We start from the raw sequence: 115,343 nt of genomic DNA on the forward strand, positions 1-115,343 counted from the left end.
CCAAGGACGGCATCAATCTGGCGGTGGTTCTGCCGGAAAGCCTGACCTCTCCCGCTCTGACTGCCGAATGGGAAAACCGCCTAACCGAGATTGCCAAGGGCAATGCAAACGCGGACGAGTTCATGGCCGAAATTGAAGCGCAGGTGCGCCAGCTGGTCAAGACCTATTCTTGTATCAGTGCAGATAAGCAAAACCTGTTCCAGTCGGAACGGGTTATTATCGGCAAGTGTCCCCGGTGCAGTGAAAACGTCTATGAGGGCAAGAAAAACTTCTACTGCGGGAATCGTAGCTGTCAGTTCGTGATGTGGAAGAATGACCGCTTCTTTGAGCAGCGCAAAAAGGCGTTCACCCCGATGATCGCCGCTGCTCTGCTCAAAAACGGTAAGGCAAAGGTTAAGGGTCTCTATTCCGAAAAGACAGGCAAAACCTATGATGCAACGGTGCTTCTGGCAGATACGGGAGGCAAGTACGTCAATTACCGGGTAGAGCGCAAAGAGTAAGGCAAAAATACGAGGGCCGGTTATGGTAAGGTGAAGCATTCATTTTGCCATAACCGGCTCTCTCTATCCGTAGGATAGCAAAAAAAGGAGTTTACATCATGGAGCAGAAAGTTATCCCCATTATCCTGAACGGCAAGGACAGCGCAGAGCGCATGAAAGAAATCACGGACCGGTTAGAAACGGGCATCCAACAGCTGTTCGACAGCGACCGCTACAAAGCCTACCTCACCACGATGGCGAAGTTCCACAATTACAGTTTCAACAACACCTTGCTGATCGCCATGCAGGGCGGGCAGCTGGTGGCGGGCTTCAACAAGTGGAAAGACACGTTCCACCGCACCGTAAAGAAAGGCGAAAAAGGCATCAAAATTCTGGCCCCTGCGCCGTACAAGGTCAAGCAGAAGATGGAAAAGCTGGACGAACAGGGCAAGCCGATTCTGGACAAGGACGGCAAGCCGCTGACGGAAGAAAAGACGGTGCAGATTCCGGCCTTCAAAGTGGTGTCTGTGTTCGATGTCAGCCAGACCGAGGGCGAACCGCTGCCCTCTATTGCAGTGAATGAACTGTCCGGCAGCGTGCAAGACTACCAAGATTTTTTCAAGGCATTGGAGCAGACTTCCCCGGTGCCCATCGGGTTTGAGGACATCGAGGGTGGCGCGCATGGGTACTTTCATCTGCTCGACAACCGCATTGCCATCCAAGAGGGCATGAGCCAGCTGCAAACCATCAAGACAGCCATCCATGAGATTGCCCATGCAAAGCTGCACGCCATCGACCCAGACGGCCCGGAACAGGCCAACCGCCCGGACAGCCGCACCCGCGAGGTGCAGGCCGAAAGTGTGGCCTATGCCGTCTGCCAGCACTACGGGCTGGACACGTCCGAGTATTCCTTTGGCTATGTGGCCGGGTGGAGTTCCGGCCGGGAACTGGCCGAACTGAAAGCCTCTCTGGAAATCATCCGCAGCGCGGCCCATGAGTTGATCTCTGCGCTGGACGAACATCTGGCAGAACTGCGCCAACAGCGGGAAGCAGAACTTTCCGCCGCACAGGAAGCCGCATTTGCGCTGGACAACGGCAATATTTTATTCATCCAGACCTGCGATTCCGGCTATGACTACACCCTGTACGGCCCGGATAACAAGACTTTGGACGGAGGCCAGCTGGACGCGCCCGGTCTGACCCTGCCGGATGCCGGGCAGGAAGCGCTTAATCTGTTGGGGCAGACAGCCGCAGTGTCGGAAGTCCTGTTGGACGATAAGCTGGCGGCGTTCCAAGAGGCGGCGGAAAAGGCCAACGAAATTCCCGCACCCGTTAAAATTCCAGACCCCGCCACAGAACCTACGGTTACGATTTTGTGGAGTGAAAGCGACAAGCTGCAGGACGGCGAAATCATGCCGCTGTCTGTGGCAAATCGTGTTTTTGAAGAACTGGACACCGCCCAGCACACGGAACGGGAAAAGGATGGTTACGAGGGCGGCTGGTACGACAAGACCGCGTTCCGCATTGACTTTACCCTGAACGGCCAGCCCGACAACTACGAGGGACGGCAGGATTTTGGTGACGGGGACGGCTCCCTGATTCAGCACATCCAGAGCTACCACGAATACTACGCCAAAGACGAGAACTGGAAAAATTTTGTTCTGCACAACAAGGGCCCGGAAGCATGGGTACAGGACAAGGCAGAGCGGGAAATGGTGCTGACCGAGTTTATCCCGTACCTCAAACAGCATTGCAATCTTTCCGCTATGGAGCAGACCGCCACCACTGCTTTGCGGGAGGAACAGAACATTTCGCCGGAACAGACCGTCTATTACAACGCGGTTGTGACCTATGTGCAGGACTGCCGCCCGCTGCTCAACCAAGGCCAATACAACTTGCCGGAACCGCCCAAGCTGGCTGACTTTGACCAGAGCTTGCAGGACTACAAGGCACAGGTGCAGGCCGAGATCGCGCAGGAAGCGGCCGCTGCCGGAATGACGGTAGAGGAATACGCAGCGGCAGGATTTGAAGCACCGCAGCAGGACAGTTTTTCCATCTACCAGCTGCGCAATGAAGATTCTACCCGCGATTACCGTTTTGAGCCCTACGACCGCCTGCAGGCTGTCGGTTTGACCGTGGACAAGGCCAACTATACAGAAGTTTACGCCGCGCCGCTGACTGCTGGTACCACCTTGGAGGACATCTACCGCACGTTCAATGTGGACCATCCGGCAGATTTCAAGGGACACTCGCTGTCTGTTTCGGATGTAGTGGTGCTGCACCAGAACGGGCAGGACACCGCCCACTACTGCGACAGCGTAGGCTTTCAGCAGGTGCCGGAGTTCTTGCGGGAAAATCCGCTGCGCACCGCAGAACTTTCCACCGAACAAAACGAAAACATGATTGACGGTGTGCTGAACAATGCGCCCTCTTTAGGTGAGCTGGAAGCCAAAGCAAAGGCCGGAGAACAAATTTCTCTGACGGACCTTGCCGCCGCAGTCAAGGCCGAGGAAAAGGCACCGAAAGCCAAGAAGTCCCGCGCCGCAAAACCGAAAAAGCCGTCCATCCGGGCACAGCTGGATGCCGCAAAAAAGGAGCAGAGCAAACAAACGCCGCCACGGGAAAAGACAAAAGAATTGGAGGTGTAAGCCGTGCAAAAGTTTGAAAATATGGATGTGATCGCTGCACTGGAAGCCATTATGCACCAGAACACTGCGTACTATCAGAGCGATTTTGCCTATGACATCAAGATGCTGCGGGAGGCCGCCCGCAGCGACCAGCCGGAAGATAAGCTGCTGTTGTGGCTGTCCCGGCCCTCTGGAACATTCTGCTTCCGGGAACGGGATGTGCTGCTCAAAGATACCCAAGCCTACAATACATGGAAATTTTGCGGTGAACAGACCCATGACAGGATTCTTGCCTATGCGGTGGAGTTGACCGGTGCGGCCAACGGAACCGTGCAAGGCAATCTGTATGAACTGGACTACCAGCAGCATTTCCAGCATATCCGGGATGCCGCTCTGCCCGTGGGCGCCAATCGCCTGATCTACGAAAGCGGGATGCGGGAGATTGGCCCGAAAGAGCATTTCGACAGCCGCCCGGATAAATATTTCGGGGAGTTCGTGCGGCATGAAATGCAGACCCGTGACCCGGAACTTCTGCAAACGGCCATCCGGCAGGAGCAGCGCAGTCGGGAATCTGCACAGCCCGGTGATTTCAAAGAACACCTTGCGGCATTGCACACCGGGCTAATCGAGGCCGAGGCACAGCGTATCGTAGCCGATATGAAGCGTCTGGCTGCTCCCAACAGCCCGGACAAGAATCATTTTATGGTGGAGGTATCGCCCTATTTCACCAAGCTGGCATCCAGCCGGGACACGGACCAGCTGCTTGCCATGCTGCCGTATAAATCCCTGCACCTGTCCAGCGTGAAAGACCGTTTCGGCATCTACGCGCTGGTTGGCAAAAACGAAAACCGGGACAAGGGCATCTGCAAGCCCCGCACTTCCGTCCGCAAGCAGCTTTCCGAAACAAAACAGGCCGCCAGCCCGAAAAAGGCAGCGGCTCGCAATAAGCAACGCGAAATGGAGGTCTGACACATGAATTTCAGCGTGGAAGAAGAAAATTTGATCTGTATGTACCATACTTCCGACCGCCGCCGCACGATGGCACGGATAATGGCCGCTCTGCCGGACATGGACACGGAAATGCGGCGGCTGGCGAATGGCACCATTGCAAAATTGGAGCACATGACTGATGCCGACTTTGACGGACAGAGGTTTGATTTTGTGGGTGAATAATACCGCCAGCTTGACAACCACACATTATTTTCAATCAAAGTAATGTGTCGTTGTCAACACAGAAATAGCCGGACACGGTGGCCTTGGGGTTGCTGTGTCCGGCTATTTTTCATGTATCAGTCTTTATCTTTTTTCTCGGTGGGATTTTCCGGCAGTTCGGCGGCATCTTCTACAATGTCGGTCACAAGCTGCTGGAAGTCAAACGCATTCTTTTCTGTGATAACAGGCTTGCCGGTTTCCGCTTCAAGAGCCTGCCGCGCAATGCCGGCCACTTTGCCGCCACGCTTGGCAACCTGCTTGTTTTCTTCAAAGGTCTGTGGCTTTGCAGTTTTGGAAATATCCGTGGTGGAGGCTTCCGCCAGCATGGTCAGCACAAGTTCCAAATCAGTCATATTGTCCCGGAGATTTTCTTTCGTCAGACCTTTCAGCCGCTTGTACTGCCCTGTGGTCATGCCAGACCATGCGCGGGAGATTTCATCGGTCAGGATAGCATACTCCTTGCCCTTTTGTACTCCGCGCTTCTTCCATTCATCCGTCAGTTCGTTGCGGATGCGGATTGCCAAAAGCCGCTGGTGAATCCATTCTTCGGAGTAGCCTTTCTTCAAATAGGTATCAAGCGCACGGTCAATGGCCTGCTCCGGGTCGATTGTTTCCTCGATGCGTTCTTTGCCTACCATTGCCAGCCATGCCTTGAACGGTTCAGCTTTCGGAGATGGGATTGATTGGATGATGCGCAGGAGCTGTTCAGTGTTAGCGACATCCGTTTTGCGCTTTTTGCCGTCAGGAGCGGTCATTTTCAAACCATTACAATTTGTAATGGTTTCATTTCCTTCGTCTTTAAGACGCTTTTTTAGAACGCGCCAATAGTTCTGTGGGTCTGCGCTGTCAGTCAGAACAGCAATCACATCAACGATGGCAAAATACCATTCTTCCTTTTCTGCATCCCATGCAGTACGGATTTTCTGATCTTCAAAAAGCTGGATGGAGCTGTTATCGTTCACTTCTGCCATAGAGGGTTCCTCGCTTTCGTTGTCTAAGTCTATTTTACATGATTTCGGGTGGAAACGCCACCCGGTCTAAGCGTTTGTAGTTCAAAAATCTGGCTAATCTTTTGTGCAAATTTACCGTTCCTGCATCTGCTCCTTTCCCGGTGTTGTCCGCAGGATGCTGTCCACGTTCTGCTTGATGATGCCATACTCCTGCGTCTGGCGTTTGGCATCATTGTACTGCCGCTGCAGCTGGTCTTTCTGCTCGGCCAGTTGCTTATACTCGGCTTTCAGGGTGTAGAGGTCGGGCAGCTTTTGAAAGCCCTGTTCTTTCAGGGCCTTAGCTGCGGCCTCATAGAGAATCAGGGTGCCTTCATGTTTGCGCCGGAACGGCTTTTTGTCAGCAGCCCGCTGATATTCCTGCACCAGTGGGCGCAGCTCCTTACAGGTAGTAACATCCTTTATCAGCATGGCCATTTCTGCAAGTCTGCATTCGGCCGCTTTCAGCGCGGCGGCAGCTTCGGTGCTGGCGGCGGTGATCTCGGCCACCCGGCTTTCCAAATCCGGGTAGCTTTCGATTTCATGCTCGGTCAGGAAGTTCAGCGTCCGGGCCGCCTGTTTCAGATTGTGGAGTTTTGCCCACTTCTCATACCCTGCGGACTGCTGGGCCTTGATGCTGTTCTCCAAATCAATCCGCAGCGAAATTCTACGGGTTTCTTTGGGCTTCCGCTCCACGAACCGCCCTTTGATGCGCTCGGTGATAGCTTCTTCGGTGTAGGCTTCGCCCAGCGTTTTGCAGCGAGTGAACCGCCCCTGTCCGGGCGCACGGAACGAAATATACTTGCCCCGCTTGACTTCATAGCCCTGCTCCTGCAGGAGCCACAGAAAATCGTCAAAATCCTTGGCATGCGGGATGGCTGCATCTATGGCGGTTTTCAGCTTCGCCTTCCAGCTCGTGCCCTTGCGGTGTGCATCCCACTCGGCATAGCTTTTGCCCCGGTCTTGACCGGGCATCACCACAGACAGACCATGTTCCTTGCACAGCCGGTCGCTGGTGCGCCGGATGTAGGCATAACTCTGTCGGTTGGAAACATACTTTCGTTGGTTCACCATGTCCACGGCACAAAAGATGACATGGTTATGGACGTGCCCCTTGTCAATGTGCGTGGTCAGCACATACGGGTATTTGCCTTGCAGGACTTCATCTGCAAGCTGCCGGCCAATCTCGTGGGCCTGCTCCGGCGTGGTTTCGTCCGGCGCAAAAGACTGTATCAGGTGGTGGGCCAGATTGTTGCCTTTCTGCATGGCTTGTGATAGCAGCAGTTCAAATTCGATGTCGGCGGTTTCATAGGAGCAGGCAAAGGAGGACACCAGCATTTTTTCATCCGTCTTGGCTGGATTCTCGATGTAGTCCAGTGCCTTTTTCAGCGTTGACTTGATAGGATGTATCTTTGTAACTGCCATATCTGTGCCAGCGCTCCTTTGATGTCCGCAACATCTTGTGTGTACAGCGGCCCCATGCTGTTCAGCCGCCGTGCGATCTGATTGACGTTGACGCCAATCTTCTGCAGTTCGGCGGTCTGCGCCCGGATGTCGGTGGTGTCGATGTGGACAACATATCCGTCTATCGCCATCTTACGCAGATAGGCGGCCATATTCCGGGTTGGTATCAATTTCATTTTTTCTCGAATCAACCTCCGTTCTTCTTCCGTCACATAAAATTTGACCTGCACGGTTCGCTTTCTGCCCTCCATACGTTTTTACTCTCCTTTCTGTTTTGAGGGTTTGGGACACTTCCCAACAAGCTGTTTTGCAGGGCAAAATACGGAAGTGGGTACACACTTCCTATGCTTGCTCTGTAAGTTCTCCCCTAAACCGTCCCCTCTACTAATACTACAATTCAAACCCTGTCTTTTGGCTACATCTTGACTGTGATGCAAAAATAAAGTATCATAATTAGCACAGACTAACCAAAATGGGAGGTGAACCTCATCCTATGACGCATGGAAGTCACTATCTTGGTAAGCTATACAACGACCTGATAGCCAATTCGCCCCAAACGATTTCAATGGATATTCCGTCTGATATGGGGAAAGGACGAATTGCTCAGACCCAAATCAAGCACGGTATCATCTTTTCGGATTGGCAAATGTGTTACCAGTCGGATATGAATGTACAAGGAACCGTCAGTAAAGATTATATGCAGATTATCTTCTGCCTGAATGATGGAATCTCTTGGGGCATCATGGATGAAAAGCGTTCCATTACGATTCAAAAAAATGAATCCTGCATCTATGCGGGACATGGTGGAACCGAATATGCCTGCTATAAAAAGGATAGCAATTTTTCATTTAAGAGTATAAAAATTCCGATTGCCTATTTCTCGCAGCTGCTCACAGATTATTTTGATGGGCAGGAAGCAACGGCTTACGAAAAGAAACTTCTTGATGGCATTTCAAAAGTTCCTGTGACCCCCATCATGGAACAAATTCTAGCGGAAACAAGTCAATTTACACAATACCGTGGAGGATTGGGTTACTTATATCTTGACGGAAAACTTCTGGAGCTATTGTCTATTTATTTAGGCGAAGTCCTTGAATTGGATATTCTAAGGGGGAAAAATGTTTCCATGTCCAGAACGGAACGGACTGCCATTATGGAAGCTAAACGGATTATAGACAGTCAGCTTGCGTTTGCCCCATCCTGTGAAGAACTTTCCCATCTGGTGCATTTAAGCACAACAAAATTGACACGCGGTTTTTCATCATTTTATGGTATGCCTATTCATCAATACATAATTGAACAGCGTTTGACACAGGCAGCACAGCTGCTATTGGAGGGGGACCGAAATGTAAGCGAGATTGCAGCAATCGTTGGCTACGGAAAGCCCAGCAATCTTGCCGCCGCTTTCAAAAAGCGATATGGTGTGGCACCAAAGAACTACCGTGAAAGCCGATTTGATATCCATAAAAAGTAGCTTCTGACTGTTTTTGGGTCAAAACGGGTAGATTTTGGGTTGGATTTGATAATCTAAATTGGTACAATTTGCGATGTGGTTAGCTTCAAATAACCACATCGCATTTTTTATTTTCCGATAAAAGCGAGGAGGCATAAAAATGAAACAAAAGTTGAATGCGAAAGACTTTATTCTCATTGGCATCCTGACAGCGCTCATGTGGATTATCTGTATGATTATCAGCACTATTATGAGCGTGGCTGGCCCAGTGACCAACGTGTTTTATCCGTCCGTTATGGCTATTCCGAATGGCATCGTTATGATGCTTCTGCTGGCCAAAGTTCCGAAGAAAGGCGTGTTTACCATTTGTGCCGCAATTCAGGCTATCCTGTTCCTGCTGGTAGGTGCTTTCTGGTTCCTTCCCATCGGCTTGGTAATTGGCGGTGTCATCTGCGATTTTCTGATCATGGGCCGAAATGAAATCACAATGAAGTCCATGATGGCGGCCTATGCGCTGTTCAGTGCTATTTTTGCTTTTAGTGCTATCTGCCCCATCAAACTTCTTCAAAGTGCGTTTGTTGGCGCAATGGAGAAAAACAATATTGCCCCGGAGTACATTCAGGGAATGCTCAATATCACTTCTGTTCCCATGCTGGTAGTCATTGTTGCTGCTGGACTGGTGGGCGGCCTGATTGGCGGATTTATCGGCCAGAAAGCATTGAAAAAGCATTTCATCAAGGCTGGACTCGTTTCTGTAAAATAACAAGAACAGCCCCCTGAAAATCCATCATACAAACGCAGGCAAACGGGCTGCCTGATTTCAGAGCGCGGGGCTGGAAGTAGTCCCGCGCTCTGCTGTTGATAAGGAGGCATCAGAATGGATGAAACACAAATCAAACAAATTATTGAGCGACAGCCCCTTCATGGAACTGCGCTTCTGGACCCGCGCTGCAAAATTCTTCTCTTAGTCTGTATCGGTTTTGTCAGTTATTTTCTGGCCGGAGAAGTGGTCAGCCTTGCGCTCATGCTGGTTTATGGGCTGTTCATTGCCTTAGGTAATGGCGGAAAATGGGCCGCAAAAATGATAATAACTTATATCGTTGTGGCTTATCTTAATGCCTTGCTCCGCTATGTGCAAATTCCAGTTTTGAGCGTGATTATGAGCGTATTTGGCGTGACCGTTCTGAAACTGATTCCCATTGTAATGATGGGGCTCTGGATATTGCGGACCACTTATATGGATGACTTGATGGTAGCCCTCCAAAGAATGCGGCTGCCGCAGGCAGTTACGATTCCGCTTGTGGTCATGTTCCGTTATATTCCTACCCTACGGATTGAATATCGGCAAATCCGAAGCACAATGGATATTCGCGGTATCAGCGATACAGTGTGGAAGCGGGTATGTCACCCATTAGCAACCATAGAGTACATTTTGATACCGTTGCTGATGCGCTGCTTGAAAGTTACCGATGAACTGGCGGCCTCCGGCACAACGCGTGGTCTGGAATTGGAATGTAAGCGGTATGCACTGCGCCCGATTCGTTTTGCATGGCCGGAAATTGTGGTATCACTGCTTGGTATCCTCTTTTTGGTCGGACTGCTTTTTATTGACCAGACCCAAATCGGCAAAATCATTTTATGGAGGGTATGACGATGATCTCATTCCAGAATTTCAGCTTTCGTTATGAAGAAAGCAAAGATTTTACCCTCCGCGGCATTGACATGACTGTACGGACCGGCGAGTTTATTCTTCTGACCGGGCGAAGTGGCTGCGGCAAGACAACGTTGATTCGTTCCCTCAATGGACTTATTCCACATTTTTACCCCGGTGAAATTAAAGGTGATCTGCTTATGGATGGACATTCGCTTTTGGAAATGAAGCCCTCCGAACTGGCCGGACAGGTAGGAACTGTCTTTCAAGACCCACGCTCACAGTTTTTTATGACCGATACCACACGAGAATTGGCGTTCGGCTGTGAAAATCTCGGACTGGCCCGTGAGGAAACCATTGACCGAATTGCACGAGCAGCCAAAGAATTTGAGTTGGTCGAATACCTGAATCGAAGTATTTTTGCGTTATCCAGCGGAGAAAAACAGCAGATTGCGATTGGCTCTGTTTATGCGCTTGCCCCAAAGGTCTACATCTTTGATGAACCATCGGCCAATCTGGACTATGCCGCCACCAAACGGCTTGCTGAAATCATGGAAAAGCTCAAGAGTGCCGGCTATACCATTTTTGTAGTAGAACACCGCTTTTACTATCTGCGAGATTTGATTGACAGAGCTTTTCTGATACAGAATGGAAAAATTGAGCATGAGTTTACAAGGGAACAGTTTTGCTCTTTGCCCGAAGAAACACGAATTTCTTATGGTCTGCGAACCGCATACCCGGAACGTGATGCAGAGCATTATCAGGAAAAGCCGCATTCTCAAAATACAACGCACTTACTAGAAGTCCACGATTTAGGCTTTGCCTACAAGAAAGGTCCAGAAGTATTCCAGAATGTCAGCTTTGAAGCTCATTCGGGGGACGTGATAGGCATTTTAGGCCATAATGGTGCCGGAAAAACAACGCTCCTGTCTATTCTGACTGGCCTGTTGAAACAGCGGCATGGAGAAGTTCGTCTTGATGGAAAAAAGCTCACACCCCGGCAGCGGCGGTCACTTTCCTATCTTGTTATGCAGGATACAGACTATCAACTCTTTGCCAGCAGCGTGGAAGAAGAACTTTCCCTTGGAATGCAGGAAGATTGCAAAGAAAAAATAGATGCAGTATTGAACGCATTGGAACTGTCGGACTATCGGGAAAGACACCCAGCGTCGCTTTCAGGCGGTCAAAAACAACGGGTTACCATTGGAGTGGCAATCGTAAAGGACAGCCCCGTAATCTACTTCGACGAGCCCACCAGCGGCTTGGATTATGATTCTATGGTGCGTGTCAGCAAGCTGATTGAACAACTTTCCGATTCCGGGGTAATCGTGTTCGTGGTTTCTCATGATTTTGAATTTATTGTCCGTACCTGCACAGAGGTTGTGCAGCTGGATGATGATGGAACAATTCAAAATCAGCAGTTATCGCCAACGGTTTTGAAATCTTTTTCTGAAAAATATTTCACATGATAGGAGGTTGGACTTATGTTCCAAAAAGTATTTGAATATGCCGGACCTCATAAAAAAGGCCTCTATGCTGCAACAGCCATCGTGCTGGTCAGTGTTCTGCTGGGTGTTTTTCCCTTTGTGCTGGCATATCAGGTAATTGCACCGCTGGTCGTGGGGGAGGCAATCACTGCTTCCTTTATCATCCAGCATGTCATACTGGTCTTGGTATGTCTGGTGCTGCAAGCTCTTTTCTATGGCTGGGGCCTGAATCTCTCTCATAAAGCAGCTTATGACACGCTGCTCCGCCTGCGGACGGCTCTGCAAAAACGGTTTGAAAAACTGCCGCTGGGTGTTATTCAGGACAAAGGCACTGGCACCGTGAAAAAGCTGTTCGTGGACGATGTAGACAGTCTGGAAGTTCTGCTGGCACACTCTATGCCGGAGGGCATCGCCAACCTGATGGTTCCCATTGCAGTTTATGTGGCAATGTTCTTTGTAGACTGGAAGCTGGCACTGTTATCTTTGGCATCCATTCCGCTTAGCTTAGTTGCCATGATGACGATGTATTCCGTTGGTATGAAGAAAATGGGACCTTACTATATGGCCGGGCAAAAGATGAACAATACCATTATTGAGTACATCAACGGTATGGAAGTCGTCAAGGTTTTCAATAAAGACGCAGATTCTTACGAACGGTTCCGCAAAGATATATCAGATTATCGGAACTATACACTGGCATGGTATAGGGCGGCATGGCCGTGGATGGCGATTTACAGCAGCCTGCTTCCTTGTACTATCATCCTAACCCTGCCTGTGGGTGCATGGTTTGTCCTCTGCGGCTGGTCGGCTCTGCCCAATTTGATTTTGGTGCTGTGTCTTTCTTTGAGTATCGGTATGCCGCTGCTGAAATCTCTTGGCTTTCTGCCAACCATGCCCCAGCTCAACTATAAAATCTCCGCATTGGAGCAGGTGTTGGATGCGCCGGAACTTCAGCAGACGAATGATAGATTCCATGGAATAGATGACACCATTACTTACGACCATGTTTCTTTCGCTTACCAGACAACACAGCCCGGCCCGGATGGAAAGCCCGCGGTGGTTGAGGATGAAGTTCTCCATGATATTTCCTTTACGGCAAAGGCTGGACAAAAAACTGCTCTTGTCGGTGAATCTGGCTCCGGCAAGAGTACCTTGGCAAAACTGCTGATTCACTATTATGACCCGCAAAAGGGCAGCATTTCCATCGGCGGACAGAAACTTTGCGATATGAGCCTTGAAGCATTGAACAGTCGTATCTCCTATGTGGCGCAGGATCAGTATTTGTTTAATACTTCTCTGCTGGAAAACATCCGGCTCGGTCGGTTGACTGCAACGGATGAAGAAGTAATAGAGGCCGCAAAGAAAGCTCAGTGCATGGAGTTCATTGAAAAACTTCCGCAGGGCATTCACTCCATGGCAGGCGATGCCGGAAAAATGCTCTCCGGCGGTCAGCGTCAACGTATTTCTCTGGCGCGAGCAATCTTAAAGGATGCCCCCATTGTAGTTCTTGATGAAGCAACAGCCTATGCTGACCCCGAAAATGAAGAAAAGATGGAAGCAGCCATTGCAGAACTTGTAAAAGGCAAGACCCTCGTGGTGATTGCTCACAAACTGCCCGCCATTATGAATGCCGATCAAATTTGTGTCATCGACCACGGAAAATTGGTAGCAGCGGGTAAGCATCAGGAGTTGATTCGCTCCTGCCCTGAATATCAGAAATTGTGGAAAGCCGCACAGGACAGTGCCGAATGGAAAGTACACACTGCAAAGGAGGGAGCCTAAATGTTTGCGATGTTTTCAAGAATTTTGAAACTCTCCGGCCGTTATAAAGGCCGTATTCAAGGTGCATTCGTTTGTGCGTTTTTGGAATCCATTTTGTCAAAAATGCCAATCGTTCTTGCCTTTGTAGTTTTAAGCCGCTTTGCAGCTGACACACTGACCAGCCAGACTTGCCTTTATATCGGCCTTGGACTTGCCGCAGCAGTGTTGGTGCAAATGCTTGTTCATTACCTCAGCGACAGCCTGCAAAGTGCCGCAGGATATTTGATGTTTGCGGATAAACGCATGGAACTGGGTAGCCATCTGCGGAAACTTCCGATGGGCTATTTTACTTCCGGCAACATTGGCAAAATCAGCTCTGTTCTTAGCACGGATATGGTATTCATTGAAGAAGTCGCTATGAGTACGCTGGGCAACATGATGGGCTATCTGCTGTCCTCCTTGATTCTGCTGGTATTCATGTTTTATTTGAACGTACAGCTTGGTTTGATTGCTGCCGCCGTCACGGTTCTGGCATGGCTGGTGTCAAAAGGAATGAACAAGGTTTCCCTGCGGGAAGCCGCAGAGCGGCAGGAGCAGAGCGAACGGCTGACCGATGCGGTGCTATCCTTTGTGGAGGGCATTGGCGTCATCAAGAGCTACAACCTGCTGGGCGAAAAATCAGAAGAATTGACTGACAATTTCCAGCGTTCCAGAAACACCTCCCTTGCTTTTGAGCAGAAAATGACACCATGGACAATGAGTCTGAATATCCTTTACGGCATTGGTATTGCGGCGATTTTCGGCTTGTCGATTGTATTGGAACAGCGCGGCGCACTTCCTCTGGCCTATGTGCTTGGTGTTCTGCTGTTTGTGTTTGACCTCTTTGGACCGCTGAAAGCTCTTTATGGGGAAGCATCTCGCCTTACCGTTATGAATGCAGCTCTTGACCGCATTGAAGCAGTCCTGAATGAGCCTGAACTTCCCGACACGGGCAAGCAGCATCTTCCTGCACAGGCACATCCGGGACAGCCAGAAGTTCAGTTTAACGATGTTGTATTTGCTTATCAGGACAAAGAAGTTCTGCATCATATCAGCTTTGCCATGAAGAAAGATTCTATGACTGCTTTAGTCGGACCTTCTGGCAGCGGAAAGTCTACTATTGCCAATTTGCTGGCTCGGCTTTGGGATGTAAAATCTGGCAGCATAATAATAAGAGGTATGGACATTCGGAACGTGCCTTTGGCAGAGCTGATGGAGCAGATCAGCATGGTATTCCAGCGAGTGTACTTATTCCAAGATACCATTTACAACAATATCAGCATAGGCAAACCGGACGCCACAGAGGAAGAAGTCTATGCAGCTGCTAAGAAGGCCCGCTGCTATGATTTCATCATGGCGTTACCTGATGGATTCCAGACCGTAGTTGGTGAAGGCGGTGCTACACTCTCCGGCGGTGAAAAGCAGCGCATCTCGATTGCACGCTGCATCTTGAAAGATGCCCCTATCATCATTTTGGATGAAGCTACCGCAAGCGTAGATACTGATAACGAAAGCTATATTCAGGAGGCCATCTCGGAACTGGTAAAGGGCAAGACACTTCTCGTAATCGCCCACCGTCTGAATACCATCCAGAATGCCGATCAGATTTTGGTCATTGACAACGGCCAGATTGCACAGCAGGGCACGCACGAAGAACTTTTGAAGCAGCCCGGCATTTATCAGGAGTTTGTCAACATCCGAAAGAATGCGGCTGGATGGAGCCTTGCTTAACAAAATTCAGCGTATGCGATGCGGAGGTTCCATTGTGCGTATATCATAATCCGTCCGCATAGAAACAAATAGGTAAAAAATAATGCGGCCGGGCACATCGAACCCGGCCGCGTTATTCGTCTTTTTGAAATGCTTCCGCCTGTTTGCAAAGCGCAATATATTTTTCAATTTCCGCCTCACTTTTCCCGGCAAAGAAGTCTACAACTGTTTTTGAAACCGTCTGATTTACCATGTCTGGAAAAATGGCAGCATCCACGCTGATATTTAACTCTTTGGCGACAAGAGCCACCGTTTCAAATTTGGGGTTACTCTGGCAGGTTTCCAAATCTATGATTGTACGGGCGTTCATATTGAGCCGTTCAGCCAATTTTCTCTGTGTCAAATGCTGCCGCTTGCGTTCTGACCGCACTTTCCATGCAAACAAGTCAAGAGGATTGTTCACTATACATCACCTCTACCTCATTGTAGGGTGTGCTATCGCTCATATAAATAACCATACAACTCACATTGTGTGAGTTATAGCTCATAATTTGAAGCAAAGAGCTATATGGATAAGAGTATCAAAATAAAGGAGTTCAAAATAAAATGGGGCTTATCGTCCACTCGAAAAGCCCTAACGCCAATTAAAAAAATATTCAAATAACGTAGGGGCGAGTCATACTCATAGAAGTGAGTTGTGGCTCGCTTTTTGTACACTTCAATTCACATCCGATAAAGCCCCGCATTTTGACAACCTACGATTGGGTATCGGATGCCGTTCTCCGCCTCGTTTTGCTCCGGCCTATAAACCCGAACAGAACGAAAGGAACAATTCTATGAACGGCAGGAAAAATTTTCATACCAATCTTAAAAATCAGCCAAATGAACCCGTTGGTGAACGAGTAGTGAGCGAAAGGGGAAGAAAAGAGCTGCCTCCCAGCACGAGGGGAGGTGAAAACTTGAAACCAAACCGCTACTACGAACACAAGCAGCACGCCTTTGACAGCTACTGCAAAAAGGTGTTGAAATGCGAGGCATGTAACGGCTATCGGCAGATCAGCCGTCATCAAAAACGTTTTGCATCTTTGGAAGAACTGTCCGGGACAGATGTGGCCCAGCTTGCAGTTTACGATCGTTACTCATGGGAGTATACGGCTTTTCCCGTGGGAAATGCTGTTGTGCTAATCGAGAACGACCGATTGGCCACGGCACTTCTACGGCTGTCACCAAAAGACCGGGAAATTTTTATGATGCACTGGTTTCTATGGATGACAGACGAACAGATAGCAAAGTGCATGGGCATGGCCAGAAGAACGGTCAATACTCGCAGGTATAAAGCCTATCGGCTGCTGAAAAAGCTGATGGGAGGTGAAGCGGATGACTAAATCTGCGCACACACGGGCATCGCTGCTTCCTTACCCGATAATCGCTGCCGCTGTTGCAGGAGACGCCGAAGCAGTGAGCCGGGTAGTCCGGCATTATTCTAGCTACATTGCTGCACTGTCAACTCGGACGAGCTATGGCTCTGACGGCTATCCTCGTCTGCAAGTTGATGAAGAACTGCGCAATCGTCTGGAAGCAAAACTGATAATTGCTATCCTTGATTTTGACTTGACCTGATTCAACGTAGGCATCGTGTGCTGTTCCCCTTTCCATACGATGCCTTTTCTAGTTCTTTGACAAAGAAAGCCCGCAGGATAATGGCGGTGCATCATAGGGCAAACGGATACGTTGCTGTCTGTATCGAGCCGGACGGCGGGTGCGCCACGATGCTTTTCTTTGAAAAGTGGAGCGATCACCACCACGCCGCAATGCAAGTACGGCTGCTTGCGGGCCATGACATACAGACAGGCTGATACTCCCTTACCGTCAAAGTCCGAGCGTTCAGAGCGTCGCAGGCAATGAGTAGGGCTGCATGAGGAATGCAGGGGTGAGATTCCCGTGGGCTGCTGCCAGCAGCCATCCGTTGGCTCATTTTTTGATTTTTAAGAAAGGGGATTTTTACGATGCAAGCGAAAAAGACAAACCCTGAAAAAACAAAAAATCCAGAGATGCTTACTCTGGATTCAACTTATCGTATTGGCAATCGCTCCTTTATCGTTGAGCCGGTGTTCAAAGAAGAAAGTTCCCAGACCTTAGGAGAAGTTCTTCTCCGGCTGATGAAATCCGAAAGCGAAAAATTATAATGACCTTTCGGGAGGCAGCGGACAGAGAAAGCGGATTGTGTTATAATATAGGTGTACAAGTGAATTTGCTATTCGACTGTCCCAAGAAAGGAGCGAGTATGAAACAGTCGAGTAACAAGAAATCCCGTGAAGCAACCGCTTTTCTCTATGAGCGTCTTTCCCGTGATGATAATTTGGAGGGCGAGAGTTACAGCATCGGCAACCAAAAGAAACTGCTCACCAAAGTTGCAAAGGAAAAAGGCTATACCAATCTGGTTCACTTTCTGGATGATGGCATTTCCGGCGTGACCATGAACCGTCCCGGTTTCGTTGAAATGATGCAGCAGCTCGAACAAGGGAAAGCCTCCGCTGTGTTCGTCAAAGACCTTTCCCGTTTGGGTCGAAACTATATTGAGGTCGGACGGCTGACAGAAGAATTTTTCCCAGACCATGACATCCGACTTGTTGCCGTTTCGGACAACATCGACACGGCCGAGGGAGAAAACGAACTGGCACCCATCCGAAACCTGTTCAATGAGTGGTATGCCCGCGACATCAGCAAGAAACGCCGTATCAGTAATAAAATCAAAGGCAACTCCGGCGAACCGATGGGACTTCCTCCCTATGGATATATCAAGGACCCGAACAATCCCAAGCATTGGGTCATTGATGAAGAAGCTGCACAAGTTGTCCGGCGCATTTTTGATATGACGTTGGAGGGCTTTGGCACGGAACAGATTGCCACCCAGTTTGAAAAGGAAGGCATCCTGACGCCGCAGGCCTACTGGATTCAGAAAGGCATCGGCCGTCCCGGAAAGACCAAGATGCGCCCCGCCACCAAGTGGAATGGTTCCACGATTACCCATCTTCTGTATCAGCAGGAGTATTGTGGTGATGTTCTGAACTTCAAAACCTACTCCAAGTCTTACAAGAACAAGAAGCGGATTCATAACGACCCGGAAAATTGGGTGGTGTTCCAAGATGTTCACGAACCCATTATTGAACGTGCCGTGTTTGAGCAGATACAGCAGAAACGCGGAAAAATGCGCAAACGCCGTACCAACAACGGAGAACACAATATGTTCTCCGGCCTACTTGTCTGCGCAGACTGCGGCTGCAATCTGCACTTCCACTTCAATCAGGGCAACCCGGAAATCAAGTATTTCAACTGCTCCAACTACAAGGGCAACCGTGGCACCTGCCAATCCACCCACTACATCAGGGTAGACTTTCTGGAAGAAGTGGTGCTGGGCGAGATTCGGCGGCTGACCAAGTTTGCCAGCCTCTATGAGGACGACTTTTTGAAGGCTGTTATCGGGCACTCCCAGCAGGCGGATGAAACCGACCGCAAGCTGAAAGAAAAAGAGTTGAAAGCACTCCTTGCCCGTGATGAAGAACTGGACGGCCTCTTTGAGCGCATCTATGAGGACAATGTTTCCGGCAGAATCTCTGACGAACGCTTTTCCAGAATGTCCCGGAGATATGAGGACGAGCAAAAGGAGCTGACCGAGAAAATCAAACAGCTCCGCTCCGAAATCGAAAAGCAGAGCAGCCGAACTATGACAACGGATATGTTTATCAGTCTAGTTCGCAAGTACACCAGAGCAAAAAAGCTGACACCCCGGATGCTGAATGAACTGGTGGAAAAAATCGAAGTGTTCAATGCAGAAAAGGTCAACGGTGTATGGGAGCAGCGGCTCCGCATTCACTACAACTGTGTGGGCACCATCGAGATTCCAAGCGCACTTCCTTTACCGACACCCGATGTGTCGGTAAATACAAGAAAAGGCGTAGTTGTGAACTACGCCCCCTGTGATGTCGCTATTTAGCAAATAAAAAAATGACGAATGTTCTTTGACAGCTAAATGCTGTAAGAACATTCGTCATGGTGCGGATAAGAGGACTTGAACCTCCACCGAGTTGCCCCGATTAGAACCTGAATCTAACGCGTCTGCCAATTCCGCCATATCCGCATATTCTGTTTTGTTCGCGAGCTGTGTTGCTCGGAACGATAGTTATTATACCAGATATGGCAGAATTGTCAAGCATTTTTCCAAAAAAACTTTTTCCCCACTACAAAACGTCATACTTTCGCGAAAAAAGCCCTCTGCAGGCCGATTTTCCGGCGGTGCAGAGGGTCGGAGTTTCTTTGTTTTTTTTTCTTCAGCAGGCAGCCGTTCCGGAGGCCAGAAGATCAGACTTTGCCCCACACCAGCCACAGGTACGCATAGCCTGCCAGCACGGCAGCCAGCGTAAAGGGCACGCCGATGCGCAGGAAGTCGCGGGTGGTGACGGTCTCGCCGTTTTTGCGCAGAATGCCAATGGCCGCGATATTGGCCGAAGCACCGATGGGGGTCAGGTTGCCGCCCAACGTTGCACCGGTGAGCAGGCCGAAGTAAAACACATAGGGTTCCACGCCCACGCCATCGTTCATCAGGGCGGCGATGCTTTGCACCACCGGCAGCATGGCGGCCACGTAAGGGATGTTATCGATGAAGGCCGAAAGCACCACCGACACCACCACCAGCATCGTAAACAGCCGGAAAGGGCTTTCCCCTGCCACGGCATGGAACAGCCGGGCTGCTGCGTCGATAACACCCGCCGCGTGGATGCCCGCGATCACGATGAACAAGCCAAACAACAGCAGCAGGGTGTCGCAGTCCAGCTCGCCCAGCACATGCGCCAGCGGCTTTGCTGACCCTGCCCGCAGGCAGGCGCGCGCCACGCCAAACAGGCACAGCCCCATGCACACAAGGCCGCTGCGCAGCTCGTACACCGTGTGCAGCGGCCCGGCTGCAGGCTCCGGCAGGAAGGATGCCGCAATGAGCAGCCCCACCGTGAGCAGCATCAGGGCAGTGGGCACATCGTCCTCCACCTCAGTCTCCACCTTTGCGGCGATAGGCTGGGTCTCGCGGCGGAACAGCCACAGCAGCACTGCCAGCGAAGCAAGTGCGCCCAGCTCTACGCCCCAGAAGATGCCCGGACGGCCCCGCATCCAGAAGAAATCGAAGAAATTCATGTCGGCAAAGCTGCCCAGCAGGATGCTGGTGGTGTCGCCCACCAGCGTGGCCGCGCCCTGCAGGTTGGAGGACACCGCAATGGCAATGAGCACCGGCACCGGCGAGATCTTCAGCTTGCGGGCAATGGCAAGGCCCACCGGTGCCACCATGAGCACCGTGGCCACATTGTCCACAAAAGCACTGATGACACCGGCGAACAGCGCCAGCATACACACCGCCCACTTGACATCCGGCACACGGACGATAAGCATTTCCGCCAGGCGGGCAGGCATTTTGCTCTCGATGAACAGTGCCACCGTACCCATGGTGCCCGCCATCATGAGCAGCACATTATAATCCACGGCCTGCAGCGCGGCGCGGAGTGAAAACTCGTAGACCCCTGCCTCGCCCAGCACAATAAAGAGCACCGCACTGCACAATGCCACCCACGGGCGGTACTGCTGCAGCCGCAGCATCAATACATAGGTAACAGCAAACAGGATCAGTGCAAGTATCATTCGTTGATCTCCCCGCTGCGGGCATCCTCGTCGATCATGCGGTAGCCCACGCCCAGCTCATTGAGGATATAGGCATTGCTGCCCGGACGGCTGCCCAGCTTTTTGCGGATATTGGCCATGTTCACCTGCAGCTTTTTGGTGCTGCCGATGTCGGTATCGCCCCAGATGGCCTTGACGATGGCCGCATAGGTCATCACGCGGCCCGCGTGCTGGGAAAGGAATGCCACGATGTTGTATTCGGTCTGGGTCAGCTTGATCTCCTGCTCGTCCACGAACACCTTACGGCGGTCATAATTGATGCGCATTCCCTGTGCGCGGAACTCACCCGCCGGGGCATTGCCGCCGTGCATGGCACTGTAGCGGTTCAGCCGCAGGGCAGCGCGCACGCGGGCCAGCAGTTCGCCGGTGCTGAAGGGCTTGGTGATGTAATCATTGGCACCCAGATCCAGCGCTTCGATCTTATCCATCTCGTCGGTGCGGGCCGAGAGCACCACGATGGGGGTCATATACTTCTGCCGCACGGTGCGGATGAATTCCAGCCCGTCCCGGTCCGGCAGGCCCAGATCCAGAATGACCAGATCCGGGTTGTGGGAGGCGAACAGGGTCAGGCCCATGGTACAGGTATGAGCCACCAGAGCCTGATAATCGTTGGTGGTGAGCAGCGTTTCGATAAAGCTGCAGATATTTGCCTCATCCTCTACGATCAGGACCTTGAATTTGTTATTGCTCATCTTCTGCATCCTCCATTTCAATTTCTTCGGTCTCCAGCCAGAAGCGGATGGTCGTTCCCTCACCCAGACGGCTCTCGGCCTTGATCTCGCCGCCGTGCGCCTTGATGATGGCCGCACACACCGAAAGGCCGATGCCCATGCCGTGCTTGCGGCTGTCTGCCGGTACATCCGGGTCGGTGCCGGAGAACAGCGTTTTCAGCCGTTCTCTGGGGATGCCGCAGCCATCGTCCGTCACCTCGAACACCGCACGATTGCCCACCGTGAACACCTTCAAGGTCAGTTTTGTCATGCCCTCGGCGTGCAGAGCGGCATTTTCCAGCAGGTTCATCAGCACCTGCTGGATGAGCATGGAATCCATGGGGATCACGATAAAGGCATCCGGCGTTTCCAGCTCCACCGGGATCTCCGGGTAGCGCTTGCGGAACTTGACCAGCACCGTATCCAGCAGTTCGTCCAGCACAGTGGGGGTCTTTTGCACCGTCACCTTCTCGCTGTCGATGCGGGTGACGGAAAGCAGATTCTCCACCATGCGGGTCAGCCACTGGGCATCACTGCAGGCTTCGCCAAGCAGTTTAATGGTCTTTTCCTTATCCAGCGAGTCATAATTTTCAATCACAGTGGAGCAGGCACCGTAGATGGAGGTGAGCGGGGTGCGCAGATCGTGAGAAACCGCGCGCAGAAGGTTTGCACGCATTTTTTCCTTTTCACTCTCCATACGCAGCTGTTCCTGCTTTTTGATGCGGGTGGTGAGGGTGCTGGTCATGATGGACACCACCAGCATCACAAGGCCGGAGAACAGGTTTTCCGACAGGGTAAAGTTGAAGGCGAAATACGGTGAGAGGAAGGCAAAGTTCACAGCCAGCACGCTGATGAGCGAAGCCGCCACACCCCACGCATAACCTTCTGTATACATAGAGGTGACGAATACCGCCAGCATAAAGATAAGCATTGCTACGCCCTCAATGCGGCCCATAACGGCCTGTGTAAGCATCACCATGGCATAGGCGGCGAACAGAGCCAGCAGCATTACGGTGGCATCCCGCACAAGCGTCTGTTTTTTCATGCACATTCCCCTTCCCAAATAATATATTCCGTTTCCCGCATTATACCATAGAAAAACTAAAGATACAGTAAAAATCCTTTGCCGTAAAGAGGGACGTGATTTGACACTCCCTCTCCCCCGTAGTAGAATAGCCCTATCAACACTTTATCTCACTGGATCAGGAGTAACGATATGCTGTATTTCGAGAACGACTACTGTGAGGGTGCACACCCTGCCATCCTGCAAAAGCTGGCCGAGACCAACTTTGAAAAGGTGCCCGGCTATGGCACCGACCCCTACTGCGCCAGCGCCAAAGCAAAGATCTGCGCTGCCTGCGGCTGTCCGGATGCAGACGTGACCTTCATCTCCGGCGGCACCCAGACCAACGCCATCGTCATTGCGTCCATGCTGCAGCGCTGGCAGGGCGTGATGGCTGCTGCCACCGGCCATGTGGCTGCACACGAAGCCGGGGCCATTGAGTATACCGGCCACAAGGTCATTGCCCTGCCCGCCCACGAGGGCAAGGTGAGCGCCGCGGATGTGCGCGACTGGTGCGCCACCTTCTATGCCGATGCCAACCACGACCACATGGTGTTTCCCGGCATGGTATATATCTCTCACCCGTCCGAGTACGGCACCCTGTACACCAAGGCTGAGCTGGAAGAGCTGCACGCTGTGTGTCAGGAGTACCACATGCCCCTGTTCATGGACGGCGCACGCCTGGGCTACGGTCTGATGGCCAAGGGTACCGATGTTACCCTGCAGGATATCGCCCGCCTGACCGATGTGTTCTACATCGGCGGCACCAAGGTGGGCGCGCTGTGCGGCGAGGCCGTGGTGTTCCCCCACGGCGCACCGGCCCACTTTATGACTATGGTCAAGCAACAGGGCGCGCTGCTTGCCAAGGGCCGTCTGATGGGCCTGCAGTTCGATGTGCTGTTCACCGATGATCTGTACACCCGCATCAGCCGGAACGCCATCGAGACCGCCGACCGTCTGAAGGAGGGCCTTGCTGCCAAGGGCTACCGCTTCTATATGGAGTCGCCCACCAATCAGGTGTTCCCCATTCTGGAAAACAGCCAGCTGGAAGCGCTGGAAGGCAAGGCGAAGTTCGGCTTCTGGGAGAAGTACGACGACACCCACACCGTGATGCGCATTGCCACCAGCTGGGCCACCCGCATGGAGGAGATCGAGCAGCTGATTGACCTGATGTGATGCCGCCAAAGATTTTTGGCTGTTTTATGCGGGATACCAATTGCAATTTCTTTCACAATGTGGTATCTTTTGGGTAGACCAATGGGTTGGAGCCGGTGGGCCTTGCAGGACAGCGTTTCGGCCGGCTGGCTCTATGAAATAATCGGAAAGAAGGTATTTTAACATGGGCTTTTTTGATAAGCTGTTCGGCGGCAAGACCGAGCAGGAAGAGACTGTCAAATTCTTCGGTCAGAGCAAGACCGTTCTGACCCCCATCCGCGGCAAGGTGCTGGCACAGGCCGACATCCCCGACGAGACCTTTGCACAGGGCATCCTTGGCCCCGGCTGCGGCATCGAGCCCACCGGCAAGACCGTGTATGCTCCGTTTGACGGCACCGTGGAACAGGTGGCTTCCACCCTGCACGCCGTGGGCCTGACCAGCGAGGACGGCATCGAGATCCTGATCCATGTTGGCATGGACACCGTGGAGATGCAGGGCAAGGGCTTCAAGGCACTGGTCAAGGTGGGCGATAAGGTCAAGGCCGGCACCCCGCTGCTGAAGGTGGATCTGGACGCCATCCGCGCCGCAGGCCATCCCACCGCTACCGCCATCATCGTGACCAACGGCGATGACATGGGCGAGCTGAAGATGCTGGCCGAGGGCGATGTGCTGGCCGGCACTCCGCTGTTCAAGTTCTGATCGTAATCGTAAAAGGCGTGAGCTTCCATTCGGAGGCCCACGCCTTTTTGTTATTCCTTTTCTTGTTTATATTTCAGCGCCTTCTGGGAGAAATGTCCATCGAAGAACTGGATGAAGGGGCCAAAGGCGATGATGATAACACCCACCACCATGCCGATGATGTGCCGTGCTGAGGGAGCCTGCCGGGTCTTGTTCATGGCCTTCTTCTCTTTCTCCTTCTGTTTTTCACCATTCTGTTGTTTTTGTGTTGAAAATTCAGGCCTTGAGCCGGGCTTCAATGGCCGCTTTGTCCAGTCCTTCGCCAATGACGATGAGCACATCCTGCCCCTGCGGGATGGGTTCCAGCGTTCTGCCGGCAGCGGTGGCGTTCAGCTCCAGCCAACCGGTGGTGCCCTGCGGGTCCGGTGCAAAGCCCTTCACCCGCAGCACATGGCCGCAGGCGGCATCCGCAAACAGATGGTCGGCAGCGGCCTTCAGCTGCTGCAGCGTCAGGTGCTGCTCCAGAAAGCACAGAGAGCTGAAGGCTTCGTGCTCATCAAAATGCAGCTTTTCGCAGCTGGCCTGCCTGCAGCCGCAGGCCGCAATGGCGGCAAGGTCGGCATCGGTAAGCCGTGCCCAGTCCTTGGTGATGATCTCTTCCGGCGCAAAGCGGCGGGAGCACTTGCAGCCCTCCAGCGCACGGGTCAGGTGGGCCACGGCGGCAGCGGTCTGCTGCTGCCCGGCCAGCTGGGTACGGCTGACCAGCACCCGGCCCGCGTTGGCTGTCTCGGATGCCAGCACGTACTCAGCCTGCGGCGAAAGCGTTTCCGGCAGCATGGCATCCACTATGGCGATCACATTGCCGATGTGATACCAGCGGTCCAGCGGGTCGTCCCGCAGCACATCAAAAAACTCGTCCACATCAAAGATGCCGCTGGGTTCCACCACCACCCGGTCAAACCCGCGCATGGCCATGGCAATGAGCTTGGTGCGCATCCGGCGCTGGTGGGTGTCGCAGTCGCATCCGCCGCTGATGGTCTCAAGGTCGCAGTTCGGGCCAAGAAGGTCCTGCACCAGCATGGCATCCACGTTCACTGCGCCGAAGTCGTTTTCCAGAATGCAGACATTGTGGCCCTGTGCCACCAGATACCGGACATACCGACGCAGAAAGGTGGTTTTGCCTGCGCCCAGAAAGCCGGTGATAAGGTCTACCTGTACCATAATAAAAAAGCACCTCCTGTGCTGTTGTTTGCCCGGTTCCAGTATACCGCAGCAAACTGTAATACGCCAGTGGCAGATGCAAAAAGCCCCGCATTTCTGCGGGACTTTTTATGTTCGTATTCAGCCGCTGTCGGATGCAGAGCTGTACTCGGCAATGACCTTGCGGGCGGCAGGTGCCATTTTGGCCGGTACGGCGGCAGGTTTTGCAAGGAAGTAGCCCTGCAGCGCATCCGCGCCCAGCTCGATGACCTTGCGCAGCTCGGCGGCGGTCTCCACGCCCTCGGCAATGATCTGCATGCTGCGCGGGTGGGCGAAGGTCTCCAGCGATTTGAAGAAGGTCAGCCGCTCGATTTCATACAGTGCGCCCTGCTCCTGCGCCAGCTTCATGATGGTAGCGGGTGAGCGCAGCGCTTCCATATCGGAGCGCATCAGGGCTTCGTAGGCCATCACCTTGCGGGCGCTGCTGCCGCAGCCCACGCAGCCAAGGGCCAGCGCCGCGGCGCACAGCCCGGACACGACCGCTTTGAGATATTTTTTCATCGATTTTCTCCCCTGAGGGCGCTCACGCAGCAGGACGTTCCGGCTACCATATCACCCGATTATACCTAGTTTATCATACCATCTTTTTCCGGGTGCGTAACCAAAATCCGGCAAAAACCTTCACGATCACAAGAAAGCGGAAGAACTTTCCACCCATCGGAATAAAAAGCACAGCCCTTCCCATTGACTGGGAAAAGCTGTGCTTTGCTGCTGTTATTCGTTTTTTTTGCCGGGACGGTGGACACAGTGATCTGCTCATAATCCGCACTGTGTGCAAGATAAACGCTCAGGTCACCGGTGTTGGTGGTCTCCATGCCGTCCAGCTTTGTGCAGGCGCAAAGGCCAAAGGCCAGCACATCCATGCCGGCAGCAGCGCCCTGCCAGAATTTATCCTCGCAGCCAGGCTTTGCCCAGCGCCGCGGCAGATACTGCACAAAGCCCACAGCCGTCAACAGTTCATCCGCCTCGGCCAGCTGGGCCTCGGCAGCGGCATCGTCCAGCATATCCCTGCCCGCGCAGCGCTGCAGGATGACATGGCACACCGGGCGGCGTGTGGCCTCCAGCACCGAGTGACGGAAGCCGTAGCGGGAGACGTTCTTTTTGCCGTACAGCAGGATAAAGCCCATGCTGTTGCGGCTGTCCGCCCGCAGGAAGCCATGGGTGATGTAGGGCATCTTCTGGCCTTCGGGCATCATGTCCAGATAGCCCACGGAGCCGTGGCGGGTGATGGTCTCATTGAAGAAGCGCTTGCCGTCGTTGCCAAAGATGGGCCAGATACCGCCGAAGGGGAAGGACGGACGGCTGTTGATGTCGGCTGCCTGACCTGCACGGGGGCCTGCCTCCATGGTAGCGCCTGCCCACATCATCATGCGGATGCCGGAGCCATCACGGCCCATGGAAGAAACGTTGTTCACATCGGTGCGGGCCTTGTGGGCAGCTACCATTTCAACGGCGAGTGGGTGTAAATTTTTGATACAGTAAGAGGGGCTGCTGCACTTTCGGCTAAAACGATGTGCAGCAGCCCCTTCTTCGTATCGGATCCAGACAACAAAAAAGCGTTCTGAGAGATCTCAGAACGCTTGGTGGTTGCGGGGGCCGGATTTGAACCAACGACCTTCGGGTTATGAGCCCGACGAGCTACCAGACTGCTCCACCCCGCGATATTTACTTTGTGCTCTCAGCGGTTCTCGCTGACTGCTCAAGTATAATACCACAAGGGCGGGCGGATGTCAAGTATTTTTTTGATTTATTTTTTCTTCTTTTTCCAAACCACGAACCCTGCGCAGGCGGCGGCTGCGATCACCACCACCGGCCATGCACCGGCAAGGGCAACGATGACCTGCTGCAGGCCACCCACAAAGTTCTGCCAGCCAGCGGAAAGGGCGCTGACAAAGCGGCTGCCGAAGCCCTCGCTGGGCGGCGAGTAGGTGCTCACCTCGCTCAGGCTCACGTACACGGTGCACTCTTCCACCTGATCGTTGTACCAGTCCATCTGGCTCTGCCAGCTCTCGATCTGGCTCTGCACATCCGTCAGGCTGGACTCGATCTCAAGCAGGTCGGAGAGGTTGTCGGCCTGCTGCTGCAGCTGCTGCAGGCGGGTTCGCTGGTTCTTGAGATTCTCAAGCCGGGTCTCCACGTCCATGTACTGGGCGGTCACGTCGTCGGCCTGCTGGTTTTTGTAGGTCACGTTGCCTGCTTCGGCCACGGCGGCAAGAAAGTTCTCGTAGTTCTGCTGCGGCACCCGGTAGGTCAGGCTGACACTGCGGCTGTCACCGGCATCCGAGTATTCACTGCTGGATTCCAGATAGCCGCCCGCTTCAGCAAGGGCAGCATCCAGCGCAGCGCGGGCTGCGTCGTAGTCCTTGCTTTCCAGGCTGAGGTTCGCGGTGTAGATGATCTTTGCGTGGTCGGTGCTGTGGGCCGCTGCTGCCGCATCGTCCTCCGAATAAACAGCGGTGCCGTTGTCTGCGCCGCTTTCCAGCGCCATGGTGTTCAGACTGTAATCGGCTGCCATGGGGCTGTCCACAGCGGCGCGGTCCGCGCCGCCTGCCGCCATCCCCGCCGCAGTACTGTCCGCAGAATAATAGACCGCCGGACTGCTGCTCTTTGCGCCAAGGCCGATTTGTCCGGTGGCAAAAGCACCATAGCCTACCACGCACACAGCAAGGCAGGCCGCCAGTGCGCCCACCCGCTTTGCGGGGAAGCGGATCAGTTTCTTCTTCGGCTGCACCGGGGCGGACTGGGCCGGTACCGGTGCGTCGGTTTTCATCATGGGCTGGGCCTTTTCTTCTTCGGTCAGCTGGTCGGTCATGGCCAGCAGCTTTGCCTTCAGATCGTCCGGGGCGTAGAGGTCGTCCGTCTCCATCTTGTACTCATACCACCTCATCTTCGATTTCCTCCTTCAGCATCGTATGTAACTGCGCCCGGGCACGCCGCAGCCAGCTCAGCACCGTGTTGGACGGTGCGCCCATCATCCGGCCGATTTCCGCCGCCGTGTACCCCTCGTAGTAATGCAGATAGATGGCATTGCGGTAGTTTTCCGGCAGGGCGCGCACTGCGTCCAGCACACTGCCGTCCTCAAACGCATCGGGCGCGGGCAGGTTCTCGTCCAGCTCGGTGTCCTTCTGATGGGCTGCGCGGGTCAGGTCCCGGCAGCGGTTGATGGCCACCCGCAGCAGCCACGCCTTGAGGTGCTCCTCACTCTCAAACGTACCATTATAATGCAGGAGCTTCTCGTAGACATCCTGCACCACGTCCTCGGCATCGGCTGTGCATCGGCTGTTGTGTATGGCAGCGCGGTAAACAGCATCGCTGTATTTCTGCACTGCCAGCGTAAATACTTCGTTTCTGGTCAGCTGTCCCATAGTTTCAAGCTCTCCTTTACCGCCTGTACAGGGCTGGTGGAATTCGTGTTCCACGGGGGACATTCACCCTATACACGGCTGAACGCCCCCGAAGATTGCATTGCTGGAAAAATTTATGAAAATCACCTTTTATATACTCTCTGCAGCAGGGCCACCCGTTCTGCAAGGAAGGTCTCGGCCTTCGGATGGTGCAGCCAGCGCTTGTTCGCCGCTGTGCCAGCCAGCTTTCTGCCCAGCGCTGCCGGGTCGGTATCGGCCTGCATCACATCCTGCATGGTCAGCTGCAGCGTCAGCGCCGCAGGGGTGTCCGGCAGCGGCGGCAGCGGGTCCTCCCACACAAAGGGCGGCAGCAGCTGCACCGCCACCGTGGCGCGGGTGCACTCCTCGGTGAGCAGCAGGGCTGCAGGCGTGCCGTCCGGCTGGACGTGCAGGGTGCTGTACAGCAGCTGCAGACTGCCCTCGGCCAGCAGGCGGATATCCCCCTCCCGCCCGGTAGGCGAAAGGCTCAAATATTCCCGCGCCTCGTCCAGATAGATGTGCCGGGCCGGTGCCTGCACGCGGGCATACAGCGCAGGCAGCGCAAAGCGGCCCGCTTTGTCCAGTGCGTGCTGCAAAAGCAGGTAGAACTCGGTCAGTGGGTAGGCCGGGTCCGGCTGCGGCATCCCGAAATCGGGGCGCGATACGTGTCCTCCACCCATAGGGAACCTCCTTGACAAATAACGCTGATGCGGTATAATAAATACAGAAGGGGCGCTGACTGCAAGGGTCAGCTTTCCATCCCGCTTGTCAAAAAGATTGACCGCACAGTTTGGAAGCAGGGCGGTCAATCTTTTTTGTTATCATCGTCTTTCTTCTGGGAAAACTTTGCCACGACCTCAATGGTCAGGCGGATCACATCCACGATCAGGCTCAACAGTGTGAGAATGAACGTGAGCAATGCGAGAGTCTCCAAAAGAGTCATCCGACATCCCTCCCTTCGCCTTCAAGGCTCCGGGCAGGGCACTTGCAAAAAAGTTTCCTCCCGGAACCTCTGCTTCATCCTAAGTAGAAAACTAGATAAGAAGAATCAGCGATAACGGGACAGAAAGCATGACCACCAACTTTGCAATCAGCGCCTTATTGACAGTATATCACATTTCCCGACTCGACACAATGTGTTTTGTCCCCCGGTCAGTGTGCCGGGAGTTTTTATTGTAAACCCCCTCGAAACTTTATTGTTGACCATCTGTCTCCCGCTGCGCTATACTCGAGCACAGATGCCTTGTAAATTTTTAACAGAGGGGAATTCTATTCTATGAAAAACAAAAAACTGACCACCTATCAGATGGCTGTCACTGCGCTGATGGCCGCCGCGCTGTGCGTGCTTGGCCCGCTGAGCGTGCCCATCGGGGCCATTCCCATTTCGCTGTCAAACTTTGTCATCTGCCTGACCGCATGGCTGCTGGGGCCCAAGTTCGGCACCCTGAGCGTGGCGGTGTACCTGCTCATCGGCCTTGTGGGCGTGCCGGTGTTCTCCGGCTACGGCGCGGGCATTGCCAAGCTGGCAGGCCCCACCGGCGGCTATCTGGTGGGCTACCTGCTGCTGGCCTTCATCGGCGGTCTGTTCATCGAAAAGAGCAAGGGCCAGCCGGTGATCTCCGGCATCGGCCTTGTGCTGGGCGATGCCGCCTGCTACGTACTGGGCACCGCATGGTTCGTGTTCCAGATGCAGTGCGAGCTGGGCTATGCGCTTTCGGTGTGCGTGTACCCGTTCATTGTGCTGGACCTCGCCAAGATCGTGGTGAGCTGCATCGTGGGTGCACTGCTGCGCAAGCGTCTGGTACAGGCTGGCGTGCTGAAGCTGAAGGAAGCCTAACAGGCAAAGCAAAAGGGAGACTGCAAACGCAGCCTCCCTTTTTTATTTGTGATCCGTTATTTTACATAGCCAAGGGTCGCAGCCATCACGGCCTTGATGGTGTGCATTCGGTTCTCGGCTTCGTCAAACACGATGCTCTGGGGGCCTTCAAACACTTCATCGGTCACTTCCATGGCATCGCGGCCAAAGCGCTCGCCCATCTCCTTGCCCACGGTGGTCTTGTGGTCGTGGAAGGCGGGCAGGCAGTGCATGAACACAGCGTGCGGGCCTGCAATTTCCATCAGCTGCTGGTTGATCTGGTAGGCGGCAAGGTCGTTGATGCGCTCAGCCCACACCTCCACCGGCTCACCCATGGACACCCACACATCGGTGTACAGCACGTCGGCACCCTTGGCGGCCTTGGCGGGGTCCTCCTCAAAGGTGAGGGTGGCACCGGTCTCGGCAGCGATCTTCTGGCACTCGGCCACGAGGGCAGCGTCCGGCTGGTACTTCTTGGGTGCACAGGCGGTGAAGTTCAGGCCCATCTTGGCGCAGCCCACCATCAGGCTGTTGCCCATGTTGTAGCGGGCATCGCCGAAGTAAACGAAGTTGATGCCCTTCAGGTGACCAAAGTGCTCCCGGATGGTGAGGAAGTCGGCCAGGATCTGGGTGGGATGGAACTCGTTGGTCAGGCCGTTCCACACCGGCACACCGGCGTAGTGGGCAAGGTCTTCCACGATCTGCTGGCCATAGCCGCGGTACTCGATGCCGTCGAACATGCGGCCCAGCACACGGGCAGTGTCGGCAATGGACTCCTTCTTGCCGATCTGGCTGCCGGACGGGTCAAGGTAGGTCACTTCCATGCCCAGATCGTGGGCAGCGACCTCGAAGCTGCAGCGGGTGCGGGTGGAGGTCTTTTCAAAGATCAGGGCGATGTTCTTGCCTGCCAGCTGGTCATTGTGGCGGATGCCGGCCTTCTTTTTTGCCTTCAGGTCTGCGGCAAGGTCCAGCAGTTCTTCGATCTCGGCAGGGGTGTAGTCCAATAGCTTCAAAAAGCTGCGGTTCTTCAGACTCATTGTATATTTCCCTCTCTATGCAAGCATTGTTGAATATTTATTCGAGATATAGCTCTATTATAATGATATCCTGTAAAAATTGCAATACCCTGTCGGATATGTTATACTAATCGTGCTGCCCTTCTCCATTTTGGCAACAGAAGGGAGGTGAGCCGGATGATCGACATTTTTACCAACTTTATCGTGGCTGTCGCAGCGCAGGTAGCTGCAACCTACCTGTGCAAGTGGCTTGAGAGTCACAGAAAGGGCAAGTAAGCACAAAGAACCCCCGCGGAGCTGCAACTCTGCGGGGGTTCGCTTTTTGTGAGCCGGTGATCTAACCTTACCAACTTTCTATCTTTAGTATATGCAATCCGGCGCAAAAGTCAAGATGCTATGAAAAAATTCACACTTTACAGCTCCAGCTCGGCCTTCCGTCCGGTGGACTGATAGGCAGTCAGCTTCACGCCGGCTTTTTTGAACATGAACCGCGCCGCCACGCTGGAATCGCTGTCGTGGTACTTGTCGCCGTAGTACACCACCTCGGCAATGCCCGACTGGATGATGGCCTTGGTGCACTCGTTGCAGGGGAACAGCGTCACGTACACCCGCGCACCTTTCAGGTTATTGTGGGCGCTGTTGAGGATGGCGTTCAGCTCGGCGTGGCACACGTACATATACTTGGTGTCCAGCGGTGCGCCCTCCCGCTCCCAGGGCATCTCGTCGTCGCTGCAGCCAATGGGCATACCGTTGTAGCCCAAGGACAGAATTTTGTTTTCCGAGCTGACGATGCACGCGCCCACCTGACTGTTGGGGTCCTTGGAGCGCATGGCCGTGAGCAGCGCAATGCCCATGAAATATTCATCCCAGTTGATGTAATCGGTACGTTTCATTTCGGTATGCTCCTTGTGCCTTTATTCTGCCTTTTATTATAGCGTATCGCTGTGGATTTTACAATAAACTTTGGCACTGCCGTGCAACTTGCACAAAACCTTGCCCCGAAGTTTGGCGCTTGATTCGTCAGAATTTTCAAACGAAATATTTAAAAATCATTTTGAGTGTGGTATTATCTTTGTAAAATATGCCACAAAAGCGGAGAGAATGCTCCGTGCGGCGGAAATGAGGGAAAAACCGATATGAAATACGCAAGCAACAACATCCGCAATATCCTGATTGCCGGTCATGCCGGCAGCGGCAAGACCACGCTCACCGAGGCGCTGGTCTATTTTTCGGGCGCTGCCGAGCGTATGGGCCGTGTTGAGGACGGCACTACTGTTTCGGACTTTGACCCCGAGGAAGCAAAGCGCAAGGCCAGCCTGTCTGCATCGGTCGTCCCCGTGGAGTACGAGGGCATCAAGTACAACCTGATCGATGCGCCGGGCCTGTTCGACTTCGAGGCCGGTGAGTACGAGGGCATCCGTGCCGCCGAGAGCGTGCTGGTGGTGGTGTCCGGCCGCAGCGGCGTGACTGTGGGTGCGGAAAAGGCGTTCCAGCTGGCCCGCAAGAATGGCAAGGCTACCATGGTGTTCGTCTCCAAGTGCGATCTGGAGAATGCCAACTACTTCAAGATCCTTGAGGATATGAAGATCAAGTTCGGCTCCACCGTCTGCCCCTGCGTGGTGCCCGCCAAGTTGGACGACGGCACCCCCGTGTACATCAACCTGTTCAGCCAGAAGGCCTTCAAGTACGAGGGCGGCAAGCAGATCCAGGTGGACCTGCCGGACATCGGCCACCGTTTTCAGGGCCTGATTGAGGCCATGAGCGAAGCCATTGCCGAGACCGACGATGAGCTGATGGAAAAGTTCTTCGGCGGCGAAGCCTTCACCACCGAAGAGATCGTGGAAGGCATGCGCAAGGGCGTCAAGGACGGCCTGATCACCCCCGTGTTCTGCGGCAGCGCCGTGAACCAGCAGGCGCTGGATATGCTGCTGTTCAACATGCACAAGCTGCTGCCCAGCCCGGAGCACGAAGCCAGCACGCTGGCCGAGGATGCCGCCGGCGAGCCGGTGGAACTGCACTGCACCGTTGACGAGCCTACCGCCGCCTACGTGTTCAAGACCGTGGCCGACCCGTTCGTGGGCAAGCTGAGCTACCTGCGCGTGGTCAGCGGCAAGGTGACTGCAGGCGAACCCCTCACCAACGCCCGCACCGGCGATGTGGAGAAGATCTCCAAGCCCCTCACCGTCATTGGCAAAAAGCAGGTGGACTCCGACGGCATCATTGCCGGTGACATCGGCGCAGTGGCAAAGCTGGTGAGCGCCAAGACCGGCGACACCCTGTGCGACGCTGAGCGCGTGGTCAAGCTGCCCGCCCCCGTGTTCCCCAAGCCCAGCCTGTTCATGGCCGTCACTGTGGCCAAGAAGGGCGACGAGGGCAAGATCAGCAGCGCGCTGGCCCGCCTGATGGAAGAAGACCCCACCCTGAGCTACGAGAACAACGCCGAGACCCATCAGCAGGTGATCGGCGGTCTGGGCGAGCAGCATCTGGACGTGGTGAAGGCCAAGCTCAAGAACAAGTTCGGCGTGGAGATCGGGCTGGAAGCACCCCGCATCGCCTACCGCGAGTCCATCCGCAAGGCCTGCCAGAAGCAGGGCCGTCATAAGAAGCAGACCGGCGGTCACGGCCAGTTCGGTGATGTTATCATCAACTTCGAGCCCTGCGACAGCGAGCAGGTCGTGTTTGAGGAGAAGGTGTTCGGCGGCAGCGTGCCCAAGAACTTCTTCCCGGCTGTTGAAAAGGGCGTGCGCCTTGCCGCCGAAAAGGGCGTGCTGGCAGGCTACCCCGTGGTGGGCCTGAAAGCCACCCTGCTGGACGGCAGCTACCACCCGGTGGACAGCTCCGAGATGGCCTTTATTATGGCCGCAAAGCTGGCTTACAAGGCCGCTATGCCGGAGGCCGGCCCGGTCATTCTGGAACCCATCCACACCCTGAAGGCTCATGTGCCAAACGACAACACCGGCGATATCATGGGCGATGTGACCAAGCGCCGCGGCCGCGTGCTGGGCATGGAGCCGGACGATGACGGCTTGCAGACCATCATCGCTGAAGTGCCGCTGGCAGAGCTTGCAAACTTTACCACCTTCATCCGGCAGACCACGCAGGGCCGCGGCTGGTTCACCACCGAGTTTGCCCGCTACGAGGTTCTGCCCGAGATGCTGGTGCCTGCCGTTGTGGAGCAGGCCAAGAAGCTGGGCAATCTGGACGAGAGCGCAGACGATTAAACGGCAACCGTCAACTTCCCCAGTCTGCTGCGCAGCCAGCCCCCTCACCGAGGGAGCTGGCAGGACCGTCAGGTTCTGGCTGAAGGAGTTCTCACCGAAATACGACATCACCCCGACCCCCGTTGACACTTTCCCTCTGTCAGCGGGGGTTTTTGCGGGCAAAAAGCCCCCTCGGAGTAGGAGCTCCGGGAGGGCTTTTTTGTTGTATTGTGCCAAAACCTGTGTTATACTGGTGGCGCTGCCCTTCTCCATTCTGGGAGCAGAAGGAGGTGAGCTGCATGGCCCCAATTTTAACCAACATTATCGTAGCTGTCGTAGCGCAGGTGATAGCCGACCGCCTGTGCAAGTGGCTTGACAGCTATCGCAAGGGCAAGTAAGCACAAACCCCCTCGGAGTAGCCGCTCCGAGGGGGTTGTTTTTTGTGAGCTGATGGCAATTATCTTAACCAACATTTTGCCTACTTCTAGTATATGCACCTTGGCGCAAAAGTCAAGGATATACGAGAAAATTTACAATTTACGCTGCCTTGGGGAATGCCTTATTCCAGGTTTCGATCACGTTGAACTTCGGTGTCCAGCCTTCGGGCTTGAAGGTGTCTGCGCTCTTGGCCTCCATGATGCCCTGCTCCGCTTTCCCTCTGTCGGCGGGGATTTTTGTTGTTATTTTTCTCAGATCCTCTAAAATCTCTGCCATTTTTAGGCATCCTTCCAATCTTGTCTAAAATCCTTGATTTCTGTTGGGGGGGGTAGAATAAAGATTGGTGAATCTTTTTTGTCCACGATCCGCGCAGACAAGATCCACCCGCAAAAGTCGTATCAAGGAGGAATTTATATGAAAAAGCGACTTATCAGCCTGCTGCTGGCATTCAGCATGGCACTGACATTTCTGCCTGTCGGGGCAGTCTCTGCATTTGCGGCGGAGACGGGCGATACATTTAACTTTAACGGTCTTACATACGAGATAACAAGTGACACAACCGCCAAAGTCAAAGGACCCGAAGCAACCACCTTATTGACCCAAGTAACTATTCCAGAAAAAGCAACAAATTCCTTGAATGGAGAATCCTACACTGTAACAGCCATTGCGGATAAAGCTTTTCGCAACACAAGATTTAACGGCGAAATCACATCCATCACACTTCCCGATAGTTTGAAGGAAATCGGTGATTTCGCTTTCTTTTCTTGCTTCAAACTCGAAGGCATCAATCTTCCCGATGGGCTTACTAAAATCGGGTATCAAGCTTTTCAGAACTGTTATAGTTTAACAGAAATCACCATTCCAAGCAGTGTAACTACTATGGGTTCACATGTGTTCAACCGCTGTACCGGACTAAAAGAAGTTACCTTTGAAAAGAATTCGCAGCTAAGCGCGCTTCCTGATGCAACCTTTGCCAACTGTATAAGTCTGGAGTCTTTTACCCTTCCCAATGGATTCGCTTCCATCGGCGAAAATGCTTTTTATAAATGCGGAAATCTCACCACATTAAACATCTCGGATGATGTTACTGAAATCAAAAAAGATGCTTTTATTGATTGCGCAAAGTTCAACACTATCAATTATGACGGTACCAAATACTCTTGGAACGCTCTACTAAAAAGCGGCAGCGTAGATAACACAGTTTTGGAAAAAATTCAAGCGGACGGCTTCACCGTGAATTACTGGGTACAGCCTTTGGTCGTCAGCGGCGGCATTTTCACAGTAGATGGCGATCCTGTAGTTGGCGATACAGCTATTGTGCCCGTCGGTGCTACAGTTGAAATCACTTTTGATCAGCAGTCTTTCGCTGACAGTGGTCTCTCTTTTGGTAGTTGGGAGATTGATGGTTTAAGCAATTCAGAATACTACAAAAATAAAGAAAGTTTCACCTTTACTATGCCTAAGAATCGCGTAGCAGTCACAGCTTCAACAATGGATATTCCCATCATCGATGACTCCCCTGTTGACCCTGGCATCAGCACTGCGGTAACGATCATTGGCGGTGCACTGCTGGTGGGAGGGCTGCATCAGCTGGGCACCGAGATGTGGCTGATCCATCATCTGCCCAAGGGTACCGCCATCCCGGAAACTCGCATCGAACTGGCCGAAGTGCTCTGGAAGGATGCCGGACAGCCTGCTCCTGCTGCCGAAGCCGCTTATACCGATATCGACACCGACGACACCGATGCGCAGCAGGCTGCACAGTGGGCAATTGAAAACGAACTGATGACGCTGCGCAGCAGTGAGCATCCGGACAAATTCGACCCCCATGTGCCGGTCTCCACCGTAAAAGCCATTCGCGCGTGGAAAAAGGCACAGCAGATGAAACCGTCTACCAAGTAACACCCAATAGAATCAAAACAGCCCGTTCTCCTTTTTTGAAGAGCGGGCTGTTCCGTTATTTGCTCCAGCCGACACATTTTTCTGCCCTACCGCCGCCTTTTTTGTTGACAAAGCAGCCGCCTGCTATTATAATAATGTAGTCAAAATGGCATTCTTGTGCGGCTTTGCGGCTGCACAGCACAAATAGAGACAAGGAGAGATTCTCAAATGGCACAAGAGATCAAGATGTCCGCTGCCGGTCTGAAGGCAATGCAGGAGGAACTGGAATACCTCAAAACGGTGCGCCGCAAGGAGCTGGCCGAAGAGATCAAGGAAGCACGCAGCCACGGCGACCTTTCCGAGAACAGCGAGTACGACGAGGCCAAGAATACGCAGGGTCTGGTGGAGAACCGCATCACCGAACTGGAGCAGATGATCAAGAACGCCGTCATCATTGATGAGAGCGAGCTGAGCGTGGACAATGTCTCTGTGGGCACCCACGTCACCATCCTCATGACCGGTGAGGACGAGAACGAGGAGTACGACATTGTGGGCCGCACCGAAGCCGACCCCCTGAACGGCAAGATCAGCGACGAAAGCCCCGTGGGCCACGCTCTGCTGGGCAAGGCTGTGGGCGACAAGGCCGAAGTGCTGCTGCCCACCGGCCACACCGTGGAGTACACCGTGCTGAACATTACCCACGCTGCAGGCTGAGCAGGCCAAACGAATAGGAGAAACCATGGAAGAACAAAAGAAGAACCCGGCGCAGGGCCTGTCCGAGAGCGAGCAGGTGCAGGTGCGCCGCCAGAAGCTGGCCGACCTGCAGGCTGCAGGCCACGACCCCTTCACCCTGACCAAGTACCCGCAGGATGCCTACTCTGCCGACCTGAAGGCCGAGTTTGCCGACCTGCCCAACGAGACCGACAGCGGCAAGACCGTGGCGCTGGCTGGCCGTATGATGTCCAAGCGCGTAATGGGCAAGGCAAGCTTTGCCCACCTGCGGGACGATAAGGGCGACATTCAGCTGTACGTCCGCCGCGATGAGCTGGGCGAAGAGCCTTACGCCGCCTTCAAGAAGCTGGACGTGGGCGATATCATCGGCGTGAAGGGCGAGGTGTTCCGCACCAAGACCGGCGAGCTGAGCGTGCGCGCCACCGAGCTGACCCTGCTGGCTAAGAGCCTGCGTCCCCTGCCCGAGAAGTTCCACGGCCTGACCGACACCGAGATGCGTTACCGTCAGCGCTACGTGGACCTGATTGCAAACCCCGAGGTGAAGGACACCTTCGTGAAGCGCAGCCAGATCCTGAAGGAGATCCGCTCCTATCTGGACGAGAAAGGCTTTCTGGAGGTAGACACCCCCATCCTGACCCCCTTCGAGATCGGTGCCTCTGCCCGCCCCTTCTACACCCATCACAACAGCCTGAACATGGACATGGTGCTGCGCATCGAGACCGAGCTGTACCTCAAGCGCCTGATCGTGGGCGGCATGGACCGCGTGTACGAGGTGGGCCGCATCTTCCGCAACGAGGGCATGGACCCCAAGCACAACCCGGAGTTCACCAGCATTGAGCTGTATCAGGCCTTCACCGACTTCCACGGCATGATGGATCTGGTGGAGGAGCTGTACAAGCGCCTTGCCCAGAAGATCTGCGGCAGCATGGTCATCCCCTATCAGGGCAAGCAGATCGACATGGGCCACTGGGAGCGCCTGACCATGGTGGAAGCCGTGAAGAAGTACTCCGGCGTGGACTTCAACGACTGGAAGTCCGACGAGGATGCCATCGCCGCCGCCAAGGAGCACCACGTGGAGCTGCCCGAGGTGCCCACCAAGGGTTCCATTCTGGCCGAGTTCTTTGATGCCTTCGTGGAGGACAAGCTCATCCAGCCCACCTTCATCTACGACTACCCCGTAGAGATCAGCCCGCTGGCAAAGCGCAAGCCGGACGACCCCGCCTTCACCGAGCGCTTTGAGTATTTCATCGACTGCACCGAGTACGGCAACGCCTTCAGCGAGCTGAACGACCCCATCGACCAGAAGGGCCGCTTCGAGCGTCAGGTGGCCGAGCGCAAGGCCATCGAGCCCGACTGCAAGGCACAGGTGGACTACGACTACGTGAACGCGCTGGAGTACGGCCTGCCCCCCACGGGCGGTCTGGGCTTCGGCGTGGACCGTCTGGTGATGCTGCTCACCGACAGCGCCTCCATCCGCGATGTGCTGCTGTTCCCCACGATGCGCCCGGAATCTAACTAAGCTACGTGGTAATCCTTGTGTCTCCGACAGTCCGCACGAACTGAAAATCCGACCCTGAATGTACCAAAAACCTGAATGTTCAGACGGATTTCTTAGGGGCTTGTCGGAGAAGGCAAAAATCCCAAACGGAGCGTGACGGATTTTCGCCAGTTCCACATCCAGCAGAAAACTGTAAACGAGAAAACAGTCAAGAGGACATTTCACCATCGGCAAAAGCCGAAAGTGGAGTGTCCTTTTTCTATATCCTGATAATGCAAGTATACCACATAACCTTGACAAAGGAGAAGAATACCATGGCACATAAGCGAAACTCGGTTGAAGTTCCTGAACTGGAAAAACTGCTGGCTGGAAAGAAAAAGAAATACGTTCGCTACGAGGAAGGGGCAGTCCTCTACTCGATGGGCAAAAACTCTTTCCGACAAGTCGCACAGGATGCTCACGCTGTCGTCCGGTTGAAACGCATTGCACTGGTGAACGTAGAAGTGCTGGACGAATATCTGGAATCCTTTCGTGAATAATTGAATTAGCTTTACATAGCGCACTTTCAGTTTCTATAAAATCGGAGGTGCGTTTTTCTCAAAATTTGATTGATTATTTTCAAAAAAGTGATTATTTCGATTGAATTTCTGCTAAAAATATGATACTCTAGCATTGGAGGGTTGCAATATGCTGATAGAATTTCGATTTAAAAATTATCGTTCCTTTCGTGACGAAGCCATATTGTCTATGGAGGCAATAGGCTTGGGTAGTAAAAAAGATTGCTTGATTCATTACAAAAGTCAAAAAATCCTACCGGTAGCGGCAATTTATGGAAAAAATGGCGGAGGCAAGAGTAATGTTATTCGTGCTTTTTGGCTAGCAGTTCAGTTTATAAAAAATGCCCAGCGGACACAGCATGAAAAATCTGAGATTCCAATTCATTCTTTTGCGTTGAATGATTACTCTGCAGAGCAACCGACAGAGTTTGAATTCATTTATACAAAAAGCAATGTAAAATACTGGTATGGATTTTCTGCGACACGGCAGAAGATTCTAAAAGAGTACCTATTCCACGCACCAAAAGGACAAAAGGCAACTGTTTTTACTAGAGCAGAGCAGAATTTCAGCTTTACAGAGGATAAAGCACTTCGAAAACTAATTGGTAAGATGGTATCAGAGAACCAACTGTTTTTTTCTGTCGCATGTACAATGAATGATTCTGCTTGCGTTAAGGCGATGCAATGGTTTAGAGAAGATGTGCGATTCTCAAGAGACTATACAGATATTCCTGATCAATTGATTACCTATTCGGAAGATCCTCTTATGTTAAAAGCAATTTCAAACTACGCAAAAGCTGCTGATCTTGGCATTGAGGATGTACAATTTGACGTTAATAATCGGGAAATTGACAATAATAATTCTGCCTTTCCTGAAAATATGCCAGATGAACTAAAAAATGCATTATCACAATTTGCACAAGCGTTGGCATCCAGTCCGAATATCCAAATGCAGCAAATGCGAGTAGGACAAGTTGACGCTAAAACAACTCACAAAGGAAAAAACAAGGACGGATCGAGTGGTCTTTACAAATTGGATTTGGATGACGAATCAGACGGAACGCGTAGATTGATGTCAATCGCTCCAGCAATTGAATCAACCTTGCGAACGGGTGGACTTCTACTAATTGATGAAATCAATCGTGAGTTACATCCTATTTTGGTAGCATATATCGTTGCAAAGTTCCAGAACAAGAATGCAAACCCACACGGTGCACAGCTTATTTTTACAACCCACAATACAGAACTTATGGGCATGGATTTGTTAAGAAAAGACCAATTCTATTTTGTGGATAAGCATAACGCAGATGGTGTTTCTGAACTTTACAGTGTGAGTGAACTCGGAACACGAACAGAAGAAAACATTCAAAAGAACTATATTCTTGGCAAGTATGGTGCAATACCAAACGTTGAAATTGAGGAGGTAGAATAATGCCTCGTCAGATAAAACGTGTCAAGCCCTTAATTTATGTATTTTATGAAGGTGAAAGTGAGCAACAGTATATTGATTATTTGAAGAATCAGTTCTCTGATGTGGCTGTAATTAAGCGATGTGCAAAGAGAGCTTCTACAAATTTGTTCGAGGACACGAAAAGTAGATTCGAAAAAGATAAAAAGTATAGAGATACTGCTGAAGCAACGGATGAAATCTGGTTCTTTTTTGATGCTGAATTAAAAGATAGTAGTGACGAAGTATGGGCTGACCGACTAAAAATTATTAACTATCTCCGAAGGCTTCGAAAAAAGCCCAATATTCGTGTTCGACTTCTAATGACCTCCGGCTGCATTGAATATTGGTTTATGCTACATTTCAAAGATTGCGCTCCTCCCACTCAAACTGAGGCTGACAAAAATAACCTTGTAAAAGATGTTAAAAAATTTATTTCAATTTACAAGAAAGGCGATAAAGATTCCATTTGGCAAATCGCTCCCAACTATCCAACAGCAGTAAAATATGCAAAAAAGCGGTTGCAAAACATTTCGGAGATTCCTTGTATTGAAGATACAGATGAACGAAATCAATGGCTTTGCAAATATTGCGTAACTTTTTCGACTGTGTTTGAAGCACTTGATTTTTTGGAAAGTCTTAGTTCTGTAGCATAAGAATCACTCATCATGGAGAGAAACTTGCTATAAAGTGGTAGCTTTTCCTTTGTTTCTTCTGCATCTATCAAGGATGTTAATGGAGCATAACGGATAAAGATGGAGTCGTTGTTTGCATTCTCCCCACGATGAAGCCGATTGACCAGTAAATTTCCATTTTTAAGATAACAAAGCCTGAAACTTCTTGATGTACCGAGAAGTTTCAGGCTTTTTCTTTTGATGGATTTCCAGCGAAAACTACGCCATACGCCAAACGTGGAGGACGAATACGGCAACACCCCGGCACAGCGGGCAGAACTGGACTGGCTGCTCTACAACAAGCCCTTGGAATATGCCCAGCTTGTGCTGGGTGGGGAGATTGGACATTATCTCTCGCTTGGTTGCGACCATGGCAGGCTGGAAGATCAATAATATAACAAACACAGCCCCGCTTTGGCGAAGGAGAAGCCAAAGCGGGGCTGTATTCAATGAAGGAGAAATGAAAGGAATATCAGGTTACAGATTCAGCTCAAACTGTTCCACCGTAACAGTTGCTTTGCCGTCTGCGGCAAAGGTGATGCCGTCGGCAGACTGGGGGGTGTAGATCCATGCGGTCATGGTCTGTTCACCGTCGTTGGCGAAAACTTCGATGCTGTTTTTGTCCAGCAGGATACGGAGTTTGAGTGCACCGTTCTGGCTGCGCACCTTGCAGCTGCGGCGGTGAACAATGTCGGCACGGGAACCGGCATAGCTGCGATCCAGCGTCAGCTCGGAGGTGTAGGGGTCGTAGGTCAGGCTGGTGTGATGGTCTGCATCAGCAGCCAGCTTCAGGGTAAAGGAGCGGTACTCGCCGGGCTGCACCGTAACGGTCAGATCCGCCACACGGCCCTTGATGCCTTCCAGAGAAGTTTCGCTTTGCACCGTTACATTTTCGTGGAAGGTGCGCTTGCCGTGGACGGCGTCCAGCTCCCGCACCGGGGCCTGAACAATGCGTCCATCCTTGATGTGCAGCTCGCGGGGGCAGATGGTCTGCCCGAACCACTTGCAGCCCTTGGGCTTATCCTCGGTGTCCGACCATGTCTGCAGCCATGCGGTCATGATGCGGCGGCCGTCCGGGGCAAGGGTGGTCTGGGTGGCGTAGAAGTCGATGCCGCCGTCCATCAGCTGCACGTTTTCCTTGGTGAAGGTGTGGGTGGCTTCGTCGTAGCTGCCGATGAAGGCGATCACGTTGTGACCGTTGTGGAACTCGCCCTTGGGCAGCATCTCCATGGGGCCGAGCATCAAGACCTGCTTGCCGTCCAGCGGGAAGAAGTCCGGGCACTCCCACATTTTGCCGTACTGATTGTTGCAGCGTTCCAGCACCGTGACAAAGTGCCAGTCGAAGCCGTCCTTGCTCTGGAACAGTGCTGCTGCGCCGCTGCCGTCCTCGGCCAGGCAGACGGTGACGGCGGAGTAGGTGCCGTCGGCCTCACGCCAGATCTTGGGGTCCCGGAAGTCGAACTTGCTGAAGCCTTCCGGCAGGTCTTTCTGGGTCAGCACCGGGTTGCAGGCAGGCTTTTCGTAGTTGAGACCGTCACCAATGGCGATGCTCTGGGTCTGGATGTCCCGCATCTCCCCATTGGGCTGCTTTTCTGCCACCACGCTGGTGTACATCAGCAGCTGCTTGCCGTCATCCATCTCGGTAGCAGAACCGGAGAAGCAGCCGGGGCCGTTGTCTGCCGGGGAATCCGGGGCAAGCGCACAGGGCAGATACTCCCAGTGCAGCAGGTCGGTGCTGACCGCGTGACCCCAGTGCATGGGCGCCCACCGCACATCGTAGGGGTTATACTGATAGAACTGGTGATACTTCCCTTTATAATAAGAGAAGCCGTTGGGGTCGTTGAGCCAGCCCACATAAGGAGTCATGTGGTAGGCAGGGCGTTCTTCCGGGGAGATCGCTGCGCCGTGCTCGGCCTCGTAGGCACGGGCTTTTTGTAAAGTCAAATCGTTCATGGAATCCTCCAAAGGAAAGAATTCTTATGCGTAGTAAGCATCCAGATATTTCTGCATAATGCCCAGATAGTCGGACAGGCCGTAGTCTTCCAGCTTGCTCAGATATTCGTTCCACTCTGCATCCTTCGTGCCGTTCATGATCCAGTTGGCCTTCTGCGTATTCATGTAGGTCTGCAGATCTGCCTGCAGGTTAGAGACCTGCTCGGTGTCCTCGCTGCTCATAAAGACATTGGGATAGACATAATCGTTGTTCATATCCGGGGTGTAGATCTCCTTGATCCAGTCCAGACGATACTGTGCATCGTCCGGGCAGGTAACGTATACACCATAGTAATCATCCAGAACTGCCAGAGGTCCACTGACACACTGCGCTTCACGGACTTCCACGGGAGAAGCATCGCCCAGAGGAGCGTGCTTCAGCATGGGCTCGCCCTTATCGTTGGTGGACAGTTCAAAGATGTTAAAGCCTTCCGCATCGCCGTAAGTACCCCAGTTGTTCTGCGGAGACTGGAGGGGTGCGTACATCTGATCCAGCCATGCGCAAACCAGTGCAGGATTAGTCGCCTTTGCGGTGACAACGCATCTGCCGCGGGCAAAGCCGCTGGTGAAAGAACCGTTCTGCGGAGTGATATTTCGGGTATCGGCGGTCAGAGCAGGCAGCGGCTCCCAGTCGGTCAGGTTGTCAATGTTGGCAACATCCCAGCTGAAGCAGACACCATAGCGGCCAGCCTTGCCCTTGGAAACATAGGTGGACCACTCCTGCGTGAAGCACTCCGGGTCGATGAGCTTCTCAGCATACAGCTTGTGCAGCCAGTCCAGACCATCACGGTAGCCCTGCTGGGTGGCGGCACAGATAACTTTCCGGTCGTTGGTAACGGCGATATGGCGGTCTTTGTCTGCATCGCCGTAGCCTTCGCCAAAGCCATTGATGAGGATGCTGGGGTCCTGATCGCCGTTGTTGACGATGCAGGACATGGGGATGATGTCGCCGTCAATGCCATACTCCGCCTTGATAGAAGCGGCGTTATCACGGAATGCAATCAGCACCTGCTCAAACTCGTCCACTGTGGTGGGCATCGACAGACCGAGGAAGTTCAGCCACTTGGTATTGATGAAGCTCATGTTGCCAATGGTCTGGATGGCGGTCTTTTCCGAGCCGAGCTGCTCGATCCAGGGCAGTGCCCAGATGTGGCCATCGCTGTCGGTGCACATGGTGCGGTACTCCGGGTACTGCTCAAAGACCTTCTGGAGATAAGGCATATTGTTGTCAATGTAGTCTTCCAGATTGAGGATGACACCCTGATCTGCGTAGCGCAGCAGATTGCTGTCGGTAAAATCAGCAGTAAAAACAAAATCCGTCAGGGTGTTGGGGTTGGACATATTCAGGGTGATCTTATCGCTCCACTGGTCGGACTGGATGGCGGTCCAGTCGATGTGCACATTGGTCTGCTCTTCCAGACGCTTGAAGATGGTGCGGTTGTTCGGTTCGGGTTCGCTGCCTACAGGGAAGCTGGTCATACCGGTAAAGGTGACCTTTTCGGGCAGCGGAAATGTAACGGCACCGGTCACGTCCACAGCTGCGGCAGCAGAATCACCGCTGCCGGTGGATTTGCCGCCACAGGCAGACAGAGCAGCGGCAGAGCCCGCCAGAGCGCAGACCTTGAGGAAGTTGCGGCGAGAGATCAGCTTTTTCATGGTATTTTCTCCTTTTTCATGTTTCTTTTTTCGTGTAACAGATGAGCGTACCGGCTTATAAAATTCTGGAATATCCTCAGCCTTTAATGGAACCAGCCATGATGCCGGCATCAAAATACTTCTGGAAGAAGGGATACATCACCAGCAGCGGCAGGCTGGAAATAATAATGGTTGCATATTTGAGCAGTTCTGCCATCTTCGCACGTTCGGCAGTACTCTGGATATCTGCGATCATGCCGGATTCCGGCTGGCTCTGGATCAGGATGGAACGCAGCACCAGCTGCAGCGGCTGCTTCGATGCGCTGTTCAGGTAGATCATGGCGTCAAAGTAGCTGTTCCACATTGCCACGAACTGCCACAGAGCCAGAACTGCCACCACCGGCATACAGACGGGCAGCAGGATCTTGAAGAAGTAAAGCATCTCGCTGGCTCCATCCACATCCGCAGCTTCGCGCAGCTCACGCGGGACGCCTTGATAATAGGTACGGGCAATGATCATGTTCCACACGCTGAATGCTCCCGGCAAAATGACCGCCCACATGGAATCCAGCAGACCCAGATTGTTGATGAGCAGGTAGGTGGGGATCAGACCGCCGCTGAAAAACATCGTGATCACAAACAAGGTGTTGAAGATCTTTTTGCCTTTGAAGTCCGGCAGCGACATGGGATAAGCGGCAAGCATCGTCACAGCTACCGAGATGATGGTGAAGATGATCGAGTAAAGTACTGCGTTCCTGAAGCCGACCCAGATCTGCTTGTCCGAAACGACACGCTGGTAAGCATCCAGACTCCACTTGCTGAAATCAAAGGAGATGCCCTTGTTTTGCAGCGTGACCGGGTCCATAAAGGACGCGATGACGATGTAGATCATCGGAACGATGATCGCCAGCAGGAACAAGCCCAGAAGTGCGTAGCCGCAGTACAGGATGATCTTATCTTGTCTGGTGTAGAGGGCCATTTTTGATTTTTTCTGTTTTGCCATGGTAAACCCCTCCTTACAAGCCCTTGCCATCGTTCATTTTGGCAACGATCTTGTTCACTGCGATCAGCAGGATGACGTTGACAATGGTGTTGAACAGACCGACTGCCGTGGAAAAGCTGTAATCGCCGTCCAACAGGCCCTTTTTATAAACGTACGTTGCAATGATCTCGGCAGTGTTCAGGTTCAGGTCCGTTTGCAGGGCATAGGCTTTTTCAAAACCGATGCTCATGATGTTGCCTGCCTGCAGGATAAACTGAATAACGACCATATCCTTAATGGCGGGCCACTCCACCGTCATAATCTGCTGGATCAGGTTTGCGCCGTCGATCATCGCAGCTTCCTTCAGATCTTTGCTGGCGTTAGAAAGGGATGCGGTGTACATGATGGATGCCCAGCCGGCACCCTGCCAGATGCCGCTGATGATGTAGATGGGGCGGAACGCTTCCGGCAGCGTCATGAAGTTGATGCTGGTGTGAAGCAGGCCGTTCACCGGACCGGTGACACTCAGCAGCACTCGGACGATGCCGCACAGCACGATGACCGAGATGAAGTTGGGCATATACAGCACCAGCTGCACCTTCTGCTTGATCTTCTTGCTCTCGATACGGTTGAGCAGGAATGCCAGCAGGATGGGGATCGGGAAGCCCCACAGCAGACCGTAGACGCTCAGCTTCAGGGTGTTGATCAGATAGCGCTGGAAGTCCGGCGAGGACATGAAGCGGGTAAAGTTTTTGAAGCCTACCCACTCGCTGCCCCAGATGCCCTTGAAGGGATTGTACTTCTGGAACGCGATCAGCACACCGCCCATGGGAGCGTACTTGAACACCAGCGTCAGCGCCACGGCAGGCAGCAGGAACAACAGGTAAAGCTGCCAATGCCGTTTGATGTAGACCCATGTGTTGTGCAGCTTGCGTTCTGCTGTCAGCACAGCCGTTTCCGGCGAGGCCGTCTTTGCTTTCATGAATCATTCTCCTCCTTTTTGATTTGCTTGCCGTTTGATTTGTGTTTTACATTTGCACCTTTGAATTTTACGTTTTTCACTTCGTTTGTGCAAATGTAAAACTCTGTAATTCATTTATACCACTCACGCAAGCGAATGTCAACGATAATTCATGGTATACATCAAAAATTATTGTGGATTTGTACAGATGCACAAATCCAAAAGTGCGCAAATATGCAAAATGATGATTTGCATTTTTGCATTTGACTAATTTGTGCATTTGCACTATACTGGAGTCGCAAAGAATAAGATCCGTCACCAGACTTTATTTATAAAAGGAAGAGGATGACTTATGGCAACCAAAGTCACCATTCAGGATATTGCAAACGAACTGCAGCTTTCCCGCAACACAGTTTCAAAGGCCATCAACAACACCGGTGTGCTGGCAGATGCCACACGGGAGAAGATCCTGCGCAAAGCCGCCGAAATGGGCTATAAGCAGTTTGCCTATCTGCCGCTGTTTCAGGAAGACACTGCAAAAGCAGCAGAGCATTCCATTCTGCCGAGTGACAAACGGGAGATCGCCATGCTGACGACCCAGTTTCTGAGCAGCTCTCACTTTTCCTCCATGATGCTGGATCGTTTCCAGTCGGAAATCGAGCATCTGCATAGCTGCACGACCATTCATCGCATTTCTCCCATAGAGCTGAAAGAGAAAAAGCTTCCATCTTCTCTCAATATCGAGCGCACAGCCGGCATCATCTGCATTGAAGTATTCGACTATGACTATGCACAGATGCTGTGCGATCTGGATGTTCCGCTGCTGTTTGTAGACACCCCTGTGATGGATATGCGTCCTCCCCTTAAAGCCGACCGCCTTTATATGGAAAACCGCATTGAGGTCCAGAATGCGGTGGCCCACATGGTCCAGCGCGGCAAAAAACGCATCAGCTTTGCGGGGGATAAAAACCACTGTCAGTCCTTCTTTGAGCGTTATATGGCTTATAAGGATGCAGTGGAGTACTTTGGTCTGACAGAAGGCCTGAGCACCTGTGCGATGCCATCTGGACAGCAGAACTATCCGGTATCCCTGTACGAAACCATACGTCGGTTCAAAACGATGCCGGATGCCTTTGTCTGCGCCAATGACTTTGTTGCCATGGATCTGGTCAAGGCATTGAATGAGCTGGGGTATTCGGTTCCCGATGATATCTGGGTCTGCGGCTTCGATGACAGTCAGGAGGCTTCCTACTTTGCCCCCCATCTGACTTCGATCCATATCCATGGACAGATCATGGGCTACACCGCTGCCAATCTGCTTATGACCCGCATCGAAGAGCCATCGCTGAACTATCGCACCGTCTATACGGAAACCAACCTGATCCTGCGCGAATCCACAGGAGATTGAGCGAAAGGAGAACCCCCATGCGTGACCTGTGCAATACGGACAAGCCGCTGTTTGCTGTGCTGACGAAATTGACTTACAGTGCTTACCTGAACATCTTATGGCTCGTGTGCAGCCTGCCCATCGTTACCATAGGAGCTTCTACGACCGCATTGTTCTACGTCACGCTCAAAATGGCGGAAGATCGGGACGATGGTCTGACCCGGATGTTTTTTAAGGCGTTCCGGGAAAATTTTAAGCCTGCCACAAAACTCTGGCTTATCCTGCTGACAGTCGGCAGTTTCCTGGCTGCGGATGGCTTTGTGCTGCGCCGAATGTGGAGCGAAAACATTTTCTGGACGCTGCTCACTGCAGTGCTTATTGGTGCGGCAGTTCTGTACGGCATCGTTCTGCTGTATGCCTTTCCTCTGCTGGCACGGTTTGAAAACACCACCTTCGGCATCCTGAAAACAGCGTTTCTCGTGGGTGTCCGGTATCTGTTTTGCACCCTGCTGATGGCGGCGATCTATGGCATCATGGGGTACGTCATTGTGTTTGTGTTCACGCCTGCATTCCTGCTGGGCATGGGCTTGTGCGCCATGCTCTGCTCCTTTCTGATGCTTCGGATCCTCTATCAGATCGGTGGAGACCCTGATGCAGTACATGAGGAATCCGACCATGACAAAAACTGACCGGGATACGCTCCGCTCCCTCCATGGGCGCAAAAAGTGGGAGCACATCTGGGCATATTACAAGCTGCCCATTGCGATCGTGCTCATCGTCGTCTATATCCTCGGGTATACAGCCTACCGTCATGTGACGAAAAAAGAGGATGTGCTTTACCTTGGTCTGGTAAATATCACTGCCGGGTCTGATCTGACGGAACAGCTTACCACCGGCTTTGCCGAGGCGCAGGGTCTGACCAAAAAGCAACAGGTCGATCTGCTGTCCGGCTTGCTGCTCAGCGAAAGCGAACGCGCAGAGGAGCAGTATGTATATGCTTCGGAGATAAAGCTGCTGGGTGCAGTCAGTGCCCAGCGGTTAGATGTTGTTCTGATGGACGAATATGCACGGGATCGACTGTTGGCAGAGGATTATTTTCTCGATCTGCGGACACTGGATGCGTCTTTCCATGCACTGTCGGGTCTGAACGCCGGTGGGACCGTGCTGGATATTTCGGACACGCCGTTTGTCAGGCAGGCAGGTTTTTCTGGCAGGGTCTATCTTGGGGTAGTGCAGAATGCACCGCACCTGGAGCGTGCAGCCGCTTACATTCATTATCTGTTCCAGCGGTGACCGTTGGGTTTTAGCTTATAGGATAAAAATAAGGAGAAAACGCATGGACATTTTAACGATTGGTGAAGTTTTGATCGACCTGACCCAGACCGGCAAGGATGCGCGCGGCATTCCTCAGTTTGCCGCAAACCCCGGCGGTGCACCGGCCAATCTGGCTGTGGCTGCTTCCAGACTGGGCGCACAGACCGCCTTTATCGGCAAGGTGGGTGCGGATGCTTTTGGCCGCTACCTGAAAGAGGTTCTGGCAGAAAACAAAGTGGACGTTTCCGGCATGGCGGTGGATGCAGACCACCCCACCACCATGGCGGTGGTCTCGGTGGATGCCACCGGCGAGCGGGATTTCAGCTTCTACCGCAGTGCCAACGCTGACGTGATGCTGTGCAAGGAGGACATTTCGGATGAGGCTCTGAAAGCTGCCAAAATCGTCCACTTCGGCTCTGTCAGCCTGACCGCTGACCCCTCCCGCACTGCCACGCTGGACGCTGCTGCCCGCGCCAAAAAGCTGGGTGCTGTCATTACTTATGACCCGAATTACCGTGCAAACCTCTGGAAAAACAAAGAGGATGCCATTGCCCAGATGAAAGCTCCCCTGCCACTGGTGGATATCCTGAAGGTGTCCGATGAAGAACTTCCCCTGCTCACCGGCACCACTGACTGCGAAAGCGGCACGGCACAACTGGCACAGAACGGCATCCGGCTGATTTTTGTCACCTTGGGTGCAAACGGCGTATTCTACCGCTTTGGGGAGAAGACCGGCCATGTGGCAGGCGTTCCCTGCAAGGTAGGCGACACCAACGGCGCAGGCGATACCTTCTTTGGGGCGGCTCTGTCCAAGCTCTGCAAGGAGGAGCTGAACACCCTGACGGTGGACAAGCTGGAAGGCATTCTGGCCTTTGCCAACAAAGCGGCCAGCATCACCACCAGCCGACATGGTGCTATCCCCGCCATGCCCACCCTTGCAGAAGTGGAGGGCTGAACCATGGCAGCAAAACAGGAATTTGCGTCCCGGTTTGCCAAGCACAAGGACGAGCTGGAATGGCTGTTCATGGAACTGTACCACAACCGGGAAGGGCTGGAAGTTCTGGAGCGGGAGATGGCAGAAGCCTACAACGCCCGCAGCGCCGAGCTGAAAGCACTGGACAAGGCACGCTCTGCCGACCCGGAGTGGTACAAGCGGGGCAATATGTTCGGCATGACCATGTACACCGACCTCTTTGCCGGAAACCTGAAAGAACTGGCAAAGAAGCTGCCCTACCTCAAGGAGCAGAAGCTGACCTATCTGCACCTGATGCCCCTGCTGCAGATGCCCCACCCTCACAACGACGGCGGCTATGCGGTGGAGGATTTCGACACCGTAGACCCGGCCCTTGGCACCAACAAAGATCTGGAAAACTTGACCCGTGAACTGCGCAAGGCCGGCATCAGCCTGTGTCTGGATTTTGTCATGAACCACACCGCCAGCACCCACCGCTGGGCGATGGCGGCAAAGGCAGGCGACCCGTGGTTTCAGGCCTATTACCACCTCTACGAGGACCGCACCATCCCCGACCAGTACGAGCAGACGGTGCCTCAGGTGTTCCCCAACACCGCGCCCGGCAACTTTACATGGTGTGAGGAAATGCACAAGTGGGTGCTGACCACCTTCCACGACTACCAGTGGGACCTGAACTACGCAAACCCGGCGGTGTTCGTGGACATGACCAAGAGCATTCTGCATCTGGCAAATCTCGGCGTAGAGGTGTTCCGCATTGATGCCGTACCCTATATCTGGAAGCAGCTGGGCACCACCTGCCGCAATCTGCCGCAGGTGCACACCATCGTGCGGATGCTGCGCATGGTATTGGAATGCGTCTGCCCGGCGGTCATCCTCAAGGGCGAGGTGGTCATGGCTCCCAAGGAGCTGGCCGCCTATTTCGGCACCCCGGAAAAGCCGGAATGCCACATGCTCTACAACGTGTCCACCATGGTCAACCTGTGGGGTGCCCTTGCCAGCCGGGATACCCGGCTGCTGAAGGCGCAGCTGGATGCCCTCCACGCCCTGCCGGACAACTGCTGGTTCGTGAACTATCTGCGCTGCCACGATGATATCGGCTGGGGTCTGGACGAGGCGGTGGAGAAACGGCTTGGCATTGACCCGCAGAAACATAAAGAATATCTGTACCATTTCTATGAGGGCAATTTCCCCGGCAGCTGGGCAAAGGGTGAGCTGTACAACTACGACCCCGCCACCGGCGATGCCCGAAGCTGCGGCACCACCGCCAGCCTGTGCGGTATCGAGCAGGCACTGGAAAAGGACGATAAAACCGCACTGGACTACGCCGTAAAGCGTGACCTGCTGCTGCACACTGCTATGGCGTTTTTGCAGGGCTTCCCCATGCTGAACTGCGGGGACGAGATCGCCCAGCGCAACGGCTGGGACTACAAAGACGATCCTGACCGTGTGGAGGACAGCCGCAATCTGCACCGCAGCAAATTCAACTGGGAGGACGCAAAGCAGCGCACCCGGAAGGGCACGCTGCAAAACCAGTTGTGGCAGGGCATGGAGCAGCTGCGCCAAATGCGTGCAGACCCCTGCTTTGCCCCGGATGCGTGGGTAACAACTTGGGACAGCCACAACCCCGGTGTGCTGGCGCTGGTACGCAAGCGCGGTGAGGAAACGCTGGTGGGGCTGTTCAACTTTACCGAGTACCCGGCAGGGGCCAGTCTGGACGCTCTGGGCGGCGAGTATCACACCCCGGAGGGCACTTCCGTCTGGCTGGCGGATGTGGAACTGGAGCCGTATCAGGCACTGCTGGTAAAAACAAATAAGTAAAGCGGAATACTCCGGTAACTTTCTCTTGGTCAGAAAGTTGCCGGAGTATTTTTGTTTCGCGCAAACTGCAAGGTCACTGGATCATTGAAATGTCGGAGATGATTGCCACCGCCAATGCCACGCGTGCCTGCGCAAAAAATCCCCCCGATACCGGGTATCCGGTATCGGGGAGATCTGTCATTCTGAGGCTTTACGGAGGAAGCGCTCAGAGGTTACTTTTTGGGGAACGCCTTGTTCCAGATCTCAATGGTCTTGAACTTGGGCATCCAGCCGTCCGATTCAAACTTGCCTTCCCGTGCATCCAGCAGACCCTGCTCCACGCACCACTGTGCGGCCTTTGCCATGTCAGCGTCGGCCACATCCGCAAACGCGGGCTGTGCGGCGGGTTCGGGCTTGCCCTTCTCAGTCCAGATGAGCAGTGCCAGCTGGCCGCGGTTTGCCGGGATGGCCGCGCCCGCAGGCAGCAGGTCGTTCAGGATCACGCGGGTGGCGATCTCGTAGCCGCCCCAGATGGCTGCACCGCCAACGGCCACGGCGGCAATTGCACCGCCCGTGGTATCCATGGGTGCAGGTTCTACGCCGAAGTCTTCATCAATAGGTTCGTCCGGGTCAGGCTTGGCCACCGGGCTGGCCGACCAGTGGGCGATCAGTTTGACCGGGTAAACGGGCATCTCAAACGTCGTGGTCGCGCTCTTGGCATTGTCCAGCTTGAGCTGCAGATTTTCCGGAATGCCATCGGGGAAGTTCTGGTAGAAGCTATCGGGGTACTTGATCTCCCATTCCACGAACTCCATGCCGGGGTATTTCTCGGCATCATACGGGGTAGCTGTGATCTCCACCGTGGTGCCGATCTCTGCGGGGATATCGCCGCCCTCGCCCAGAGTGGACTTTGCCGTGCCGCCCTCAACAGTAACGGTACTCCTCAGCACGGAAGCGGGGATGCTGTAAACGGCGGTCAGCTTCACGCCGTCCTGCGGCATGGTAAAGACGATCTTTTCCGTGCCCTTTTCCGTTTCGGAACCCAGACTGCCCTCAATTATGCCAATATTCTTGCTGGAATCTTTTTCCACCTTCCAGTGATGGAACGACTCATTCTCCTTGGCAGGCTCATCGGCTTCGATCGTGACGGTCTGGCCCGGCTGTACGAGCACCGTGCCCGTCTGTCTTTCGCCCCCTCCGACGCGGATCGTACCGCCCGTCACGATGACCGGCATATCTACTACAGGTGCCGGGAAGCTATAAGAAGCTTTCAGCTCCACCGGGCTGGCCGGCATGGTGAAGGTCATGTTTTTTTCGGTATTTTTCTGCGCTTCGGTCAGTTCAAAGCCTTCCGGGCTGATCACTTTCCAGCCGCCGAACTTTGTAACACTCGGGTTTTCGTTCTTACCGCTCACCGTGACCGTTTCACCCTCAAAGGCGCTGGTCAGGCCGGTGGTGTCGTCGCCCACCTGCGCGGTGCCGTTTTTCACGGTAATGCTGTAAGTCTCCCTCGGCTCAATGCGCAGGTAGCTGCTTCCTGCCGCTTCTGCAAGCGGATGAATGCGCGGGTCGATCAGCTTTGCATCCGGCTCTTCGCTGGTATAGTAGACGTAGTTTTTGCCGCCTGCCTGTGTAAAGGCAACAGTGCCCACACGGCCGCCCTGTGCGTTGTTTTTCAGGGTCACAGTACCGGAAGCGGTGATCTTGGTATCTCCGGAGACTGCTCCTGCGGCATCTCTGATGGAAATGGTGACATTCTCGGCGTTGTTGATGGTCAGTTTTTCCGCCGCTCTGCCAACGGTGCTGTAAATGGTGACATTCTCGGCGTTGTTGATGGTCAGTTTTTCCGCCGCTCTGCCAACGGTGCTGTAAATGGCCACGTTACCATTGCTGGTGATATTTGCGCTGCCATTCACAACGTTGCTGCCTGCAGAAAGCGTCACTTCGCTGGAATCATAAATGTTCAGGCTTCCGTTCACAGCCATACTTTTGTCGCTGCGGATATTCACCTTACCGGTGCAGTTGATGTCAGCCTCGCCCTGAATTGCATCATACCGGTCACTGGTAACGGTCACATCGTGTGCACCTACAGCACTCGAATCGCCTTGCTGTCCGATCGTCAAACTACTTCTTGCGCCGATGCCGCCGTTCAAAATGACATCCGTCTCCGGCGCTCTGACCTTCAGCACATAATTGATTCTCTCTTTTGCCGTCAGGGTCTTTTTCTCAATGTCATAGCAGAGGATGCCGTCTCCAAGGATGTCTTCATAGTTCTTTCTGGTAACAGGCTTATCATTGATTTTGATGTTGAAATCCTGTACAATTTCGGCAACCTTAACGTCGTTCTCGTCCAGTTTGATGATCGTGCCAAGCAGCTTGCTGGGGTCAATTTCAGCTTCCTGTTGACCATTGCCGATATAAATGTCATCGTCATCTACAGTTTTCAGCGTAACATTGCCGCCGGTGATCTGGATATTTTCGCCTTTGCCATCCACTCGTCCGCCGCCGATGGCCGCAACAGGGCCGCTTCCGCCGCCGGACTCTGCATGTACCGTGCCGCCCTCAATGGTAATGTTTTTGCCGTCACCTTGAAAGCCGCCGCCAATGCCTGCTGCTTCGCCACCGGGTATCGCCGTTACATTACCATCGCGAATCGTAATATTTTGACCCGCCGCGCTTTGACCTCCGCCAATGCCTGCACCCCAGTTACCGCCGTGGGCCTCGATCGTACCACCTTCAATAACAATATTGCTGGCATTTTTATGCCATGCGCCGCCAATGCCTGCGCCGCCCTGACCGCCGTAGGCATTCAGCTTACCGGGGCCGCTGATGGTCAGGGTTCCATTGTCGTCGGCCTTTTCCACACCGGCGTGGTCCGTGCCGCTGCGCAGGGTATTCGTGTTCGTGCCTGCAATGATCAACTCCACATTGCCGCTGACCGAGACTGCCGCATTGGAAGTAGTCTCGATATTGACATTAGACAGTGTGACTTTTGCACCCATGGTGCCGCCTTTGATGGTAATGGTATTGTGCGTCTGGCTGCCGTCCGTTGTGATAGACAGATTGCCCCTTTGCTGGGCTTCATTATTGCCCTGCTGGACATACTGTTTGTCATCAGCCCCAATATAGACTGTGATGCTGCCGTATTTGAGATTCATCTGATACTCAGTTTCTACCTCCGTACCGTTCTCTTCGTCCAGCACGCTCACCGCGCTTTTGGCGGCGGTGCTCTGCTGGAGCAGGGCATCGGTGCTTGCGGCCAGAGCTGGGGCGGAAAGGCTGAACATCATGCACGCTGCCAGCGCAGCGGAAGCTGCCCGCCGGGCCAAAATATTTCGTTTCATAGGGGTTCCTCCTTTGCGAAAATTATTACGGGGGGGGGGTATGCATTACGGTACTTTGATTATCTCACACTTTACCGGATTTTGGAAGCAAACCTGCGTGAATCGCCCTAAAAGCAGCGTGAAAAGCATGATTTGTGCCGGTTCTGTTGCAGTTGTCCGGCCCGCAGGCACAGCAAAGCCCCCGGCAGGTTTGCGCCTGCCGGGGGCTGTTTGCTGTTTTACTGCTTGGGGAACGCCTTATTCCACACTTCGATCACCTTGAACTTCGGGGTCCAGCCTTCGGGCTCAAAGCGGTCGCCCTTGGCATCCATGGTGCCCTGCTCGGTGCACCACTGTGCGGCCTTTGCCATATCGGGGTCGGTCACATCCGCAAAGGCGGGCTGTGCGGCGGGTTCGGGCTTGCCCTTCTCAGTCCAGATGAGCAGTGCCAGCTGGCCGCGGTTTGCGGGGATGGCCGCGCCCTCGGGCAGCAGGTCGTTCAGGATGACGCGGGTGGCGATCTCGTAGCCGCCCCAGACGGCTGCACCGCCCACGGCCACGGCGGCAATTGCACCGCCCGTGGTATCCATGGGTGCAGGTTCTACGCCGAAGTCTTCATCAATAGGTTCGTCCGGTCCGGCCACCGCGCTGGCCGACCAGTGGGCGATCAGTTTGACCGGGTAAACGGGCATCTTAAACGTCGTGGCCGCGCTCTTGGCATTGTCCAGCTTGAGCTGCAGATTTTCCGGAATGCCATCGGGGAATTTCTCGTAGAAGCTATCGGGGTACTTGATCTCCCATTCCACGAACTCCATGCCGGGGTATTTCTCGGCATCATACGGGGTAGCTGTGATCTCCACCGTGGTGCCGATCTCTGCGGGGATATCGCTGCCCTCGCCCAGAGTGGACTTTGCCGTGCCGCCCGTAACAGTAACGGTACTCCTCAGCACGGAAGCGGGGATGCTGTAAACGGCGGTCAGCTTCACATCGCCTTTGGGCATATCAAAGCTGATTTCCTCGGTGCCTGCTTCCTCCTTGGAGCCAAGCTTGCCATCGGTCAGGGTAAAGGCGGTGCTTCCCTCTTCCACCTTCCAGTGGTGGAACTTCACGCCCTTGGCGGCATCCTCATCGGTGGGTGCTTTGGCCTTGACGGTGACCGTTTCGCCCTCAAAGGCGGTAGTAATCCGGCCGGTGGTGTCGTCGCCCACCTGCGCGGTGCCGTTCGCAACGGTAATGCTGTAGTAAGTCTCCCTCGGCTCAATGCGCAGGTAGCTGCTTTCTACCGTATCAGGGAGCGGATGGATGCGCGGGTCGATCAGCTTTGCATCCTCGGCTTCGCTGGTATAGTAGACGTATTTTTTGCCGTCTGCCTGTGTAAAGTCAACAGTGCCCACATGGCCGCCCGGTGCATTGTTTTTCAGGATCACAGTACCGGAAGCGGTGATGTCGGTATTTTCGGAGACTGCTCTTTCGTCATCACTGATGGTAATGGTGACATTCTCGGCCTTGTTGATCGTCAGGTTTTTCGCTGCTCTACCGTCGGTACTCTCAATGGTCACGTTACCACCGCTGGTAATGGTAAGAGCCTTATTCGAAATACTATTGCCGTTTGCATAAAGATCAACATCACCGAGATTGTTAATACTCAGATTTCCATTCACAACCACGTCTCCGCCGCTGCGGATATCCACCTTACCGGTGCAGTCGATTGTGCTGGTATCATCTCTGGCGAAAATCGCAGCAAACTTATTGCTGCTGATCGTTACATTATGTGCATCCACTACAATCAACTTTGCAGCCACAGCAATCTGATCTTTACCATCCAGATTTATATCCTTTCCGGGTGCGTTGATTTTTTGAAGCGACCTTGGTAGTTTGCCATTCGACTTCAACGTTTGGGTGGTCGGGTCATAACTCAGCACACCCTTATTTAAAATGTCTTTACAGTTTTTGCTGGTAACGCGGGTTGGTGTAGTGTTCTCGCTGCCCACCTCAATGCCATAATCCTGTACAACATTGTAATTCGGGGTCAGAGTCACGTTATTGCCCGGCATGGTAAAGGTGACTGTGGGGTTCGCCTTCTGCTCCTTTGTAAGCGTGATGCCCTCAGCAGTCCAGCCGGTAAACTCAGCGTTTTCTCTGCCTGCTGCGGTCACGGTGACCTTTTCGCCCTCGTGGACCGAGGTCACTGCCTTACCATCCACGGTGATGGTGGCATCGTCTGCCGTGGTAATCGTATAGGAAACTTTCGGCACAATGTGCAGGTAATTTACCGTATTGGCCGGAATCGTCCCAGTGCCCGCATCCGTCGGCGTTGCATCAGGCGCATCGCTGGTATAGTAGACAAAATCGCTCGCACTTACCGGAGCGGCAAACTCAATTCCGCTAATTGCAACTCCATGATTTATGCCTGCTCCCGTGTGCTCAAGGGTAACAGGGCAAGCACAGTAGATGAACACTTTTCCATAAACCGGTGCCCAACTACCAGTGCTGGAAACTTTCACGGAACGAGCGTTTTCGATCAACAGATTAAAATTCACAATCATATTTGTGGATTCCAGCACCACGTCCGTGTTCGGTGCATCGATGGTCAGATAATTGACTGCGTCGGCACTCGGATCCAGCAAGGTCAGTTTTTTCTCATTAGGATCATACTTCAGGAAGCCAAGAATGTTGTTGCAATTATCGCTGTCAACTTCCACCTCACCTTTGCCATAGATTTCAATGGTAATGCCATACTTCGTAGCAACAGACGCATTAGCATCCGTTCCGCTGTTCTCCGCGTCCAGCACGCTCACGGCGCTGCGGCGAGTCATGCTCAGCTGCATCAGCGCATCGGTGCTTTCGGCCAGCGCCGGAGCGGAAAGGGTGAACATCATGCATCCGGCCAGCGCCGCCGATACTGCACGCCGGATAAGTTTGCCTTGTTTCATGGTACAACCTCCTTTTTCCCCTCGCATTTTTACGGGGGGGGGTATATATTACAGTATCTTGATTATCCCACACTTTACCGCATTTTGGAAGCAAACCTGCGTGAATCGCCCTAAAAGCAGCGTGAAAAGCACAATTTGTGCCGGTTTTGTTGCAGATGTCCGGCCCGCAGGCACAGCAAAGCCCCCGGCAGGTTTGCGCCTGCCGGGGGCTTTACTGTGTTATGAAAGATCAATCCTTCTTCTCTGCTGTGCGGGCAAAGAAGTTGGCGAGGATCGCACCGGAAATGTTATGCCACACGGAGAACACAGCGCCGGGAATGGTAGCCAGCGGATACTGTGCAAAGTGTGCGGCGGCCAGACTGGTTGCAAGGCCGGAGTTCTGCATACCCACCTCGATGGAGATCGCGCGGCACTTGGTGGAGTCCAGCTTGAGCAGCTTGCCCACGCCAAAGCCGGTGAGGTAGCCCAGCACATTGTGCAGGATGACCACCACAAGGATCAGCAGACCGCTGGTCATGATCTTGGCGCTGTTGGCGGAGACCACGGCGCAGATGATCAGCACGATGGCGGTAGTGGAGACCAGAGGCAGCACGCGGACGGCTTCCTCGGTGAACTTATGGAAGAAGTGATTGACCACAAAGCCCAGTGCGATGGGCACCAGCACCACCTTGACGATGGACATGAACATGCTCATGGGGTTCACGTCAACACGCTGGCCAGCGTACAGCAGGGTGAGCAGCGGGGTGAGGAGAGGAGCCAGCACGGTGGAAACAGCGGTCATGCCAACGGACAGTGCAACGTCGCCCTTGGAAAGGTAGGTCATCACGTTGGAAGAGGTGCCGCCGGGGCAGGTGCCAACCAGGATCACGCCAATGGCCAGCTCGGTGGGCAGGTGGAACACCTGCGTGAGCGCCCATGCCAGAAACGGCATGAGGGTGAACTGTGCAACGCAGCCCACGATCACATCCTTCGGGCGGCTGAACACCACCTTGAAGTCCTCCGGCTTCAGGGTAAGGCCCATGCCGAACATCACGATGCCCAGCAGGTTATTGACCCACGCCGTCTTTACCACGCTGAACGGGCCGGGGAAGAACAGGGCACCCGCGGCCACCACAATAACGATGGCGGCCATGTACTTGCCCACAAAGTCGCTTACTTTTTCCAGTGTTTTCATAATTGTTTCTCCTTTTCCTTCTGACATGCTTTGGGACAAAAGCATCCGCAAAATAAAACGCCCTTGTCCCCTACGGTCTGTAAGAGACAAAGGCGTGTAAAATCCTCTGCGGTACCACTCTTATTGCCAGCACAACGCTGACCACTCAGTGCACGTCCAACAACGCGCGGCCCGTGATAACGGGGGCCTGCCGTTCCTGCTTACTGGGGCGCACACTGCCCATTCAGCCGGAAAGCTCGGAGAGGATCTTCCCACGGATGCCCTGCACTGCCTTGCACCAACCGGCAGCTCTCTGCAGCATTCCTTCCGGGTACTTTTTCTCGTCATAGCCGTAATATTCTTGGTGACATGGAGTATACTCCCCTGCAAAGGCAAAGTCAATAGAATGGGGCCTTCTGATTTTTCATGCAGTTCATTTCAGGAGTGAAAGTGGTTCACGCAGCAGACAAAGCAGAACGGCATCGACACCGACTGCTCCGGCAGGATGACGCGAAGCCATGGTCTAAAGAGTAGGCCGCAATTAAAGCGGAAGCAGGACGGAGCAGGCGGCCATGGTCTCGCCAAGGGTAACAAGTTGTGCCATAAACAATGCTCCTTTCCGGGTCTTTGGCAAAAAAGAGGGTCAGGCCGCTTCCACCCGGGAGGGATGAAAGCAGCCTGACCTCTGCACGAATGGTTTCTGTTTTGGGAAATCGTTGGGAAGTAATGGAGAATGCAAAGCAAGGGATAGGAGATTTAGGAGAAAATTTAGAAAAAGCTTTTCATGAGCATCTGCTGTCCGGCTGCAGATCAGGCCAGCATGTTGGGGATGGTCAGGCAGATAGCCGGGCAGTAAGCAACTGCGAACATGACCGCGATGAACAGAAGGATGAACGGCCACATTTCCTTGAGCAGATTGGTGAACTTGATCTTTGCAACAGCGGTTGCGATGTACAGGGTAACGCCAACGGGAGGAGTGATGCCGCCCAGAATGAAGGTGAGCACCATGACCATGCCGAAGTGGATGCCGTCGATGCCGGCAGCTGCGGCGATGGGGTAGAAGATGGGCACCATGATGATGGCGGCAGAGGTGGTATCCATGAACATGCCGATGATGCACATGGCAATGATCATCAGGAGCATCAGGACGTTGGGGTTGGTGGAGATGCCGGTCAGCAGAGCGGACACCTGCTCGGGGAACTTCTCGATGGCCAGGCAGTAACCAAATGCGGTGGTGCTTGCCACGATGAGCATGGTCATGCCGGAGGTGCGGGCTGCGCTGAGGACCGTCTTGATGGCACCCTCAAAGGTGAACTCCTTGTAGACGAAGATGCCGATGATCAGACCGTAAGCACCGGCGATTGCACCGGCCTCGGTTGCAGTGAACACACCGGACAGGATGCCGCCAATGATGATCAGAGGCATGACCAGCGCAGGCAGAGCATTGATGAAGGACTTGACCATGCGCTTGAAGTCGAACTTGACCTTCACATCGCCGTCGTACTTGGCAGGGTTCTTCTTTGCCTTGATGAAAGCGTAGATCATCTGACTGACACCCACCAGAATGCCGGGGATCACGCCTGCCATGAACAGCTTACCAACGGAGATACCGGTGATGGAGCTGTACAGCACCATCAGGATGGAAGGCGGAATGATGGAACCGATGGTTGCGGATGCCGCGGTGACGGCAGTGGCGTAGTCGCGGTCGAAACCGGCTTCGTCCATGGAGCCGATCAGCATGCCGCCGATGGAAGCAACGTCGGCAGAGGTGGAACCGGAAACGCCTGCAAACAGCATGGATGCCAGAATGTTGACGTGTGCCAGACCGCCGGGGATAAAGCCGACCAGCTCGTTTGCAAAGCCGACGATGCGCTTGGTAACGCCGCAGGCATTCATGATCTCGCCTGCAAAGATGAACAGCGGAATTGCCATCAGGGTGAAGGAGTCACCACCAGCGAAGATGCGCTGGGTGAGGATGACGAGATCCTTACCATTCAGGGCCAGATACAGCATGGAGGAGATGCCAACACCGAACGCAACAGGCACGCCGATGAGCAGCATCAGAAAGAAGATACCAATGATCATCCACATATTACATGCCACCTCCCATGTCGCCTGCATCTAATTTTTCGCTGCCGCCCTTGCCCAGCAGGAGAAGCAGCTCTTCAATGAACATACCGGCACTGCCAATGACCATGGCCAGATACACAACAGACATGGGCAGATGCATGGTGCTGGAACGGTTGGTCCAGTTCTCAATAACCATGCGGGTGCTCATGCAGAAGAATACGGCCAGATAGGCAAGAACCAGCACGCGGGAGAACTTTTTCACGATGGTGTGCAGCGGCTCCGGAAGAGCATCCACCACGATGTCCAGACCGATGTGGCCGTCGTCGCGCATGACGTAGATGGAGCCGAGATAGACCATGCCTGCAAAGGTGTAGCGGCCAAACTCGACTGCAAAGCTCAGCGGCGAGTTAAAGATATAACGCATGATAACGTTCAGGGTGGTAACACCGAACATTGCGATGAAGAGAACCAGAATGCACACATTCAGGATCTTATCCACCGTTTTACGCACATTTTTCATGCGGGGTTCATCTCCTTTTATTCAATTAAGTGCGGGCAAGCCCTTTGCGGCCTGCCCGCACATTTTTTCAGGGAAAGACGGACGGTCTATCAGAGAGCAACACCCATGGAAGTCAGGATCTGCTTGCCGACGTCGGTCTTTGCGCAAGCATATGCGTTGTAGTTGATCTTTGCCTTCAGGCTGTCAACATCGGTGTCCACCACTTCCAGACCGGCACCTTCCAGAGCGTCGAAGTTTGCATCGCTGCCGTCCTTGGTAGCATTCAGGCCAAACTCGCAGGCTTCCTTAGCGGCCTCGGTCAGGATGTTCTGCTGCTCTTCGGTCAGCTTCTGGAACACCTGCTCGGAAACGGAGATGGTGGTGGGTCCAATGATGTGGTTGGAAACGTTGACGTACTTGCACACTTCCTGCATGGAGGCGGACATGATGGACTCGGGGATGTTCTCCACAGCGGACACCAGACCGGTATCCAGTGCGGTGTAGGTCTCGCCCCATGCCACAGGAGTGGGAGCAGCGCCCAGCTGGGTGAAGGTCTCTTTATAAGTAGAGGAGTCCGGGATGCGGATGATCAGGCCGGACATATCGTCCACGGTGTTCAGAGGCTTATCGGTGGTAAAGATCTGACGGAATGCCAGCACGTAGTAGTCCAGAATGCGGACATTGGTCTTGTCCAGGATCATCTGTGCAACGGTGGTGCCCGCCTCACCGGCCAGCTTCTCAGCGCAGTCGTCGTAGCTGCTGTATACGAAGGGCAGGCACAGGCAGCCGGCCTCGTCCACGTAGTTTGCATAGAACTCGGCAGCGATCACGGCCAGATCCAGAGTGCCGTTGGTCAGGGCCTGCAGGTTCTCGGTCTCGGTGCCCAGAGTTGCAGCGGAGTAAACGTCCACCTTCATCTTGCCCTCGGACTTCTCAGCGACCAGACGAGCGAACTCCTCAGCAGTCTTGTTGATAGAGTGGCTTGCAGCCATCTGGTGGCTCATGGTCAGGGTGACATCGGCCTTGACATCATCGTACTTGCCGGCAGCGGCGGTGCTGGATGCAGTGGCGGTGGAGCCGGAAGTGACACCGCAGCCAGCCAGAGCAGCGGCAGCTGCGGTCACGCCAGCAGCCTTCAGGAAATCACGGCGGTTGATGTACTGTTTCATCTTGTTGTCCTCCAATTTTCTTAAACATCATGACCGGGCTTGTGTCAGCCGGTCTGCACGTACTTTTCTGGCGCCCACCTGCGTGGGACTTTCTGTTGCCAACATAATAGCATGTAATACAAGCCTTGTCAACATTCTTTTTACAAGTTACATGTTTTTTGTGCAGAGTGCACTTGTTTCAAAATGCAAATCTGTACAATTCAAAGATAAAACTTAAGATTTTTAGCCGCTTTTGTTATACTTTTGACTTTTTTGACGTTTCATCGTTGTCACATCTCTTCATATTCCTGTGCTTTTTGTCCGTTCAAGTTGACGTTTTTCACTTTTTTAGCTCCATTTTCTTCTGCCGGCTTCCACCGTCCACCGCCTCTTTCTCCCCTCTTCCGACCCGATCCGGCACCGCTGGCACACCCCAACTTGTTTTTTGGCCGAAACAAGTTCATCTTCCGCAAGAGGCATTTATAATAGGAAATATCCATAAAACGATCCGTCCTGCCATTTTTTCTGTGATACATGTCCAGTTTCGTCAGAATTCCTGCCCGCAGCTGCTATTCTTTTCCGTATCTTTATTTTTAATGCTCCTTCTATTCCGCTCTTATGCTCTGCCGGGCACTTGTCTTGACATTGGTTTCCGTCTTGTATCACAAAACGGCAGGCTCGGAATTGTGCAGTTAGTCGAAAATCATCCTTAAAACCCTGTTTTTTCAAATTTCCTCTTGCTTTTCTTGTATTGTCGTGTATACTAAAGCCAATGAATCTTGTATTACAACAAGATACGACGACGGAACATTTACAAGAAGATCACTGATCACCAACAAGGAGGTCTACTGTTATGAAAGAGTGTTGGGTCACCGAGCCGCTCCACTTTGAGATGCGCGAGACTGAGATCCCTGAACCGAAGGACAACGAAGTCCAGATCAAGATGATGGCTGCTGGTGTCTGCGGCAGCGACATCCATATTTATAAGGGCGAGAACCCCAACTCCCGCTACCCGCTGATCCCCGGCCACGAGAATGTTGGTCTGGTCACCAAAGTTGGCGCAGACTGCAAAAACATCAAGGTGGGCGACCACGTCGTGATTGACTACGTGATCCGCTGCGGCGAGTGCTACCAGTGCAAGCATGGCCGCGGCAATGTCTGCGAGCACGTTCTGGTGCGCGGCAGCGGCACCAACGGCGGCTGGCGTGAATACTGGTGCGTCGAAGAGCCTTACGTCTACAAGATCGACGACAGCATCCCCTGGAAGGATGCCGCTCTGATCGAGCCGCTGACCATCGGCGAGCACAGCACCAGCCGTGCAGGCGTGTGCGAGGACGATGTGGTGTTCATTCTGGGCACCGGCACCATCGGCACCATCATTGCACAGGCCTGCAAGCTCAAGGGTGCTAAAACCGTCATCTGCTGCGACATCAGCGACAGCAGTCTGGAGCGCAGCAAGCAGTTCGGTGCCGATTACACCGTGAACAGCAAAACGCAGGACATCGTTGCCGAAGTGCAGAAGATCACCAACGGCCACGGCTGCACCGTCGCATTCGACTCCGCCTGCTTCCCCGGCAGCCTGACCATGATCATGCAGCCCGGCATCGTGTGCAACGCAGGCCGCGTGGTCCCCATGGGCTTCTGCACCGTGCCCGAAAAGATCACCCAGCAGATGATCAATGGCCGCGAGCTGACCATCTGCGGCACCCGCATGAGCCTGAACCAGTGGGTCCCCACTGCACAGAAGATGGCCGAGGGCAAGTATCACATGGAAGGTCTTGCAACCACCTTCGTCAAGTTCAGCGAGATCGAAAAGGTCTTCAACAACATCGTTCATCCCGATCCGGCTGTCAAGAAGACCGTTATCCTGTTCGACGGCGCAGAGGACTGACCCTCTGGCCCTGATATAAACACGTACATTATAAAATAGAAGGAGATCATTATTATGGCTGCTCTTACTAAGTTTGATATTGCCGGCAAGCATGCGATCGTTACTGGCGGCGCACAGGGTCTGTCCCGCGGCATGGCCGAAGGTCTGCTGGAGGCAGGCTGCAAGGTCGTCATCATCGATGTCCAGAAGGAAAAGGTGGAAAAGGTCTGCGAGGAGTACCGCGCCAAGGGTCTGGAAGCCTACTCTGTCATCGGCAATCTGGCTGACCGTGAGGACCTGAACCGCGCCTTCGACGAAGCACTGCAGATTTTGGACGGCCGTCTGGACGTTCTGGTCCCCGCTGCAGGCATTCAGCGCCGCTATCTGCCCGAGGAGTTCCCCGCAGAGCAGTGGGATCTGGTCATGAAGATCAATCTGGACCACGTCTGGTTCATGATCCAGCGTTCTCTGCAGGTCATGCTCAAGCAGCCCACCGGCGGCAAGATCATCACCATCGGCTCCATGGCTTCCTACTTCGGCTGCACCACTGTGCCTGCCTACACCGCAACCAAGGGCGCTGTTGCTCAGCTGACCAAGAGCGTTGCTGTTGACTGCGCCGGCCGCGGCATCAACATCAACTGCATCTGCCCGGGCTACATGGACACCGAGATGTGCGCCAACATGACGCAGGAGCGCAAGGACGAGTGCACCAAGCGCATCCCCGCTGGCCGCTGGGGCCTGCCCGAGGATATGAAGGGTCCCGTCGTCTTCCTGGCTTCCGCTGCATCCGACTACCTGAACGGTGCCCTGATCCCCGTTGACGGTGGCTATCTGGTCAAGTAATCAACACATAAAAAGGGAGGAACCCTGTCATGGCCCCTACCATACGCGATATTAAAGTGATCTGCACCGCCCCCGAGGGCATCAATCTGGTGGTGGTGAAGGTGGAGACCAGCGAGCCGGGCCTGTACGGTCTGGGCTGCGCCACCTTCGCTTACCGCCACCTGACCGTGCAGCATCTCATTGAGACCTATCTGCGTCCGCTGCTGATCGGCAAGGATGTGCGCAACATCTCCGACCTGTGGCAGCTGATGCACCAGAACGCCTACTGGCGCTGCGGCCCCATCGTCAACAATGCCATCTCCGGTGTGGATATGGCCCTGTGGGACATCAAGGGCAAAATGGCCAACATGCCTGTGTACGACCTGTTCGGCGGCAAAATGCGCGCCGGTGTTCCGGTGTACCGCCATGTGGACGGTGCCAATGTGGACGAGATCTGCGAGAACATCGAGAAGTATCGTTCCATCGGTGTCAAGCACATCCGCTGCCAGTGCGGCGGCTACGGCGGCGGCGGCTTTGGCCCTGCTCCGGGGTGGGCAGCCAAAGGCGCAGAGCCGGGCGTGTATCTGGACAGCAAGAAGTATATGCGCGACACCCTAAAGCTGTTCGACGGCATCCGTGCCAAGGAAGGCTTCGACATTGATCTGGTGCACGATGTGCACGAGCGCATCCACCCCACCGAGGCCGTCACCTTTGTCAAGGAGATGGAGCCTTACAAGCTGTTCTTCATGGAGGACGTTGTGCCTCTGGAGCAGGTGGAATGGCTGGATAAGATCAAGCAGACCAGCGTGACCCCGCTGAGCCAGGGCGAGCTGTTCAACAACCCTGCCGAGTACAAGAAGCTGGTGCAGAACCGCAGCATCGACTACATGCGCGTGCATCTGAGCCAGGTGGGCGGCATCACCCCGGCCCGCAAGCTGCAGATGTTCTGCGAGCAGTATGGTGTGCGCATCTGCTGGCACGGCCCCGGCGACATGAGCCCGCTGGCTCATGCAGCCAACATCCACATCGATCTGGCCGCTCAGAATCTGGGCCTGCAGGAGTGGAGCGGCATCGAACCGCCCAACTTCGTTATCCAGAAGCTGAAGGATAACCACGGCGCTCTGCTGGAAGTGTTCCCCGGTATGCCCGAGTACGGCAACGACGGCTTTGTTTACGCCAACGACAAGCCCGGTCTCGGCGTAGACCTGAATGAGAAGGAGGCCGCAAAGTATCCCTGTGAGAACACGGTGACCACCTGGACCCAGACCCGCAACCGCGACGGTAGCCTGCAGACTCCGTAATTTGCAATAACCTTTGACACTGTACGATCCCTGACGGAGAAACACGGCTGGAATCGTACAGTGTTTTTTGTTCTCAAAGGAGCATTGCTATGAAGATCACAAAACTTCAGACATGGCTGGTGCGTCCCCGCTGGGCTTTTATTGAGATCAGCACCGATGCAGGCATTTCCGGCTGGGGCGAGCCGGTGCTGGAAGGCCGCGCCGCCACCGTATGCGAGTGCATCCATGAGATGGAGCCGTACCTCATTGGTGCCGACCCCATGAAGATTGAAGACCTGTGGACTGTGCTGTTCCGCGGCGGATTCTACCGTGGCGGCGGCATCCTGATGAGCGCCATCTCCGGCATCGATCAGGCCCTGTGGGATATCAAGGGCAAATACTTCAATGTGCCGGTCTGGCAGCTGATGGGCGGCAGTTGCCGCGATAAGATGCGGGTGTACAGCTGGGTGGGCGGCGACCGCCCCGCCGATGTGGGCCGCGCTGCACTGGAAAAGAAAAAGCAAGGCTTCACCGCCATCAAAATGAACGGCACCGACGAGCTGCAGTTTCTGGACAGCTACGCCAAGATCGATGCCCTGCTGGAGCGCGTAGCCAGCGTGCGTGAGAGCTGCGGCAAGGATTTTGGCATTGCCATTGATTTTCACGGCCGGGTGCACAAGCCCATGGCAAAGATCGTGGCCAAAAAGCTGGAAGAGTTCGACCCCATGTTCATTGAGGAACCCGTTCTCTGCGATAACATGGAGTATTTCCCCGAGATTGCGGCGGCCTGCAACATTCCCATTGCTACCGGTGAACGCCTGTTCACCAAGTACGATTTCAAGCGTCTGCTGGCCATTGGCGGCGTGGACATCGTGCAGCCGGACCTTTCCCATGCCGGCGGCCTGACCGAGTGCAAGAAGATCGCCGCCATGGCCGAAGCCCACGATGTGGCCCTTGCTCCCCACTGCCCGCTTGGCCCGGTGGCCCTTGCCAGCTGCCTAAATCTGGATGCCACCTGCTACAACGCGGCCATTCAGGAGCAAAGCATCGGCATCCACTACAACGAGGGCCGCAGCGTGCTGGACTATGCGCTGAACCCCGAGGATTTCAAGTTCGTGAACGGCTTTGTCAGCCTGCCCCAGAAGCCCGGCCTTGGCGTAGAGGTGAACAAGGCTCTGGTGGAGGAAGAGGGCCAAACCCCGCATAGCTGGAAGAACCCGGTTTGGAGGCATGAGGACGGGAGCGTGGCAGAATGGTAAACATGATGAAAGCACTGGTGTTCACCGCACCGCATACCTTTGAATACCGGGATGTTCCCCGCCCTGAACCGGCACCGGACGAGGTGCTGGTGGAGGTAAAGGCCTGCGCCATCTGCGGCAGCGATGTGCACGGCAGCAGCGGTGAGAACGGGCGGCGCATCCCGCCGCTGGTCATGGGCCACGAAGCCAGCGGCACCATTGCGCAGCTGGGCGAAGCCGTGCAGAGCTGGGCCGTGGGCGACCGCGTCACCTTTGATTCCACCGAATACTGCGGCCACTGCTGGTTCTGCACCCACGGGATGCACAACCTCTGCGCACAGCGCCGCATCGTAGGCGTTGCCTGCACCGAGTACCGCAAAAATGGTGCCATGGCCCAGTACATCGCCGTAAAGGCCCGCACTTTGTATGCCCTGCCGCCCACCGTCAGCTTTGAACAGGGCTGCCTTGTGGAACCGTTTGCCGTGGGAATGCACGCAGTGCTGCGCAGCGGCCTTGCCACCGGGCAGACCGCTGCCGTGATCGGTGACGGCACCATTGGCCTGATGACCCTGATCGCCGCAAAAAGTCAGGGCGCACAGGTCTGCATAAGCGGCCACCACGCCCGGACCATGCAGCTGGCCGCACAGCTGGGTGCACTGGACTGCGCTCAGCTGCCGCAACTCACCGCAGAGCGCGGTGCCGATGTGGTGTACGATGCCGTCGGTTCCCAAAACTCCTTTACACAGGCCATGGAGCTGGTGCGCAAGGGCGGACGCATCATGGTCATCGGCAACCACGCCCGGACCATCGACTTCCCGCTGCAGCGCTGCATCACCGAGCAGATCGATGTGCAGTTCAGCTATTCCTCCGCCGGGGAGTATCCGGTCTGCCTGCAGGCCATTGCCGAGGGCCGCGCCGGCCTGACCGGCCTGTGGCAGAGCTTTCCGCTGGCCGAGGGTGCGCAGGTGTTCGACCGCCTTGTGCACCGGGACGAAAGCCTGACCAAAGCCGTCCTGATCCCGTGAGCAGTTGTCTGCATACAAGTTTTTTCTGCCAGTTTTCGCTGATTTTGATTTACTTTTGCAACATCCTATGATATAGTTAGAAAAAGTTGTAATACAAAGAGGTGTTCCACTATGGCCGATAAGGGCAGCGTTACCGGAAAGATTGCCCACTATATCCGCAAAAATATCCGCAACGGCAACTGGACCGTGGGCGAAAAGATCCCCAGTGAAAACCAGCTGTGCGAAGAGCTGGGGGTCAGCCGTGTGTCCGTGCGCAGCGCCCTGCAGCAGTTCATTGCGCTGGGCATTCTGGAAAGCGTGCACGGCAAGGGCACCTTCCTGATCTCGGACGATCTTTCGGCCTTCTATTCCAATGTGGAGGAACCGGCTCCCACCATCGATGCTACCGAGACCATGAAGCAGATCCTGGAGTTCCGCAGCATCGTAGAACCTGCGATCTGTGCACAGGTGGCCCAGACCGCCTCGCCGGAGCTGATTGCCAAACTGGAGGGCTACCTCAAAACCATGAAGGCCTCCGTGGGCAGGTGTGAAGAGTTCATCAACGCGGATGTTGCGTTCCACATGGAGATCATCAACGCCTGCGGCAATGCCTACACCATTGCCATTATGAACGAGACCTTCCAGCGCCGGGCCAATCTGGGCAAGATGCTGATTCTTTCCACGGGCTATTATGGCGGCATCTACTACCACGGCATTCTGCTGGATGCTTTCCGCAAGCACGATGTCAAGCGCGCCCGGGTCATGATGGAAGAGCACCTGCAGCACGGCCTGTACGATCTGGAATCCGATAATCTGGGGCAGGAGAAAAACGACCTCTGAGCCGCTTTTTCCTGTCTGATACGCAAAAAAGATCCCGTTCACCCAGAAGTGGACGGGATCTTTTATTGCTTATGGGGCTTTACTGCAGCTGATCAGGCCTTGACGAAGGCAGCTGCTTACTTTGCAGCCAGGTATTTGCCCAGTTCGCGGCCCAGCGTCAGGCACATACCAATGCTCACACCGGGGATCGGGGTGATATACTCGGGACCAAAGCGCATACCGCAGGTGTTGCCGGAGGCGTACAAGCCCTCGATGGGCTGATAATCCTCGTTCATCACCTGCTGGTCATTGGTGGTCACAAAGCCGCCGGTGGTCACCAGTGCAAAGCCCAGACTCGGGGTGGTGACATGGGCGTAGAAGGGAGCCTTTGCAACTGCATTCAGGAAGTGCGGGTCCTTGGCAAAGTCGCTGTCGTAGCCCTCGGCGCAAACCTTATTGTACTGCTCCACAGTAGCGGAAAGGTCTGCAGGCTCCACACCGATGTACTCAGCCAGCTGTTCGATGGTGTCGGCGCCGGCAACAGCCGTGACATAGCGGAGTTGTTGAAGGGTCACGGCAGTTTCCTTTCGGCGTGTTTTTTCTATCCTACCGCAGAGCCGCCAAAAACGCAACGTATTTTCTTCTTTGAAATACCAAACGAACATTGCCGGCATATCCAAGATACGTTTTACCCACCCTGCAATTTCCCTTATAATAGCACCGCAGTCTTGAAACAGCTGCAACATTCCCATATCACAAAGGAGGCTTTCCGGTATGGGACAACGGCAAAGTGAGATCATCAAAAATCACATGGAAGTGTACTGGCACGACTATGCGTCGGCCAGCAAGGGCGTTCCCATTACTGAGGCGGGGCTTGTGGAAAAAGCCTCCGTCATTGGACGCACCGGGCTGATGCTGCTGGAATGCGGCACCGGCGCATGGCGTGTCCGAAGCTCCATGAACACCCTTTCGCGGGAGCTGGGAGTCACAACAACAGCGGATATCGGCCTGTTGTCCATTGAGTTTACCTGCTTTGACGGTGACCAGTGTTATACCCAGTCACTCTGTCTGACAAATACGGGCGTGAATACCTCCCGGCTGAACCGACTGGAGCATTTCGTCAACGACTTCGACCGGGAAGGAAAATTTATGACCGGCGAAGAACTGCACAGCCACCTCGATGAGATCGAGCGTATCCACGGCTTGTATTCGCCCATCGCACTGGGCTTTGCAGCTGCACTGGCCTGCAGCTGCTTCACCTTTCTGCTGGGCGGCGGCATTGTGGAAATGCTGTGTGCCTTCTGCGGTGCAGGCATCGGCAACTTTGTACGGTGCAAGCTGACAAAGCACCATTTCACCCTGTTTCTGGGCATTACGGCGTCGGTCTGTTCAGCAAGCCTCGTGTATGCCATCCTGCTGAAGCTGGCCGAGGTGCTGTTTGCCGTATCGGCGCAGCACGAGGCGGGGTATATCTGCTCCATGCTCTTCATCATTCCGGGCTTTCCGTTCATTACCAGCGGCATCGACCTTGCCAAGCTGGATATGCGCTCCGGGCTGGAACGTCTGGCCTACGCCGTCCTCATCATTCTGGTGGCAACCATGACGGCTTGGATCATGGCACTGCTGCTGCATTTGCAGCCGGTGCAGTTCCCTGCCCTGAGCCTGACACTCCCGGAAGAGATCATGTTCCGGCTGCTGGCAAGTTTTGGCGGTGTGTTCGGCTTTTCGCTCATGTTCAACAGTCCCCGGAACCTGGCAGTCTGCGCCGCCCTTATCGGTGCGGTAACGAACACGTTCCGGCTGGAGCTGGTGAGCCTTGCGGGCTTTCCGCCCGCTGTTGCAGCGTTTCTGGGCGCACTGCTGTCCGGACTGCTGGCCTCCTGCCTGAAGAGCGCCGCCGGTTATCCCCGCATCTCCGTCACCGTGCCGTCCATCGTTATCATGGTACCGGGACTGTATTTCTACCGTGCCATCTATAATCTGGGCATCCTGTCTCTGATGGATTCCGCCACATGGTTTGCAGATGCCATTCTCATCATCGTAGCACTGCCGTTAGGGCTGATCTTCGCCCGTGTTATCACTGACAAGACTTTCCGTTATTGCACCTGATGTGCAGCATTTCCATTCTCCCATATAAGGCAAAACGCAGCGAATCTTTTAACGGTTCGCTGCGTTTTGTTTTGCTGTGATGCACTTATAAAGGGAGTTCGTTTACAGGGCGTTTACTCGCCGTAAACGATCTTGGTAGCAGTTTCCACATGGCGTTCCAGCCGGTCGGCAAAGTGTTCCAGCGGCAGAAAAACGCCAAGTTCATCGTAGCGGGTTCCGCCGTCCTTGAGCGTATCCTGTCCATAGTAGACCACGGAACGGGGCAGTGCGTGCTGCAGCTTCATCTGGATATCCCAGACGGTGGAGTAGGCCTCCGCTTCCGTTACCTTCTGCTTCACGGTGTCCGGCAGTTCGTAGATCAGCAGCAGCCCCAAATGCTGGTTGTAGTGGTACTCCACCACATCCATCGATCCTTCGTCGTAGCCGTGATACTTGCAGTAGCCGCTGGCAAGGTACATTTTTACCTTTTCCTGCTTCTGGAACACCCGGATGAACCGGTCGTATACTTTGCTGCTCACGGCAAATTCGTTGTTCGGCAAAAGAACGCCGGCATCATCCGTCAGAATCACCGGGTTCGGCTGACCATCGGCGTTGAATTTGAACGGGATCAGGGCAGCGTTCCGTAGCAGGTCAAACATACTGTGCTGGCAGATCGCCATCAGAAAGGCAGACAGATCCTTGTTCTCGTAGGCATTGAACAGTGCTGCGGCAAACTGCTGTGCACTCACGGCCGGCGCATCCAGTACGTCTGCCATGTCCAGCGAGTCGTTGAAGGTATCCATCAGGCGGTGGCAGGCTTCTGGATTTTTCAGGATCTCCCCGAACAGTGCCTCTGCCTTTTCTTCTCTTGGAAATATCGTTGCCATCAAAAAGACCCTCTTTCTGTTTATTTCCAACTGCTATTATAGGTTCATAATGCCCTGCTGTGAAATACTGCTTTCATATTGCTGCTATATACAGAACACTTTTTACACATTTTCCAAGTGCCCGTATAATGGACACTGCAATCATGAAATTGCACGAGGAAAATCGAAAAATATATAAGTTGGTTTGAACGAAGGCAGTTCCTATGTCTGAAGTCAAAAAGGTCGTGCTGGCATATTCCGGCGGTCTGGACACATCGGCTAAATAACTCTGGTCTTTTTTGTTGGGGCGTGTGCAACAGCCCCGTGTTATCATTTTGAATAATAGGTTTTAGATCCAAAAGCCAACCAGATGATCGAAGCCTTTGACTCGGCCAATCAACTGGTCAAAGATGAAGTTTTGGCTCTGCCAGAAGAATAATCCCCACAAACCAGAAAAAACGTCAACGCATGAGAGAGCAATCTCTCGCGTTTGACGTTTTTCTTTTTTGTTTTGCCACCGTCATTCTGCACAAAATTTAAGGATAAAATTTTATACCAAAAATCTGCAAAAATCGGGTTTCTGAGGCCATTTTGCCGTTCCTCTCCGAATTTTGCTACAGATCTGCTACAAACTTGCTACAAACGACTGAAAAGGGGGCCTAAAGATTTCAAACCATTCTCTGACCAGCTGGACTTTTGAACATCATCCCCGGTAGACATTCCTGACCGTTGGAACCCGCGCACTAGCAAACACCCCACTGGGGTGTTTGCTGCCCCGCCTGCGGCGTGGCCGTGCTGTTCGAGTCCCTAATTCTCCATACACCAACATAAGTCCGCGTATAGCGCAAAAAAGCCACTAACTTCTGTTAGTGGCTTATGCATGGTGGAGCATTGTCCACAGCACTCGAACCCAACACTTCCTCACGGGTGACCGTTTTGGCATCATCCGTGAAGTTGAAATTGAGTACGACCCGGTCATCAAAGACGTAGACCGAGTTGACAAAGGTATCAATGATCTGCCGCTGGTGTTCCGTGCTGCCCACGTCACCCTTGCGGAATTTTTCAAGCCAGAACCGAATCCACTCACGGGTCAGGACGGGCTTTTTCAGCTCTTCTTCCAGAATGCTGGTGTTCAGGGATTCTTTCCGGGCTTCCAGCTCGTCCAGCCGCTGCTTGGTGGTCGGGGTCAGGATGCCCTGTTCAATGGCTTCCAGAAGGTTTGCCAGCCGCTTCTCCGTGTCCCGGAGCTGCTCTTTCAGGACAGGCAGCCGGGTGTTCTCCTTCTGCTGGGCATCCATGACCAAATCTATCAGCCGTTCGATGATTTCATCGCTGAAAATCACCTTAATGGCGGTATCCACCACGAACCGTTCCAGCGGCTCCTTGCGGATGGCTTTCAGGTCGCAGTGCGCCTTGCCGTGGCGTTTGGCGTTGCCGCACTTATAATAATAGTAGGTGTTCCCCATGTGGCTGGTGCCGCTTTCGCCACCCATCAGGGTACCGCACTTGCCACAGAACAGCTTGGTGGTCAACAAATAGCTCACATCCTCTTTTGCAGGCCGACCATGGGCGATCCTGTTCTGCTCAAAACGCTGCTGCACCCGGTCAAACAGATCCTGGTCAACAATGGCCGGAATGCCGCCCGGCGTCACAATGTCCTTGTAGCGGTATTCGCCGATGTAGCGGCGGTTGCGGAAGATCTGGAAGAAGCTGTTCTTCACGAACGGCTTCCCGGTGCGGGTACGCAGGCCGCGCTCGTTCAGGGAGGCGGCAATCTTCTCAGCCGGTTCGCCGTCGGCATACCGGGTGAAGATCTCTTGCACGATGGGAGCCGTTTCCGGGTCGATATGGTACAGCCTGTCCTCCTTGCCGATGGTGAAGCCCAGCGGCACCACACCGCCGTTGTACTTGCACTGGAGGGCGTTTTCGCGCTCACCGCGCGCCACTTTCAGGGCGAGTTCGGCGGAATAGTATTCCGCCATGCCAATCAGCATACTCTCCACCATAATGCCTTCAGGCCCCTGCGAGATGGGTTCCATGGCAGACACCAGATGGACACCGTTCTTTTCCAGCTGGTACTTGTAGTTCACGGCATCGAACCGATTCCGGGCAAAGCGGTCGAGTTTCCAGACCAGAACCACATCGAAGATTTTCTTTGCGCTGTCCTTAATCATCCGCTGGAAGTCCGGGCGGTCATCCGTCTTGGCAGAGTAGGCACGGTCGATGTAGGTGCCGACCACGGTGATACCGTTCTTCTCGGCGTAGTCCTTGCAGTCGTGCAGCTGTCCTTCAATGGACGCTTCTCTCTGGCTGTCGGATGAATAGCGGGCATAAATCACGGCGGTCATAGTTGCACCTCCTTGGCAGCGTGTTCGGGTTGTCTTTATAGTATCGGGGCAAGCGCAGCTTGTCAACAATCTGCGAACAGATTGAAATGTGAAAATTGCGAAACGCAGCGAAAAAGGTGAGAGCAAGAATCGTCCCGTGGCCACAAATTTTCAATTCTTGAAAATTTTCTGCCCCTTGGGACAGCTTCTTGTTGGGGCGTGCCTGCCCCAAACCCTGCTGGAACGAGTACGGCAAACTGGAATTTATATCCGGTACTTGTCTCGATTTATAGTCATATCAACCAAATGAAATACAAGTAAGATAATAAAAAAAACGGAAACTATTATTATTCCTGCGCCCGGCTTGATAAAATCAATTATACCGCCAAGACAAAAGAGCATTGCCCATGTCTTAATCCGTTTTCCAGTAACTCTGCATATTTTCTCTGTGTTTAATCCAGTATAATCTCCTGATAAAAACAGCACACTTCTTTCTGTATTCCTTGATTTGATAAAAAATCTTCCAACAAAAAAGAGAACAGTTGCCATCAGTAAATCAATAAATATAATTATTATTTTCATTTTCAACACCTCTAATTCTAAGTTCACAACTTCCAATTTACTGGGCTAAGCCGAGTATACCACACTCCTCCATGAAAGAACACCCCGATATAGTGAAATTTTTCCATTTTTCTGCGTACGTGCGTACACGCTCCGCAGGGATTCTAAGGGGGCTGCCCCCTTAGCACACGGACTTTGGAACAAAGTCTAGTGTGTTACACCTTGTCAGAGGTGTACAGGCTCCCGGTATGCACGTATGCAGCGACTACCCCCAAACGCGCCATATAGGGGGACGACCAAGTTCGCACAAAGCGAACTTGATTCCGCAAAGCAAAAGGCAGGATACCACCGTTATAGTGATACCCTGCCTTTGCTCGTTTAACGCTCTGTGTAGTCCTTCCGCAGAATCTCCGATAAACAAAAAACGTACCCGAACCCTTTTTCATAAAGAATCGGGTTCGAGTACGAACTGTATGGTGGAGAATTAGGGACTCGAACCCCAGACCCCCTGCGTGTGATACATGATGACTTTTCGTTTTTTAGAACGATGATTCGTTAAATATACTCGATTTGCTACAGATTTGCTACAAACGGCAAATTGAACACGTACATTTTTCTATAGCCTACCGCCCTTCTTTCATAACTAGATAGCATACAGAAAAGTCATGCTGACTAAACGTCACAAAAAGTTTTTCGCCCATCATTCTGTTTAACGGCACTCTCGAAAACACTTTAATTTCAAACTCCTCAATTTCTTTTTCATCATCTTCTTCTAATTTTAAGTTTTTATGATAGACAATAGAAAAAGATTTGTAACGTAGTATATTCAAGACGGGATTCACGAAATACATTTCATTTACAATATAAACCCATATAATCAGCACCATCAGAAAAGAAAAAATCAAGACATCTTTAGGAACTGTCGGATCAACACTAAAAAAAGAAATCACGAACAAAGAAAAATACGTAAAGTAATAGTCCGCCGTGATATTTTCAGCCTTTACTAAAACGACCACTTCTTTTGATAGCTTTTTAGCTTTCAGAAATTTTCTATGGAATCGGACAATTCCAACAATCCCAACCATAAGAAGAATTAGCCAAATTGAAAATTGACTGACATTAAAGTAAAACCCTTTTGATTGATTCAGCAATGAGAGTCTCCAAGTTATGTTTTCAATTGGTGAAAACATACTTTTTGCTTCACATAAATTTTCCAAACCAAAAATAATGAATAGTGGCAAAAAGCAACTTATTGCTAACGCCAGTCTGTCAAATTTACTCACTTTCCATCATTCCATTCAGCTCCTTTGTTATCAGGTCCAAATTAATCCGACCACACAAAATTCCCATAACCGCTTCAAATGACTTTTTGTCTATAACAATCTTATCATTTTCTGTGTACGATATAAAGGACAACCTTGGCTGATGCTCAATTTGTTCTCTGATATACTGTGGAGAAAATGTCCTAATTTTTTCAAGACGTTTTTGCATAATAATTTTTGCCATAGAATTTTTGTGACGCTTCGATTTTACCAAAAAATCCATGAATATGTCGCTGTCATCAATAAATCCCATGCTGCGAATTTCCCGTTCATTTGCGGCCACTTGATTTTTAATAACCTCATCAAACTTAAATATTCTATTAAAGTTCACTTCGTTAATAATATAGCATTTTTTGTCAAAGATAACCGCATCTACCCATGGTGTCAATGCTAGCACATTTCCAGATTGCTGATGAAATTTTCCTGTTTCTTTTTTTGTAAAGCAAATATTGTTTCTATACCATGCTGCGACATTACGATAGACTGTCAGAAAGTACACATGTTCACCATTATCAAATTCGATGTCCATCATTATAGTGTTTCCACTACAATTGTAGTCTTCAACTGTAATTTCAGCCCTATTCACATTCTGCAACCTATCCTTTGCGGTCACCATTGCCGGCCAAAGATCTAGGACTTCCGTATTAATAACTTGCAAAGTATTTTTTTCGACTGTATCTGGAATAAAGTCCACAAACTCGCTTTCATCTGTTGTAACTGATAGTGTTTCAAAGTATTTTTCCAGCAACACACTGCTCACTTCTTCAGGAAAAACTTTTATCTTCTTGGGGTTGCTATTTCTCAAAATGAACAGATTTGCATTTACCACATTGTCCTGTTTAGCAAGAATACACTTAAAGTCTTCTGTATATGTCATAATTTTTTCTCCTCATGTACTCAAATTGATATAAGTTATCTGAAGCTTTCGTTTGCTTTTAGAGCATGTAGCCGCACTTGAAACTTTATCAGCCAGTTTTTATATTTAGGAAAAATGTCAACTGCCACATCAACAAATTGATTTAATCCAATTTTCCTCAAAGCCTCCATCGCTGCTTCTCTCTGGCTCAAGTGCCGCTTTCCAACGGTCAAACAGCTTGCACCATCCAATATGTCATACTGCTGGAACGCTCGATTAAAGTCCATCAGATCATGCAGCCGGACAGTTTTATTCGTCTCATTGTCCACCAACAGGCCCCAGTTTTCCCAATGGCGGTCGGTGTTGCCCACCAGATAATCCAGAATGTTCATCATATAGTATCCGTAGGCATCCAGTTCCAGAATTTTATCCAGCGTGTTCCAATCATGGTTTGTGCAGTAGACATCATAAGCTGCATACGTCACAAGGCTATATCGCTGCGAGGTCATGATTTTACTGATAGAAACTGGCTCATTCTCAAACATCCCCTGCTCATACAAAACCTGATGACAGTCAAAGCATCGGCAGATCTTACTTGCCAGCACTTCGCGCTCGACTGCATCTTGTCCGCCAGCTTTATAAAGATAGAAGCCTTCCTCTTTGCGCACCCACGCTTTAGGATAGCATCCGCCAGTGGACAAATCATTTGCCAAAAGATGGGCATTTGTCACAGCCATCTGATGCCCACGCAGTGCAATGTCCACAAGAGCATTGCTTAAAGAGTGTGTGTAGAGTTTGATATCCTCAAATCGGACAGTCTCATTTTCTTCTTTTACCCAGAACACATCCAGCAGAGACAGTCAATGGTACGAAAGCGCAATCTGTGCACGCTCCCGATCCGTAACACTCTGGGATGCGCCAATGCTGTTGAGGATTTCCTTTGCATAAAGTACGGTCGCGTAGTATCAGCCGCGATGCACACCATGAATGGAAGCTAATCACATTATTGATTCGAGTATCAAAGTCATTCGATTCTTTCAGCACCAGACCATAGGGCATGAAATCTTCAAAATAAATTTTACACTCACCAGCCGTACTCACCTGTGCCACACATCTTTCCGTGTGAATAATGCAGTAGACTGTTGCCTTGCCCATCGCCTCCACCACCTTATTTGACTGATGCACGTTTTCTTTTCTACCATTGTACCTTCTTTTATGTTCCAAAACAAGATGTAAAAAGCTCTTGGCCTCTTTATTAAAGGCCAAGAGCTTTTTGCTTGCCGCTGAACTTCGACTTTGAAAATCGTGTTCAGCTTAATTTTCAATCATCTACGCTTTGCGCTTCAGATAATTCTTCCCAGTCTTCTGGATTTCCGCATCTACGGAGATATTCATGCCCGCCATCGACTGCACACAATCCGCAAGAACAGAATTTGAAATCATGCACAGAGTATGCAAAGTCATGAAACATATAAAATAGGAAAAGCGTCAAAAATCATCTTGGCCAGCGCTCTTTTCTGGACATGAGTGGCGCGAATGGTACATGAGGATGCGTCTGGTACCAGTAAGCTGTGGTAGCGACATCATCCTGACGTTCAAAAAGACCTCCGTGGCTGGCACCAATCTGCTGCAGAGTTACCTTAAGGTCCTTCTCAAAAAGGATAGGATCAAGAAGGTGCCAGCGGTAGAAGCTGCGTTGTGGCATCTGATCATCATTGTGGTAATCATTATGAAGGAAGGTATCGTGGCTAGAGTAGTAAGGATAGCCAAGATACGGAGTACAGTACTGATTTTCAACGGTTTGGCCATTTTGCTGTGTTGCAAAGCTCCAGGCACCGCCGAAGTAATCTTCTGTTCCGGTTCCGCAAATGGTTGGATAATCCTTGTCTCCATCAATGTAGAATTTCATCTCACCCTCTCCGTACCAGTAGCGTTCGAGGCTGGTAAGCGCAAGATAAGTTCCAACGTACTGGCCTTTTCCTTTGATGTTGTCGAGGACAACGTAGTCTTTTGCCTTTTCCGTTATGCGCTGACGACGCCACTGGGCATGGAAATAGGCAGCATCCTCCGGAACCGTTGTCAGGCAATAGTCGATCTGATAAAAGAAGGCCGGAATCGGCTCATCACACTGATTTTCAATGGTAATACGGGCGTTTTTACGGAACGGCATCGGGAAATAGCTGTTGAAACCACGGGTCGGATTGACAGCAATCGGGACTGAGTTTACCTGGTAGGAAACACCGAAGCCGCAGCAGAAGAAATCGCCAAGCGGGCATTCAACGGATGGGAATTCTTCATCGTCCCAGTACATGCGCAGAACAAGATCCCGCAGAACATAACGGCTACGTTCACTGGTACGGTCTGTAACGGTGATCCAGATGTGCTGAATCATGCCTTCTCCCTGGATCTCACCAAGTGTCACGGTCTCTCCTGCTTCTATTTTCGGGATACACGGGGAACCTTTTCTGGACGGACCAAGATTGCTGGATGCCATGCCGCCTTTTCCTTTTTCTCCGTTCCGGTTTTCCCAGTTGATGGAACGGGACTGTCCGTTTTTCAGCCGGAAAATATTCTGTAAACCACAATCAAACATCATATATTCCTCCTACTCACAAATGAGCAACTGTCTTTTATGTTGAATTGAATTCATTCAAACCATTCCGCTTAACAGGTACAGTCTCCACCCATGTTCCAGTTGATTCCTTGAAGGGGATTGCTTGCAAAGTTGTTATTATTGTACACTTTTATTTGTATAAAAGCAATGTGCTACTGCCATAAATCTTTAGCACCACACTCATGAATGCATAACCACAACATGAATTTTAACAAACAGACAGATAAGCCGACTCAAAAAGAAACATCATTGTAGACCAATTAAGCAAAGTCAATAGCACAGGTAGCCAATAAGAACGAAATCGAACGGTTTGAGTTCGGTATTCATCGCTTATAGCCCTGCCATCGCTTACACCAAGTAAAGAACAAGGGCAGTGAAAGATGCCAAATTCAAATTTTTCGTATACCAAATAAGGCCCTGTGTTTGTTTCAGGGCTTGAATCTCTCAAAAACTTCAGGCTGCTTTTACAAATCCCTGTTCAACAGCATGCTGCTCTGGCGTTTTCAGTTCGAAGGGCATCTGGTCACGCAAGACTGCAAAGACTATAAAGACCAGTTTGTGCATTGACGCTGCTTGAGCAACCTTTGCCGGTTTGTTTTTACATTTCTTTTCATAATAACTGAGCAGTACGGGGTTCGCTGCAGAGTCCTTTCCACGCTTACAAATCGAATTAACCACTCCCATGTGAAGTGCAGCTCTTGCATAGGGAAAGCCACGTTTTGAGAGCTTGTTCTTTGTTCCTCTGAATGATCCGGATTGCCGCTCTGTTGGGTCTAAAACCCAATATGCTGCAAGCTGTTTCGGCTTCTTGAACAACGAGATATCTCCGATTTCTCCTAGTAAAAAGGCTGCCGAATGACTACCAACACCAGGGATGCTTTGCAGCAAAGAAACGTTGTTTCGCATTTCTTTTCTCTGAGCCAGCAAATTATCTATTGCGGTTTCTATTTGAAGCACACTTTCGGACAATGTACGAAGCATTTGAATGGTACACACAATGAGTGTTTCATCGGCACATGAATGAATCCCCAATGTCTGCGCTTTTTGCGCTGCGGAGATTAGCAATCCAGCTTTCTTTTTAGCAAAACTATAACCAGACTTGCTTGCAGCAGCAATCACTTCAACCAGTTCTGATTCTTCCTCTACAAGCAAAATGGTCAGCGTTGGAAAACGTACAAGCACAGCGCAAGAAGTGACGCCTCCCACATCGGAAAAGACCTTACCGGCAAAGGGACGGTTCTTTAACTGAATCATATTCATTCTCCAAATCGCATGATGTCCAATGGATGGCAGTGGATGGGTTTGCCTTTTATAACCTGCATCTGCTGCAGTCTGATCCTGATCGCAGACCAAGAAACCCCAATCCGTTGAGCCATCTCCAGAATTTTTTCATAGTTAGGGTCAGACACTGATTTGTACAGAATCCCATTTGGCAGAGTCAACGCTACACGTTCTATTTCGGCATTGATCAGAAATGTTGGCATCAGCAGCTCTGCTGCAAGGGTATCCGCCTGCCATTCTTCCCACGAGGGCTTTCCGTTTCTCTCCCGATAGGCAATGTGCCCACGGCACTTGACTGCTTTTCCGTAGTCGTTCGGAAACAGATCAGCCAAAATCTGATGTGCTGCTTCATGCGCTATTGTGAAATTCCGGCATGCACATTTTCAGTTTCAGGGCTGTCCGGGCCTGTATTTTGTGGGCGAAACACTGGACTGCGCCGGCAGCTGCGGCGGCTTCAAACTGCACTGGGCCTTCGGCAGCGGGATCGCGGCAGGGCGGGACGCCGCCCGCCGTGTTCAGCGGCAGCGGAAAAAATAGCTGTGCAGAAATGCGGAACACCCGGAGTTTGCCCGCATCGTGTTCCACGGCCTGCGGCATTCCAGCGCCACTTGCCAGTCGATTGAAGGGCACAAAAGGATCCTTGCACATCATAGAAAACGGCCGCCTGCTGCATCCATCGGTGCAGCAGGCGGCCGTTCTTTCATTTACAGTTCTTCGCTGAAGAACTTCTTCATTTCCTTCTTATCTTCTTTGGGAAAAATCAGTTTTTTTCCTCAAAGCCCAGCACATAAGTAACCACCGCTGCAACAACGATCGCTGTCACGATCGCAATGCTCATGGCAACGATCGTGTTCTGGAAGATCGGCAGCGCCAAAACGGTGGAGTAGCCCATCACATAGGCTTTTGCGCCCAGCAGACCAGCAGCCACACCGCCGACAGCACCACCGGCCATCACGCCGTACATGGGCTTCTTACGGGGCAGGTTGATGCCGTAGATTGCGGGTTCCGTAACACCGGCCACGATGCAGCCAAACGCGATAGACAGTGCTTCGGCGCGCTTTTCAGCGTCCTTGGTGCGCAGTGCCACACCGATGCAGGCGCCGCCCTCTGCCATGTTGTGCAGGATGAATGCAGGGCGGAACACGGCATCATAACCGGGGTTCGTCAGCGCCTGCGTCATGAACGGCACCAGGCCAAGGTGCATACCGCACATGACCAGCCAAGGCAAGCAAGCAGCCAGCAGACCCACAGTGATAAAGCCGATCTTATCGCCAAGGAAGCCAAAGACAACGGCCAGATAGTTGCCCAGATAACCGCCCAGAGGTGCCAGGACCGTAAAGCCCAGAACCACCGTCACCGTGACGGTGCACAGACCGACCAGCAGGGACTTGAAAATTCCCGGAATAATTTTATTAAAGAATTTTTCCAGATAGTAGGCACACAGCGCGATCAGCAGGGCAGGCAGCAGAGAACTGGAATAACTCATCAGACGCACCGGAAGTCCCAGCAGGGTGATCGGCTCACCTGCGGCCACCAGCGCTGTATACTTGCCATGCAGCAGAGCAGCGGCACACATCATGGAGTAGATCGGCGTTCCGCCCAGCTTCTTCGCAGCGCCATAGGCCGCAAAGATGGGCATAAAGAAGAACGGCGCATCGGCAAGACCGCTCAGAAGAGCGTAGGTCGCAGTATCTGCAAAGCCCGCATTGACCAGCGTGATCAGCAGCAGAACCACCTTCAGCATACCGCCTGCCACCAGACCCGTGATCATCGGGGCGACCGCTGCCGAAACATACTCCAGCACAGCCACGCCTGCGCTCTTCAGCGTCAGCGGCTTTTTTTCTGCCGGAGCGTCCAGATTTTCGTTGACTGCTGCGCCTTCCAAAAGGTCAAAGTCTTTGACCACCGTTTCATACACGGGCAGCAGGTTTTTCCCTAGGACGACCATGAGCTGCCCGCCAGCATAGATCACGCCCAGAACGCCGGGAACTTTTTTCAGTGCTTCCTGATCTGCTTTTTTCAGATCCTTGACCACAAAGCGCAGACGGGTCATGCAATGCGCAACGCTGTTGATGTTTTCTTTTCCGCCAACCAGCCGAACGATCTCCGCTGCGGCGCTTTTTGCATCGAATGCCATTTGATTTCTCCTTTTCTGTCCAATTCCTGTTACTCGGCCCAGAGCTTTTCGCCATTGCTCGCAATGACATCCTTCATCCAGTAATAGCTCTTTTTGGGCTTGCGTTCCAATGTGCCATTGCCCTTATCATCCATATCCACATAGATGAAGCCATACCGCTTTTTCATTTCGCCCGTGGAAAGGCTGACAAGATCGATCGGAGCCCACATGGTGTAACCAAGGCATTGTACACCGTCCGTCGCGATCGCTTCCATCATTGCCCGCAGATGGTCTTTCAGGAAAGCAATGCGGTAGTCATCCTGAATGGAACCATCTTCTTCCACCTTGTCCACTGCGCCCAGACCGTTTTCTACAATAAACAGCGGCTTCTGGTAGCGATCCCACAGTTCGTTCATCAGGAAGCGCAGCCCCAGCGGGTCAATGGGCCAGCCCCACGGGGTCAGTTCCAGATACGGGTTCGGATCGCCGCCGATCACGTTCATTCTGGTTTCTGTACTGCACACATTGGAACGGTAGTAGCTGAAGGAAACATAGTCCAGCGCGCCAGCTGCCAGAATCGCATCATCTCCCGGTTCGGTGTGCAGGGTCACGCCCCGGCGTGCCAGAAGGTCTGCCGCATAGCTGGGATAATAACCACGTGCCATGGTATCAATGAAGTAATAGCTTTCCCGCCGCTTCTGCAAACGGGTAAACACATCCTCCGGCTTGCAGGTTGCCGGGTAAAGCTCACTCATGGCATACATGGCACCAAACATACTGCCCGGCATCATTTCATGGCCCAGTTTCACGGCGCGTGCGCTGGCAAGGAACATATTGTGCACCGCGTTGTAGTGGGTCTGGTTGTCGCACTTGTGGGTACCGCAAGCCGCAAAGCCGCGGACCGCGTTGATCTCATTAAAGGTAAGCCAGTATTTGCAGCGCTTGCCGTACCGCTCAAACAGTGCTTTGCAGTACCGCACGTAGCAGTCGATGGTGTGGCGGCTGGACCATCCATCGTATTTCAAGGCCAGTGCAACCGGCAGCTCATCGTGATGGATCGTGACCAGCGGCTGCATTCCATGCTTTTCCAGTTCGGCAAAAATGCCATCGTAGAAGCGGAATCCTGCTTCATTGGGTTCCAGTTCATCGCCAGTCGGGAAGATCCGGCTCCAGCAGATGGAGAACCGATAAACATTCATGCCCATGCCTGCCAGCAGTGCAATATCTTCTTTGTAGCGGTGGTAATGGTCAACCGCTTTGTGGCTGGGATAGTAACGATCTTCGTACAGACAGGGTTCTGCGCCGTCCGGGAGGGAATCCGGTGCAAAAAAGCTGCTGGGGAGTTCGCCAAACTGACCATCTGCCGTTTTGAACGTGTTGCAGCGGGGATGTTGTACCGAACCGTCGGTTTCAAAGTCATGAGTGGACAGACCGCGTCCGTCCTCCTGATAGGCACCATCAAACTGAAAATCCGCAGTTGCACCGCCCCACAAAAAGTTGTTGGATAGCTGCATTCTGAGAAACCTCCTTGTATTGTGAAACATCCGGGGATGCTGCCCCGTATTCTGATCGACCGGTCTGGATCTGGCATGAGTGTAGCAAAAAAAGAACGTTCTGTCAGCAGTTTTCGCAATTCGGAAAAAACGAGTCTAAAACCATCCATTCTGCACAAATCATTTCTCTGATTTTTGTGCAGAAATAATCGCTGTATAGCAAAAAAGCCGCTCTGTTTCTGGAAACTTCCAGCACAGAGCGGCAAATTTTTAAATTCTGTTTTCTTTAAGCAGCTTTCTGCTGCGCAGATATTCATGGTAGCGATAAGCCAGCAGATCCGTCAGAACTGCATATAAAATACGGTGGGTATGTACTTCACGGCAGTGACGATATAATAAGCAATAGTCGACCAGCGGATTTTTTTCTGCGTCCGGGTTGGAGGTGATCATCACGATCTTCCCTCGGAAGTTCTCAAATGCCCAGTGCGCGCGTACCGAATCCGTATTCTGCGGACGCTGCACATATTCACCGCTGTCACTGAACACGATGACCAGTGTTTTATCGTCCGCATTCCGGATATAATCCGCCTGTTTCTGGTCATCAATGTTCGTCACGATAAATTTGCGTTGGTCGCGCAGCTTTGTCTGCAGATCCAATGCAGCCGTTTCAGAAAAGTCACAACCAAATGCTGCAACCTTTTCATAATGGTAAATTTCTGCTGCAAGCCGATCCAACTTTTCCCAGTCCAGCAATTCATAGGTCATACGGATATCCCGGAGCACCGCATCCACATAGGCATCCGTCGAATGTTCATCAATATAGCGCATAACATCCGTTACGAAATAGTTTTCGCGCTGTTTTCGATTCAAATTGATCGCAGCCTGTTTTTGGAATGTCCGATAGTCCTCATAGCCAAGAATTCTGATAAATTTGGAGATCGTGGATTTTGACACTGCACACAGCGATGCCATTTCCTCAATAGAAATCATGTCCAAGTCGCCATAATATTGCAGCATCTTCATTGCGATGCAGTACCATGTAGAACCGGGAAGGTTTTCATTCAGGATGTAGAGCAACCGTCTGTGCAGCGTTGTGGCAAAGTCGCCGCTTTCCTCATAGCGCATCATGGCAAGGCATCCTCCCTTTTCAACAGCAGTTTTTGATTTTATTATAGCATTGAAGTTGTCGTTATGCAAAGCCCGTCTAAGTTCGGCTCACGATGCGCAGAATCTTCACCGTTTCCGGTTTTGACGGCTCTTTCAGCACGATGCTTTTGAAATAATTGCGGTTCGGGATCTCTGCCCGGTGCACCAGAACATCGTTCCAGTCCTTCATGCAGGGCTGGATGCGGGTCACGCTCCCGGTTCCGGCAATCCCTGCATTACCTGATACGGCATCTGTATCTACCAATGGTGTTGCAACGGCTGCAACTGTCGATGATAATCTTACCCAAATCTAATTATTCGACTAACACATTATTTTCTACTGTATGTAGTAAAATTTCAATCTATAACTTTCTCAAATTTCAAATTTTCACCCAGATATAATAATCATGATCCAAAGCCTCTGAGTCGAAAGACTCAGGGGCTTTTTTATGTCTGGAGGTGAGCATTTTGTTATTCCGCACCATCACTATCATTATTACCATCGTATTTTAAAGCGCAGCTGCGCAGAAAGGAGAAAGCCTTATGAACTTTTGGTCCGAAATCGTCAAAGAAGTTGGCACCGTCTTGGTGGAAGTCCTCGTCCGCATCGCTGAAGAAATGGAAAACAACAATTGATCACAGTACACTGAAAAGGAGATTTTACTATGCCCGCAAATGTTGAAACGATGTTCTCTGTCCGTGAGACCCCTTGGCACGGCCTTGGCCGTATCGTGATGGATGCCCCTGCAAGCCGTGAAGCCTTGGAACTGGCCGGTCTGGATTGGCAGGTGGAAAGCCGCAATATCTACTCTGGCACGGGTTCTATGATCCCCGGCTATCGGGCTAACGTCCGCAGCACAGATGATTCCGTACTCGGTGTCGTATCTGACCGCTACCGCATTGTGCAGAACGAAGAAGCGTTCCAGTTCACCGATGACCTGCTGGGTGAGGGTGTCACCTATGAAACCGCAGGCTCTTTACAGGGCGGCAAGAAGGTATGGATGCTGGCAAGGCTTCCGAGGAAATATCTTATCGCTGGAGATCAAGTAGCACCATATCTTGTGATCTTCAACAGTCATGACGGAAGTTCTGGTGTGAAAGTGGCCATGACTCCGATCCGTGTGGTCTGCCAGAACACGCTGAACCTTGCGCTGAATACCGCAAAGCGCAGCTGGACTGCACGCCACACCGAAAATGTTCTGCTGCGGGTGCAGGATGCCCGTGAGACCCTGCAGCTGGCCAGCAACTATATGGTTGAACTCGGCAACCGTGGCGAAGAGCTGGCTCGTATCGATTTATCCGATCACAAGGTGCAGGAGTTCATCAATGAGTTTTTCCCGATTTCTGAGGACCTGTCCGATTGCCAGCGGAAGAATAACCTGCGCTTGCAGGAAGATCTGAAGACTCGCTACTATAACGCACCGGATTTGGAATGGGTCGGCAAAAACGGTTGGCGTTTTATCAACGCCGTCTCCGATTTTGCCACCCACGCAGACCCTCTCCGCAAGACCAAAAACTACAACGAGAACCTGTTCCTGCGCACCGCAGAGGGCAATCCCATGATCGACAAGGCTTACAAGATGGTGCTGGCAGCAGCATAAAGGAGGACGTATGAACGATGTGAGCAACCGGGCTGTCCGGGAATTTTCTGAGTTCCTGAACAGCATCGAAGCCGATTTTTTTTTTTTCAAGCCAAAGACGGCATACGAGATCACGATGAAAAGCACCATCGTCAGTGCCTTGATTACGTTGGACACCGAAAAGCAGATGGACGAGCGTTTCTGGAACCATCTTCGGGTGCAGCGGAATATTCTGGATTTCCTGTATACCCTGTGGCTGGATGATGACCGCACTTTGGTGGATGAGTTTTCCACCATTATCAAAGACTTGGTGGAATATGACTTCATTCTTGCCGAATCTATTATGAAAGAAAGGATGCAAAGCGCATGAAAAGATTGATTTCAACTTTGAACCTGTCCAAAGAAGATTGGCTCCGTTACCGTAAGTGCGGCATTACCGGCACGGATGCCGGTGCCATCCTTGGACTGAATCCCTATCGCTCTGCATTTCAGGTGTACCACGATAAAATCAGCGAAACTATTGAGAACATCGATAATGAGGCTATGCGCCAGGGACGCGATCTGGAAGATTATGTCGCACAACGCTTCACCGAAGCAACCGGTCTGAAGGTACGCCGTGCAAATGCCATCTACCAAAGTGAGGAACATCCACTGCTTCTAGCGGACTTTGACCGTTTGATTGTCGGGCAGAAAGCAGGACTGGAATGCAAAACGGTTTCACCGTTCTCTGCGGATAAGTGGGCAGATGGCAAAATCCCTGCACATTACATGGCTCAGGTCAATCACTATCTGGCTGTCAGCGGTTTTGACTGCTGGTACATTGCTGCTCTGATTTTCGGGAAGGAGCTGGTGATTCACAAGATCACAACCGACAAAGAAGTTCTGAACAACCTCATTGCCAAGGAAGAGCACTTCTGGAAATACAACGTGATGCCCGAAATTCCGCCTGTACCTACCGGAAGCGAGGGGGATACACAGCAGATCAATCAGCTGTACTCTGCAGATGATAGAAACAAAACTGCCGATCTGAATCCCATCCGCGACCTGTTGGATAAGCGGCAGGAGCTTTCTGATCAGATCGAACAGCTGGAGCAGGAAAAGGCTGCCATCGAGCAACAGGTCAAGCTGCAAATGCAGGATGCCGCCTATGGCACAGCATCGGGCTATAAGGTGTCGTGGGTGTCCTCCGAAAGTAAACGTGTGGATTCCCAGCGGTTGAAGAAGGAACAGCCTGACATTTTTAATCAGTACAGTAAAAATGTGAGCAGTCGCAGGTTTACCATTATCCATGCAGCATAATTTTTGTGCGCCTATAGACACACAAAATTTGCGCTTCAGCTATTTTTGTTTAATAGAAAAGCACAATACTGTTTACACAACAATAATTGTATGCTAAGATAAGAATATGAGGTGATGCACGATGGTTCTGCGCAAAAGTTATTTGGATAAGATCATTCCTTTTATCGATCAGGATCTGATCAAAGTTTTGGTTGGAATCCGGCGCTGTGGAAAAACAGTCCTTCTCGGTCAGATCAAGGACGTGCTCCTCCGGCGCAACATTCCCGCACAGAACATTATTCAGGCCAATTTTGAGTCCATGCGCTTCCGCAACACCCGTACTGCAGAAACGCTTTACGACTACATCGCAAAAAAAGCGGAAGGCTGCACCGGCAAAATTTATATTCTTCTGGATGAGATTCAGGAGGTGGAGCGCTGGCAGATTGCAATCAATTCTCTTCGTGTCGATTTCGATTGTGATATTTACCTGACCGGCTCCAATTCCAAGCTGCTTTCCGGCGAACTGGCAACCTATCTTTCCGGACGATATATCCAGATTCAGGTTTTCCCCTTTTCGCTGGCCGAAGCAAAACAGCAATGCATTGAAAACGGAACCTACACTTCGGATGAAAAGCTCTTCGCAGACTATTTGAAGTACGGCGGTTTTCCGCAGCGTTTCTTCCTCCCTGACGATCATTCAATCACCACCTATCTGGACGATCTTTACGAGGCTATCATTGTCCGTGACATCATGCTGCGCCACAATATTCGCGAACAGACCGCATTACGTAATGTCCTTGCATTCCTGCTGGACAATATCGGCAATCCGTTTTCTGCCCGTAATATCAGTGGACGCATGGTTTCGGAAGGAATCAAGACAACCACTGCTACCGTACTGAACTACGTTGATTATTTCAAGGAAGCCTTTATCCTTCTAAATGCACGCCGCTATGATATCAAAGGAAAAGCGCTCCTGTCCAGCACAGAAAAGTACTATGCAGTCGATCTTGGCCTGCGGAACGTTATCAAGAAAAGCGAAAAACTTGACAGCAACAAGCTGTATGAGAACATCGTATATCTGGAAATGCGGAGCCGTGGCTATGAAGTTCAGGTCGGCAAGCTGGACGACACCGAAATTGATTTTATCTGCTACCGTGGAGATGAAAAGTTCTATATTCAGGTTGCTTACCTGATCACTCCCGCCGATGAAGAACGGGAGTTCGGTAATCTTGAGCGGCTGCACGACAACTATCCTAAGTATGTTATCAGTGGTGATTTGGCGAATTTAAGCCGAAACGGAATCATTCATCGAAACATCATTGATTTTCTGCTCAATCCGTAATTTTCACATCATGGGGCACAACAGTTGACGCTGTTGTGCCCTTTTTTCTTTATCAAAATTGGAGGCATTCTTATGGAAAATCCATTCGTAAAATTATTTGCTATCGACTTCAAAGATCATCTGGAAGTCAAAAAGTCCGGCAATACGGAACTGAAATATGTAAGTTGGGCGTACGCTTGGGCAGAGGTGAAAAAGCTGTATCCTTCTGCCAGCTACGAAGTCAAGAAATTTAACGGCCTGCCCTATGTTTATGACCCCATAACAGGCTTCATGGTGTACACCTCGGTCACGATTGAGGGCGTTTCGCACGAAATGTGGCTTCCGGTTTTGGACAGTTCCAACAAAGCCATGAAAGCTGTGCCTTACACCTATACCACCCCGAAATGGGACTACAATCCGCAGACCCGCCGCCGTGAAAAGATCGGCATGGAAGAACGTACCGTAGAAGCAGCCTCTATGTTCGATGTGAATAAAGCTATCATGCGGTGCTTAGTGAAGAACCTTGCTATGTTTGGCCTTGGCCTGTATGTTTATGCCGGAGAGGATTTGCCGGAAGATGCTGCACCGCAGCCGGAGGCAGAACCGCAAAAGCAGCCGAAACCGAAATCCACCAGCCAGAAGCAGGAACAGCCGCCTGTGCCCTGCATCTGTGTCCGGTGCAACCAGCCTATCAAGAGGGTCAAGCTGAAGGATGGCTCCATCATGCAGGCGGCAGAGTTTGCAGCCACCCATGAGGGAATGTGCGCTGACTGCTATAAGGCAACCAGATTGAACGTAGCATAATAAAACTGCTCTATTTCGATGTCACTTGATTCTTGTATGATTCTATATTTCATGGTACACTTACAGTAGTGAGTTCTGAAAGCTCTCCTCTGTGAGCGGAAAGGAGCATTGCATGAAAGATTTGCAGTTTCCTGTTGGAATCTCGAATTTTGAAAAGATTCGAGAAGGCGGGTATTATTATATCGACAAGACCAATCTGATTTCTGAACTTCTTAGCGGTGGTATCGCTGAAGTAACATTGATTACTCGTCCTCGCCGTTTCGGAAAATCCCTTGGTATGAGCACTCTCGCAAATTTTCTGGACATCCGCAAAGACAGCAAGCAGATGTTTGAGGGATTGGCGATTTCCAAAAATACAGAACTTTGCAAAAAATGGATGAACCAGTGTCCTGTGGTATTTTTCTCTTTCAAGGATACGGACGGTCTGACCTTTGAAAGCGCCTATGGAATGCTGTGCATGAAGCTGGCATTTGCATTTCAGGATTATCAGTTTCTTTTGGATGACGCTGCTATTTCTGACGATGACAAAGGCATCTTTAAGCGAATTCTGGGACGCACTGCATCCATAGATGAAACCAAAAGCTGCTTTTTGCTATTGACCCGGATGCTGGAAATCCACTTCAAAAAATCGGCGGTCGTCATTCTGGATGAGTATGATGTTCCCATTGCAAAAGCCAGCAGCAACGGATATTATTCGCAGATGCTGGACGTGATGCGGGCTATGATGAGCACCACGCTCAAAGACAATACTTCGCTTGACTTTGCTGTTATTACCGGCTGCCTGAAAATTGCAAAAGAAAGCATCTTTACCGGGACGAACAATTTTGTTTCGGACACGATTCTTTCTCCCCGGTTGAGCGAATCCTTTGGTTTTACACAGGCAGATGTAGATCAAATGTTGAAAGATGCTGGTCTTGAATCACAGTCTGCTGAAATCAAGGCATGGTACGACGGTTATCATTTTGGCGATGCAGACATTTATTGTCCGTGGGACGTAATCAGTTATCTGCGGGATTTCCAGTATAGTGTAGCACAGAAGCCGAAAAGCTATTGGAAAAACACCAGCGATAATGCTATTATCCGTTCTTTCATCGACTATGCAGGTGACAATATCACCACGAAGCTCGAAACGCTGATGGCTGGCGGTTCCATTGTTCAGCATATTGAAGAAAACCTGACCTACGATTATCTGCACTCCTCTGAGGAAAATCTTTGGAGTGTGCTGTATCTGACAGGCTATCTGACCAAGGTGCGGGATAAGGATCTTACAGATTCGCTGCCGGATGGCTGCTCTGCGCTGATGATTCCCAATGCAGAGATTCGGGAAATTTTTGAAACCACTGTAAGCAAATGGTTTGACGACAGTGCAAAGGCATGGAACCGCAGCCCGTTGTTTGATGCAGTCTGGAGCGGAAACAACGAAGCTCTGACAAAAGAGATGACCAAGCTGCTGCGTATGACCATCAGCTACCACGACTACCGGGAGGATTTTTACCACGCTTTCCTTGCAGGCATCTTTACTGGTGCTGGCTATGTGGTGGAATCCAACAAAGAGCATGGCGAAGGACGCAGCGATGTTATTGTAAAGGACATCCGCAATGGTCGTGTGGCAATTTTTGAAGCCAAGTATGCAAAAACTCTGGATGCTCTGCCGGATGCCTGTGATGCTGCCATTCAGCAGATCAATGACCGGATGTATGCGGCAGATTTCCGGGACGACTATGATGACATCCTCTGCTATGGCATCGCATTCTTCAAAAAGCGTTGCATGGTAAGGAAAAAATAATTATCTACTGGGGAGTATCTTCGGATACTCCCCTTCACTTTTTACAGGACAATCCATTTGGATTGTCCTGTTTTTATTTGGAGGCACACAATGGAAGAACAAAAAATCAAAGTCCTTGCGCTCCTGCCAATGGAGCTGCCAAAGGAAATCGAGCTGGACAACACGCTTGAAGCCATGCAGAAATTTGTAGGCGGGCTGATCGAATGCATCACATTGAGTGACACCGGTTCAGCGGTCACACTGGTCTGCAATGATGAAGGCAAGCTGCTTGGCCTGCCGCTCAATCGTCCGCTGTGGGATGGAGCCGATGTTCTTGCCGGGCCGGGATTTCTGGCCGGATGTGACAACGAAGGGAATCTGACTTCCCTGCCGCAGAGTACAATGGATTTCTACAAAGAGAAATTCAGAGCTTTTATCATTGAAATCTAAGGAGGACAGATTATGACCTTTAATGCAATGACCGAACACTACGAAGAGATCACGGTTTGCGGAAAGCCTGCGCTGTTCACCAGCATCCGCATCAAGAGAGATACCATTCCGGATGGTCTGTACGCCTACGATGTTCGGCATGATGACGAGTGCCGGGGCATCCCTTGTGAGATCGCGCCCTTTGTGATGGTCAACCACTGGGGCACCATTATTCTTGCGGAACCGCTGGAACTGCCGGATGATGGGCGGCGATATATTGACGAGGACACCGACTGGAACTACGCTCCTTTGGATGGCGAGGACACCGCCAATCACAAACCGTGCACTTCCATTTCTGATTTTATGACTGCCTATGCCCACTAAAACTGTATTAAAAATACCGTATATTCTGTTTTGTATTAAAATCGGCCGTTTTCAGGCCATTTTAAGGTGCAAAACACAGTCTTAAAAATGTCGCTCGTTATCTTTGAGCCAGAAAGGAGACGCATGAACATCTATGGCTATTGCCGAATCTCTACGGCAAAGCAGAGCATTGACCGTCAGATCCGCAACATCAAGGCAGAATACCCGACTGCCCATATCGTGCAGGAAGCTTACACCGGTACATCCATTTTTCGCCCGGAATGGCTGAAGCTCTACCGGATTCTGAGAGCCGGAGATGTGGTGGTGTTCGATTCGGTGTCACGGATGTCCAGAAATGCAGAAGAGGGGTTTGCTCTGTACGATGACCTCTACCATAAGGGCATCCGGCTGGTGTTCTTGAAAGAGCACCACATCGACACCGAGACCTACAAAAAAGCCCTGTCCGGCAGCATTGCCATGACAGGGACAAATGTGGACTTCATCTTGAAGGGCATCAACGAATATCTGATGGCGTTGGCCAAGGAGCAGATCAAACTGGCCTTTGAGCAGTCCGAAAAAGAAGTTGCCGATCTGCACCAGCGCACCCGTGAGGGCCTTTTGACCGCCCGGCTGAACGGCAAGCAGGTTGGTCGCAAAAAGGGTGTCGGCTTTGAAACAAAGAAAGCCAGAGAAGCCAAACAGATCATAGACATAAACCAAACAATGTCTCCCGAACACATTTGCAAGGCTCTGTCGCCAGAATTTGAATCGCTCGTGATACGACATAATCTGTATAGAAAAGCAGTGGCAAGCGACTTAATAACCCCTAAAATTTACGATGGCTGTATAGAGGATTCATATGACACTGCTTATGGATTATCTGAGATCATCAGTAAAGGTTATCGGTTGGGGCCTACGCAGGCCGCAATTCTTACCGATGCTATAAAATCCCGTGTAGATTGCAGAGAGACATCTCTACGAATTTTTCCCAGTATTCTTGAGGAACTTGAGAACTCCAGTTTGGCAAGTGCCCGCACACTGGCCAATCGTCTAAGACCTCTTTTGCGGAACAACGTATTCGAGTGCCAAAAAACAGGCAGCACTTCTCTCCCGCTTTCTCCGAATATTCACGTCTTCGATCTAAGCGGGTATCCTGCTGGCATACGAATTATCCTAGCAGAACTTCTGCTATATGATTGGTTCCGTTCTGCCCGTGCGCTGCAAACTCCAATCATCATTATGGTCGATGAAGTGCAGAATCTAAAGCTTGGTCGAGGCACAGTTTTGAATCAAATCATCACAGAAGGTCGTCGGTTTTCTATCGGTTCCACCCTTATTTCGCAATCTCTGAAAGCCTTCAGCCCAGATGAGCAGTTGGCGTTGAGCCAAACTGGAACCAAGCTGTTTTTTAAGCCACCACTCACAGAACTTCGGGCGTGTTCCGAGATGTTGGCGCCCCCACAGCACCGTGCCGAAACAGCTGAACTGCTCAAAACATTAAAAGCCGGCCAGTGTCTTCTGCTGTCCGAATACGTTTACATAGGAGACGAGACTCACCCGTGCACTGATTGCATTCAGGTGAATGTTGACCTACCACAGTCCGTTAAATAATAGGAGGATTTTACCATGAACTATCATTATGGATTTTTTGATGCCCCTGCGGTTCCCGCATACCCTAATTCAACGCCAGCCATGAAACCCGCTATTTATTTTATCAAGCCACCCTGTCTTGCCGATGCCAATTATGAATGCCTTGGTTGCGACATTGCAACCTTGCGTAACAACGGTCTCCACCTAAACTGTGGCTATCTAATTCCCTCCAATTTTCCCCTGTGTGATGAAGCGGTATTGGAACCCGATCTTCCTTGGTATCCTTAAAGTTGCTCTAAACAAACAGTTATTCTTATACTGACTAGGAAGCCGGAAAGGCTTCAATATTTAATCTTCATGGAGGAAAAAGCCTATGAAAAACAACAGTGATTTTATCAGTCTGACCGCAGCCGTCCGCCGTGCCAAAAGTGAAGGGCTGAATCTGAGCTATGCCAGCCTGCGGAGGTTTGTCGCTGAAGGATTCATTCCACACGTGCCCAATGGTAGCCATATTTTAGTATACTATCCAAACGTAGCCAATCTGATAAAGAACGGTGTGACTGCCGAACAAAGTCGAGCATATCAGCTTTCCCGTAGTCGAAGCTAATCCAACAGTCCGCCCTCGGTATCCTAGATGCCGAGGGCATTTTTTGAAGCAAATTTAGATCAATTGGAGGTTCAAATCTATGTTCTGTGAAAATTGCGGTCATCAAATCTCCGATACCGCCAAATTCTGCTCTGCCTGCGGTCATCCCGTTGGCACAGCACCATCCCCCGGTGTAGGAGCACCGCCTACTGTTCCAGCCAAGCGAGAATCGCCCCGGCTGAAAGCATCGTCTGGTAATGGAAGCATCTCTAGAATGTCCGGGATACGCCGTAAGCCGTGGCTGCTCCGTATGCCAATCCCTGACCCTCACACAGGTATTACAGTTGTAAAAACTGTCGGCACTTATGTCACCCGTGAAGAAGCCGAAGCGGTTCGTGCTGAAATGATGAAACGCCCTGCTACACCATATCAAGATTCCACCTTAGCAAAAATTCACGAGGTTTTTCTGGAATCTCGCGAGTACAAAGGACGTTCTGATAAGGCTCGTGAGTTGTATGATCTGGCATGGAAGTATCTAAAACCGCTCTGGTATTATAAAATCGCCGCCCTTTATGCACAGGACTTCCAGAACATTCTTGATAAGATGGCCGACGATGGCCTGTCTCAAAGCATGTTGGAAAAAGAGCGCACTCTTATCAGTAAGCTGTATCGCACTGCCATTGGCTGGCGTGTCGTGGATGCTAACCTCGCATCTGTTCTGAAAATCGAGGGGCGCAAATCCCCGGAACGTGAAATCTTCACGGATGAACAGGTAACGCTGATTCTGAGCCAGAAGAACACTCCCACGGGGCAGATGGTAATTGCTCTTCTGGCCTGTGGAGTTCGTATCTATGAGCTGCTGCACTTCAAACACGAAGATTTTCACCGCACGGAATCCGGCGCTTATCTGATTGGCGGCTGCAAGACCGAAGCTGGACGCAACCGCATCATTCCCATTCTTGACTTCGGCATCCCGATTTTTGAACATGCGTATGCCACCTCTGTGGAAAACAGCCCGCTTTTTCCAAATGGCAAAGGAGGTTTTTGGAACGAAAAGAACTGGCGCAACCGCAAGTTCTATCCGTTCTTGGAGGAAATTGGCATTCAGCCGAATCCTTATGACGAGAACGGCAAGCGTAAACCGGAGTTTTCCGGGAAGCTCGCCACTTATACGCCCTACACCACCCGGCATACATACGCCAGCCTCTGTGATCGCGCAGGTGTCAACAAGGATATCCTGAAACGTGCTGTCGGGCACACGCCCAAATCCAAAACGCTGGATGAAGTCTATCTGCATCCGAAAGCCAACCAGATGATTGAAGCTTTTGACTCGGCCAATCAACTGGTCAAAGATGAAGTTTTGGCTCTGCCAGAAGAATAACCCCTACATACCAGAAAAACCGTCAACGCATGAGAGAGCAATCTCTCGCGTTTGACGGTTTTCTTTTTTACCCTAAAAGCACTCTTGCTCTGCGTTGTATCTCTTTTTCGATCATCTTCAAGCGATTTGGCGGCAGATTATAACGTGTCGCTCTGCGGTCAAAATGGAAATCCAGCAGCTTATGGAGCATTACACGGTGACGAGGTTTCATTGCACTCTTTGCAGCTGCAAAGAAATCATCGTATGCAAGCGGAAGCAGTGTGCGGGCATATTCATCAAACGCTTTCTGGTTGTCCCAAAGATCCGTCCCGCCCAGACTGAACAGCGAGTTTCCGTGGTCAAACAGCGGTGCGGGTGCCGCAATCGCATTGGTCTTATTATCTACCAGCACGCCAAAGTTTCCATAGTGGCGGTCTGTATTGCAGATGATTGCATCAAAGACCAGCATATCTTCCAGTGCATCCACAAAGTTCTGACCTAACGTCTGATAATACGCAAAAATTGCTTTTATTCCACCTTTGGACACAAGCTGTCCGATGGGAATATAAGAATACTCTTTGCTGGTGAACAGCTCACACTTGGAACAAAGCGTCTTTTTCAGATCTTTTGTCAGGGTGTAGCGAATCGCATTCACGCCCATCACCTGTGCAACTTGATAAGCATACATTTCCGAGTACGGTTCAAATCCCAGATTACTGAACCCTGACGTGCCACCTTTATAAAGATAGATTTTTCCGTTTTGTCTGCGCCAGCATTTTGGCAGCATCCCGTTGGTCGAGAACTCCGGGCAGGACGCAAGCGAAGTTCGTATGCTGCTGCCATATCCTGTAAAGGCGATTGCTGCCAGCACCTGACTGAATCGGTTATCGTAAAGATTTACTTTTTCAAAGGTGTCACCGGAGCCCTCTGCATCTACCCAAAAGCAATCATTGAGTGAAAGTCCTTTGCAGACGGTGATAATTCCCAGCGGACGATTCAAAGAAAGCCCCACCTTGGAGAGCAGAGCATCTACATACGCTCGGTTCTTCGGAATTGTGCGATGCCGCAGCCAGCGTTCTACGCCATCTTCTGATACAGTCAGGTTCAAAGGTAGAAAGGAACTGTTTTCTTCGTAAACCTTTATAATATGGAGGTCAGTATCTGCACTGTCCATGTTTGCTTCAAAGGTAAGCAGTGGCAAATCAAAATGCCGGATGGTGTAGCGCACAGCGATTTCTCCTTTCATCCATGATCTTTTTCTTTATTATACGGCATCAGAATCCGAATGAAAAGCACCGTCGTCATTCTGTACAAAATTTGAGGATAAAATTTTATACCCAAAAATCTGCAAAAATCGGGTTTCCGGAGCCATTTTGCCGTTCCTCTCCGAATTTTGCTACAGATCTGCTACAAACTTGCTACAAACGACTGAAAAGGGGGCCTCCTACACGTTTCATTATCAATATGCAAAAGTGAATTCGTTTCACTTTTTCGTATCAAAAAGCACGTAGATACAAGAAAAAGCCGCTTACCTTTTTTCAGGTAAACGGCCTTACGTTTGGTGGAGAATTAGGGACTCGAACCCCAGACCCCCTGCGTGTGATGCAGGTGCTCTAACCAGCTGAGCTAATCCTCCATATTTTGTTTTGTGCGTTCCGAACTGGAACGTGACTATTATAGCACGGCCTTTGCCAAAATGCAAGCCCTAATTTTAAAAAAATCACACTTTTTGTATCCGCTTTCCGGTTGCCCTTTGATGCCAAATCGTGTATACTGAACACAGAAACTTTCCCACCGGGAAAAGAGGTACAAAAAATGCTGACACTTCGTGGAATCATTACGCTGATCGTTCTGATCGTTCTGTTTGCACTGGCCGTTGTGTGGATCTCCAAGCAGGGCGGCTGGAAGGGCGAGGGCTGCGGCGGCAACTGTGCATCCTGCCACAGCCACTGCGAAAAACAGGACCCGAACAAAAAAGCCTGAGTTCAAAAATGCCCCCGGACATTGCCTGCTGGCAGCGTCCGGGGGCATTCTGCTTTCAGCTTTCCGTCTCGCGGTAAAACACCCCGCGCTCTGCCGCGTACACGGCAATGGTGCTCAGCAGGTCCTGATGGGCTTTCTGGTAAGTAGTACGGCCGATGTGCAGCTGATCGATCACATCGTCCTCCGTGCGGTGCTGTACATAGCGCAGCTCGAACAGATCCGCACGCAGCGGGTCGTTTTTCCGGTAATAGGCAAGGCCCTCCTCAATGGCGGCGCACCAGCTGCGCTCCACCGGGCTTCGTGCACGCTGCCGCATCCCATACCGGTACAGTGCCAGCCGCGTCTGATTTCTCTGCTCGCTTGTCATGTTCTGCCCTCCTCTTTTCATCCGCGCGGCGTGCCAGCACTTCGCGGCGGTTCTGCTCTTCAAAAAAGCAGAGATCCCGCTCGTACATGCTCAGACCAAGCACCGCGCTCAGCCGTTCTGCTTCGCTCAGCTTGAACTGTGTGCGCCCCTGCAGTTTCAGGTTCAGTGCATTGGGGCTGATCTTCAAGGCTCGTGCCACATACTGCATCTTGTACCCACTGGCGCGAATATAATCCCGAATCATTTCAGTATTTGCCATATTCCGCTCTCCTTTTTTCGTATCGGCAATGCCGTTCCACAATCTTTAGTTGTAGTATATTCCTGCATTGATTCAGTGTCAACCCATTTTTGCAAATTCGCAGAAAAAAGTTGATTTTAATGCAATTTTTTGGTATACTTCTGGTAACAGCATTCTTTTTACGGAACAACCATACGTTTTTTTAGAGAGGTTTCGCATGTCTGAGTTTTCTACCCGTCTGCATCTGCGCCGCAAAGAACTGGGCCTTTCGCAGGAAGAGCTTGCCCAGCGCATGGGCTATCGGTCCAAATCCTCCATTACCAAGCTGGAAAAAGGCATCAACGACCTGCCGCAGTCCAAGGTGGAAGAGCTGGCAGCCGCGTTGGAGACCACCCCTGCCTATCTGCTTGGGCTGGACACACCCTGTCCGCCGCCGGGCTTTGAGCCGCTGCCTGCCATGACGCAGGTCCCGCTGATCGGTTCCATTGCCTGCGGCACTCCTATCACGGCAGAGCAGAACATTGAACGCTATATCGGCGTTCCCGCCGCGTGGCGCGCCGACTTTGCCCTGACCTGCCACGGTGACAGCATGTCTCCCACCATCTGCGACGGCGACATCGTATGCATTCGCTGCCAGCCGGAGGTGGAGCAGGGCGAGATCGCCGCAGTGCGCATTGGCGGCGAGGCCACCCTCAAGCACTTCCACCGGCAGGGTGATGCTGTGATGCTGCTTGCGGACAATGCCGCCGTCTGCCCACCCATGATCTTTACCGGCCTGCAGTTGGAAGAGCTGCACATTGAGGGCCGCGCTGTCGGCCTGTGCCGGGGGCTGTGAGCCGCCTGCAGTCTTTCAGGCACGTTTCATAAAAGAAGGAGGCTTCTCATGTTTTTCTCCCGCAAAAAGCCTGCCCGTTCTTACGACCCCGCCACCCAGCAGCCTGCACTGCGGTGCAGCATCTGCACCGGGGAGCAGGTGGCCGGTTTCATCTCCCCGGATGGCCATTTTGAGGACGTTCAGCTCATTCGCACGCCTCAGGAACTGGACGCATTCCGGGCACGGTACAGCATCCCGCCGGAATGCCCCCTGAAAAAGATCTATTAAAAGGAGTTCGCCATGCCCACTGCACCTGAAGAGATGACCCTGAAGGTCATTGCCCATATCCATACTGCCTTTCCCACCAAGTTCGGCATCCCGCGCCAGAGCGGCCTTGTGGACGAGCTGCGCGGCGAGGTGATCTTTACGCCCGAATACCGCAATGCCGATGCCGTGCGCGGTCTGGAAGATTTCAGTCACATCTGGCTGGTGTGGCAGTTCTCCGGCGCGGTGCGGGACAGCTGGTCCCCCACTGTACGCCCGCCGCGTCTGGGCGGCAACACCCGCATGGGCGTGTTCGCCACCCGGTCGCCGTTCCGCCCCAATCCTTTGGGCCTTTCCAGCGTGCGTCTGGAAGGCATCGAGCACCGGCCGGACGTTGGCCCGGTGCTCATCGTGCGTGGTGCCGACCTGATGGATGGCACCCCCATCTACGACATCAAGCCTTACATCCCCTATGCCGACTGCCACCCGGATGCCGCCGAGGGCTTTACCGGCCAGACCCAGTTCCACCGTCTGCAGGTACAGTTCCCGCCCGAACTGCTGGCACAGGTGCCGCAGGCCGACCGCGCCGCCCTGACCGGCGTACTGGCAGGTGACCCGCGCCCCTCCTACCAGCACGACCCGCAGCGGGTGTACGGCATGGAGTTCGGCCCGGTAGAGGTGCATTTTACCGTGGATGGCGAGATGCTCACCGTGACCGGCATCGCCCGCCGCTGAGAGGAAGCGTTTATGGAACTGCGGAACATCAATACCTTTTTGCACATCGCCGAGCTGCACAGCTTTTCCCGCACTGCGCGGCAGCTGGGCTATTCCCAGTCGGCGGTGTCCTCCCAGATTGCACAGCTGGAAGCAGAGCTGGGCGCACCGCTGTTCGACCGCGTGGGCAAGACCGTGCGGCTCACCGATGCGGGCCAGACCTTTTTGGGCTATGCACGCACCCTGCTGGCCACGGCCCAGCAGGCGCAGGCTGCCCTGCAGCCCGCCCGGCAGATCAGCGGCAGTCTGCGCATCGCTCTGGCGGATTCGGTGTGCTCCACCTTCCTGCCCGGTCTGCTCAAACGCTACCACGCCCTGTGCCCGCAGGTGGAGCTGGTGCTGTGCACCGCCACTGCCGACGGAATGCTGCAGATGCTGGGCACAAATCAGATCGATCTAGCCTATACGCTGGACCAGCCCCTGCTGCAGCCCAATCTGGTGCTTGCGGCGGATGTGCCGGAGCCGGTGTGTTTTATTGCACCGTCCGCTCACCCGCTTGCCGGGCAGGAAACCGTTACGCTGGAAGAGCTGCCCCGGCAGGAATTTCTGCTCACTGAGCGCGGCATGAGCTACCGCGACGCTTTGGATCAGTGCCTTGCCGCCCGCGGCCTTGCCATCCACCCTTATCTGGAGCTGGGCAGCGCTGCGCTGCTGTGCCAGATGGTGGAGCAGGGCATGGGTCTTTCCTTCCTGCCGGAGTACATCGTGCGTCCGGCGCTGGCCGCAGGTCGTCTTGCCCGGCTGAATGTGCCGGACTGCACCGTGGAGATGCATCGTCAGCTGTTTTATCACCGTGACAAATGGCTGACCCCTCAGATGAAAGCCTTTATCGAGCTGGTGCGCCAGCCCGCGCCCAGCACTGCCAGCAAATGAAAAGAGCACGGGTCCATTGAAGCGCAAAGCTGAACACACAAACGAAAAACCGCCGAAGGCTTTCCTTCGGCGGTTTTTCTTATGATAGGAGGATCAAAAATGATCGTCGCTAAATATTAGTTCAGGATGGTCAGCTCGGTCTCGATGTCGAACAGGTGGACCTTGTGGGGATCGAATGCAACGCGGACGGTGTCTCCGTTGCGTGCCTTGGAGGTGGGAGCCACACGAGCGGTCATCTTGTTGCCCTTGTACTCCAGATACAGGTAGATCTCAGCGCCCATCATTTCGGAGACGTCCACCTGAGTATCCAGCTGGCAGTCAGCGTGCTTTGCCATAAACTCGGGCTCGTCGTCGATGTCCTCGGGACGGACGCCCATCTTGATCTTCTTGCCGACGTAAGCATCCAGCTTGCCGTCTGCGGTCTTCTCCTTGGGCAGGGGGATCACGTCGCCGCCCAGATCAACACCGTACAGCTCCCCCTTCTTGATCAGGGTGCCGTCCAGGAAGTTCATCTGGGGGCTGCCGATGAAGCCAGCAACGAACATGTTGCAAGGCATATCGTACAGGTTCTGCGGGGTATCGACCTGCTGGATGATGCCGTCCTTCATAACCACGATACGGTCGCCCATGGTCATAGCCTCGGTCTGGTCGTGGGTAACGTAGATGAAGGTGGTAGCCAGCTTCTTGTGCAGCTTGATGATCTCGGTGCGCATGCTGGTACGCAGCTTAGCATCCAGGTTGGACAGAGGCTCGTCCAGCAGGAAGACTGCCGGGTTACGAACCATTGCACGGCCCAGAGCAACACGCTGACGCTGACCACCGGACAGAGCCTTGGGCTTGCGGTCCAGCAGGTGCTCGATCTCCAGGATCTTAGCAGCCTCGTGCACGCGCTTGTCGATCTCGTCCTTCGGGGTCTTGCGCAGTTCCAGACCGAAAGCGATGTTCTTGTAAACGGTCATGTGGGGGTACAGAGCGTAGCTCTGGAACACCATTGCGATATCACGATCCTTCGGGGGAACGTCGTTGATCAGACGGCCACCGATGTACATTTCGCCCTTGGAGATCTCCTCCAGACCGGCGATCATGCGCAGGGTGGTGGACTTGCCGCAGCCAGAGGGGCCGACGAAGATGATGAATTCCTTATCCTGGATCTCCAGGTTAAAGTCGGTAACAGCGGGAGCGGTAGCACCCGGATAGATCTTATAGATGTGCTGGCAGCTGATCGAAGCCATAGTCGTTTGCCTCCATAATTTTTAAGGTTCTCACGCTCTTGACGGCGTGTTCATTCGTTGGTACTATAATAACAGATAATTTTGTGATATAAAATAGCATTTTATTGATTAGAGGTGTCAGATATTGCTTTTTGACTGGAACACCATCGCTTTTCCCGCTTCCGTGCAGGATCTGCAGCTGTCTGCCCCCCTCACCCTCTCCGGCGAAGGACTGTGGGTGTGCCTTGTGTCCAGCGGCCAGTGCTCTGCATCCGTACCTGCTGCCGGGCCGCTGCCGCTGGGTGCAGCGCTCATTTTGCCGCCGCAGTCCGTGCCTGCCGGGCACCTGATCCTGAGCCGTGCCCCGCTGGCCCTTGTGCCGGAAAGCATCTGCCATCTGCTCTGCGTCCAGCTTACCGGGCAGGCGGCTTCCCAGTTTCTGGCCGGGCTGCACGAACTGCCCTTCCTTGCCAAGGGCGGTTCCTGCCCGGCCGCTGCCGAACTGATGGACCGCCTTGCTGAGGAAAAGACCGCCCACAGCCGTGCCCGCAGCCAGTTGGCCTACGCACTGCTGTGTGAGCTTTCTGACGCCGACAGTGCCGCGTCCGCCCTGCCGCCGCTGGTGCAGGCCGCCATTGAGGACATCCGCGCAAACTACGCGGGCCTTTACGGCGTGGAGGAGCTGAGCGAACGGCTGGGCGTGTCCAAGAGCCATCTGGTGCGCACCTTTACCGCAGCCATTGGCGTGCCGCCGGGCAAATACCTCACCACGGTGCGCGTTGAAGCAGCCCAGCGGCTGCTGCTCCACCGGGAGTACACACTGGACGTGGTAGCCAGCCTGTGCGGCTTTTCCGGTGCCAACTACCTGTGCCGGGTGTTCAAAAAAGAAACCGGCCAATCCCCCGCACAGTGGCGGGCAATGGCCGGTCACGCCGCGCAGAGTGGGCTTTCGCCCGAGGAATCTCTGCGCGAACAGGAGCTTTATATTTAAAGGCTATGCGGTCTGCTTTTTACCGCGCAGCAGCAAAAACAGGGTCAGCACTGCGGTGAGCAGTTCCGATGCCGGGAACGCTGCCCACACACCATTCATGCCAAACAGGCGGCTCAGCACCAGCGAGCAGACCACGATGGCCACCATGCCGCGGCAGATGGAGGTGACGGAGGCTTCCACCGGGCGGTTGGTCGCGCTCAGGTAGCCCGCCGCCACGATGTTGAACCCGGCAAAGAAGTAGCCCACAAAGTACAGCCGCATGCCCATGTGGGCAAACTGCGCCATCTGGGTGGAGTTCTCGCTGTTGAACACGCCCACCAGCGCATCGGTAGCACCAAAGATGATGCCGTACAGCACCGCTGCCAGCACCAGTGCGGTGCAGCTGCCCAGGATGAGCAGCTTTCTGGCACCGGCCTTGTCGCTTTTTCCGTAGCACTCGCTCACCAGCGGCTGTGCACCCTGTGCTACGCCGTTGAAGATGGCCGTTGCCACCAGCGCAAAGTTCGCCACCACGCCATAGGCCGCCACCGCCACATTGCCCGCCAGACCCAGCAGCAGGAAGTTGAATACGGTGGTGGTAACGCCGGAGGACATCTCACCCACAAAGCCGGAAATGCCAAGCTGGCAGCTCTGGCCCAGCAGCCTTGCCGAGGGGCGCTGGCGCACGAACTGCACGCCGTTCTTCTTTTTAAAGAAGTGGCGGCTGCAGATGGAAATGCTGATGATGGGAGACACGGCGGTGGCCAGCGCCGCACCGGCCAGCCCCAGACCCATGGGAAACATGAAAATATAGTCGAACACCACATTGAACAGGCTGCTGCTCAGGGTAGCCACCATGGCAAGGGAGGGGTCGCCGTCGTTGCGCACAAAGGCCGACACGATATAGTTGCACATGAAGAAGGGCGTGAACATAAGGAAGATACGGGCATACGGGATGCCCAGCGCCATGATCCCCGCGTCACCGCCCATCAGCCGCAGAAGGCCGCCGGGCGCAAAAATGCCCACCAGCAGGAACGGCACGCTGAGCACACAGGCGCAGAAGATGGCATTGGAAAAATAGCGCTGGCAGCGCTCGTCTCCCTGCGCCTTGAGGATGGCGTAGCGGGTGGCCGCGCCAAGGCCGACCATGGAGCCGACGGCAAAGATGAAGTTGTAGACCGGCAGGCAGAGGTTGAGCAGGGTCACGCCGTCGGTACCCGCCGCCTGCGAGATGAAATAGGTATCGGCCAGAATGTAGCACGAGGTGCCCAGCAGGCCGAAGATATTCTGTGATACATATTTAAAGAACTGTTTTGTCAGGTTCATACAAGTTCCCTTTCATGGCATTTTTTACGCATACCGGCATATTTTAGCACACCCCAAAATGCAAGTCAACACAAAAACGCCCTGTACCGCGCAAAAAAGCATTGACAGCCCGGGCTCTGGCCCTTACACTGGGAGCGGTCACAAAATCATCCCCCTCGCCGGGGGAAGTCTTTTATTACCAGCATCTTAATTTGGGAGGTTCTCTATGTCCGGCAGCACACTGTTTTCCATTGGCGAAGCACTCATCGATATGATCCCGTCCAGGGTGGGCTGTTCTTTTGACGAGGTTTCCTCGTTCAGCCCGCGCACTGGCGGCGCACCGGCCAACGTGTGCGCCGCCTTTGCCCGGCTGGGCGGCAAAAGTGCTTTTCTGAGCCAGCTGGGCGACGACCCCTTCGGCCACAAGATCGCCCGGGAATTGGAAGCCTGCGGCATCGACCTTTCCCATCTGGCCTTTACCGATAAGGCCAACACGGCCCTTGCCTTCGTCAGTCTGGAAGAGGACGGCAGCCGCACCTTCAGCTTCTACCGCAAACCCTCGGCGGACCTGCTCTATTCTCCGGAGCAGATCGACCCTGCATGGTTCGCCGATGCCTTTGCCCTGCACTACTGCAGTGTCTCGCTGGTGGACAGCCCCATGCGCTACGCCCACCTTGCGGCCATTGCCGCCGCACGCGAAGCTGGTGCTATCGTCAGCTTTGACCCGAACCTGCGCTTCCCCCTCTGGCCGGACCGCGACATGCTGCGCGGGACCGTGCTGCAGTTCCTGCCGCTTTCCAACATCCTCAAAATTTCGGATGAAGAGCTGGAATTTCTCACCGGCACTACGGACATTGAATCCGCCCTGCCGCAGCTGCTTGTGGGCGATGTGCAGCTGGTGGTCTACACCTGCGGCAGCAGCGGTGCCCACGCCTACACCCGCACCGCCCATGGCTTTGCCCCCTGCCGGAAAGTCCGGGCTGTGGACACCACCGGCGCAGGCGACGGCTTCATCGGCTCGTTTTTGTGGCAGCTGGAACGTGACGGCGTGACACTGGAAAAACTGGCAAAGCTCAGCAAAACAAAGCTGAACGAATACCTTGCCTTTTCCAACCAGTTCTGCGGCATCAGCGTGCAGCAGCACGGTGCCATCGACAGCTACCCCACCCTTGACCAGATGCAGTAAAGCATACAATATGCCCTACGTCACAGAACCGCAGGGCTTCTTTTCTATTTACAATTTGTAGTATTGTGTCGCTATATTCCAATTTTGTCCTTTTTCCGGCATCTTTTCTGCCGGTTTAAGATTTGTTTATCCTTTGTACAAGCCTTGTTCTTATTCTCTGCCCGGTTCCATGTTACCATAAGGGCAAGAACAACAAGCAGGGAGGCTTTATCCATGCCCTTTGAATTTACCCTTCTGGATGCCTTGCAGGCTCTGCGCTGTCCGGTGCTGGATGCACTGGCGGTGTTTTTCGATCAGGCCGGTGCCCGCGGCGAGATCTGGATCGCCTTCACGGCGGTGCTGCTGGCGTTCCGGCGCACCCGCCGGGCCGGGCTGGCCATGGCGCTGGCGCTGGGCCTTTATATGCTGGCGGGCCACTGCGCCTTAAAGCCGCTGTTCGCACGCCCGCGCCCCTGCGACCTCCGGCCGGAGATGCTCACGCTGGTGGCCCGGCCCCATGGCTGGTCCTTCCCTTCCGGACACACATCCTCCGCCTTTGCCGCTGCCTTTGCGCTCTGGCTGCAGAACCGCAGGCTCGGCGTCCCGGCTCTTGTGCTGGCCGGGTTCATCGGCTTCACGCGGATGTACCTGTATGTGCATTTTCCCACCGACATTCTGGGCGGCGTAGCACTGGGCCTTGCATTGGGGGCCTGCGGCTCCCTGCTGGCAGATAAGATCAGCAACAAATGGGCGAAACGCAGTGAAGTAAAACGAACTGTATAAACCAATTTCGTCTCGCACTCGTTCTCGCTTTGCTTTTTACATTCAGATGAAGTATATCGCTTCGATCCTATTCGTGAAAAAGAGCCTCGGAAAAATCCGCAGATTTTTCCAAGGCTCAACGAATTATAATAGAATTTCCGCTAAAACAGCCAAAGCGCACGCGGCGGCTATTCCCAATCGTTCTCTTGCATTCAGGTAAAAACAAAAGCAGCCAGCACCGTGGAAAGGAGGATAAAGCGGTGCTGGCTGCGGTATGAGAACTCCCGAACTTTGCGGCGGATCAGGAGGGATTTGGTAGTCTGTCCGCCGTCGTTGGCGATTGCCTGGCATAGGCGGGGGACAGTGTTTTAATAAGTACCTGCTGGGCTGTGCCAGATGCACCAGCCCCCGCAGGTGAAAGCCCTTGTCGGCTTTGGGGAGATGTCTTTGCATCTCCCTGACTGCACCCTTATACTACCAGACAATCGTGGCATTTCTTTGTGGAGTTTTTGAACAATTTGCAAATAGATTTTCAGGTGTTTTCAAAGGAGGCTCCGCGCATAAGCGTTGGGGCGGGACTGGAGTCCCGGGCTGTTCGCGGAGAAAGCTTCCTACTGGCCTGCATTCATGCTTTTACTGCGCCCCGAAAAATTCCTTGGCGATGTCCGCGCTGCGCTTGGCATCCTTGGCGTACCAGTCCGCGCCGATCTTCTCGGCATATTCCGGCGTGAGCACCGCACCGCCCACCATGATCTTGCAGTCCAAGCCCGCTTCGTGCAGGGCGGCAATGGTTTCCTCCATGCTCTTGAGGGTAGTGGTCATCAGGGCGGAAAGGCCCACCAGATGCACATTCTTTTCCCGCACAGTGTTCACCACCGTCTCCACCGGCACATCACGGCCCAGGTCGATCACCTCAAAGCCGTAGTTTTCCAGAATCACCTTGACGATGTTCTTGCCGATGTCGTGCACATCGCCCTTGACGGTGGCCAGCACGATGCGGCCCTTGCTGGCGCTGCCCTCGCCCTTCTGGGCAATGACGTTCTTGATCTCCTCAAAGGCGCTCTGGGCCGCACTTGCGGCCTGCAGCAACTGCGGCAGGAACAGCGTGCCCTTCTCGTACTTGGCACCCACGATGTCCAGCGCCGGGATCAGTGCTTCGTCCACCACTTCCAGCGGCTGCTTTTCGGCCAGCAGTGCCTTGGTCTGGGCGGCGGCATCGCCCTTCAGGCCCTTTTCCACCGCCTTCATCAGCGGAGCGTAAGGGCCGGTAAGCTCTGCGCTCTCACCGGATGCGGATGCCGAAGCCGCAGGCACCGTCTGCGCGGCCTGCCGGATGGCTGCGGATGCAGGCACATGGTCGGCATACCGCTCAATGTACTTGGTGCTCTGCTGGTCGCGGTTGGTCAGCACGTTGTAAGCATACACCGCCGCCATCATCTCCTCGCTGGAAGGGTTCATAATGGCGAGGTCAAGGCCCGCATACATCGCCATGGTGAGGAAGGTGGTGTTCAGGTACGGGCGGCAGGGCAGGCCAAAGCTGATGTTGGACACGCCCAGAATGGTGCGCACCCCCAGCTCTTTTTTGCAGGCTTCCAACGCCTGCACGGTGGCCAGAACGTCCTTCTGCTGGGCGCTGGCGGTCAGGGTCAGGCAGTCGATGTAGATGTCCTCCCGCGGGATGCCGACGGCAAGGGCCGCCTCCGTGATGCGGCGGGCAATGGCCACCCGGTCCTCGGCGGCGGGCAGGATGCCCCGCTCATCGATGGCAAGGCCCACGATGGCCGCACCGTACTTTTTGCACAGGGGCAGGATCGCGTCCAGCTTTTCCTGCTCGCCGTTGGTAGAGTTGACGATGGGCTTGCCGTTATAAACGCGCAGGCCGTTTTCCAGTGCCTGCACATTGGAGGAATCCAGCTGCAGCGGCAGGCTGGTGACGCTCTGCAGGGCCTTGACCACCTTGGGCATCAGGGCAGGCTCGTCCACCCCGGGTGCGCCCACGTTCACGTCCAGCACCTGAGCACCGGCTTCCACCTGACTGACCGCCTGCTCCAGAACGTAGTTCATATCCTCTTCCCGCAGTGCCTGCTGGAAGCGCTTTTTGCCTGTGGGGTTGATGCGCTCACCCACCACCGTGATGCCGTCCACATTGACAAAGTCCACCGGCGTGCAGAGCACCGAGGGCATTTTGTGGGCCGGACGGCCGGGTACGCAGCCTGCAAAAACGCTGTTCAGCAGCTTGATGAACTCCGGCGTGGTGCCGCAGCAGCCGCCCGCCGCGAACAGATGCAGATCCCGGTAGGGCTTCATTTCCATAGCGAAGAGCTGCGGGGTGATATCGTAGCCGCTGCCGTCGGCCCGGGGCAGGCCCGCATTGGGCTTGACGAACACCGGAAAGTCGCCGGGCACAGCCTCTGCCAGACGCTTTGCCATGGGGAAGATCTCCTTGGGGCCCAGTGAGCAGTTGATGCCCACCGCGTTGGCACCCAGGCCACGGGCGGTCACGCCGAAGCTTTCCACCGTGCAGCCGGTAAAGGTGCGCCCGCCGGCTTCAAAGCTCATGCTGGCTAAGATAGGCAGGCCGCTGTTTTCCTTTGCGGCCAGCAGAGCGGCTTTCAGCTCGTACAGATCGGTAAAGGTCTCAAAAAAAATGAGGTCGGCCCCGGCGGCAGCGCCTGCCCGGACGATGCGGGCGTACTCGCTCACTGCATCCTCAAAGGCCAGCGTTCCGCTGGGTTCCAGCAGTTCTCCCAGCGGGCCGACATCCAGCGCGGTCAGGGCACCGTAGGGCGCACAGGCGCGCTTGCAGTTGGCGATGCCCGCCGCAATGATTTCTTCCAGACTGTAGGCGCTGCCCGCCAGCTTGTGGGCCGATGCGCCAAAGGTGTTGGCGTTGACGATGCGGCTGCCCGCAGCGGCATACTTGGCATGGATGCTCTCGATCAGCTCCGGGTTCGTGATGTTCAGCTCCTCCGGCTTTGCACCCAGCTTCAGGCCCGAAGCCTGCAGCATGGTGCCCATGCCGCCGTCCAGCAGGACGGTATTGCTCTGCTTGAAAAGTTCACTCGCTTGCACAGGTCTTTCCCCTCTTTCTATACTCACACCGGGTGCGCAGCACGCAGTGGCCGCACCCGGCCAGTTTTCCCTTTACCGGGTGGCCGCTGACCCCCAGAATGGCCGTCACGCTCTTGCGCGGGGTCATCAGGTTGGTATCGGTCACACACAGGCCCGCCCGGCGCACCGTATCCAGCGCGTTTGCCACCAGCGGCTGTACTGCAATATCCCAGTCACCGTAGCCGGGCGAAAACCGCCCGGTCAAATACTTTCCCTCTTTTGCGGCCCACTGGCGCAGCTCTGCTTCGGCTGCGTCTGCGGCCTGCTCGGCCAGCGCGCTGCCCAGTGCGTCGGACGCAACGCCCGCCGCGATATCTCCCACACCGGCACGGCGGATCTGTGCATCCACGCCGGGGCCCAGCGTCACAGCCAGCAGCACCGCCTGCGGACAGTTTTCCAGATGCTTCATCACATCCCCACCCCGCAGGATGCCTGCTTCGGCAAGGGCAGCCGTGTCCGCTTCCAGCCAGACCGCCCGGGGCGTTGCCGCCGCCAGCAGCGGCATGGCGCATGTTTCCAACAGGGTCATGGTGCGGTCGTCCGGTTCCCCTCTGGCCCCGAAATACCGCGCTGCCTGTGCTATATCGATCGCCGCCGGTTTTGCCAGCACCAGCGGCTGCGGTGCACCGATCATCCGCCGCACCTCCTTGCTTTTTTGAAATAAAGTGGTCTTAAGTATACCGCACCTGTGGGATTTTATCAATCCCGCAGAGCGGCGGATAAAAGAAAACTCCCTCAGTCACAGCTCACGCCGTGCCAGCTCCCTCAAGGAGGGAGCCTCTGTCGAAAAGGTAAGCTTTTCGGTTTTGCCAAAGGCCCCATCCCAGAGGGGGCTGTCTGTGAAGCAGACTGGGGGAGTTCGTTCTTTATTTGATGCAGCTGGAACAGGGCGTATAGCCTGCTTCCACGGCTTCCTGATAGCTGGAGAAGAGGATCTGGTTCTTCTCTGCCGGCAGGTTCGGGCAGGTAGGCAGATGGAACTTTTTGCTGTTCACATTGCCAATGTACGCCTGCTGGGCCGTGCTGGATGCCGCCGGGTCGGTGGGGTTCAGCGCGGAATCTGCCGCAAAGTGCTCGGTGCCCACGGTGTAGTTCTGGCCGTCGGAACCAATAGTGATGGTGCCCTGCAGGTCGGTGCGGTAGACATCCACCCCGGCGTCCCGCAGGATGCTCAGGGTCTCCTCGTGGGGGTGGCCGTACTTGTTGTTCACACCGCAGGAGATGACTCCCATTTCCGGCAGCACCGCATTCAGGAAGAGGTAGCTGGTGGAGGTGCTGGAACCGTGGTGGCCCACCTGAAGAACATCGGCCCTGAGGTTGGCACCGCTGTTCACAAGGTCGGTCTCCGCCGTCTTTTCCATGTCGCCGGTCAGCAGGAAGCTGGTGGAGCCGTAGTCGATGCGCAGCACGAGGGAGGTATCGTTGGTGTCGCTGTACTGTGCCACCGGGCCAAGCATGGTCACGGTAGCGCCGCCCAGCGGCCACATCGTGCCCACGGCGGGCACCTCTACCTGCAGGCCCTGCTGTTGGGTGTACTTGACAAAATCCTGAAAGCACTTGGTGGAGGCATCGGCCACCGGGCTGTACACATGGTACGCCGGGAAGTAGGCCAGTGCGGCAGCCAAGCCGCCTACATGATCCTCGTGTGCGTGGGAGCAGAACACATATTCCAGCTGTTCCACCCCCTGACTCTGCAGGTAAGAGACGATGAGACTGCCGTCGTCCACATTGCCGCCGTCGTAGAGCATGAACTGTCCGTCACATTCCACCAGCACGCTCAGCGCCTGACCCACATCGATGAAATGCACCTCCAAGGGTGCGTCCACCGTATCCACAGCCGCCGCAGCAGAAGCGGATGGGTTCGGCACTACATCGGCGCTTCCGCCCGGGACGGACGGCAGCCCGCTGCAGCCCGCAAGGCTCAGCACCAGTGCGGCGGCAGCGGCCAGCGCAGCAAGGCGCTGCCACAGGCCTTTCTTAGGCGCGTTTACTTTTTCTTCTTTCCAGTTTTCCACGTTGTGTTCTCTTTCTGTTGATCGTTTTTTGGCTTGCGCGCGGGTGCCGAATGGGGCGCAAAGCGTGCGCCGGGGCTGGGCGCACGGCCTGTCGGTGCAGCGGCACGGCTCTGGCCGTGGGCAGGCTTGCCGTTATGGCCCTTCTGGTTCGGGCGCACCGTATAGGTGCCGTCATTGTGGATCGTCACATCGGCGGCTTCGGCCCGGCGGGCAGAGCGCTGCACGGCGCGGCGGCCTACGGCGGGCACCAGCAGGGGGATTAGGTCCTCCCGGTGGGTCATCTTCAGCGCCTTGACTACCTTCTCGGCGTTGCGAGGCTCGTAGTATTGCAGCAGCGCCCGCTGCAGCGCCTTGCCCTCGGGGGTCTTTTCCACAAACACCGGCTTCAGGGTGTAGGGGTCAAGGCC

At 53.2% G+C, this 115,343-nt stretch carries 106 protein-coding genes, 3 tRNA genes, 4 pseudogenes and 1 other annotated feature (2 of these 114 only partly in view); of the genes and pseudogenes, 58 read left to right on the forward strand and 55 right to left on the reverse strand.

Going from position 1 to position 115,343, the window contains the following annotated elements:
• The 4 genes and pseudogenes from J3348_RS04705 to J3348_RS04720 form a co-directional block, all read left to right on the forward strand.
• Positions 1 to 500 carry the end of a DNA topoisomerase 3 gene (locus J3348_RS04705; protein ID WP_207698435.1) on the forward strand. It extends 1,579 nt beyond the left edge of the window, so 500 of the gene's 2,079 nt are visible here — the last part of the coding sequence; its start codon lies beyond the left edge, outside the window; it ends in the stop codon at positions 498 to 500.
• A gap of 110 nt (positions 501 to 610) precedes the next feature.
• Positions 611 to 3,127: pseudogene (locus J3348_RS04710) on the forward strand (YodL domain-containing protein); the annotation flags it as partial.
• Positions 3,128 to 3,148: 21 nt separating this feature from the next.
• Complete coding sequence (locus J3348_RS04715) at positions 3,149 to 4,075, forward strand: hypothetical protein (RefSeq protein ID WP_207698556.1); 927 nt, start codon at positions 3,149 to 3,151, stop codon at positions 4,073 to 4,075.
• 3 nt (positions 4,076 to 4,078) lie between these two features.
• Positions 4,079 to 4,279 carry a transposon-transfer assisting family protein gene (locus J3348_RS04720; protein WP_207698437.1) on the forward strand — a complete coding sequence of 67 codons (201 nt, stop codon included), beginning with the start codon at positions 4,079 to 4,081 and terminating at the stop codon, positions 4,277 to 4,279.
• A 116-nt stretch (positions 4,280 to 4,395) separates the two neighbouring features.
• Here J3348_RS04720 and J3348_RS04725 read toward each other — a convergent pair whose 3' ends face one another.
• From J3348_RS04725 to mobC, 3 genes are all read right to left on the reverse strand, one after another.
• Positions 4,396 to 5,289, reverse strand: a complete 894-nt coding sequence (locus J3348_RS04725; RefSeq protein WP_005938463.1) for a Bro-N domain-containing protein — start codon at positions 5,287 to 5,289, stop codon at positions 4,396 to 4,398.
• A gap of 111 nt (positions 5,290 to 5,400) precedes the next feature.
• Positions 5,401 to 6,729: a relaxase/mobilization nuclease domain-containing protein gene (locus tag J3348_RS04730; RefSeq protein ID WP_207698438.1), complete on the reverse strand. Its 1,329-nt coding sequence runs from the start codon at positions 6,727 to 6,729 to the stop codon at positions 5,401 to 5,403.
• The gene (mobC, locus tag J3348_RS04735) at positions 6,690 to 7,019 is read right to left on the reverse strand and encodes a plasmid mobilization relaxosome protein MobC (RefSeq protein ID WP_005938456.1); all 330 of its coding nucleotides are present in this window, start codon (positions 7,017 to 7,019) and stop codon (positions 6,690 to 6,692) included. Before mobC ends, J3348_RS04730 begins: the two co-directional genes overlap by 40 nt.
• A 242-nt stretch (positions 7,020 to 7,261) precedes the next feature.
• Here mobC and J3348_RS04740 point away from each other — a divergent pair, with 242 nt between their 5' ends.
• The 6 genes from J3348_RS04740 to J3348_RS04765 all read left to right on the forward strand — a co-directional run bounded on the left by J3348_RS04740 (position 7,262) and on the right by J3348_RS04765 (position 14,890).
• On the forward strand, positions 7,262 to 8,242 hold the full coding sequence (locus J3348_RS04740) for an AraC family transcriptional regulator (protein ID WP_207698439.1): 981 nt from the start codon (positions 7,262 to 7,264) through the stop codon (positions 8,240 to 8,242).
• A 139-nt stretch (positions 8,243 to 8,381) separates the two neighbouring features.
• Positions 8,382 to 8,984, forward strand: coding sequence for an MptD family putative ECF transporter S component (locus J3348_RS04745; RefSeq protein WP_207698440.1), 603 nt, complete (start codon positions 8,382 to 8,384; stop codon positions 8,982 to 8,984).
• A gap of 114 nt (positions 8,985 to 9,098) precedes the next feature.
• A complete protein-coding gene (locus tag J3348_RS04750; protein ID WP_207698441.1) occupies positions 9,099 to 9,872 on the forward strand; it encodes an energy-coupling factor transporter transmembrane component T in 774 nt (257 codons plus the stop codon).
• Between the two features lie 2 nt (positions 9,873 to 9,874).
• Positions 9,875 to 11,341 (forward strand): energy-coupling factor ABC transporter ATP-binding protein, encoded by a 1,467-nt coding sequence (locus J3348_RS04755; RefSeq protein ID WP_347565363.1) that lies wholly within the window; start codon positions 9,875 to 9,877, stop codon positions 11,339 to 11,341.
• Between the two features lie 15 nt (positions 11,342 to 11,356).
• Positions 11,357 to 13,141: an ABC transporter ATP-binding protein gene (locus tag J3348_RS04760; protein ID WP_207698443.1), complete on the forward strand. Its 1,785-nt coding sequence runs from the start codon at positions 11,357 to 11,359 to the stop codon at positions 13,139 to 13,141.
• Positions 13,142 to 14,890, forward strand: a complete 1,749-nt coding sequence (locus J3348_RS04765) for an ABC transporter ATP-binding protein (protein ID WP_207698444.1) — start codon at positions 13,142 to 13,144, stop codon at positions 14,888 to 14,890. It abuts the gene before it with no gap.
• A 112-nt stretch (positions 14,891 to 15,002) separates the two neighbouring features.
• On the opposite strand, the gene J3348_RS04770 is transcribed toward J3348_RS04765, so the two are convergent.
• On the reverse strand, positions 15,003 to 15,332 hold the full coding sequence (locus J3348_RS04770; RefSeq protein WP_020990050.1) for a helix-turn-helix transcriptional regulator: 330 nt from the start codon (positions 15,330 to 15,332) through the stop codon (positions 15,003 to 15,005).
• A 373-nt stretch (positions 15,333 to 15,705) separates the two neighbouring features.
• On the opposite strand from J3348_RS04770, the gene J3348_RS04775 reads away from it, so the two are divergent.
• From J3348_RS04775 to J3348_RS04790, 4 genes are all read left to right on the forward strand, one after another.
• A complete protein-coding gene (locus J3348_RS04775; RefSeq protein WP_207698445.1) occupies positions 15,706 to 16,254 on the forward strand; it encodes a sigma-70 family RNA polymerase sigma factor in 549 nt (182 codons plus the stop codon).
• Entirely contained in the window at positions 16,247 to 16,489 is a 243-nt protein-coding gene (locus J3348_RS04780) for a helix-turn-helix domain-containing protein (protein ID WP_020990051.1), read from the forward strand. Before J3348_RS04775 ends, J3348_RS04780 begins: the two co-directional genes overlap by 8 nt.
• A 386-nt stretch (positions 16,490 to 16,875) precedes the next feature.
• Complete coding sequence (locus J3348_RS04785) at positions 16,876 to 17,055, forward strand: hypothetical protein (RefSeq protein ID WP_005927535.1); 180 nt, start codon at positions 16,876 to 16,878, stop codon at positions 17,053 to 17,055.
• Between the two features lie 98 nt (positions 17,056 to 17,153).
• Positions 17,154 to 18,863, forward strand: coding sequence for a recombinase family protein (locus J3348_RS04790; RefSeq protein ID WP_242702878.1), 1,710 nt, complete (start codon positions 17,154 to 17,156; stop codon positions 18,861 to 18,863).
• Between the two features lie 57 nt (positions 18,864 to 18,920).
• On the opposite strand, the gene J3348_RS04795 is transcribed toward J3348_RS04790, so the two are convergent.
• The 4 genes from J3348_RS04795 to J3348_RS04810 form a co-directional block, all read right to left on the reverse strand.
• A tRNA-Leu gene (locus J3348_RS04795) sits at positions 18,921 to 19,007 on the reverse strand.
• Between the two features lie 221 nt (positions 19,008 to 19,228).
• Complete coding sequence (locus J3348_RS04800) at positions 19,229 to 20,551, reverse strand: SLC13 family permease (protein ID WP_207698447.1); 1,323 nt, start codon at positions 20,549 to 20,551, stop codon at positions 19,229 to 19,231.
• Positions 20,548 to 21,282 (reverse strand): response regulator transcription factor, encoded by a 735-nt coding sequence (locus J3348_RS04805; protein ID WP_044954127.1) that lies wholly within the window; start codon positions 21,280 to 21,282, stop codon positions 20,548 to 20,550. Before J3348_RS04805 ends, J3348_RS04800 begins: the two co-directional genes overlap by 4 nt.
• On the reverse strand, positions 21,272 to 22,345 hold the full coding sequence (locus tag J3348_RS04810) for an ATP-binding protein (protein WP_097775006.1): 1,074 nt from the start codon (positions 22,343 to 22,345) through the stop codon (positions 21,272 to 21,274). The genes J3348_RS04805 and J3348_RS04810 overlap by 11 nt, the downstream gene beginning before the upstream one ends.
• A gap of 171 nt (positions 22,346 to 22,516) precedes the next feature.
• Between J3348_RS04810 and J3348_RS04815 the strand changes: the two genes are divergently transcribed.
• The gene (locus J3348_RS04815; RefSeq protein ID WP_207698448.1) at positions 22,517 to 23,539 is read left to right on the forward strand and encodes an aminotransferase class I/II-fold pyridoxal phosphate-dependent enzyme; all 1,023 of its coding nucleotides are present in this window, start codon (positions 22,517 to 22,519) and stop codon (positions 23,537 to 23,539) included.
• A 163-nt stretch (positions 23,540 to 23,702) separates the two neighbouring features.
• A complete protein-coding gene (locus J3348_RS04820) occupies positions 23,703 to 24,218 on the forward strand; it encodes a PTS glucose transporter subunit IIA (RefSeq protein WP_005944949.1) in 516 nt (171 codons plus the stop codon).
• A 50-nt stretch (positions 24,219 to 24,268) separates the two neighbouring features.
• On the opposite strand, the gene J3348_RS04825 is transcribed toward J3348_RS04820, so the two are convergent.
• From J3348_RS04825 to J3348_RS04865, 9 genes are all read right to left on the reverse strand, one after another.
• Complete coding sequence (locus J3348_RS04825) at positions 24,269 to 24,415, reverse strand: hypothetical protein (RefSeq protein WP_207698449.1); 147 nt, start codon at positions 24,413 to 24,415, stop codon at positions 24,269 to 24,271.
• A 58-nt stretch (positions 24,416 to 24,473) separates the two neighbouring features.
• Positions 24,474 to 25,418 carry a GTP-binding protein gene (locus tag J3348_RS04830; RefSeq protein ID WP_207698450.1) on the reverse strand — a complete coding sequence of 315 codons (945 nt, stop codon included), beginning with the start codon at positions 25,416 to 25,418 and terminating at the stop codon, positions 24,474 to 24,476.
• 120 nt (positions 25,419 to 25,538) lie between these two features.
• Positions 25,539 to 25,958 carry an EAL domain-containing protein gene (locus J3348_RS04835; RefSeq protein WP_242702879.1) on the reverse strand — a complete coding sequence of 140 codons (420 nt, stop codon included), beginning with the start codon at positions 25,956 to 25,958 and terminating at the stop codon, positions 25,539 to 25,541.
• A 65-nt stretch (positions 25,959 to 26,023) separates the two neighbouring features.
• Entirely contained in the window at positions 26,024 to 26,872 is an 849-nt protein-coding gene (locus J3348_RS04840; protein ID WP_207698451.1) for a hypothetical protein, read from the reverse strand.
• A gap of 169 nt (positions 26,873 to 27,041) precedes the next feature.
• Positions 27,042 to 27,118 (reverse strand) — tRNA-Met (locus J3348_RS04845).
• An 86-nt stretch (positions 27,119 to 27,204) separates the two neighbouring features.
• Positions 27,205 to 28,344 carry a DUF4349 domain-containing protein gene (locus tag J3348_RS04850; protein WP_005944969.1) on the reverse strand — a complete coding sequence of 380 codons (1,140 nt, stop codon included), beginning with the start codon at positions 28,342 to 28,344 and terminating at the stop codon, positions 27,205 to 27,207.
• Positions 28,331 to 28,822 carry a sigma-70 family RNA polymerase sigma factor gene (locus J3348_RS04855; RefSeq protein ID WP_044954130.1) on the reverse strand — a complete coding sequence of 164 codons (492 nt, stop codon included), beginning with the start codon at positions 28,820 to 28,822 and terminating at the stop codon, positions 28,331 to 28,333. The genes J3348_RS04850 and J3348_RS04855 overlap by 14 nt, the downstream gene beginning before the upstream one ends.
• A 122-nt stretch (positions 28,823 to 28,944) precedes the next feature.
• Positions 28,945 to 29,520 (reverse strand): hypothetical protein, encoded by a 576-nt coding sequence (locus tag J3348_RS04860; RefSeq protein ID WP_118526853.1) that lies wholly within the window; start codon positions 29,518 to 29,520, stop codon positions 28,945 to 28,947.
• Between the two features lie 125 nt (positions 29,521 to 29,645).
• Positions 29,646 to 29,783, reverse strand: coding sequence for a hypothetical protein (locus J3348_RS04865; protein ID WP_005944979.1), 138 nt, complete (start codon positions 29,781 to 29,783; stop codon positions 29,646 to 29,648).
• A 333-nt stretch (positions 29,784 to 30,116) separates the two neighbouring features.
• Between J3348_RS04865 and J3348_RS04870 the strand changes: the two genes are divergently transcribed.
• A complete protein-coding gene (locus J3348_RS04870; protein ID WP_207698452.1) occupies positions 30,117 to 30,677 on the forward strand; it encodes a biotin transporter BioY in 561 nt (186 codons plus the stop codon).
• Positions 30,678 to 30,733: 56 nt separating this feature from the next.
• Here the strand turns inward: J3348_RS04870 and argF are convergent, their stop codons facing one another.
• Both argF and J3348_RS04880 read right to left on the reverse strand, forming a co-directional pair.
• Complete coding sequence (gene argF / locus J3348_RS04875) at positions 30,734 to 31,732, reverse strand: ornithine carbamoyltransferase (protein ID WP_207698453.1); 999 nt, start codon at positions 31,730 to 31,732, stop codon at positions 30,734 to 30,736.
• A gap of 392 nt (positions 31,733 to 32,124) precedes the next feature.
• Complete coding sequence (locus J3348_RS04880; RefSeq protein ID WP_005944992.1) at positions 32,125 to 32,604, reverse strand: dCMP deaminase family protein; 480 nt, start codon at positions 32,602 to 32,604, stop codon at positions 32,125 to 32,127.
• Between the two features lie 243 nt (positions 32,605 to 32,847).
• On the opposite strand from J3348_RS04880, the gene J3348_RS04885 reads away from it, so the two are divergent.
• Entirely contained in the window at positions 32,848 to 34,932 is a 2,085-nt protein-coding gene (locus J3348_RS04885) for an elongation factor G (RefSeq protein WP_207698454.1), read from the forward strand.
• Between the two features lie 516 nt (positions 34,933 to 35,448).
• On the opposite strand, the gene J3348_RS04890 is transcribed toward J3348_RS04885, so the two are convergent.
• Positions 35,449 to 35,625 carry a hypothetical protein gene (locus tag J3348_RS04890; protein WP_207698455.1) on the reverse strand — a complete coding sequence of 59 codons (177 nt, stop codon included), beginning with the start codon at positions 35,623 to 35,625 and terminating at the stop codon, positions 35,449 to 35,451.
• 138 nt (positions 35,626 to 35,763) lie between these two features.
• Between J3348_RS04890 and J3348_RS04895 the strand changes: the two genes are divergently transcribed.
• The 7 genes and pseudogenes from J3348_RS04895 to J3348_RS04925 all read left to right on the forward strand — a co-directional run.
• Complete coding sequence (locus J3348_RS04895) at positions 35,764 to 37,251, forward strand: leucine-rich repeat domain-containing protein (RefSeq protein ID WP_207698456.1); 1,488 nt, start codon at positions 35,764 to 35,766, stop codon at positions 37,249 to 37,251.
• Between the two features lie 207 nt (positions 37,252 to 37,458).
• Complete coding sequence (greA, locus tag J3348_RS04900; protein WP_005945007.1) at positions 37,459 to 37,944, forward strand: transcription elongation factor GreA; 486 nt, start codon at positions 37,459 to 37,461, stop codon at positions 37,942 to 37,944.
• A 25-nt stretch (positions 37,945 to 37,969) separates the two neighbouring features.
• Positions 37,970 to 39,481 (forward strand): lysine--tRNA ligase, encoded by a 1,512-nt coding sequence (lysS, locus tag J3348_RS04905; RefSeq protein WP_207698457.1) that lies wholly within the window; start codon positions 37,970 to 37,972, stop codon positions 39,479 to 39,481.
• Positions 39,482 to 39,774: 293 nt separating this feature from the next.
• The gene (locus J3348_RS04910; protein ID WP_117948960.1) at positions 39,775 to 39,999 is read left to right on the forward strand and encodes a DUF6462 family protein; all 225 of its coding nucleotides are present in this window, start codon (positions 39,775 to 39,777) and stop codon (positions 39,997 to 39,999) included.
• 148 nt (positions 40,000 to 40,147) lie between these two features.
• Positions 40,148 to 41,449 carry an ATP-binding protein gene (locus J3348_RS04915; protein WP_207698458.1) on the forward strand — a complete coding sequence of 434 codons (1,302 nt, stop codon included), beginning with the start codon at positions 40,148 to 40,150 and terminating at the stop codon, positions 41,447 to 41,449.
• A complete protein-coding gene (locus tag J3348_RS04920; protein WP_207698459.1) occupies positions 41,449 to 42,120 on the forward strand; it encodes an RloB family protein in 672 nt (223 codons plus the stop codon). The genes J3348_RS04915 and J3348_RS04920 overlap by 1 nt, the downstream gene beginning before the upstream one ends.
• 255 nt (positions 42,121 to 42,375) lie before the next feature.
• Positions 42,376 to 42,531: pseudogene (locus tag J3348_RS04925) on the forward strand (DUF6061 family protein); the annotation flags it as partial.
• A gap of 84 nt (positions 42,532 to 42,615) precedes the next feature.
• Here J3348_RS04925 and J3348_RS04930 read toward each other — a convergent pair.
• From J3348_RS04930 to J3348_RS04945, 4 genes are all read right to left on the reverse strand, one after another.
• Positions 42,616 to 44,091 (reverse strand): glycoside hydrolase family 32 protein, encoded by a 1,476-nt coding sequence (locus tag J3348_RS04930; RefSeq protein ID WP_207698461.1) that lies wholly within the window; start codon positions 44,089 to 44,091, stop codon positions 42,616 to 42,618.
• 24 nt (positions 44,092 to 44,115) lie between these two features.
• Entirely contained in the window at positions 44,116 to 45,786 is a 1,671-nt protein-coding gene (locus tag J3348_RS04935; protein WP_207698462.1) for an extracellular solute-binding protein, read from the reverse strand.
• Positions 45,787 to 45,862: 76 nt separating this feature from the next.
• Complete coding sequence (locus J3348_RS04940) at positions 45,863 to 46,768, reverse strand: carbohydrate ABC transporter permease (RefSeq protein ID WP_044954131.1); 906 nt, start codon at positions 46,766 to 46,768, stop codon at positions 45,863 to 45,865.
• Between the two features lie 13 nt (positions 46,769 to 46,781).
• Positions 46,782 to 47,729 carry an ABC transporter permease subunit gene (locus J3348_RS04945; protein WP_097781457.1) on the reverse strand — a complete coding sequence of 316 codons (948 nt, stop codon included), beginning with the start codon at positions 47,727 to 47,729 and terminating at the stop codon, positions 46,782 to 46,784.
• Positions 47,730 to 48,060: 331 nt separating this feature from the next.
• Between J3348_RS04945 and J3348_RS04950 the strand changes: the two genes are divergently transcribed.
• The 5 genes from J3348_RS04950 to J3348_RS04970 are packed head-to-tail and all read left to right on the forward strand — an operon-like array spanning position 48,061 to position 53,200.
• Complete coding sequence (locus tag J3348_RS04950; protein ID WP_097773832.1) at positions 48,061 to 49,116, forward strand: LacI family DNA-binding transcriptional regulator; 1,056 nt, start codon at positions 48,061 to 48,063, stop codon at positions 49,114 to 49,116.
• A gap of 17 nt (positions 49,117 to 49,133) precedes the next feature.
• A complete protein-coding gene (locus tag J3348_RS04955) occupies positions 49,134 to 49,784 on the forward strand; it encodes a DUF624 domain-containing protein (protein WP_207698463.1) in 651 nt (216 codons plus the stop codon).
• Positions 49,771 to 50,388 carry a hypothetical protein gene (locus J3348_RS04960; RefSeq protein ID WP_207698464.1) on the forward strand — a complete coding sequence of 206 codons (618 nt, stop codon included), beginning with the start codon at positions 49,771 to 49,773 and terminating at the stop codon, positions 50,386 to 50,388. The genes J3348_RS04955 and J3348_RS04960 overlap by 14 nt, the downstream gene beginning before the upstream one ends.
• A 43-nt stretch (positions 50,389 to 50,431) precedes the next feature.
• Positions 50,432 to 51,364 (forward strand): carbohydrate kinase, encoded by a 933-nt coding sequence (locus tag J3348_RS04965; RefSeq protein ID WP_207698465.1) that lies wholly within the window; start codon positions 50,432 to 50,434, stop codon positions 51,362 to 51,364.
• A gap of 3 nt (positions 51,365 to 51,367) precedes the next feature.
• Positions 51,368 to 53,200: an amylosucrase gene (locus J3348_RS04970; protein ID WP_207698466.1), complete on the forward strand. Its 1,833-nt coding sequence runs from the start codon at positions 51,368 to 51,370 to the stop codon at positions 53,198 to 53,200.
• Positions 53,201 to 53,412: 212 nt separating this feature from the next.
• On the opposite strand, the gene J3348_RS04975 is transcribed toward J3348_RS04970, so the two are convergent.
• The 7 genes from J3348_RS04975 to J3348_RS05005 form a co-directional block, all read right to left on the reverse strand.
• Positions 53,413 to 56,523, reverse strand: a complete 3,111-nt coding sequence (locus J3348_RS04975) for an S-layer family protein (protein ID WP_207698467.1) — start codon at positions 56,521 to 56,523, stop codon at positions 53,413 to 53,415.
• 218 nt (positions 56,524 to 56,741) lie between these two features.
• Positions 56,742 to 59,435, reverse strand: a complete 2,694-nt coding sequence (locus J3348_RS04980; RefSeq protein WP_207698468.1) for a hypothetical protein — start codon at positions 59,433 to 59,435, stop codon at positions 56,742 to 56,744.
• A gap of 229 nt (positions 59,436 to 59,664) precedes the next feature.
• On the reverse strand, positions 59,665 to 60,609 hold the full coding sequence (locus J3348_RS04985; RefSeq protein WP_097777253.1) for a bile acid:sodium symporter family protein: 945 nt from the start codon (positions 60,607 to 60,609) through the stop codon (positions 59,665 to 59,667).
• Between the two features lie 79 nt (positions 60,610 to 60,688).
• Positions 60,689 to 60,945, reverse strand: a binding site (T-box leader).
• 453 nt (positions 60,946 to 61,398) lie between these two features.
• Positions 61,399 to 62,679 (reverse strand): TRAP transporter large permease, encoded by a 1,281-nt coding sequence (locus J3348_RS04990; protein ID WP_207698469.1) that lies wholly within the window; start codon positions 62,677 to 62,679, stop codon positions 61,399 to 61,401.
• A 1-nt stretch (position 62,680) separates the two neighbouring features.
• Positions 62,681 to 63,178, reverse strand: a complete 498-nt coding sequence (locus J3348_RS04995) for a TRAP transporter small permease (protein ID WP_207698470.1) — start codon at positions 63,176 to 63,178, stop codon at positions 62,681 to 62,683.
• A gap of 89 nt (positions 63,179 to 63,267) precedes the next feature.
• Positions 63,268 to 64,326, reverse strand: coding sequence for a TRAP transporter substrate-binding protein (locus J3348_RS05000; protein WP_207698557.1), 1,059 nt, complete (start codon positions 64,324 to 64,326; stop codon positions 63,268 to 63,270).
• Between the two features lie 269 nt (positions 64,327 to 64,595).
• Positions 64,596 to 64,805: a hypothetical protein gene (locus tag J3348_RS05005; RefSeq protein ID WP_207698471.1), complete on the reverse strand. Its 210-nt coding sequence runs from the start codon at positions 64,803 to 64,805 to the stop codon at positions 64,596 to 64,598.
• A 353-nt stretch (positions 64,806 to 65,158) separates the two neighbouring features.
• Here J3348_RS05005 and J3348_RS05010 point away from each other — a divergent pair, with 353 nt between their 5' ends.
• The 6 genes from J3348_RS05010 to J3348_RS05035 all read left to right on the forward strand — a co-directional run bounded on the left by J3348_RS05010 (position 65,159) and on the right by J3348_RS05035 (position 71,359).
• Positions 65,159 to 66,196: an alcohol dehydrogenase catalytic domain-containing protein gene (locus J3348_RS05010; protein WP_097773822.1), complete on the forward strand. Its 1,038-nt coding sequence runs from the start codon at positions 65,159 to 65,161 to the stop codon at positions 66,194 to 66,196.
• A gap of 54 nt (positions 66,197 to 66,250) precedes the next feature.
• On the forward strand, positions 66,251 to 67,018 hold the full coding sequence (locus J3348_RS05015) for an SDR family oxidoreductase (RefSeq protein WP_207698472.1): 768 nt from the start codon (positions 66,251 to 66,253) through the stop codon (positions 67,016 to 67,018).
• A 29-nt stretch (positions 67,019 to 67,047) separates the two neighbouring features.
• The gene (locus J3348_RS05020; protein ID WP_207698473.1) at positions 67,048 to 68,298 is read left to right on the forward strand and encodes an enolase C-terminal domain-like protein; all 1,251 of its coding nucleotides are present in this window, start codon (positions 67,048 to 67,050) and stop codon (positions 68,296 to 68,298) included.
• Between the two features lie 89 nt (positions 68,299 to 68,387).
• Positions 68,388 to 69,536: a galactonate dehydratase gene (dgoD, locus tag J3348_RS05025; RefSeq protein ID WP_207698474.1), complete on the forward strand. Its 1,149-nt coding sequence runs from the start codon at positions 68,388 to 68,390 to the stop codon at positions 69,534 to 69,536.
• Positions 69,530 to 70,540: an alcohol dehydrogenase catalytic domain-containing protein gene (locus tag J3348_RS05030; RefSeq protein WP_207698475.1), complete on the forward strand. Its 1,011-nt coding sequence runs from the start codon at positions 69,530 to 69,532 to the stop codon at positions 70,538 to 70,540. The genes dgoD and J3348_RS05030 overlap by 7 nt, the downstream gene beginning before the upstream one ends.
• 111 nt (positions 70,541 to 70,651) lie before the next feature.
• Entirely contained in the window at positions 70,652 to 71,359 is a 708-nt protein-coding gene (locus tag J3348_RS05035; RefSeq protein WP_207698476.1) for an FCD domain-containing protein, read from the forward strand.
• 116 nt (positions 71,360 to 71,475) lie between these two features.
• Here the strand turns inward: J3348_RS05035 and J3348_RS05040 are convergent, their stop codons facing one another.
• Positions 71,476 to 71,913, reverse strand: a complete 438-nt coding sequence (locus J3348_RS05040) for an FAD-binding protein (RefSeq protein WP_207698477.1) — start codon at positions 71,911 to 71,913, stop codon at positions 71,476 to 71,478.
• Positions 71,914 to 72,112: 199 nt separating this feature from the next.
• Between J3348_RS05040 and J3348_RS05045 the strand changes: the two genes are divergently transcribed.
• Positions 72,113 to 73,447, forward strand: coding sequence for a threonine/serine exporter family protein (locus J3348_RS05045; protein ID WP_207698478.1), 1,335 nt, complete (start codon positions 72,113 to 72,115; stop codon positions 73,445 to 73,447).
• 113 nt (positions 73,448 to 73,560) lie between these two features.
• Here J3348_RS05045 and J3348_RS05050 read toward each other — a convergent pair whose 3' ends face one another.
• The 9 genes from J3348_RS05050 to J3348_RS05090 form a co-directional block, all read right to left on the reverse strand.
• The gene (locus tag J3348_RS05050; protein ID WP_154259461.1) at positions 73,561 to 74,313 is read right to left on the reverse strand and encodes a DUF4866 domain-containing protein; all 753 of its coding nucleotides are present in this window, start codon (positions 74,311 to 74,313) and stop codon (positions 73,561 to 73,563) included.
• 845 nt (positions 74,314 to 75,158) lie between these two features.
• Positions 75,159 to 76,640 carry a recombinase family protein gene (locus tag J3348_RS05055; RefSeq protein ID WP_207698479.1) on the reverse strand — a complete coding sequence of 494 codons (1,482 nt, stop codon included), beginning with the start codon at positions 76,638 to 76,640 and terminating at the stop codon, positions 75,159 to 75,161.
• 243 nt (positions 76,641 to 76,883) lie between these two features.
• Positions 76,884 to 77,228: a hypothetical protein gene (locus J3348_RS05060; RefSeq protein WP_347565364.1), complete on the reverse strand. Its 345-nt coding sequence runs from the start codon at positions 77,226 to 77,228 to the stop codon at positions 76,884 to 76,886.
• A 575-nt stretch (positions 77,229 to 77,803) separates the two neighbouring features.
• Positions 77,804 to 78,463, reverse strand: coding sequence for a hypothetical protein (locus J3348_RS05065; RefSeq protein WP_207698480.1), 660 nt, complete (start codon positions 78,461 to 78,463; stop codon positions 77,804 to 77,806).
• Positions 78,456 to 79,379, reverse strand: coding sequence for a Kiwa anti-phage protein KwaB-like domain-containing protein (locus J3348_RS05070; RefSeq protein WP_154259538.1), 924 nt, complete (start codon positions 79,377 to 79,379; stop codon positions 78,456 to 78,458). Before J3348_RS05070 ends, J3348_RS05065 begins: the two co-directional genes overlap by 8 nt.
• A 35-nt stretch (positions 79,380 to 79,414) precedes the next feature.
• The gene (locus tag J3348_RS14180; protein WP_242702881.1) at positions 79,415 to 80,122 is read right to left on the reverse strand and encodes a hypothetical protein; all 708 of its coding nucleotides are present in this window, start codon (positions 80,120 to 80,122) and stop codon (positions 79,415 to 79,417) included.
• Positions 80,123 to 80,853: 731 nt separating this feature from the next.
• Positions 80,854 to 81,954, reverse strand: a complete 1,101-nt coding sequence (locus J3348_RS05080) for a glycoside hydrolase family 172 protein (protein ID WP_347565365.1) — start codon at positions 81,952 to 81,954, stop codon at positions 80,854 to 80,856.
• A 471-nt stretch (positions 81,955 to 82,425) separates the two neighbouring features.
• Positions 82,426 to 83,226: a transposase gene (locus J3348_RS05085; RefSeq protein WP_207698481.1), complete on the reverse strand. Its 801-nt coding sequence runs from the start codon at positions 83,224 to 83,226 to the stop codon at positions 82,426 to 82,428.
• Positions 83,227 to 83,228: 2 nt separating this feature from the next.
• A complete protein-coding gene (locus J3348_RS05090; RefSeq protein WP_242702882.1) occupies positions 83,229 to 83,585 on the reverse strand; it encodes a hypothetical protein in 357 nt (118 codons plus the stop codon).
• Between the two features lie 49 nt (positions 83,586 to 83,634).
• On the opposite strand from J3348_RS05090, the pseudogene J3348_RS05095 reads away from it, so the two are divergent.
• Positions 83,635 to 83,790: pseudogene (locus J3348_RS05095) on the forward strand (NAD(P)/FAD-dependent oxidoreductase); the annotation flags it as partial.
• Between the two features lie 223 nt (positions 83,791 to 84,013).
• On the opposite strand, the gene J3348_RS05100 reads toward J3348_RS05095, so the two are convergent.
• The 4 genes from J3348_RS05100 to J3348_RS05115 all read right to left on the reverse strand — a co-directional run bounded on the left by J3348_RS05100 (position 84,014) and on the right by J3348_RS05115 (position 88,219).
• On the reverse strand, positions 84,014 to 85,390 hold the full coding sequence (locus tag J3348_RS05100; RefSeq protein WP_207698482.1) for a PTS transporter subunit EIIC: 1,377 nt from the start codon (positions 85,388 to 85,390) through the stop codon (positions 84,014 to 84,016).
• 29 nt (positions 85,391 to 85,419) lie between these two features.
• On the reverse strand, positions 85,420 to 86,883 hold the full coding sequence (locus tag J3348_RS05105) for a glycoside hydrolase family 1 protein (RefSeq protein WP_207698483.1): 1,464 nt from the start codon (positions 86,881 to 86,883) through the stop codon (positions 85,420 to 85,422).
• Positions 86,884 to 87,132: 249 nt separating this feature from the next.
• Complete coding sequence (locus J3348_RS05110; protein ID WP_154259518.1) at positions 87,133 to 87,990, reverse strand: MurR/RpiR family transcriptional regulator; 858 nt, start codon at positions 87,988 to 87,990, stop codon at positions 87,133 to 87,135.
• A 76-nt stretch (positions 87,991 to 88,066) separates the two neighbouring features.
• Positions 88,067 to 88,219 (reverse strand): hypothetical protein, encoded by a 153-nt coding sequence (locus tag J3348_RS05115; protein WP_173012879.1) that lies wholly within the window; start codon positions 88,217 to 88,219, stop codon positions 88,067 to 88,069.
• Positions 88,220 to 88,673: 454 nt separating this feature from the next.
• On the opposite strand from J3348_RS05115, the gene J3348_RS05120 reads away from it, so the two are divergent.
• From J3348_RS05120 to J3348_RS05175, 12 genes and pseudogenes are all read left to right on the forward strand, one after another.
• On the forward strand, positions 88,674 to 89,609 hold the full coding sequence (locus J3348_RS05120) for a DUF932 domain-containing protein (protein ID WP_207698484.1): 936 nt from the start codon (positions 88,674 to 88,676) through the stop codon (positions 89,607 to 89,609).
• Positions 89,610 to 89,619: 10 nt separating this feature from the next.
• Positions 89,620 to 89,958 (forward strand): DUF3848 domain-containing protein, encoded by a 339-nt coding sequence (locus J3348_RS05125; RefSeq protein WP_207698485.1) that lies wholly within the window; start codon positions 89,620 to 89,622, stop codon positions 89,956 to 89,958.
• Positions 89,955 to 90,887 carry a lambda-exonuclease family protein gene (locus J3348_RS05130; RefSeq protein WP_207698486.1) on the forward strand — a complete coding sequence of 311 codons (933 nt, stop codon included), beginning with the start codon at positions 89,955 to 89,957 and terminating at the stop codon, positions 90,885 to 90,887. The genes J3348_RS05125 and J3348_RS05130 overlap by 4 nt, the downstream gene beginning before the upstream one ends.
• Positions 90,888 to 91,008: 121 nt before the next feature.
• Positions 91,009 to 92,208, forward strand: a complete 1,200-nt coding sequence (locus J3348_RS05135; protein ID WP_207698487.1) for an ATP-binding protein — start codon at positions 91,009 to 91,011, stop codon at positions 92,206 to 92,208.
• Between the two features lie 72 nt (positions 92,209 to 92,280).
• A complete protein-coding gene (locus J3348_RS05140) occupies positions 92,281 to 92,991 on the forward strand; it encodes a DUF1071 domain-containing protein (RefSeq protein WP_207698488.1) in 711 nt (236 codons plus the stop codon).
• Positions 92,992 to 93,103: 112 nt separating this feature from the next.
• On the forward strand, positions 93,104 to 94,777 hold the full coding sequence (locus J3348_RS05145) for an AAA family ATPase (protein ID WP_207698489.1): 1,674 nt from the start codon (positions 93,104 to 93,106) through the stop codon (positions 94,775 to 94,777).
• Positions 94,778 to 94,867: 90 nt separating this feature from the next.
• Positions 94,868 to 95,206, forward strand: coding sequence for a DUF3846 domain-containing protein (locus J3348_RS05150; protein ID WP_207698490.1), 339 nt, complete (start codon positions 94,868 to 94,870; stop codon positions 95,204 to 95,206).
• 12 nt (positions 95,207 to 95,218) lie between these two features.
• Complete coding sequence (locus J3348_RS05155) at positions 95,219 to 95,569, forward strand: LPD28 domain-containing protein (protein WP_207698491.1); 351 nt, start codon at positions 95,219 to 95,221, stop codon at positions 95,567 to 95,569.
• A gap of 123 nt (positions 95,570 to 95,692) precedes the next feature.
• Positions 95,693 to 96,256: pseudogene (locus J3348_RS05160) on the forward strand (recombinase family protein); the annotation flags it as partial.
• 918 nt (positions 96,257 to 97,174) lie between these two features.
• Positions 97,175 to 97,426 (forward strand): hypothetical protein, encoded by a 252-nt coding sequence (locus J3348_RS05165; protein ID WP_207698492.1) that lies wholly within the window; start codon positions 97,175 to 97,177, stop codon positions 97,424 to 97,426.
• A gap of 85 nt (positions 97,427 to 97,511) precedes the next feature.
• A complete protein-coding gene (locus tag J3348_RS05170) occupies positions 97,512 to 97,745 on the forward strand; it encodes a hypothetical protein (RefSeq protein ID WP_207698493.1) in 234 nt (77 codons plus the stop codon).
• Positions 97,746 to 97,824: 79 nt separating this feature from the next.
• Complete coding sequence (locus tag J3348_RS05175; protein ID WP_207698494.1) at positions 97,825 to 99,105, forward strand: zinc-ribbon domain-containing protein; 1,281 nt, start codon at positions 97,825 to 97,827, stop codon at positions 99,103 to 99,105.
• Between the two features lie 67 nt (positions 99,106 to 99,172).
• Here the strand turns inward: J3348_RS05175 and J3348_RS05180 are convergent, their stop codons facing one another.
• Together J3348_RS05180 and J3348_RS05185 are read right to left on the reverse strand one after the other, a co-directional pair.
• Complete coding sequence (locus J3348_RS05180; protein WP_347565366.1) at positions 99,173 to 100,312, reverse strand: XRE family transcriptional regulator; 1,140 nt, start codon at positions 100,310 to 100,312, stop codon at positions 99,173 to 99,175.
• 331 nt (positions 100,313 to 100,643) lie between these two features.
• Positions 100,644 to 100,720 (reverse strand) — tRNA-Val (locus tag J3348_RS05185).
• Between the two features lie 179 nt (positions 100,721 to 100,899).
• Between J3348_RS05185 and J3348_RS05190 the strand changes: the two genes are divergently transcribed.
• Positions 100,900 to 101,067: a FeoB-associated Cys-rich membrane protein gene (locus tag J3348_RS05190; protein ID WP_044953787.1), complete on the forward strand. Its 168-nt coding sequence runs from the start codon at positions 100,900 to 100,902 to the stop codon at positions 101,065 to 101,067.
• Positions 101,068 to 101,122: 55 nt separating this feature from the next.
• On the opposite strand, the gene J3348_RS05195 is transcribed toward J3348_RS05190, so the two are convergent.
• Together J3348_RS05195 and J3348_RS14185 are read right to left on the reverse strand one after the other, a co-directional pair.
• Positions 101,123 to 101,359, reverse strand: coding sequence for a hypothetical protein (locus J3348_RS05195; RefSeq protein WP_005942844.1), 237 nt, complete (start codon positions 101,357 to 101,359; stop codon positions 101,123 to 101,125).
• Positions 101,331 to 101,693, reverse strand: coding sequence for a helix-turn-helix transcriptional regulator (locus J3348_RS14185; RefSeq protein ID WP_005942847.1), 363 nt, complete (start codon positions 101,691 to 101,693; stop codon positions 101,331 to 101,333). Before J3348_RS14185 ends, J3348_RS05195 begins: the two co-directional genes overlap by 29 nt.
• A 196-nt stretch (positions 101,694 to 101,889) precedes the next feature.
• On the opposite strand from J3348_RS14185, the gene J3348_RS05205 reads away from it, so the two are divergent.
• From J3348_RS05205 to J3348_RS05220, 4 genes are read left to right on the forward strand one after another with little or no spacing between them, the layout of a single operon-like run.
• On the forward strand, positions 101,890 to 102,507 hold the full coding sequence (locus J3348_RS05205) for a LexA family transcriptional regulator (RefSeq protein ID WP_207698496.1): 618 nt from the start codon (positions 101,890 to 101,892) through the stop codon (positions 102,505 to 102,507).
• A gap of 48 nt (positions 102,508 to 102,555) precedes the next feature.
• On the forward strand, positions 102,556 to 102,774 hold the full coding sequence (locus J3348_RS05210; protein WP_005942855.1) for a hypothetical protein: 219 nt from the start codon (positions 102,556 to 102,558) through the stop codon (positions 102,772 to 102,774).
• Between the two features lie 12 nt (positions 102,775 to 102,786).
• Positions 102,787 to 103,485, forward strand: coding sequence for a tRNA (N6-threonylcarbamoyladenosine(37)-N6)-methyltransferase TrmO (gene tsaA, locus J3348_RS05215; protein ID WP_154259416.1), 699 nt, complete (start codon positions 102,787 to 102,789; stop codon positions 103,483 to 103,485).
• A gap of 12 nt (positions 103,486 to 103,497) precedes the next feature.
• Complete coding sequence (locus J3348_RS05220; RefSeq protein ID WP_207698497.1) at positions 103,498 to 104,397, forward strand: LysR family transcriptional regulator; 900 nt, start codon at positions 103,498 to 103,500, stop codon at positions 104,395 to 104,397.
• Positions 104,398 to 104,513: 116 nt separating this feature from the next.
• On the opposite strand, the gene ugpC is transcribed toward J3348_RS05220, so the two are convergent.
• Positions 104,514 to 105,629, reverse strand: a complete 1,116-nt coding sequence (ugpC, locus tag J3348_RS05225; RefSeq protein WP_005942864.1) for a sn-glycerol-3-phosphate ABC transporter ATP-binding protein UgpC — start codon at positions 105,627 to 105,629, stop codon at positions 104,514 to 104,516.
• 124 nt (positions 105,630 to 105,753) lie between these two features.
• Between ugpC and J3348_RS05230 the strand changes: the two genes are divergently transcribed.
• Positions 105,754 to 106,599, forward strand: coding sequence for an AraC family transcriptional regulator (locus J3348_RS05230; protein ID WP_207698498.1), 846 nt, complete (start codon positions 105,754 to 105,756; stop codon positions 106,597 to 106,599).
• A 3-nt stretch (positions 106,600 to 106,602) separates the two neighbouring features.
• Here the strand turns inward: J3348_RS05230 and J3348_RS05235 are convergent, their stop codons facing one another.
• The gene (locus J3348_RS05235; RefSeq protein ID WP_207698499.1) at positions 106,603 to 107,904 is read right to left on the reverse strand and encodes an MATE family efflux transporter; all 1,302 of its coding nucleotides are present in this window, start codon (positions 107,902 to 107,904) and stop codon (positions 106,603 to 106,605) included.
• A 205-nt stretch (positions 107,905 to 108,109) separates the two neighbouring features.
• On the opposite strand from J3348_RS05235, the gene J3348_RS05240 reads away from it, so the two are divergent.
• Positions 108,110 to 109,069 carry a carbohydrate kinase gene (locus J3348_RS05240; protein WP_005942875.1) on the forward strand — a complete coding sequence of 320 codons (960 nt, stop codon included), beginning with the start codon at positions 108,110 to 108,112 and terminating at the stop codon, positions 109,067 to 109,069.
• Between the two features lie 213 nt (positions 109,070 to 109,282).
• Positions 109,283 to 109,831: a phosphatase PAP2 family protein gene (locus tag J3348_RS05245; RefSeq protein WP_207698500.1), complete on the forward strand. Its 549-nt coding sequence runs from the start codon at positions 109,283 to 109,285 to the stop codon at positions 109,829 to 109,831.
• A 612-nt stretch (positions 109,832 to 110,443) separates the two neighbouring features.
• On the opposite strand, the gene J3348_RS05250 is transcribed toward J3348_RS05245, so the two are convergent.
• From J3348_RS05250 to J3348_RS05265, 4 genes are all read right to left on the reverse strand, one after another.
• Complete coding sequence (locus tag J3348_RS05250) at positions 110,444 to 112,882, reverse strand: homocysteine S-methyltransferase family protein (protein WP_207698501.1); 2,439 nt, start codon at positions 112,880 to 112,882, stop codon at positions 110,444 to 110,446.
• Positions 112,869 to 113,555, reverse strand: coding sequence for a methionine synthase (locus tag J3348_RS05255; RefSeq protein WP_207698502.1), 687 nt, complete (start codon positions 113,553 to 113,555; stop codon positions 112,869 to 112,871). Before J3348_RS05255 ends, J3348_RS05250 begins: the two co-directional genes overlap by 14 nt.
• Positions 113,556 to 113,787: 232 nt before the next feature.
• Positions 113,788 to 114,936 carry an MBL fold metallo-hydrolase gene (locus tag J3348_RS05260; RefSeq protein WP_207698503.1) on the reverse strand — a complete coding sequence of 383 codons (1,149 nt, stop codon included), beginning with the start codon at positions 114,934 to 114,936 and terminating at the stop codon, positions 113,788 to 113,790.
• Positions 114,909 to 115,343: the end of a YgiQ family radical SAM protein gene (locus J3348_RS05265; protein ID WP_207698504.1), read on the reverse strand. 1,632 nt of this gene lie beyond the right edge of the window; the window shows 435 of its 2,067 coding nt (coding positions 1,633-2,067); the start codon falls outside the window, past its right edge; the stop codon is at positions 114,909 to 114,911. Before J3348_RS05265 ends, J3348_RS05260 begins: the two co-directional genes overlap by 28 nt.

Origin of the sequence: Faecalibacterium sp. Marseille-Q4896 (assembly GCF_017377615.1) — a bacterium.
GTDB classification, from domain to species: domain Bacteria; phylum Bacillota; class Clostridia; order Oscillospirales; family Ruminococcaceae; genus Faecalibacterium; species Faecalibacterium taiwanense.

Coding starts and splice junctions, on each gene's coding strand:
- J3348_RS05010 (WP_097773822.1), top strand. CDS start 65,159: ATGAAAGAGTGTTGGGTCACCGAGCCGCTCCACTTTGAGATGCGCGAG.
- J3348_RS04965 (WP_207698465.1), top strand. CDS start 50,432: ATGGACATTTTAACGATTGGTGAAGTTTTGATCGACCTGACCCAGACC.
- J3348_RS05245 (WP_207698500.1), top strand. CDS start 109,283: ATGCCCTTTGAATTTACCCTTCTGGATGCCTTGCAGGCTCTGCGCTGT.
- J3348_RS05005 (WP_207698471.1), bottom strand. CDS start 64,805: ATGGATATTTCCTATTATAAATGCCTCTTGCGGAAGATGAACTTGTTT.
- J3348_RS04790 (WP_242702878.1), top strand. CDS start 17,154: ATGAAACAGTCGAGTAACAAGAAATCCCGTGAAGCAACCGCTTTTCTC.
- J3348_RS05080 (WP_347565365.1), bottom strand. CDS start 81,954: ATGATGTTTGATTGTGGTTTACAGAATATTTTCCGGCTGAAAAACGGA.
- J3348_RS04785 (WP_005927535.1), top strand. CDS start 16,876: ATGCAAGCGAAAAAGACAAACCCTGAAAAAACAAAAAATCCAGAGATG.
- J3348_RS04865 (WP_005944979.1), bottom strand. CDS start 29,783: ATGACTCTTTTGGAGACTCTCGCATTGCTCACGTTCATTCTCACACTG.
- J3348_RS04880 (WP_005944992.1), bottom strand. CDS start 32,604: ATGAAACGTACCGATTACATCAACTGGGATGAATATTTCATGGGCATT.
- J3348_RS04985 (WP_097777253.1), bottom strand. CDS start 60,609: ATGAAAACACTGGAAAAAGTAAGCGACTTTGTGGGCAAGTACATGGCC.
- J3348_RS05055 (WP_207698479.1), bottom strand. CDS start 76,640: ATGACCGCCGTGATTTATGCCCGCTATTCATCCGACAGCCAGAGAGAA.
- J3348_RS04745 (WP_207698440.1), top strand. CDS start 8,382: ATGAAACAAAAGTTGAATGCGAAAGACTTTATTCTCATTGGCATCCTG.
- J3348_RS05140 (WP_207698488.1), top strand. CDS start 92,281: ATGGAAAATCCATTCGTAAAATTATTTGCTATCGACTTCAAAGATCAT.
- J3348_RS04730 (WP_207698438.1), bottom strand. CDS start 6,729: ATGGCAGTTACAAAGATACATCCTATCAAGTCAACGCTGAAAAAGGCA.
- J3348_RS04915 (WP_207698458.1), top strand. CDS start 40,148: ATGCTGATAGAATTTCGATTTAAAAATTATCGTTCCTTTCGTGACGAA.
- J3348_RS04830 (WP_207698450.1), bottom strand. CDS start 25,418: ATGGTACAGGTAGACCTTATCACCGGCTTTCTGGGCGCAGGCAAAACC.
- J3348_RS04980 (WP_207698468.1), bottom strand. CDS start 59,435: ATGAAACAAGGCAAACTTATCCGGCGTGCAGTATCGGCGGCGCTGGCC.
- J3348_RS05255 (WP_207698502.1), bottom strand. CDS start 113,555: ATGATCGGTGCACCGCAGCCGCTGGTGCTGGCAAAACCGGCGGCGATC.
- J3348_RS05120 (WP_207698484.1), top strand. CDS start 88,674: ATGCCCGCAAATGTTGAAACGATGTTCTCTGTCCGTGAGACCCCTTGG.
- J3348_RS04975 (WP_207698467.1), bottom strand. CDS start 56,523: ATGAAACGAAATATTTTGGCCCGGCGGGCAGCTTCCGCTGCGCTGGCA.
- mobC (WP_005938456.1), bottom strand. CDS start 7,019: ATGGAGGGCAGAAAGCGAACCGTGCAGGTCAAATTTTATGTGACGGAA.
- J3348_RS04920 (WP_207698459.1), top strand. CDS start 41,449: ATGCCTCGTCAGATAAAACGTGTCAAGCCCTTAATTTATGTATTTTAT.
- J3348_RS05045 (WP_207698478.1), top strand. CDS start 72,113: ATGGGACAACGGCAAAGTGAGATCATCAAAAATCACATGGAAGTGTAC.
- J3348_RS05190 (WP_044953787.1), top strand. CDS start 100,900: ATGCTGACACTTCGTGGAATCATTACGCTGATCGTTCTGATCGTTCTG.
- J3348_RS04800 (WP_207698447.1), bottom strand. CDS start 20,551: ATGATACTTGCACTGATCCTGTTTGCTGTTACCTATGTATTGATGCTG.
- J3348_RS05145 (WP_207698489.1), top strand. CDS start 93,104: ATGAAAGATTTGCAGTTTCCTGTTGGAATCTCGAATTTTGAAAAGATT.
- tsaA (WP_154259416.1), top strand. CDS start 102,787: ATGCCCACTGCACCTGAAGAGATGACCCTGAAGGTCATTGCCCATATC.
- argF (WP_207698453.1), bottom strand. CDS start 31,732: ATGAGTCTGAAGAACCGCAGCTTTTTGAAGCTATTGGACTACACCCCT.
- greA (WP_005945007.1), top strand. CDS start 37,459: ATGGCACAAGAGATCAAGATGTCCGCTGCCGGTCTGAAGGCAATGCAG.
- J3348_RS05030 (WP_207698475.1), top strand. CDS start 69,530: ATGGTAAACATGATGAAAGCACTGGTGTTCACCGCACCGCATACCTTT.
- J3348_RS04870 (WP_207698452.1), top strand. CDS start 30,117: ATGAAAAACAAAAAACTGACCACCTATCAGATGGCTGTCACTGCGCTG.
- J3348_RS04810 (WP_097775006.1), bottom strand. CDS start 22,345: ATGAAAAAACAGACGCTTGTGCGGGATGCCACCGTAATGCTGCTGGCT.
- J3348_RS04815 (WP_207698448.1), top strand. CDS start 22,517: ATGCTGTATTTCGAGAACGACTACTGTGAGGGTGCACACCCTGCCATC.
- J3348_RS04740 (WP_207698439.1), top strand. CDS start 7,262: ATGACGCATGGAAGTCACTATCTTGGTAAGCTATACAACGACCTGATA.
- J3348_RS04720 (WP_207698437.1), top strand. CDS start 4,079: ATGAATTTCAGCGTGGAAGAAGAAAATTTGATCTGTATGTACCATACT.
- J3348_RS05110 (WP_154259518.1), bottom strand. CDS start 87,990: ATGATGCGCTATGAGGAAAGCGGCGACTTTGCCACAACGCTGCACAGA.
- J3348_RS04885 (WP_207698454.1), top strand. CDS start 32,848: ATGAAATACGCAAGCAACAACATCCGCAATATCCTGATTGCCGGTCAT.
- J3348_RS04855 (WP_044954130.1), bottom strand. CDS start 28,822: ATGGGACAGCTGACCAGAAACGAAGTATTTACGCTGGCAGTGCAGAAA.
- J3348_RS05175 (WP_207698494.1), top strand. CDS start 97,825: ATGTTCTGTGAAAATTGCGGTCATCAAATCTCCGATACCGCCAAATTC.
- J3348_RS05015 (WP_207698472.1), top strand. CDS start 66,251: ATGGCTGCTCTTACTAAGTTTGATATTGCCGGCAAGCATGCGATCGTT.
- J3348_RS05205 (WP_207698496.1), top strand. CDS start 101,890: ATGTCTGAGTTTTCTACCCGTCTGCATCTGCGCCGCAAAGAACTGGGC.
- J3348_RS05135 (WP_207698487.1), top strand. CDS start 91,009: ATGGTTCTGCGCAAAAGTTATTTGGATAAGATCATTCCTTTTATCGAT.
- J3348_RS04930 (WP_207698461.1), bottom strand. CDS start 44,091: ATGAACGATTTGACTTTACAAAAAGCCCGTGCCTACGAGGCCGAGCAC.
- J3348_RS04825 (WP_207698449.1), bottom strand. CDS start 24,415: ATGAACAAGACCCGGCAGGCTCCCTCAGCACGGCACATCATCGGCATG.
- J3348_RS05085 (WP_207698481.1), bottom strand. CDS start 83,226: ATGATTCAGTTAAAGAACCGTCCCTTTGCCGGTAAGGTCTTTTCCGAT.
- J3348_RS04890 (WP_207698455.1), bottom strand. CDS start 35,625: ATGGCAGAGATTTTAGAGGATCTGAGAAAAATAACAACAAAAATCCCC.
- J3348_RS04955 (WP_207698463.1), top strand. CDS start 49,134: ATGCGTGACCTGTGCAATACGGACAAGCCGCTGTTTGCTGTGCTGACG.
- J3348_RS04780 (WP_020990051.1), top strand. CDS start 16,247: ATGACTAAATCTGCGCACACACGGGCATCGCTGCTTCCTTACCCGATA.
- J3348_RS05070 (WP_154259538.1), bottom strand. CDS start 79,379: ATGACATATACAGAAGACTTTAAGTGTATTCTTGCTAAACAGGACAAT.
- J3348_RS05105 (WP_207698483.1), bottom strand. CDS start 86,883: ATGCAGCTATCCAACAACTTTTTGTGGGGCGGTGCAACTGCGGATTTT.
- ugpC (WP_005942864.1), bottom strand. CDS start 105,629: ATGGCTTCGATCAGCTGCCAGCACATCTATAAGATCTATCCGGGTGCT.
- J3348_RS05125 (WP_207698485.1), top strand. CDS start 89,620: ATGAACGATGTGAGCAACCGGGCTGTCCGGGAATTTTCTGAGTTCCTG.
- J3348_RS04950 (WP_097773832.1), top strand. CDS start 48,061: ATGGCAACCAAAGTCACCATTCAGGATATTGCAAACGAACTGCAGCTT.
- J3348_RS05050 (WP_154259461.1), bottom strand. CDS start 74,313: ATGGCAACGATATTTCCAAGAGAAGAAAAGGCAGAGGCACTGTTCGGG.
- J3348_RS05130 (WP_207698486.1), top strand. CDS start 89,955: ATGAAAAGATTGATTTCAACTTTGAACCTGTCCAAAGAAGATTGGCTC.
- J3348_RS04850 (WP_005944969.1), bottom strand. CDS start 28,344: ATGAGGTGGTATGAGTACAAGATGGAGACGGACGACCTCTACGCCCCG.
- J3348_RS14185 (WP_005942847.1), bottom strand. CDS start 101,693: ATGGCAAATACTGAAATGATTCGGGATTATATTCGCGCCAGTGGGTAC.
- J3348_RS04805 (WP_044954127.1), bottom strand. CDS start 21,282: ATGAGCAATAACAAATTCAAGGTCCTGATCGTAGAGGATGAGGCAAAT.
- J3348_RS04945 (WP_097781457.1), bottom strand. CDS start 47,729: ATGAAAGCAAAGACGGCCTCGCCGGAAACGGCTGTGCTGACAGCAGAA.
- J3348_RS05020 (WP_207698473.1), top strand. CDS start 67,048: ATGGCCCCTACCATACGCGATATTAAAGTGATCTGCACCGCCCCCGAG.
- J3348_RS04960 (WP_207698464.1), top strand. CDS start 49,771: ATGACAAAAACTGACCGGGATACGCTCCGCTCCCTCCATGGGCGCAAA.
- J3348_RS04715 (WP_207698556.1), top strand. CDS start 3,149: ATGGATGTGATCGCTGCACTGGAAGCCATTATGCACCAGAACACTGCG.
- J3348_RS05035 (WP_207698476.1), top strand. CDS start 70,652: ATGGCCGATAAGGGCAGCGTTACCGGAAAGATTGCCCACTATATCCGC.
- dgoD (WP_207698474.1), top strand. CDS start 68,388: ATGAAGATCACAAAACTTCAGACATGGCTGGTGCGTCCCCGCTGGGCT.
- lysS (WP_207698457.1), top strand. CDS start 37,970: ATGGAAGAACAAAAGAAGAACCCGGCGCAGGGCCTGTCCGAGAGCGAG.
- J3348_RS05000 (WP_207698557.1), bottom strand. CDS start 64,326: ATGAAACAGTACATCAACCGCCGTGATTTCCTGAAGGCTGCTGGCGTG.
- J3348_RS05150 (WP_207698490.1), top strand. CDS start 94,868: ATGGAAGAACAAAAAATCAAAGTCCTTGCGCTCCTGCCAATGGAGCTG.
- J3348_RS04765 (WP_207698444.1), top strand. CDS start 13,142: ATGTTTGCGATGTTTTCAAGAATTTTGAAACTCTCCGGCCGTTATAAA.
- J3348_RS04995 (WP_207698470.1), bottom strand. CDS start 63,178: ATGAAAAATGTGCGTAAAACGGTGGATAAGATCCTGAATGTGTGCATT.
- J3348_RS04835 (WP_242702879.1), bottom strand. CDS start 25,958: ATGAAAAAATATCTCAAAGCGGTCGTGTCCGGGCTGTGCGCCGCGGCG.
- J3348_RS04940 (WP_044954131.1), bottom strand. CDS start 46,768: ATGGCAAAACAGAAAAAATCAAAAATGGCCCTCTACACCAGACAAGAT.
- J3348_RS05155 (WP_207698491.1), top strand. CDS start 95,219: ATGACCTTTAATGCAATGACCGAACACTACGAAGAGATCACGGTTTGC.
- J3348_RS04755 (WP_347565363.1), top strand. CDS start 9,875: ATGATCTCATTCCAGAATTTCAGCTTTCGTTATGAAGAAAGCAAAGAT.
- J3348_RS04725 (WP_005938463.1), bottom strand. CDS start 5,289: ATGGCAGAAGTGAACGATAACAGCTCCATCCAGCTTTTTGAAGATCAG.
- J3348_RS05165 (WP_207698492.1), top strand. CDS start 97,175: ATGAACTATCATTATGGATTTTTTGATGCCCCTGCGGTTCCCGCATAC.
- J3348_RS04820 (WP_005944949.1), top strand. CDS start 23,703: ATGGGCTTTTTTGATAAGCTGTTCGGCGGCAAGACCGAGCAGGAAGAG.
- J3348_RS04935 (WP_207698462.1), bottom strand. CDS start 45,786: ATGAAAAAGCTGATCTCTCGCCGCAACTTCCTCAAGGTCTGCGCTCTG.
- J3348_RS04760 (WP_207698443.1), top strand. CDS start 11,357: ATGTTCCAAAAAGTATTTGAATATGCCGGACCTCATAAAAAAGGCCTC.
- J3348_RS04750 (WP_207698441.1), top strand. CDS start 9,099: ATGGATGAAACACAAATCAAACAAATTATTGAGCGACAGCCCCTTCAT.
- J3348_RS05100 (WP_207698482.1), bottom strand. CDS start 85,390: ATGGCATTCGATGCAAAAAGCGCCGCAGCGGAGATCGTTCGGCTGGTT.
- J3348_RS04910 (WP_117948960.1), top strand. CDS start 39,775: ATGGCACATAAGCGAAACTCGGTTGAAGTTCCTGAACTGGAAAAACTG.
- J3348_RS04775 (WP_207698445.1), top strand. CDS start 15,706: ATGAACGGCAGGAAAAATTTTCATACCAATCTTAAAAATCAGCCAAAT.
- J3348_RS05210 (WP_005942855.1), top strand. CDS start 102,556: ATGTTTTTCTCCCGCAAAAAGCCTGCCCGTTCTTACGACCCCGCCACC.
- J3348_RS04990 (WP_207698469.1), bottom strand. CDS start 62,679: ATGTGGATGATCATTGGTATCTTCTTTCTGATGCTGCTCATCGGCGTG.
- J3348_RS05235 (WP_207698499.1), bottom strand. CDS start 107,904: ATGAACCTGACAAAACAGTTCTTTAAATATGTATCACAGAATATCTTC.
- J3348_RS05220 (WP_207698497.1), top strand. CDS start 103,498: ATGGAACTGCGGAACATCAATACCTTTTTGCACATCGCCGAGCTGCAC.
- J3348_RS04970 (WP_207698466.1), top strand. CDS start 51,368: ATGGCAGCAAAACAGGAATTTGCGTCCCGGTTTGCCAAGCACAAGGAC.
- J3348_RS05170 (WP_207698493.1), top strand. CDS start 97,512: ATGAAAAACAACAGTGATTTTATCAGTCTGACCGCAGCCGTCCGCCGT.
- J3348_RS04860 (WP_118526853.1), bottom strand. CDS start 29,520: ATGGGTGGAGGACACGTATCGCGCCCCGATTTCGGGATGCCGCAGCCG.
- J3348_RS05240 (WP_005942875.1), top strand. CDS start 108,110: ATGTCCGGCAGCACACTGTTTTCCATTGGCGAAGCACTCATCGATATG.
- J3348_RS04895 (WP_207698456.1), top strand. CDS start 35,764: ATGAAAAAGCGACTTATCAGCCTGCTGCTGGCATTCAGCATGGCACTG.